The organism is Demequina sediminicola (assembly GCF_000975055.1).
In the GTDB taxonomy this organism is placed as follows: Bacteria; Actinomycetota; Actinomycetes; order Actinomycetales; family Demequinaceae; genus Demequina; species Demequina sediminicola.
Genome location: NZ_BBRB01000002.1, coordinates 1 through 114663, shown reverse-complemented (window position 1 = coordinate 114663; position 114663 = coordinate 1). Strand labels below are relative to the sequence as shown.

The 114663-nt window shown below is 63.3% G+C and carries 108 protein-coding genes, 2 tRNA genes, 1 pseudogene and 2 riboswitches (1 of these 113 only partly in view); of the genes and pseudogenes, 54 read left to right on the top strand and 57 right to left on the bottom strand.

Going from position 1 to position 114663, the window contains the following annotated elements:
* On the bottom strand, positions 1 to 4 hold the start of the coding sequence (locus AOP79_RS05425) for a DUF389 domain-containing protein (RefSeq protein ID WP_062071295.1). Its footprint begins 1661 nt before the window's first position; 4 of the gene's 1665 nt are visible here — the first part of the coding sequence; it begins with the start codon at positions 2 to 4; its stop codon lies beyond the left edge, outside the window.
* A gap of 148 nt (positions 5 to 152) precedes the next feature.
* On the opposite strand from AOP79_RS05425, the gene AOP79_RS05420 reads away from it, so the two are divergent.
* Complete coding sequence (locus AOP79_RS05420; RefSeq protein ID WP_062071293.1) at positions 153 to 941, top strand: L,D-transpeptidase; 789 nt, start codon at positions 153 to 155, stop codon at positions 939 to 941.
* A gap of 114 nt (positions 942 to 1055) precedes the next feature.
* Here the strand turns inward: AOP79_RS05420 and AOP79_RS05415 are convergent, their stop codons facing one another.
* Positions 1056 to 6296: a hypothetical protein gene (locus tag AOP79_RS05415; protein WP_152648023.1), complete on the bottom strand. Its 5241-nt coding sequence runs from the start codon at positions 6294 to 6296 to the stop codon at positions 1056 to 1058.
* Positions 6297 to 6563: 267 nt separating this feature from the next.
* On the opposite strand from AOP79_RS05415, the gene AOP79_RS05410 reads away from it, so the two are divergent.
* The 3 genes from AOP79_RS05410 to AOP79_RS05400 all read left to right on the top strand — a co-directional run bounded on the left by AOP79_RS05410 (position 6564) and on the right by AOP79_RS05400 (position 10519).
* Entirely contained in the window at positions 6564 to 9467 is a 2904-nt protein-coding gene (locus tag AOP79_RS05410; RefSeq protein ID WP_062071290.1) for an FAD-binding and (Fe-S)-binding domain-containing protein, read from the top strand.
* 75 nt (positions 9468 to 9542) lie between these two features.
* On the top strand, positions 9543 to 10061 hold the full coding sequence (locus tag AOP79_RS05405) for a CAP domain-containing protein (RefSeq protein WP_161794226.1): 519 nt from the start codon (positions 9543 to 9545) through the stop codon (positions 10059 to 10061).
* Complete coding sequence (locus AOP79_RS05400) at positions 10058 to 10519, top strand: CAP domain-containing protein (RefSeq protein WP_062071285.1); 462 nt, start codon at positions 10058 to 10060, stop codon at positions 10517 to 10519. The genes AOP79_RS05405 and AOP79_RS05400 overlap by 4 nt, the downstream gene beginning before the upstream one ends.
* A gap of 3 nt (positions 10520 to 10522) precedes the next feature.
* Here the strand turns inward: AOP79_RS05400 and AOP79_RS05395 are convergent, their stop codons facing one another.
* Positions 10523 to 11062 carry an arsenate reductase/protein-tyrosine-phosphatase family protein gene (locus AOP79_RS05395; RefSeq protein WP_062071282.1) on the bottom strand — a complete coding sequence of 180 codons (540 nt, stop codon included), beginning with the start codon at positions 11060 to 11062 and terminating at the stop codon, positions 10523 to 10525.
* A gap of 39 nt (positions 11063 to 11101) precedes the next feature.
* On the opposite strand from AOP79_RS05395, the gene AOP79_RS05390 reads away from it, so the two are divergent.
* The 4 genes from AOP79_RS05390 to AOP79_RS05375 all read left to right on the top strand — a co-directional run bounded on the left by AOP79_RS05390 (position 11102) and on the right by AOP79_RS05375 (position 16733).
* Complete coding sequence (locus tag AOP79_RS05390; protein ID WP_062071280.1) at positions 11102 to 12913, top strand: DUF4012 domain-containing protein; 1812 nt, start codon at positions 11102 to 11104, stop codon at positions 12911 to 12913.
* Between the two features lie 57 nt (positions 12914 to 12970).
* Complete coding sequence (locus tag AOP79_RS05385; protein WP_201774438.1) at positions 12971 to 13486, top strand: LPXTG cell wall anchor domain-containing protein; 516 nt, start codon at positions 12971 to 12973, stop codon at positions 13484 to 13486.
* 23 nt (positions 13487 to 13509) lie between these two features.
* Positions 13510 to 14991: a sugar transferase gene (locus AOP79_RS05380; RefSeq protein ID WP_062071276.1), complete on the top strand. Its 1482-nt coding sequence runs from the start codon at positions 13510 to 13512 to the stop codon at positions 14989 to 14991.
* 281 nt (positions 14992 to 15272) lie between these two features.
* On the top strand, positions 15273 to 16733 hold the full coding sequence (locus AOP79_RS05375) for an NAD-dependent succinate-semialdehyde dehydrogenase (RefSeq protein WP_062071274.1): 1461 nt from the start codon (positions 15273 to 15275) through the stop codon (positions 16731 to 16733).
* Positions 16734 to 16744: 11 nt separating this feature from the next.
* Here AOP79_RS05375 and AOP79_RS05370 read toward each other — a convergent pair whose 3' ends face one another.
* Both AOP79_RS05370 and AOP79_RS05365 read right to left on the bottom strand, forming a co-directional pair.
* On the bottom strand, positions 16745 to 18424 hold the full coding sequence (locus AOP79_RS05370) for an ABC1 kinase family protein (protein WP_062071272.1): 1680 nt from the start codon (positions 18422 to 18424) through the stop codon (positions 16745 to 16747).
* Between the two features lie 38 nt (positions 18425 to 18462).
* Entirely contained in the window at positions 18463 to 19008 is a 546-nt protein-coding gene (locus tag AOP79_RS05365) for a PadR family transcriptional regulator (protein WP_062071270.1), read from the bottom strand.
* A 295-nt stretch (positions 19009 to 19303) separates the two neighbouring features.
* Between AOP79_RS05365 and AOP79_RS05360 the strand changes: the two genes are divergently transcribed.
* Positions 19304 to 19630 (top strand): hypothetical protein, encoded by a 327-nt coding sequence (locus AOP79_RS05360; protein WP_062071267.1) that lies wholly within the window; start codon positions 19304 to 19306, stop codon positions 19628 to 19630.
* 20 nt (positions 19631 to 19650) lie between these two features.
* Positions 19651 to 19878 (top strand): RNA-binding S4 domain-containing protein, encoded by a 228-nt coding sequence (locus AOP79_RS05355; RefSeq protein WP_062071263.1) that lies wholly within the window; start codon positions 19651 to 19653, stop codon positions 19876 to 19878.
* Between the two features lie 290 nt (positions 19879 to 20168).
* On the opposite strand, the gene AOP79_RS05350 is transcribed toward AOP79_RS05355, so the two are convergent.
* The 4 genes from AOP79_RS05350 to tmk all read right to left on the bottom strand — a co-directional run bounded on the left by AOP79_RS05350 (position 20169) and on the right by tmk (position 23647).
* Positions 20169 to 20244 (bottom strand) — tRNA-Thr (locus AOP79_RS05350).
* A gap of 35 nt (positions 20245 to 20279) precedes the next feature.
* A complete protein-coding gene (locus AOP79_RS05345) occupies positions 20280 to 21815 on the bottom strand; it encodes an alpha/beta hydrolase (RefSeq protein WP_062071260.1) in 1536 nt (511 codons plus the stop codon).
* Positions 21816 to 21824: 9 nt separating this feature from the next.
* Positions 21825 to 22991 carry a DNA polymerase III subunit delta' gene (locus AOP79_RS05340; protein WP_236683260.1) on the bottom strand — a complete coding sequence of 389 codons (1167 nt, stop codon included), beginning with the start codon at positions 22989 to 22991 and terminating at the stop codon, positions 21825 to 21827.
* Positions 22988 to 23647 carry a dTMP kinase gene (gene tmk, locus AOP79_RS05335; protein WP_062071258.1) on the bottom strand — a complete coding sequence of 220 codons (660 nt, stop codon included), beginning with the start codon at positions 23645 to 23647 and terminating at the stop codon, positions 22988 to 22990. Before tmk ends, AOP79_RS05340 begins: the two co-directional genes overlap by 4 nt.
* A 144-nt stretch (positions 23648 to 23791) precedes the next feature.
* On the opposite strand from tmk, the gene AOP79_RS05330 reads away from it, so the two are divergent.
* The gene (locus AOP79_RS05330) at positions 23792 to 24424 is read left to right on the top strand and encodes an SGNH/GDSL hydrolase family protein (protein WP_062071256.1); all 633 of its coding nucleotides are present in this window, start codon (positions 23792 to 23794) and stop codon (positions 24422 to 24424) included.
* A gap of 7 nt (positions 24425 to 24431) precedes the next feature.
* On the opposite strand, the gene AOP79_RS05325 is transcribed toward AOP79_RS05330, so the two are convergent.
* From AOP79_RS05325 to topA, 4 genes are all read right to left on the bottom strand, one after another.
* Entirely contained in the window at positions 24432 to 25478 is a 1047-nt protein-coding gene (locus AOP79_RS05325; protein ID WP_082093392.1) for a Gfo/Idh/MocA family protein, read from the bottom strand.
* Positions 25479 to 25614: 136 nt separating this feature from the next.
* Positions 25615 to 27135 (bottom strand): hypothetical protein, encoded by a 1521-nt coding sequence (locus tag AOP79_RS05320; protein WP_062071254.1) that lies wholly within the window; start codon positions 27133 to 27135, stop codon positions 25615 to 25617.
* On the bottom strand, positions 27132 to 27887 hold the full coding sequence (locus tag AOP79_RS05315; protein ID WP_062071252.1) for an RNA polymerase sigma factor: 756 nt from the start codon (positions 27885 to 27887) through the stop codon (positions 27132 to 27134). Before AOP79_RS05315 ends, AOP79_RS05320 begins: the two co-directional genes overlap by 4 nt.
* Positions 27888 to 27953: 66 nt before the next feature.
* Positions 27954 to 30668 carry a type I DNA topoisomerase gene (topA, locus tag AOP79_RS05310; RefSeq protein ID WP_062071250.1) on the bottom strand — a complete coding sequence of 905 codons (2715 nt, stop codon included), beginning with the start codon at positions 30666 to 30668 and terminating at the stop codon, positions 27954 to 27956.
* 162 nt (positions 30669 to 30830) lie between these two features.
* Between topA and AOP79_RS05305 the strand changes: the two genes are divergently transcribed.
* Positions 30831 to 31667, top strand: coding sequence for an inositol monophosphatase family protein (locus tag AOP79_RS05305; protein WP_062071248.1), 837 nt, complete (start codon positions 30831 to 30833; stop codon positions 31665 to 31667).
* A 23-nt stretch (positions 31668 to 31690) separates the two neighbouring features.
* On the opposite strand, the gene AOP79_RS05300 is transcribed toward AOP79_RS05305, so the two are convergent.
* On the bottom strand, positions 31691 to 33238 hold the full coding sequence (locus tag AOP79_RS05300) for a DUF7059 domain-containing protein (RefSeq protein ID WP_236683258.1): 1548 nt from the start codon (positions 33236 to 33238) through the stop codon (positions 31691 to 31693).
* Between the two features lie 74 nt (positions 33239 to 33312).
* On the opposite strand from AOP79_RS05300, the gene AOP79_RS11875 reads away from it, so the two are divergent.
* Both AOP79_RS11875 and AOP79_RS05290 read left to right on the top strand, forming a co-directional pair.
* Entirely contained in the window at positions 33313 to 33660 is a 348-nt protein-coding gene (locus tag AOP79_RS11875) for a hypothetical protein (protein WP_062071246.1), read from the top strand.
* Positions 33657 to 34340 (top strand): hypothetical protein, encoded by a 684-nt coding sequence (locus tag AOP79_RS05290; RefSeq protein ID WP_062071243.1) that lies wholly within the window; start codon positions 33657 to 33659, stop codon positions 34338 to 34340. Before AOP79_RS11875 ends, AOP79_RS05290 begins: the two co-directional genes overlap by 4 nt.
* Positions 34341 to 34440: 100 nt before the next feature.
* Here the strand turns inward: AOP79_RS05290 and AOP79_RS05285 are convergent, their stop codons facing one another.
* From AOP79_RS05285 to AOP79_RS11785, 3 genes are read right to left on the bottom strand one after another with little or no spacing between them, the layout of a single operon-like run.
* Positions 34441 to 35850: a M20/M25/M40 family metallo-hydrolase gene (locus AOP79_RS05285; protein ID WP_062071241.1), complete on the bottom strand. Its 1410-nt coding sequence runs from the start codon at positions 35848 to 35850 to the stop codon at positions 34441 to 34443.
* Positions 35847 to 37385, bottom strand: a complete 1539-nt coding sequence (locus AOP79_RS05280) for an MFS transporter (protein ID WP_082093389.1) — start codon at positions 37383 to 37385, stop codon at positions 35847 to 35849. The genes AOP79_RS05285 and AOP79_RS05280 overlap by 4 nt, the downstream gene beginning before the upstream one ends.
* On the bottom strand, positions 37382 to 37633 hold the full coding sequence (locus AOP79_RS11785) for a hypothetical protein (RefSeq protein WP_161794225.1): 252 nt from the start codon (positions 37631 to 37633) through the stop codon (positions 37382 to 37384). The genes AOP79_RS05280 and AOP79_RS11785 overlap by 4 nt, the downstream gene beginning before the upstream one ends.
* Positions 37634 to 38372: 739 nt before the next feature.
* Between AOP79_RS11785 and AOP79_RS05270 the strand changes: the two genes are divergently transcribed.
* From AOP79_RS05270 to AOP79_RS11960, 3 genes and pseudogenes are all read left to right on the top strand, one after another.
* Positions 38373 to 38849: a hypothetical protein gene (locus AOP79_RS05270; RefSeq protein WP_062071237.1), complete on the top strand. Its 477-nt coding sequence runs from the start codon at positions 38373 to 38375 to the stop codon at positions 38847 to 38849.
* 31 nt (positions 38850 to 38880) lie between these two features.
* On the top strand, positions 38881 to 39318 hold the full coding sequence (locus AOP79_RS05265) for a hypothetical protein (protein ID WP_062071235.1): 438 nt from the start codon (positions 38881 to 38883) through the stop codon (positions 39316 to 39318).
* 101 nt (positions 39319 to 39419) lie between these two features.
* A pseudogene (locus AOP79_RS11960) lies at positions 39420 to 39616 on the top strand (leucine zipper domain-containing protein); the annotation flags it as partial.
* 44 nt (positions 39617 to 39660) lie between these two features.
* Here the strand turns inward: AOP79_RS11960 and aroD are convergent.
* Genes aroD through AOP79_RS05250 form a run of 3 tightly spaced genes read right to left on the bottom strand, consistent with a single transcriptional unit; the run spans position 39661 to position 43226 of the window.
* The gene (gene aroD / locus AOP79_RS05260) at positions 39661 to 40425 is read right to left on the bottom strand and encodes a type I 3-dehydroquinate dehydratase (protein WP_062071233.1); all 765 of its coding nucleotides are present in this window, start codon (positions 40423 to 40425) and stop codon (positions 39661 to 39663) included.
* Positions 40422 to 40886, bottom strand: a complete 465-nt coding sequence (locus AOP79_RS05255) for a hypothetical protein (RefSeq protein WP_062071231.1) — start codon at positions 40884 to 40886, stop codon at positions 40422 to 40424. The genes aroD and AOP79_RS05255 overlap by 4 nt, the downstream gene beginning before the upstream one ends.
* A 45-nt stretch (positions 40887 to 40931) precedes the next feature.
* Positions 40932 to 43226 carry a sodium-translocating pyrophosphatase gene (locus tag AOP79_RS05250; RefSeq protein ID WP_062071229.1) on the bottom strand — a complete coding sequence of 765 codons (2295 nt, stop codon included), beginning with the start codon at positions 43224 to 43226 and terminating at the stop codon, positions 40932 to 40934.
* A 178-nt stretch (positions 43227 to 43404) separates the two neighbouring features.
* Here AOP79_RS05250 and AOP79_RS05245 point away from each other — a divergent pair, with 178 nt between their 5' ends.
* Together AOP79_RS05245 and AOP79_RS05240 are read left to right on the top strand one after the other, a co-directional pair.
* Entirely contained in the window at positions 43405 to 43956 is a 552-nt protein-coding gene (locus AOP79_RS05245) for a sigma-70 family RNA polymerase sigma factor (protein ID WP_062071227.1), read from the top strand.
* Entirely contained in the window at positions 43953 to 45719 is a 1767-nt protein-coding gene (locus AOP79_RS05240; protein WP_062071225.1) for a hypothetical protein, read from the top strand. Before AOP79_RS05245 ends, AOP79_RS05240 begins: the two co-directional genes overlap by 4 nt.
* A 91-nt stretch (positions 45720 to 45810) precedes the next feature.
* Here the strand turns inward: AOP79_RS05240 and AOP79_RS05235 are convergent, their stop codons facing one another.
* The 4 genes from AOP79_RS05235 to AOP79_RS05220 all read right to left on the bottom strand — a co-directional run bounded on the left by AOP79_RS05235 (position 45811) and on the right by AOP79_RS05220 (position 48865).
* Positions 45811 to 47754, bottom strand: a complete 1944-nt coding sequence (locus AOP79_RS05235) for a choice-of-anchor A family protein (protein ID WP_062071223.1) — start codon at positions 47752 to 47754, stop codon at positions 45811 to 45813.
* A gap of 192 nt (positions 47755 to 47946) precedes the next feature.
* Entirely contained in the window at positions 47947 to 48339 is a 393-nt protein-coding gene (locus tag AOP79_RS05230) for a hypothetical protein (protein ID WP_201774437.1), read from the bottom strand.
* Positions 48340 to 48359: 20 nt separating this feature from the next.
* The gene (locus AOP79_RS05225) at positions 48360 to 48680 is read right to left on the bottom strand and encodes a hypothetical protein (protein ID WP_062071219.1); all 321 of its coding nucleotides are present in this window, start codon (positions 48678 to 48680) and stop codon (positions 48360 to 48362) included.
* Complete coding sequence (locus AOP79_RS05220) at positions 48677 to 48865, bottom strand: DUF4244 domain-containing protein (protein WP_062071217.1); 189 nt, start codon at positions 48863 to 48865, stop codon at positions 48677 to 48679. Before AOP79_RS05220 ends, AOP79_RS05225 begins: the two co-directional genes overlap by 4 nt.
* A 213-nt stretch (positions 48866 to 49078) precedes the next feature.
* Between AOP79_RS05220 and AOP79_RS05215 the strand changes: the two genes are divergently transcribed.
* From AOP79_RS05215 to AOP79_RS05200, 4 genes are read left to right on the top strand one after another with little or no spacing between them, the layout of a single operon-like run.
* On the top strand, positions 49079 to 50698 hold the full coding sequence (locus AOP79_RS05215) for an N-acyl-D-amino-acid deacylase family protein (RefSeq protein WP_062071215.1): 1620 nt from the start codon (positions 49079 to 49081) through the stop codon (positions 50696 to 50698).
* A complete protein-coding gene (locus tag AOP79_RS05210; RefSeq protein ID WP_062071213.1) occupies positions 50695 to 51426 on the top strand; it encodes an IclR family transcriptional regulator in 732 nt (243 codons plus the stop codon). Before AOP79_RS05215 ends, AOP79_RS05210 begins: the two co-directional genes overlap by 4 nt.
* 46 nt (positions 51427 to 51472) lie before the next feature.
* Positions 51473 to 51859, top strand: a complete 387-nt coding sequence (locus tag AOP79_RS05205; RefSeq protein ID WP_062071211.1) for a RidA family protein — start codon at positions 51473 to 51475, stop codon at positions 51857 to 51859.
* A 14-nt stretch (positions 51860 to 51873) separates the two neighbouring features.
* Complete coding sequence (locus AOP79_RS05200) at positions 51874 to 53151, top strand: alanine racemase (protein ID WP_236683256.1); 1278 nt, start codon at positions 51874 to 51876, stop codon at positions 53149 to 53151.
* Here AOP79_RS05200 and AOP79_RS05195 read toward each other — a convergent pair.
* Positions 53148 to 54119, bottom strand: a complete 972-nt coding sequence (locus AOP79_RS05195) for a type II secretion system F family protein (protein WP_161794224.1) — start codon at positions 54117 to 54119, stop codon at positions 53148 to 53150. The genes AOP79_RS05200 and AOP79_RS05195 overlap by 4 nt on opposite strands.
* Positions 54106 to 55179 carry a TadA family conjugal transfer-associated ATPase gene (locus tag AOP79_RS05190; RefSeq protein WP_062071207.1) on the bottom strand — a complete coding sequence of 358 codons (1074 nt, stop codon included), beginning with the start codon at positions 55177 to 55179 and terminating at the stop codon, positions 54106 to 54108. The genes AOP79_RS05195 and AOP79_RS05190 overlap by 14 nt, the downstream gene beginning before the upstream one ends.
* A gap of 204 nt (positions 55180 to 55383) precedes the next feature.
* On the opposite strand from AOP79_RS05190, the gene AOP79_RS05185 reads away from it, so the two are divergent.
* Positions 55384 to 56187, top strand: a complete 804-nt coding sequence (locus tag AOP79_RS05185; RefSeq protein ID WP_062071205.1) for an HAD family hydrolase — start codon at positions 55384 to 55386, stop codon at positions 56185 to 56187.
* Between the two features lie 220 nt (positions 56188 to 56407).
* Positions 56408 to 57343, top strand: a complete 936-nt coding sequence (locus tag AOP79_RS05180; RefSeq protein ID WP_152648020.1) for a hypothetical protein — start codon at positions 56408 to 56410, stop codon at positions 57341 to 57343.
* A gap of 70 nt (positions 57344 to 57413) precedes the next feature.
* Here AOP79_RS05180 and AOP79_RS11870 read toward each other — a convergent pair whose 3' ends face one another.
* Positions 57414 to 57692 carry a hypothetical protein gene (locus AOP79_RS11870; RefSeq protein WP_062071200.1) on the bottom strand — a complete coding sequence of 93 codons (279 nt, stop codon included), beginning with the start codon at positions 57690 to 57692 and terminating at the stop codon, positions 57414 to 57416.
* Between the two features lie 227 nt (positions 57693 to 57919).
* Between AOP79_RS11870 and acs the strand changes: the two genes are divergently transcribed.
* Positions 57920 to 59917 carry an acetate--CoA ligase gene (gene acs, locus AOP79_RS05170; RefSeq protein WP_062071198.1) on the top strand — a complete coding sequence of 666 codons (1998 nt, stop codon included), beginning with the start codon at positions 57920 to 57922 and terminating at the stop codon, positions 59915 to 59917.
* A gap of 92 nt (positions 59918 to 60009) precedes the next feature.
* Here the strand turns inward: acs and AOP79_RS05165 are convergent, their stop codons facing one another.
* The 5 genes from AOP79_RS05165 to AOP79_RS05140 form a co-directional block, all read right to left on the bottom strand.
* Entirely contained in the window at positions 60010 to 62121 is a 2112-nt protein-coding gene (locus AOP79_RS05165) for a S9 family peptidase (protein WP_062071196.1), read from the bottom strand.
* A 143-nt stretch (positions 62122 to 62264) separates the two neighbouring features.
* A complete protein-coding gene (locus AOP79_RS11715; protein ID WP_152648019.1) occupies positions 62265 to 63683 on the bottom strand; it encodes a hypothetical protein in 1419 nt (472 codons plus the stop codon).
* Between the two features lie 86 nt (positions 63684 to 63769).
* Entirely contained in the window at positions 63770 to 64636 is an 867-nt protein-coding gene (locus AOP79_RS05150) for an ABC transporter ATP-binding protein (protein WP_062071190.1), read from the bottom strand.
* Positions 64629 to 65459, bottom strand: coding sequence for an ABC transporter ATP-binding protein (locus tag AOP79_RS05145; RefSeq protein ID WP_062071189.1), 831 nt, complete (start codon positions 65457 to 65459; stop codon positions 64629 to 64631). The genes AOP79_RS05150 and AOP79_RS05145 overlap by 8 nt, the downstream gene beginning before the upstream one ends.
* Positions 65456 to 66526, bottom strand: coding sequence for an ABC transporter permease (locus AOP79_RS05140; protein ID WP_236683255.1), 1071 nt, complete (start codon positions 66524 to 66526; stop codon positions 65456 to 65458). Before AOP79_RS05140 ends, AOP79_RS05145 begins: the two co-directional genes overlap by 4 nt.
* Positions 66527 to 66596: 70 nt before the next feature.
* Here AOP79_RS05140 and AOP79_RS05135 point away from each other — a divergent pair, with 70 nt between their 5' ends.
* From AOP79_RS05135 to AOP79_RS05115, 5 genes are all read left to right on the top strand, one after another.
* A complete protein-coding gene (locus AOP79_RS05135; RefSeq protein WP_152648018.1) occupies positions 66597 to 67193 on the top strand; it encodes a TetR/AcrR family transcriptional regulator in 597 nt (198 codons plus the stop codon).
* Positions 67194 to 67329: 136 nt separating this feature from the next.
* Positions 67330 to 67941, top strand: coding sequence for a TetR/AcrR family transcriptional regulator (locus tag AOP79_RS05130; protein WP_062071185.1), 612 nt, complete (start codon positions 67330 to 67332; stop codon positions 67939 to 67941).
* Positions 67938 to 68666, top strand: a complete 729-nt coding sequence (locus tag AOP79_RS05125; protein ID WP_062071183.1) for an ABC transporter ATP-binding protein — start codon at positions 67938 to 67940, stop codon at positions 68664 to 68666. The genes AOP79_RS05130 and AOP79_RS05125 overlap by 4 nt, the downstream gene beginning before the upstream one ends.
* 5 nt (positions 68667 to 68671) lie before the next feature.
* Positions 68672 to 71038, top strand: a complete 2367-nt coding sequence (locus tag AOP79_RS05120; RefSeq protein WP_062071181.1) for an FtsX-like permease family protein — start codon at positions 68672 to 68674, stop codon at positions 71036 to 71038.
* 135 nt (positions 71039 to 71173) lie between these two features.
* Positions 71174 to 72454, top strand: a complete 1281-nt coding sequence (locus AOP79_RS05115) for a hypothetical protein (RefSeq protein WP_062071179.1) — start codon at positions 71174 to 71176, stop codon at positions 72452 to 72454.
* Positions 72455 to 72572: 118 nt separating this feature from the next.
* Here the strand turns inward: AOP79_RS05115 and AOP79_RS05110 are convergent, their stop codons facing one another.
* The 8 genes from AOP79_RS05110 to AOP79_RS05075 all read right to left on the bottom strand — a co-directional run bounded on the left by AOP79_RS05110 (position 72573) and on the right by AOP79_RS05075 (position 79051).
* Entirely contained in the window at positions 72573 to 72845 is a 273-nt protein-coding gene (locus AOP79_RS05110; protein WP_062071177.1) for a hypothetical protein, read from the bottom strand.
* Positions 72846 to 72873: 28 nt separating this feature from the next.
* Positions 72874 to 73578, bottom strand: a complete 705-nt coding sequence (locus AOP79_RS05105) for a phosphatase PAP2 family protein (RefSeq protein ID WP_062071175.1) — start codon at positions 73576 to 73578, stop codon at positions 72874 to 72876.
* Between the two features lie 48 nt (positions 73579 to 73626).
* Complete coding sequence (locus AOP79_RS05100) at positions 73627 to 74118, bottom strand: hypothetical protein (RefSeq protein WP_152648017.1); 492 nt, start codon at positions 74116 to 74118, stop codon at positions 73627 to 73629.
* An 85-nt stretch (positions 74119 to 74203) separates the two neighbouring features.
* Positions 74204 to 75529: a hypothetical protein gene (locus AOP79_RS05095; RefSeq protein WP_062071172.1), complete on the bottom strand. Its 1326-nt coding sequence runs from the start codon at positions 75527 to 75529 to the stop codon at positions 74204 to 74206.
* The gene (locus tag AOP79_RS05090) at positions 75522 to 75878 is read right to left on the bottom strand and encodes a hypothetical protein (protein WP_062071170.1); all 357 of its coding nucleotides are present in this window, start codon (positions 75876 to 75878) and stop codon (positions 75522 to 75524) included. Before AOP79_RS05090 ends, AOP79_RS05095 begins: the two co-directional genes overlap by 8 nt.
* Before the next feature lie 82 nt (positions 75879 to 75960).
* Positions 75961 to 77616 (bottom strand): ABC transporter permease subunit, encoded by a 1656-nt coding sequence (locus AOP79_RS05085; RefSeq protein ID WP_062071167.1) that lies wholly within the window; start codon positions 77614 to 77616, stop codon positions 75961 to 75963.
* Positions 77616 to 78563, bottom strand: a complete 948-nt coding sequence (locus tag AOP79_RS05080; protein WP_062071165.1) for an ABC transporter ATP-binding protein — start codon at positions 78561 to 78563, stop codon at positions 77616 to 77618. The genes AOP79_RS05085 and AOP79_RS05080 overlap by 1 nt, the downstream gene beginning before the upstream one ends.
* Positions 78560 to 79051 carry a GbsR/MarR family transcriptional regulator gene (locus AOP79_RS05075; RefSeq protein WP_062071163.1) on the bottom strand — a complete coding sequence of 164 codons (492 nt, stop codon included), beginning with the start codon at positions 79049 to 79051 and terminating at the stop codon, positions 78560 to 78562. The genes AOP79_RS05080 and AOP79_RS05075 overlap by 4 nt, the downstream gene beginning before the upstream one ends.
* 143 nt (positions 79052 to 79194) lie before the next feature.
* On the opposite strand from AOP79_RS05075, the gene AOP79_RS05070 reads away from it, so the two are divergent.
* The gene (locus AOP79_RS05070; RefSeq protein WP_062071161.1) at positions 79195 to 81429 is read left to right on the top strand and encodes an RNA degradosome polyphosphate kinase; all 2235 of its coding nucleotides are present in this window, start codon (positions 79195 to 79197) and stop codon (positions 81427 to 81429) included.
* The gene (locus AOP79_RS05065) at positions 81426 to 82403 is read left to right on the top strand and encodes an NUDIX hydrolase (RefSeq protein ID WP_062071159.1); all 978 of its coding nucleotides are present in this window, start codon (positions 81426 to 81428) and stop codon (positions 82401 to 82403) included. The genes AOP79_RS05070 and AOP79_RS05065 overlap by 4 nt, the downstream gene beginning before the upstream one ends.
* 281 nt (positions 82404 to 82684) lie before the next feature.
* Here the strand turns inward: AOP79_RS05065 and AOP79_RS05060 are convergent, their stop codons facing one another.
* The gene (locus AOP79_RS05060; protein ID WP_369401061.1) at positions 82685 to 83314 is read right to left on the bottom strand and encodes a hypothetical protein; all 630 of its coding nucleotides are present in this window, start codon (positions 83312 to 83314) and stop codon (positions 82685 to 82687) included.
* Position 83315: 1 nt separating this feature from the next.
* Positions 83316 to 83744, bottom strand: coding sequence for a peptide-methionine (R)-S-oxide reductase MsrB (gene msrB, locus AOP79_RS05055; RefSeq protein ID WP_062071155.1), 429 nt, complete (start codon positions 83742 to 83744; stop codon positions 83316 to 83318).
* A 524-nt stretch (positions 83745 to 84268) separates the two neighbouring features.
* On the opposite strand from msrB (AOP79_RS05055), the gene AOP79_RS05050 reads away from it, so the two are divergent.
* The 12 genes from AOP79_RS05050 to AOP79_RS04995 all read left to right on the top strand — a co-directional run bounded on the left by AOP79_RS05050 (position 84269) and on the right by AOP79_RS04995 (position 94002).
* Positions 84269 to 85267: a siderophore ABC transporter substrate-binding protein gene (locus AOP79_RS05050; RefSeq protein ID WP_062071153.1), complete on the top strand. Its 999-nt coding sequence runs from the start codon at positions 84269 to 84271 to the stop codon at positions 85265 to 85267.
* Positions 85268 to 85271: 4 nt separating this feature from the next.
* Entirely contained in the window at positions 85272 to 86258 is a 987-nt protein-coding gene (locus tag AOP79_RS05045) for an ABC transporter permease (RefSeq protein WP_082093384.1), read from the top strand.
* Positions 86245 to 87294: an iron chelate uptake ABC transporter family permease subunit gene (locus AOP79_RS05040; RefSeq protein ID WP_201774436.1), complete on the top strand. Its 1050-nt coding sequence runs from the start codon at positions 86245 to 86247 to the stop codon at positions 87292 to 87294. The genes AOP79_RS05045 and AOP79_RS05040 overlap by 14 nt, the downstream gene beginning before the upstream one ends.
* Entirely contained in the window at positions 87291 to 88049 is a 759-nt protein-coding gene (locus AOP79_RS05035; RefSeq protein ID WP_062071150.1) for an iron ABC transporter ATP-binding protein, read from the top strand. The genes AOP79_RS05040 and AOP79_RS05035 overlap by 4 nt, the downstream gene beginning before the upstream one ends.
* A 67-nt stretch (positions 88050 to 88116) precedes the next feature.
* Positions 88117 to 88533, top strand: a complete 417-nt coding sequence (locus tag AOP79_RS05030) for a DUF2218 domain-containing protein (RefSeq protein ID WP_062071148.1) — start codon at positions 88117 to 88119, stop codon at positions 88531 to 88533.
* 208 nt (positions 88534 to 88741) lie between these two features.
* Complete coding sequence (locus AOP79_RS05025) at positions 88742 to 89029, top strand: DUF1540 domain-containing protein (RefSeq protein ID WP_062071146.1); 288 nt, start codon at positions 88742 to 88744, stop codon at positions 89027 to 89029.
* A 91-nt stretch (positions 89030 to 89120) separates the two neighbouring features.
* Positions 89121 to 89903: an AzlC family ABC transporter permease gene (locus AOP79_RS05020; RefSeq protein WP_062071144.1), complete on the top strand. Its 783-nt coding sequence runs from the start codon at positions 89121 to 89123 to the stop codon at positions 89901 to 89903.
* Positions 89900 to 90217, top strand: a complete 318-nt coding sequence (locus AOP79_RS05015) for an AzlD domain-containing protein (RefSeq protein WP_062071142.1) — start codon at positions 89900 to 89902, stop codon at positions 90215 to 90217. Before AOP79_RS05020 ends, AOP79_RS05015 begins: the two co-directional genes overlap by 4 nt.
* 75 nt (positions 90218 to 90292) lie before the next feature.
* Entirely contained in the window at positions 90293 to 90733 is a 441-nt protein-coding gene (locus AOP79_RS05010; protein ID WP_062071139.1) for a MarR family winged helix-turn-helix transcriptional regulator, read from the top strand.
* A complete protein-coding gene (locus tag AOP79_RS05005; protein WP_062071137.1) occupies positions 90730 to 91374 on the top strand; it encodes an NAD(P)H-dependent oxidoreductase in 645 nt (214 codons plus the stop codon). Before AOP79_RS05010 ends, AOP79_RS05005 begins: the two co-directional genes overlap by 4 nt.
* Before the next feature lie 152 nt (positions 91375 to 91526).
* Complete coding sequence (locus AOP79_RS05000; RefSeq protein WP_062071135.1) at positions 91527 to 91964, top strand: MarR family winged helix-turn-helix transcriptional regulator; 438 nt, start codon at positions 91527 to 91529, stop codon at positions 91962 to 91964.
* Positions 91965 to 92112: 148 nt separating this feature from the next.
* Complete coding sequence (locus AOP79_RS04995) at positions 92113 to 94002, top strand: alkyl/aryl-sulfatase (protein ID WP_152648016.1); 1890 nt, start codon at positions 92113 to 92115, stop codon at positions 94000 to 94002.
* Positions 94003 to 94185: 183 nt separating this feature from the next.
* Here AOP79_RS04995 and AOP79_RS04990 read toward each other — a convergent pair whose 3' ends face one another.
* Positions 94186 to 94383, bottom strand: a complete 198-nt coding sequence (locus AOP79_RS04990; RefSeq protein ID WP_062071133.1) for a hypothetical protein — start codon at positions 94381 to 94383, stop codon at positions 94186 to 94188.
* Positions 94384 to 94574: 191 nt separating this feature from the next.
* On the opposite strand from AOP79_RS04990, the gene AOP79_RS04985 reads away from it, so the two are divergent.
* Positions 94575 to 95519: a phosphotransferase gene (locus AOP79_RS04985; protein ID WP_062071130.1), complete on the top strand. Its 945-nt coding sequence runs from the start codon at positions 94575 to 94577 to the stop codon at positions 95517 to 95519.
* A gap of 13 nt (positions 95520 to 95532) precedes the next feature.
* A tRNA-Lys gene (locus AOP79_RS04980) sits at positions 95533 to 95605 on the top strand.
* Positions 95606 to 95692: 87 nt separating this feature from the next.
* On the opposite strand, the gene msrB (AOP79_RS04975) is transcribed toward AOP79_RS04980, so the two are convergent.
* The 3 genes from msrB (AOP79_RS04975) to AOP79_RS04965 all read right to left on the bottom strand — a co-directional run bounded on the left by msrB (AOP79_RS04975) (position 95693) and on the right by AOP79_RS04965 (position 97126).
* Positions 95693 to 96136 (bottom strand): peptide-methionine (R)-S-oxide reductase MsrB, encoded by a 444-nt coding sequence (gene msrB, locus AOP79_RS04975; RefSeq protein WP_062071128.1) that lies wholly within the window; start codon positions 96134 to 96136, stop codon positions 95693 to 95695.
* A 43-nt stretch (positions 96137 to 96179) separates the two neighbouring features.
* On the bottom strand, positions 96180 to 96362 hold the full coding sequence (locus AOP79_RS04970; RefSeq protein WP_062071126.1) for a hypothetical protein: 183 nt from the start codon (positions 96360 to 96362) through the stop codon (positions 96180 to 96182).
* A gap of 71 nt (positions 96363 to 96433) precedes the next feature.
* Positions 96434 to 97126: a GOLPH3/VPS74 family protein gene (locus AOP79_RS04965; RefSeq protein ID WP_062071124.1), complete on the bottom strand. Its 693-nt coding sequence runs from the start codon at positions 97124 to 97126 to the stop codon at positions 96434 to 96436.
* Between the two features lie 197 nt (positions 97127 to 97323).
* Here AOP79_RS04965 and AOP79_RS04960 point away from each other — a divergent pair, with 197 nt between their 5' ends.
* Positions 97324 to 97851 carry a VanZ family protein gene (locus tag AOP79_RS04960; RefSeq protein WP_062071122.1) on the top strand — a complete coding sequence of 176 codons (528 nt, stop codon included), beginning with the start codon at positions 97324 to 97326 and terminating at the stop codon, positions 97849 to 97851.
* A gap of 23 nt (positions 97852 to 97874) precedes the next feature.
* Here the strand turns inward: AOP79_RS04960 and AOP79_RS04955 are convergent, their stop codons facing one another.
* A complete protein-coding gene (locus AOP79_RS04955; RefSeq protein WP_062071120.1) occupies positions 97875 to 98291 on the bottom strand; it encodes a hypothetical protein in 417 nt (138 codons plus the stop codon).
* A gap of 14 nt (positions 98292 to 98305) precedes the next feature.
* Positions 98306 to 98421: riboswitch (SAM riboswitch) on the bottom strand.
* Between the two features lie 124 nt (positions 98422 to 98545).
* Here AOP79_RS04955 and AOP79_RS04950 point away from each other — a divergent pair.
* The 4 genes from AOP79_RS04950 (at position 98546) to AOP79_RS04935 (ending at position 102980) form a co-directional block, all read left to right on the top strand.
* Positions 98546 to 98908: a VOC family protein gene (locus AOP79_RS04950; RefSeq protein ID WP_062071117.1), complete on the top strand. Its 363-nt coding sequence runs from the start codon at positions 98546 to 98548 to the stop codon at positions 98906 to 98908.
* 151 nt (positions 98909 to 99059) lie between these two features.
* Positions 99060 to 100385 carry an MFS transporter gene (locus AOP79_RS04945; RefSeq protein ID WP_062071115.1) on the top strand — a complete coding sequence of 442 codons (1326 nt, stop codon included), beginning with the start codon at positions 99060 to 99062 and terminating at the stop codon, positions 100383 to 100385.
* 86 nt (positions 100386 to 100471) lie between these two features.
* Positions 100472 to 101908, top strand: a complete 1437-nt coding sequence (locus AOP79_RS04940) for a CotH kinase family protein (RefSeq protein WP_062071113.1) — start codon at positions 100472 to 100474, stop codon at positions 101906 to 101908.
* Between the two features lie 217 nt (positions 101909 to 102125).
* Positions 102126 to 102980 (top strand): aldo/keto reductase, encoded by an 855-nt coding sequence (locus tag AOP79_RS04935; RefSeq protein ID WP_062071111.1) that lies wholly within the window; start codon positions 102126 to 102128, stop codon positions 102978 to 102980.
* A gap of 49 nt (positions 102981 to 103029) precedes the next feature.
* Here AOP79_RS04935 and AOP79_RS04930 read toward each other — a convergent pair whose 3' ends face one another.
* Both AOP79_RS04930 and AOP79_RS04925 read right to left on the bottom strand, forming a co-directional pair.
* Positions 103030 to 103788, bottom strand: coding sequence for a GTP pyrophosphokinase (locus AOP79_RS04930; RefSeq protein ID WP_062071109.1), 759 nt, complete (start codon positions 103786 to 103788; stop codon positions 103030 to 103032).
* A gap of 95 nt (positions 103789 to 103883) precedes the next feature.
* Complete coding sequence (locus AOP79_RS04925) at positions 103884 to 104654, bottom strand: siderophore-interacting protein (RefSeq protein ID WP_062071108.1); 771 nt, start codon at positions 104652 to 104654, stop codon at positions 103884 to 103886.
* 88 nt (positions 104655 to 104742) lie between these two features.
* Between AOP79_RS04925 and AOP79_RS04920 the strand changes: the two genes are divergently transcribed.
* Complete coding sequence (locus AOP79_RS04920) at positions 104743 to 105939, top strand: low temperature requirement protein A (protein ID WP_161794223.1); 1197 nt, start codon at positions 104743 to 104745, stop codon at positions 105937 to 105939.
* On the opposite strand, the gene AOP79_RS04915 is transcribed toward AOP79_RS04920, so the two are convergent.
* The 3 genes from AOP79_RS04915 to thiM all read right to left on the bottom strand — a co-directional run bounded on the left by AOP79_RS04915 (position 105919) and on the right by thiM (position 108880).
* Positions 105919 to 107436: a bifunctional hydroxymethylpyrimidine kinase/phosphomethylpyrimidine kinase gene (locus AOP79_RS04915; protein WP_062071104.1), complete on the bottom strand. Its 1518-nt coding sequence runs from the start codon at positions 107434 to 107436 to the stop codon at positions 105919 to 105921. The genes AOP79_RS04920 and AOP79_RS04915 overlap by 21 nt on opposite strands.
* Complete coding sequence (gene thiE, locus AOP79_RS04910) at positions 107433 to 108074, bottom strand: thiamine phosphate synthase (protein ID WP_062071102.1); 642 nt, start codon at positions 108072 to 108074, stop codon at positions 107433 to 107435. The genes AOP79_RS04915 and thiE overlap by 4 nt, the downstream gene beginning before the upstream one ends.
* Positions 108071 to 108880, bottom strand: a complete 810-nt coding sequence (thiM, locus tag AOP79_RS04905) for a hydroxyethylthiazole kinase (RefSeq protein ID WP_062071926.1) — start codon at positions 108878 to 108880, stop codon at positions 108071 to 108073. Before thiM ends, thiE begins: the two co-directional genes overlap by 4 nt.
* A riboswitch (TPP riboswitch) is annotated at positions 108872 to 108965 on the bottom strand. It overlaps the preceding gene by 9 nt.
* A gap of 105 nt (positions 108966 to 109070) precedes the next feature.
* Here thiM and AOP79_RS04900 point away from each other — a divergent pair.
* A complete protein-coding gene (locus tag AOP79_RS04900) occupies positions 109071 to 110990 on the top strand; it encodes a BCCT family transporter (RefSeq protein WP_062071100.1) in 1920 nt (639 codons plus the stop codon).
* A 23-nt stretch (positions 110991 to 111013) separates the two neighbouring features.
* Here the strand turns inward: AOP79_RS04900 and AOP79_RS04895 are convergent, their stop codons facing one another.
* From AOP79_RS04895 to AOP79_RS11780, 5 genes are all read right to left on the bottom strand, one after another.
* Positions 111014 to 111880 carry a 5-oxoprolinase subunit C family protein gene (locus AOP79_RS04895; protein WP_062071098.1) on the bottom strand — a complete coding sequence of 289 codons (867 nt, stop codon included), beginning with the start codon at positions 111878 to 111880 and terminating at the stop codon, positions 111014 to 111016.
* Positions 111877 to 112575 (bottom strand): 5-oxoprolinase subunit B family protein, encoded by a 699-nt coding sequence (locus AOP79_RS04890; RefSeq protein ID WP_062071097.1) that lies wholly within the window; start codon positions 112573 to 112575, stop codon positions 111877 to 111879. Before AOP79_RS04890 ends, AOP79_RS04895 begins: the two co-directional genes overlap by 4 nt.
* Positions 112572 to 113351, bottom strand: coding sequence for a LamB/YcsF family protein (locus AOP79_RS04885; RefSeq protein ID WP_062071095.1), 780 nt, complete (start codon positions 113349 to 113351; stop codon positions 112572 to 112574). Before AOP79_RS04885 ends, AOP79_RS04890 begins: the two co-directional genes overlap by 4 nt.
* A 30-nt stretch (positions 113352 to 113381) precedes the next feature.
* Entirely contained in the window at positions 113382 to 113891 is a 510-nt protein-coding gene (locus tag AOP79_RS04880) for a GyrI-like domain-containing protein (protein ID WP_062071093.1), read from the bottom strand.
* A gap of 96 nt (positions 113892 to 113987) precedes the next feature.
* Positions 113988 to 114663 (bottom strand): hypothetical protein (locus AOP79_RS11780; protein ID WP_201774435.1); only part of this gene is annotated, 676 nt, incomplete at its 5' end.

The following is a 114663-nucleotide window of genomic DNA, read 5'->3' as shown; positions in this document are numbered from 1 at the left end:
TCATGAATCCACCTCTTCCCAGGCCTGTTGTGCTCATATTACGGCGCATTGGCGCCTGTGGAGAGACCTCGCTATATGGGAATTCGAGGACTAGACTGGGAGGGCTAAACAACGAGGGCAGGGGTACGTCAATGAGGGCGTGGACACGGCCGATGCGCACAGGCGCCGGCATAGGAATTTTGGCTCTGGTGGTGGCGGGGTGCTCGGGGTCAGATGACTCCGAATCCACCAGCCCGAACCCGTCAGCATCAACGCAAGAATCGCTCTCTCCCGACGGAGACTCGGGAGTGGCTCAGGCGCAGTCGACATCGCACATCGCCACGGCGAAGGACACTTCGCTCACGGTGTACACCGCTCCGGACGGAGACGAGCAGCAGGTGGTCGAAGCCGACGCAGTGTTGTCGGTCCCTGATGAGACTCCCATGACGTTTCTGGTGAAGGAGAACCAAGGAACCTGGCTCGAGGTATACCTTCCGGTTCGCCCCAATGAGACCACCGGCTGGGTCAAAGCTGAGGACGTAGCCCTGTCCTCTACGGACTTCTCGGTCGAGGTGGGCCTCGACGACTTCTCTCTCACCGTCTTCGAGGGAACGGATGCCGTGCTCACGACCGACATCGGTGTTGGTACCACAGATCACCCCACGCCTGGGGGCGTCTACTACATTCGTGAACTTCTTCAACCTCCCACCGACGACGGCCCCTACGGCACCTACGCCTACGGACTCTCGGGATACTCACCCACACTCGACTCGTTCAATGGCGGCGAGGCCATCATTGGAATGCACGGCACCAATGAACCCGAGTCGATCGGCGACTACGTGTCTTCTGGCTGCATCCGCATGACCAATGATGTGATCTCCGAGATCGTCCTCGAGGTCGGCTTGCCATTGGGCACACCCGTCTACATCTCCGACGAGATCGCTCCGCTCGACAGCGTGTAGCACTTCCGCTGGTTGCGGTAGCAATGAACACCACGCGCACCACTGAAGGCACAAGAAAGAGGCCCTCCCCGCGAGATTCGCGAGGAGGGCCTCTTTGTGGCGGCTGAGGGGGGATCAGCCGGTGTAGGTGATCACTGTCGCTCCCACAGGTGTTGCTGCAGATGCGACTGCGCTCACAGTCGTGACCGGGTTGGTAGCGCAGGTGGGCGTGGGCGGCGGGTAGTTGACCACCACATCAAACGTGGGGTTGACCTCTACCCGGATCGTCACACCGTTGCGTGTCCATCCGAAGTTCTCGTCTCCAATGGCTTCCCACACACCGTTCTCGTCTTGTCCCCATCCGGGCCAGCCGGTTGGGACAAACGTGTCCGAGTTGTAGGGATCGATCTGGTCTGCGGTGTACCCCTCTGCTGGAGCCACTGATGCTCCAGGCCAGAGGAACCGACCCTTGATGAATCCGTCGTCATCAAGTACCAGGTCCTCGTCCATCACGTGAGTCTGACCGTCGCGGCCGATGAAGGTGATCGTGACGCTGCCGTCACCTTCATAGCGGTTTGCGGGGTCGTTGAGCTCGACGCTGAAGTCAATCCACGGCGAGTCGGCGACACAGATGGAACTGAGGAAGGAGCCACCCAAATCGGGCTCCGGGCCGTTGCAGTCCGGGCTCTCATTCGGGTAGTAGGTAGCAGTTTCAAGGTCGATCGACGGGTTCACCGTGAGGTTGACGTTGATGTCCTCACGAGTCCAACCGAAGTTGTTCTCGCCGACGTTGATGTACTCACCGGTGGCCTCATCCAGAGCCCAGCCGGGCCAGTTCTGAGGCGACTCCGAGGCTCCGGGCCACAGCATCCGACCGGTCCACGTGTGCGTCATAGTCTCGGGGTCGTAGCTGTACTCGATCCCGTCCTGTGAAGCGAAGTTCAGCGGAATGGTCGGCATGACGTGCTGCAGGGCGGGGTTGGTGTCATCTGTGAGGGTGAACACTGCACCATCCTCAAAGTTGACTTCCTCGAGCTCGTCGACGACGGAGATGGTGTAGGTCATGTATGGCGTTCCTTCCACACATTCGCTTGCCAAGATGTCGGGCAGGATCTCTGCACATTCACCTTCGGGCCGGTCCACCACGAACTCGCGTCCGTATTCTTCTCCGTACTCATCGCCTGCGACTTCGAATCCGTAGGTGCCGTGCGTCAGGCCGCCCACATTGAGTTCATGCAGGTTGCCGTCGCCGAGTTGGAGAACCGCGGGTGCGGCGTCTCGGTTGAGTACCGGGTTGCCGTCTGCGTCAAGGTAAACCTTGGTCAGCGAACGGGTTTCCGGGTCTTCAATGACGCGGTAGAACAGGATGTCGATGGGGCCGTCGACGGTGGCTGCACGGTACGCCGCGCTGATGGTACCTCCGTCTATTGCCTCACAGGTGATGGGGGTACTGCTGACCTCGACCTCGCGTTCCACGGGGTCACATCCGGTGTTCCAGATGCGCTCGTTTGCGATGGTCCAGTTCACGCCAGCGTGATCCACGTCAACGCCGTACCAGTCCTCATTGATGGGCGGGATGATGACTCCGCGTTCCTCCATCGACGCGAAGACCAGACGATCTGCAGCATCGAACGCTCCTACATGGAGCCATGGGAAGGTCGAGTTGAGGTACGCGCCCTCGAAGAACCAACGGTCCTCCTCGCTTACCCAGAAGGCGCTCCAGCCCACGGTGGTGAGGTCCCAGCCTCCGTCGGAATCAGGGACACACGCTTGCACTGAACCGAAGGGCACGAAGCAGTCGTTCGGGTCGCCGGTCCACTTGATGTAGAGCGTGCCGTGTTCCTTCTCCCATGGGTACAGTTCCGTCGCAACCCACTCGTTGGCGTCACCACTCAACTCGGTCGGGCAGTACTCGACCGGGTCAGCGCAGCCGTACTTGAGGAGCTTCTTGAACGTGCTGTCGCTCCACTCATCCCAGTTGGTGCCCGCGTGAGCGAAGGCGTAGTCGCCCTGACCAAACGAGAACGGCGGGATGATGTCTGCTGTGTGATCAGCGTGATCGAACGTCAGGCCCGAACCACCCTGGGTAAACCAGGACTGGTCACCTACGGTCATCCAGCGGGCGGTTGCGACTGACATGCCGCCCTCGCCCTCGTTGGCCTCACAGAACTTGACCTTGCCGGTCTTGACCTCACAGTTGCCGTCGATGGCCAGCGGTGCGCCGGAGTAGTAATCGGCGTACTGCTGTTCCGTGACGGTCATGAGGATCCAACCGGATCCTCCGCCGTAGTTGCGAGCCAGTGCAGGCCCTTGACCGTTCGAGTCGTCGTCTTCGACGCAGATTTGCAGGCTTTCCTGGCAGCCGTTGGCGAGGTACTCAAGGAGCATCTCGTCTGAAGCAAAGCCATGCTGGCTAGCAAACGCCTGCACCACGGCTCCGTCGTAGTCCTTCACTTCAAACGCGGGGTGAAGCGTGGTGCCCGGGATGGGATCCGGCACTACAACGTGGGACTGCTCTCCGTAGATGTTGGTGGTCGAGGTCCACGAGATCTCGCCCACGCCGTATCCGGATGCGCTGTCATCTTCGACACAGACCTCAAGGGTTCCCATTGCTACACAGTCGCCACCGTTGAAGAACTCGTGGTCGAAGTAGAACAGTCGGTCTTCAGGTCCACCGTTGACCCACTCGAGGGTCTGACCGAGCTCTTCATAGGCTTCGAGCTTGGCGTCCGTGTCCAGGAGGTACCAGTCTTTCTGAACCCAGACTCCACATTCGAGGGGCTCAAAGTCACAGTCCTCCATGCGGTCCTGGGGGAACGCGGCGGCGTTGATGCGTGGAACCCGTACGCCATTCACTGTCTTGAATGTGAGGGTGTCAGGCATCTCCCAGCAGACAATCTCTGTGGTGCCGCAGTCCTCGGCGTTGGTAGCCAACTGGTGGTCGTCGGCGTCGTAGTCGCGTTCGCGAATGGTGCCGATCTCCCAGACTGGGTCGTTGTCGGTTCCGACATTGACACACACCTGAACGCTGATTTCACAACCATTGTCCAGAATCTCTTGACCTGCGGGGGTCCAGTTCCGGCCACTGTGGGTCACCGTCTGCTGGTCGAAGAACGGCCCAAAGTCGACGGAGATCGCAGGAATGATGTCCTTGGGGTGGAGAAGCGCTGGGTGGTCTTCGTAGACCACAAACGCCCCGAAGTACTGTGTCTCGTAGACCTTGGGGTTTGCCACCACCTGCTCGTACTGCTTGTCCTTCTTATCCCAGTGGCAGATCAGCACCTCTGGCTCACAGCCCGTGCCCTTGCCGAAGGTCAGGGTCTGCGTCTCGGCGCTCTCTGACCCACGTGCTGCCTCCTGGTCACCGACGGGGTCGAGGACTTCAGCGACACATACGTCGTCAGGCAGCTCACAGTCATTTGCAAGGAGGTACGCTCCCTGGTCAGTCAAGTGGTTCTTGCCGTCAAACGTGAACTCTGATTCATCGCCATAGGTGATGGTGAACGGCGGAATCACATCGTTGCCGTGCCGGGTGATGTGGTCGCCACCAGAGTTGTACTCGTGGCTGTCGCGGAACACCGTCCAGCTGATGGTCTTGGACTCGAACTTCTTGTCGTCCTTGTCCCAGTGACAGATCTGCACTTCACCGGTGCCACAGGGCTCGCCGGTGCTGTCAGTGGTGAACCGGTGTTCGCCAGCGTAGATCTTGTTCGGAGCTTGGTCTCCTGGCTTTCCGTCGACCCAGCCCAGTCCGTTCTCCTTGATGTTCAGCAGCTGCTTCAAGTCTCCGTTGGAGTCGATGAAGTACTTGTCGAGCTGGTAGTGGGAGTCACCCACGCAGGTCTGGACCTCGGGGTTACATTCATCCGACAATGCGTCGAAGCTCGCCGCCCAGTCAATGAAGGTCTGCGGCGGGGTGAAGTTGGCCTCGACAACTGCGGGGATGCCACCTTCGGTCAGGACGACGCCGCCTTCGTTGTCGATCTCCCAGCACACGTAGATGGTGAAGGAGCACTCGTCCGCGTCAACCGTCACGCCAGCAGGAAGTGCTTCCTGCAGAGCTTCCAGCGTGTCGAACTGAGTGCCCTCAACGAGCTCCGGGCACTCTTCAACAACACAGTCGTCTGTCGCCTCGGAGCCAATCAAACGCCAGCCCTGCTCGAATGGCCAGTCCTGTCCAGCGTTCTGGTTCGAGTCCCACCCCAACTGGCCCGATGCGATCAACGCATCAAGATTGCCGGCAGCGGACAGACTGGTCGCGACATAACGATCGAGTTGATACCAGTTACTTGGTCCGCACTCCTGCTGTGGCGGCTCGCAGTCTGCGACGAGGTTGTCGAGAGTGTAGTTGGTGTCCTGACCTTGATACTTGGCCCAGATTTTCTGCTGTGGCGGCTCGAACAGGGCCTGCACACCGGGGTTGTTTCCGGCGTGAATGTCCTTGTTCATGACCTCCCAGCACACGAACACTTCATACGCACACTCGGTCTGAGCCTCGTTGGAGTAGAACCACCCCTCGGGCAGAGTCTCCTGGTCGCCGTCAAGGTTGGTGCAGACGTCGACTGTGGTTTCTTCATCGCCCTTACAGACGATGTAGTGGGACACGTCTGGCACATTGCCGCCATTGTTGAGGACCGAGGAATAGCTCTCGCCTGCGACGGGGTGGGGGTAGACCTGGTAGCCGTCGCCACCCTTGACGTATAGCACCTCCCAGTGGTCACCTGGCCAGCTGCTGCCATACTCCCTGAGGATCACGGACTTGCCGTCGCGGCTGATCTTGGCGTGGGAGTTCGAGTTTCCCTCACGGTCGTCTTCGTACTTGTAGCAGTATCGAATATCTGACGTGTGCTCGGTGTACAGGTCGAACACTTCCTGCTTACTCAGAATCTTGGTCGAGGGTTCGTCATCATCATCGTCGTCATCGTCACCTCGGCGTGCCGACTGGGTCGATGGTGCAGCTTCTTCAGACGCCTCTGCCTGCTTTGGCTCGGTACTGGAGTCCTTGGACTCTTCCGCCGGGGCTTCGTCGGATCCACCAGCGGGCGAGCTCTCTTCTTTGGGCTCTGCCTTCTCGGTTGGAGTCGTTTTGGGCGTTGACGTTGCCTTGGGTGTCGGAGTTGCCTTGGGCGTGGCTTTCTTTTCCTCCGCCGGCGGGTCAATGGGATCAGCGGTTGACGACGTCGCGGACGTGGTCACCGGCTTCGGATCCTCTTTGTCGTCGGACTCGTCCGCTGCTGCGGGTTCCTCGACGTTGCGCGGCAACATTTGGAAGACCTTGGCCATTCCGGTGTCGCCCGCCGATGCTGGAATAGCCCAGCCGGCGATTGCTAGTGCGGTGGCGGCGAGAATCGCCACCACCCTTGTCCTCAGCTTCATGATGTTATTGCCTCCCCGTCAGGCCCGTGAAGTTCCCCAAATAGACCTCATGCGTCGCCTGACACGTAATCAACGCTAGTGACATATCTCACATTTGCAACGTGAGCGTGTAACGCATGTGACTGATGTGACAGATGTATAGCGTGTGACGAAAGTCACACGATTATCGAAGAGTTATCCACAGCGCTCCCGAAATTGATAAAGGATATTCGCGAACTGCGACGCACTCCGAGGCGCGATTCAGCGCCCCCAGCGTCAGATGGAACAATGTCGAATGTGACCACGACCTCCGCCGCGGAAGACCTCGACTACGCAGCACTTGCTGCCCACCTTCGCGACCGAGTCGACGGTGATGTCGATGACTCAGCGCGGCGACGTGCCGAGTACTCCACGGACGCCTCGAACTACCGCGTCCCACCGCAGGTGGTGGTCTTCCCCCGAGACAGCGCCGACTTGATGTCCGCGCTTGATGCAGCGCGCGAGGCACACGCCCCCGTCACGATGCGTGGCGGCGGCACCAGCGTGGCTGGCAACAGCATCGGCCCCGGCGTCGTGATCGACACCTCCCGCCACATGAATGCAGTGCTGGAACTCGACCCCGAGGCGCGTACCGCACGGGTCCAGCCCGGCCTGGTCCTCAGCGAACTACAAAAAGCTGCGGCCCCACATGCGCTTCGGTTTGGCCCTGACCCATCGACCACCAACCGTGCAACCTTGGGCGGACTGATCGGGAACAACGCATGCGGTCCTCACGCGGTGGCCTACGGAAAGACCGTCGACAACGTCATCAGTGTTGACGCGGTCACCGGTTCCGGACAGCGCATCGAAGCTACTCGCAAGGGCGTGGATTCCATCGCCGGCCTCAAAGACCTGGTCGATGCAAACCTGGGCTTGATCCGCACCGAGTTCGGCCGATTCGACCGACAGGTCAGCGGCTATTCACTGCAACACCTCCTGCCGGAGCTCGGCGGTGACCTCGGAAAGTTCCTCGTCGGCACCGAGGGCACGCTGGCGACCACGCTCGAAGCGACCGTTGCTTTGGTGCCTATTGCTCCCGTGCGGCTCACTGTGGCCTTCGGTTATGACGACATGCCGGCTGCGGCCGATGCGGTGATGCCGATCATGGCTCACAAACCTCACGCGGTGGAGGGCCTCGACGCACGCTTGGTGGAACGTATTCGCGCAGCCAAGGGCGACCAAGCCATTCCGGCCCTCCCGCCGGGTGCAGGTTGGCTCTTCATCGAGGTGGGCGCCGATAGCGAAGAGGAAGCACGCGACATTCTGGCCCGCATCACGGCCGATGCCGCCAGCACCTCCGTAGCCGTGTTCACCGACCCGCGAGAAGCCGCCCGACTGTGGGCCATCCGCGCGGACGGTGCAGGACTGGCAGGACGAAGCGCAGACAACAAGGAATGTTGGCCCGGCTGGGAAGACGCCGCCGTGCCACCCGAGCGCCTGGGAACCTACTTGCGCGAGTTCGATGCGCTCATGGAACGCCACGACGTCACGGGACAGCCCTTTGGCCACTTTGGCGACGGCTGCATTCACGTCCGCCTCGATATTCCGATGCAGGAGGACGGGCGACCGCTCCGCGCATTCATGGAGGACGCTGCCGCACTCGTCACCAGCCACGGGGGCTCGCTCTCCGGCGAACACGGCGACGGCCGCGCACGCGGCGAACTTCTTCACCACATGTACTCCCCTGAAGCCATCAACCTGTTTGGTCAAGTCAAGGCACTCATGGATCCGGACGGGGTACTCAACCCCGGGGTCATCGTTGATCCTGCACCCCTCGACACGAACCTCCGCCGCCCTGCAGCGCCACGCACTCCCAAGAGCACCGGCTTCGCATACCTCCACGACCACGGCGACCTCACCGAAGCACTCCACCGCTGCACGGGCGTCGGCAAGTGCCGGGCCGATGCCATTGGTTCCGGGACCGGCTTCATGTGCCCCTCGTATCAGGCCACCAAGGACGAGAAAGACGTCACCCGCGGCCGCGCACGCGTCCTTCAAGAAGCCATCAACGGTCAACTCATCGGCGGACTCGCGGCTCCCGAGGTGCGCGAAAGCCTCGACCTGTGCCTGAGCTGCAAAGCCTGCTCCACGGACTGCCCATCAGGAATCGACATGGCGGCCTACAAATCTGAGGCCCTCCACCGCACATACCAAGGCAAACTCCGGCCCATCACCCACTACAGCATCGGCTGGCTGCCCCGGTGGTTGAAGCTCGTGGGCAAAGCACCCCGCTTCTTCAACGCGATACTCAAGCCCACATGGATCCAAAAGATGGCAGTGTCCACCGCAGGCATGGACACTCGACGCCACCTCCCTACCTTCTCCGCCACCCCCTTCCGCAAGAGTGACGCAGCTAAGTCTCGGCGAGCATCGGCCGGGCGTCATGGCGCCAGCCCGAGCGCAACCGAGCGTCGCGTCGTGCTGTGGACTGACTCCTTCACCGATGGTCTCGATGCCCAGGTACCCGAAGCCGTGGTCGCAGTCCTTGAAGACGCAGGATTCGAGGTCGTGGTCCCAGAACAATCGGCCTGCTGTGGCGTGACGTGGATCTCAACAGGACAACTCGACGGCGCCCGCAAGCAACTCCAGCATCTCCTCAGCGTGCTGGGTCCCGTCGCCGTGAACTCCATCCCCATCGTCGGCATCGAACCCTCCTGCACCGCCGTCCTGCGTGGAGACCTCGTGGAACTCCTGCCCGACGACCCCCGCGCCCACGCCGTCGCCAACGGCACCTACACACTCGCCGAAATGCTGTCCGGCAAAGCGCCCGTGAAACCACGCGAGAACTGGCACATGCCTCGACTTGATGATGTCACTGCCGTGGTCCAACCCCACTGCCACCAATACTCGGTCACTGGCTTTACGGCAGACCGCGAACTACTCGCGGCAGCCGGCGCCACCGTCACCGAGACATCCGGGTGTTGCGGCCTTGCGGGAAACTGGGGAACCGAGAAGGGGCACTACGACACCTCTGTGGCCGTCGCCGAGAACTCACTCCTCCCAGCCCTGCGCAATGCTCCCGAAGGCGCAATCTACCTCGCCGACGGAGTGAGCTGCCGCACGCAAGCAGAAGACCTCCACGGCACGCGCGGCATGCACCTTGCGGAACTGCTCGCCCAGCGCCTGAGCTCCGCAACGACGCCCCGCACATAAGGTCCAGACACCAACCCGATGGCAGGAACACCACACGCACACACACATCTGCCTCGCGCAACGTATTCTGAGAGCGTGCCACTTCACCCACGACCTCTCCGCACCACCGTTGCGTCCGCACTGATGCTTGGTGCCGCGGTGGCGCTGACGGGCTGCACCCAATCGTCAGACAGCGTGGAACTGCCGGCCGCAGGAGAATTCGCGTCCGAAGTGTTCGCCACCGTCAACGCCATGCGAGTCGAGGAAGGCGTCGACCTCCTGCAACGCTCCGCCTGCCTCGACGCATACGCAGAGGAGCGCGCGGCCCTGCTTCCCGGATCCGTCAACGTTCCCCGCGAAGACCTGCCCGCAGACTGCGGCGACTACGACTACGCCGGGGAAAACGTGTCTCGGTCCGACCAGACAGCCGTCGAGGTCGTTGACACCTGGGCAGGCAACACAAATCAGTACCCCAACCTCGTCGACCCACAGTTCGAGATCGCAGGAGTGGGCTGCGTCCCCGTCTCCGCAGCCGACAACTCAGAGGTAGCGCAGGGCGATGAGGCCATCGGTGGAATGGCCTGCTCGATGATCTTCCTCGGCTACACACCGTGATCGCACGGCGTATCCGCATTGCCGTCACATGCACCGCGCTCACAGCACTGAGCGCCTGCGCCAATGCGACGCTCCCCAACTCGTCACCCAGCCAAGACGCCACCAGTGCGGCCGCCTATGCTCACGACGTCTTTGTCGCCGTCAACGCTGAACGCACTGTCGCCTCGCTCACCCCGCTGGAATGGGACGACTGCCTCGCGGAAGAAGCCCTGAAACGTGCCCGCCAAGCAGCAGGAACCGACGAACTCCAGCACGAAGCATTGCTCGTCAGCTGCGGCGATGGAGAACGCACAGGAGAAAACCTGTCCCGACTCAATGGCACTCCAGCCGAAGTAGTCGAGCGCTGGATGGCGTCCGCCGGACACGAAGCCAACATCATGGACGCCGACTTCAGCGTCGGCGGAGTGGGCTGCGTAGAAGCAGGGTCACTCACCACCTGCTCGATGCTCGAGCAATAACGGTCAATCCCTCACCCACGCCGCAAAGTCCCGGCAACTCCCGTCGATCTGCTTAAACGCGGCATCGTACGCATCAATAGAGCCCCGATACGGGTCAGCCACATCACGAATCGGCGCGTGAGGCGTTGCACGCCATACCGCCACAGCGGAAGTGACAGACCTGAGCCGCTCCTCCAGAACCTCCCCCGCCAGAGGCAAGCGAGCATCGGCCGCCTGCCGAAGTTCATCAAGCACGACAGTGCGCTTCATCGCTGCCGGCACCAGGCGCAACACATCCGTCCGTTGCTGAACGGTCATCGTCACCACAAGGTCCGCTTCTTTGATGGCGCCCTCATTGATCTGAAAAGCGGTATGCGCTCGCCCATCCCAACCCGCCGCATCAAGGTGGGCCAACATCTCAGCCGGAATGGTTCCCCCCGGAACCGCCTGCAAGCCGGCGCTCGCCACCAGGGCAGCCTCCCCCAGGTACGATCTGAGCAACATGGCTGCCGCGGGTGACCGGCAAATATTGCCCGTACACACGGTGAGAATCTTGAACGCCATGGTTGGCCCTCACTATGACAGCTGGAGAGTTTTCCTTACGTGACCACGGTACCGCCGCCCCGCCGCCCCGCCTCCCACGCTGCCGCCGCCCGCAAGAGCACTCGGCACTGGTGGCGCTGGGCGCTGCTAGCCGCAATCGCCCTGGTGGTGGCATGGGCAGGGCTCCTGAGCTGGGACGTATGGCAGCTACGCACCATCGCATCCGACATGGAGACAAGCGCCTCCGCCGCCAGCACTGCAGTCAAAGAACGCGATGCTGAAACCCTGGGACGTGAAGTGACCGCCGTACAAGCGTCCGCGGCCGACTTCGCCGAGCACACTACAGGCCCGCAATGGACCATCGCGTCATGGATCCCCTGGCTCAAAGACCAAACCGTGCCCGTACAACAGGCAGGGGCATCGGTCCAGGTGCTCGCCGACGACGCTCTCAAGCCACTCAGCGACATCGACGACCTCACCATCCTCGAAGTTCCACCCATCGACAACGGCCGTATCGACCCGTACGTCCTTGAGCCGTACCGCGAGACTCTGGCGCAGGCGGCCGATGCGTTGGCGTCGGAGACTGCGGCTCTGGCGGGGGTCGACACATCCGGAAGCATCGACATGGTCGCCGACCAGATCGACTCACTCGGCAGCCAGATCGCGCAAGTCGGGAACCTCGTCCAAGGTGCCCATGTGGCCGCGGAACTCATGCCCAGCATGCTGGGGGCAGAGGGCGAACGCACCTACGTCGTGATGGTGCAAAACAACGCCGAGCCACGAGCCTCGGGAGGCATCCCGGGAGCGACCATAGGGTTGAGCGTCAACGACGGGGTGCTGTCCCTGACAAACTACGTCGCTGCAGCCGACATGAGCGACAACTCCACGCTCGTCGCACCACTGACCGACGACGAGACACGCATCTTCACCAACCGCATGGCCTGGTATCCCCAGGACGTCAACTTCACGCCCGAGTTCCCGCGCGCGGCCCAACTCATGGCGGCATTCTGGGAACGCGAGTTCGGCGTAACCCCTGACGGAGTACTGTCCGTCGACCCCGTCGCGCTGCAATACATGCTCGCCGACATGGAACCCACAGACATTGGCGGCGTCACGCTCACCGGGGACAATCTTGCATCCGTCATGCTCAACCAGGTGTACTTCGACTTTGACGACCCCGGCAACGCGGACGCCTTCTTCGCGCTCACCGCCAGCACCCTGTTTGGCGACCTCCTGTCAGCAGACAACTCAGCACTCGCCTCCGGCCTAGAGAAAGCAGCAGCGGAGGACCGGATCTCCCTGTGGTCCGCGAACGCAGAAGAGCAGGCCCTACTGTCCACCACAGGAATCGACGGAAACTTTGTGCGTCGAGCCGATGCGCTCGGCGTGTTCCTCAACGACGGCTCAGGATCCAAGATTGGCTACTACATTCACACCGAAGTCGACGTGAAGACAGCAATCTGCGGCGCCGAAACCGAGCAGAGTGCGCCCATCGCAGGACGCGACGTCACCGTGACACTCACCCACACCTACGACGGCTCCGTCAGCGACCTCCCCGAATACGTGTCCGGGGGCGGCGTCTTTGTCCCCTCAGGCAACTTCGAAGGCAACCTCATGCTCTACTCGCCCCAGGGCGCCGGCGTCTCACGCCTCACCGTCAACGGCGAGCCAGCATCGTTCCTCCCCGAGATGCACCATGACCGCGCACTCTCAGTAGCCAGAGTTGCTTTGGAACCCGGACAAAGCGCCACATTCACGTTCACCCTCACCGCCCCGGAAACAGCCGACGCCGACATGCCGATCGTCGTCACACCCGGGCCAGCTGGTGGCGACTTTGTCACATCAGCCCTATCGCCATCGACCGATTGTTAGAATGTCCGTGGGATGGGCCTGGCCCACACGCATTTGCAACAGATCGGAATGACCAGAATGATTCGACGCACGCTCGCCGTTGGCGCGCTCACAGTCGCAGCCTTCGCAGTGCCCGCGGCCGCGATGGCAGACACCTACCCAGCTCAAGATGCTCAACTGGTGTGCTCGTCACAAGAAACACCCATGGTCACAGAGTTCACCTGCACCGTCACTGGTGAAGCAGGACACGACGCCACAATCCAAACCGAGTTCGCAGGCCATGACGCTTCTATCGCCGGCGCCACAATGTCGTCCACACAGACAATGACCGATGGCACCGCCACATGGACCATCACCGCGCCAGACCAGACCGGCCCCATCACCATCACCGGATTCGACACCACGGCCGAAATCACCACGAACTCCGCCACCGTCATGGTTGTCGACAACACCAGCGCCGACGGTGACAACCTCCCAGTGACCGGCGCCGAAAACACTGGCCTGCTCATCGCGGGAGCCGTCGCACTCGTAGGGGCCGGCGGGGCCGTAGTGGTTCTGGCCATGCGCCGTCGCAACACCGACGACGAGGCGTAAACCCTTTCACTGAAAGGTCCTCGATGGCACACCCTGATCCACGCGCCGTGACCGGCCCGTCGGAACGCATGGGTGGCTCCCACGGCTGGGCGCAGCGGTATCGCAGGCGCCTGATGTTGACCGACGCGGCCATGATCGCGCTCGGCATGGGCTTGGCCCACCTTTTCCGCTTTGGCCCCGACCTGCTCGCATCAGTCTCGGGCCCATCGGCCCCCGGATACGGCGTCGTCAGCGTCGCCATTGGTGCACTGTGGTTCGCGCACCTCGTGGGAGCACGCGCCTTCGAAGTCCGCAACCTCGGCCACGGCCCGCAGGAGTTTCTACGGCTCTTCCGTGCGACCTGGCGAACCTTTGCGTGGGTTGCGATCATCGGCTTCTTGACCCAATGGCAGATCAGCCGCGGCTACCTGCTGTTCGCGATGCCCGTGGGGTTGCTGCTACTACTCCTCGGTCGCGCATTGTGGCGGCTGCGCATGCACCACCAGCGAGACCTCGGCAACCTCCAAGCGCAAGTGCTCGTGGTAGGTCCGTGGAAGCAGTCTGAAGAAATGATTCGCCGGCTCCGCAACACCAAGCGCGCCGGCTATCACGTGCTGGGAGTGTGCCTCCCTCCCACAAGTAGCGGAGAACTCTCCGACGACATTGCCGATGTGCCTGTGCTCGGGCGCATCCGTGACGCCGCAGATATCGCTCAACGTGTAGGTGCGGAGTACCTGATCCTCTCTGGAACCGACGACATGTCCTCCGCCGAGGCTCGTGACCTCGCATGGGCGCTTGAAGGCACCGGTGTGGGGCTGATCATTGCGCCCGCGATGGCCGACGTGACCGGCCCTCGCGTCATTGTGAGCCCCGTCGAGGGCCTCCCCCTCTTGCACGTTGACGAGCCCCAGTTCCGCGGCGGCAAGTTCCTCCTGAAGTACACCGTGGACCGCATCTGGGGCGTGATCTTTCTCGCTGTCGCGGCCATCCCTATGGCCATCATCGCGATCGCCGTCAAGGCCACGAGTGCTGGACCCGCGTTCTACCGGCAAACGCGGGTGGGACTGGACCACCGTGAGTTCACCATCTACAAATTCCGTTCGATGTACGTGGATGCCGATGAGCGCCTCGCGCAGCTCGAGCGCGAGTCCGGCGACGCAGGCAATGACGTGCTGTTCAAGATGCGCGATGATCCCCGTGTGACCCCGGTTGGCAAGTTCCTGCGGCGCTTCTCGCTCGATGAACTGCCTCAATTGCTGAACGTCATCAAGGGCGATATGGCCGTGGTTGGACCGCGTCCACCGCTTCCTAGTGAGGTCGCTCACTGGGATCGTGGTGTGTCACGCCGCCAGCTCGTCAAGCCTGGGCTCACCGGCCTGTGGCAGGTCAGCGGGCGCTCCGATCTGGACTGGGAACAGGGCGTGCGGCTCGACGTCTACTACGCAGAGAATTGGTCGATTGCAGGCGACACGGTGATTGTTCTGCGCACGATGTGGGCGGTCCTAGCCGGCCGCGGCGCGTACTGATTCCCTGCCCCTCGCTCGCCGCCTCCCCCGCCCACCACCCCGACACTTTGAACCAAAGGTGGCCTCGGCGCGCCGTGCCACGCGCGCTAAGGCACTGAAGCATCGGCGTGGCGCGGGCCTGACCGGTTCGCAGTGCCCGAGGGACCGCGTGGCGCGGGTCTGACCGGTTCGCAGTGTCCGAGGAACGCACGTCACCTCGTAGTGTGATGAGGTAGGGAAACACGGACGATGCAGTCCCAGCCCGCACCGTCACTCACCTGACACGCCACACGGGAGGACCCATGACTGACGCACACACTGCACTGTTGGAGACGATCCCCACGGGGCTGTTCATCAACGGCACCTGGCGCGAATCCGCCGACGGAAGCACCTTTGGCGTCACCAACCCAGCGGACGGCACCACCCTCGTCAACGTGGCATCGGCAACCGTCGCCGACGGCACGCAAGCGCTCGACGCATCCTGCGCCGCACAGTCCGAGTGGGCAGCAACATCGGCGCGCGATAGGTCCGTCATCCTGCGCCGTGCGTTTGACCTCGTGACTGAGCGAGCCGAGGACTTCGCACTGCTGATGACCCTCGAGATGGGCAAACCACTCGCTGAATCGCGCGGAGAAGTGACATACGGCGCCGAGTTCCTACGCTGGTTCTCCGAGGAAGGCCCACGCGTCCAAGGCCGCCACGGCAGCAACCCTGAAGGTACCGGCACCATCATGGTCACTCAGCACCCCGTTGGCCCCTCCCTCCTCGTCACACCCTGGAACTTCCCGCTCGCAATGGCGACACGCAAAATTGCACCCGCCCTCGCTGCCGGATGCACGGTAGTCATCAAGCCCGCCTCAGCCACCCCGCTCACCACAATGCTGTTCGCCGCGGTGCTTGAAGAAGCAGGCGTGCCTCCAGGCGTCGTCAACGTCATCCCCACATTGCACTCGGGCACCATCTGCGAGCCACTCATCCGAGACCCTCGGTTGCGCAAGCTCTCATTCACTGGATCCACCCCCGTTGGCGTCACTCTTCTCGAACAAGCCGCCCGCAACGTCCTGCGCACCTCAATGGAGCTTGGCGGCAACGCCCCCTTCATCGTTTTCGACGACGCGGACCTCGAAGCCGCCGTCGACGGGGCGATCGCCGCGAAGTTCCGCAACATCGGCCAGGCTTGCACCGCTGCCAACCGATTCTTTGTACACCGGGATATCGCCGATGCCTTCGTCACCGCGGTGACGCAACGCGTCCGTGAGATGAAGGTGGGCCCAGGTACGGAAGACGGCGTCGACATCGGCCCTCTCATCGACAGCGACGCCCTCGCCAAAGTCGAACGCCTTGTGGACAACGCACGCCAACTCGGCGCCACGGTCACCACCGGCGGGCACCCCTCAGCGCGCGGTGGAACGTTCTACGAGCCGACCGTGCTGAAAGACGTCCCACCTCATGCAGACATCGTTCACGAGGAAATCTTTGGGCCGGTGCTCGCGATCAGCACGTTTGCCACCGAGGACGAAGCCGTGACCCGCGCCAATGACACTGAGTTCGGCTTGGTGTCTTACGTCTTCACAGAGTCCCTTGCGCGTGGCCAACGCATGACTCAACACCTCGATGCGGGCATGGTGGGGCTCAATGTTGGAGTGCTGTCGAACGCTGCCGCGCCGTTTGGCGGCTGGAAAATGTCCGGGCTGGGCCGCGAAGGCGGCGCCGAAGGAATCCACGAATACCTCGAGACCAAATACACCCTCACCCCACGGTGAGATCGGCACCGCTAAGGATTGCGGCGACGACGGCCGAAAATGACGTGCAACAACGGAGCAATCGAGGCAATCATCAACACGTGACCAAGCGATGAGTTCGTCGAATAAACGAGCGCGCCCGACACAAGCAAAGCACCAAAGATCATCGCCGAGATCAGTCGACCTCCGGTGCGTTCCAAACGTCCCATGAGCGCTTCAACTTTGGGAGCCGTAATGCCAATACGGCCCTCCTCGATACGCTCCAATGCAGCGTCAAGCCGCCGAGGCAGACCCCAGGCAATCCCGAGCATGTCGACAGCGTCACGCGCGACATCGCCCACCAGGTGTCCGCTCTCCTCACGGAGGAGCTTCTTGGCATACGGCTCGACAGAATCCCAGACGTTGTAGGCGGGGTCGAGGCCGCTGCAGACGCCCGACGTCAGTGATACGGAACGGACCAACAACAAGTAGTCCACCGGCATTTGGAACGGCAGTTCCACAATGAGGTCAGAAAACTCGAGCGCGAAGGCCTCAAGTTCACGCGGGTCAGCATCGCGCAGCTCCGTCACGGCCATGCCGCCGAAACGCGCAAACACCTTGGTCACCGCGCGCTCAATCTCAACGGTGTCGGCCCCATCGAGGAGCACTCCAGCATCCTGCATCGCACGAACCATGGCATGTCCATCACGTGCGGCCGATGCCACAAGGAGTGCACGTAACGCACTCCGTAAGTGCTCAGGCACCTCTCCGACCATCCCGAAGTCGATGAACGTGATGGTCCAAGAATCCGGGGCGTCCTCGGGACCGGGCTGCACGTAGAGGTTTCCGGGATGCGGGTCCGCGTGGAAGTAGCCGTGGTCGAAGAACTGATCGAACATGATCGACGCGAACGTGGTCGCGACCACCGCGGGATCGAGCCCGGCTTTGCGCAGCCCGATGCGATCCGAGACCTTGATCGCGGTCACGTTCTCCATCGTCAAGACTCGAGTCGACGTCCGTTCCCACACCACCTTCGGTGCGCGCACCCTGGGATTGTCAGCGAAGTTCTCGGTGAACTTCTCGACAGCCGCCGCCTCATGCAGGTAGTCAATTTCGTTAAAGCTGGTGCGCGCGAACTCTTCGATCAGCGCAGGCATGTCCACACGCCTCTTCACGACGCGCAGCCGGTGAAGCCAACTAGCCACGCGCCTCAGCGCTGCCAAGTCCACCGTCACCACATCTTCGATGCCTGGGCGTTGCACCTTCACGATGACGTTGTGAAACCCCACCATCTCGGCATCGGCTTCGCGGAGCGTCGCACGATAGGCCTGCCCGAGTGAGGCAGCCGCGACGGGGTCAGGGTCAAAGGAATCGTAGACCTGGTCGAGCGATGTCCCCAGTTCAGCCTCAGCCTGAGTCCGCACAACATCGAATGGCACTGCCGGGACCTCATCTTGGAGTCCCTCGAGTTCTTTGGTGATTTGTGGAGGCAGCACATCGAGTCGCGTCGACATGAACTGGCCCAACTTGATCATCAAGCCACCAAGATCGACCGCCAAGACACGATAGTGGCGCGCGAACTTCTCCATGCGAGCCACACGATTCCCGTCGCCGATGCGGCCCAGACCGATGCGCGCCAAGAGGATGTCGTACCACCAGATCGCCACAAGGTGACGGGCAAAAAACCGGACGATGCGCCGGTACCGGGCACGCCCCGTGGTCGTGTCAGACATCTACTCTCCTCGGCCCCGCCCAGCGCCGACGGAAAGTGTCAGCCTTCAGCAAGGATCGAGTAAATCTTACGTCGCGCCTCGTCAAGAACCTCAGCGGTGCGACGCTGCTGCTCCTTGTTACCCGTTGTTGCGACCTGTCCTGCGGCCTGCGCAAGGTCAAAACCGGCCTTAGGTAGGAGCCCGAGCTGGCTCTCGTCGGTCTCGGTCGATTCAGCCCACGGAGCGGTGGCGGCAGCGGCCTGAGCGTGCTCGGTAGCCTCGTCGGTCAGCGTGTACACCTTGCGGTCCTGGACCGTCTCGGCAGTGACGAGACCCTCATCGGCAAGCAACTGCAGAGTCGGGTACACGGAACCTGCACTCGGAGTCCAGCGGCCACCAGTACGCCCCTCGATCTCGCGAATGATCTGGTACCCGTGCATCGGCTCTTCGGACAGGAGGGCGAGCACTGCTGAACGGACATCACCTCGGCCCATGCGCTGCGGGCCGACCTTCTTCTCGACGGTCGCGCGGACCTGCTGCATGGCCTCCCACATAGCGTCTGCCGGGTTGACGCCGCCGCGTCCAGATCGGAATCCAGTACTCATGATGTGCTCCTCATCCCACTCACTATCGATAGTGAACGATATATAGCGATATATCCCATGAGAACACCGCGCGAGCGTTTTGGCAACCCCTCGTGACGGCTTTCTCCTGACTTCTCCGTGACACTTTGAACCAAAGGTGGGGTCGGCGCGCCGATGCCGGCACCGACATCGGCCGTCCTAGCGGCGAGTCGGGCGCTGGACCGGTTCGTAGTGTCAAAGGGAAGGGCGGGCGCAGGGAAGATCAGGCAGTGCATCGACGTTGTCGCCAGTGACCACAGACGAACGGAGGTTCACGATGACACCCGAAGCATGGTCCGACAAGCGCGAGCGCCAGTACGAGCACATCAAGGACTCCGCCCAAGAGCGCGGAGAACCCGAAGAACGCGCCGAGGAGATCGCCGCGCGCACCGTCAACAAGGAACGCGCACGCGCCGGGGAGTCCGAGGAGGCGTCACGCACGTCATTGGAGGACAAGTCCAGCGGCCAGCGCGGGGGCGAGCGATCACACACCGGCGCCAAGGGACGCACCAAGCAGCAGTTGCTGGAGGAAGCCCGCCGCAAGAACATCCGCGGTCGCTCCACGATGAACAAGCAAGAACTCAAGGACGCCGTCGACGACTGAGCGTCGGATAGCATGCGGGAATGGCACCTTCCGCACCAGTTGACGACGTTTCCATCGGCACCGACGGCATCCGCTTGGGGCAGTTCCTGCAACTCGCAGGGCTGCTTGACTCGGGCGGCAACGCTAAAGAGGCCATCCGCGAGGGCGACGTGTCCGTCAACGGCGAGGTTGATCTTCGCCGTGGGCGCCAGCTCAAAGTTGGCGACGTCGTGACATTTGCGGGGCGCGCGGCGCGAGTCTGCGAATAGACGCTGCCAAGGAATCACGTTGCCTGCGAGCCAGGCCCGCCCCGGATTTCCTGACACGGCGCGATTTCCCGAAACGACGCAACTTCCCGACACTGCGAACCGGCAGGACGTGCGACACGCCGAGAGGAGCGCCGATGCGCTGGCCGCCCTCGGCGCGTCGGTAGCACCTTTGGTTCAAAGTGTCGGGGGGCCGGGCGGGGAGGGGTGATGGCGGGCGGGGTGCGGGCGGACGCCGAGGCGCATCCAGAAACCACAAAACCCTCCGGTCACAAGACCGGAGGGTTTTTCTGTGGAGCCGCCTAGGAGAATCGAACTCCTGACCTATTCATTACGAGTGAATCGCTCTACCGACTGAGCTAAGGCGGCGTGCACCCGAGGGTGCGAGTAGACATACTAGCGCGTCAACACTCAGTTCCCGAATCCGGCATCACACCGTCCACCAAGAAGCCATCGACGTTGTCGATAATGCACTGGTTGGAGCGACCGTAGGCGGTGTGACCTTCACCGTCATAGACCAGCAGTTCGGCGCCCAGCCGCTCGGCGAGGGACTCGGACCACTTCAATGGTGTGGCGGGATCGTTAGTGGTGCCGATGACCAGCATCTGCGGTGCCGATGCGGCGTTGTCCAGTGACGTGATGATGTCGTCAGCGGCCCACGGCCAGCCGTCACAGCCGGTTCCGGAGGAGAACCACCATCCGAATGTGGGCGATGCTTCGAGCATGACCTCCCGGAACTCTGCAACATCGTTGTAGTCCCACGCTTCCTCGTCGCCTGCGTCCAGGCAACCGATCGCGGTGAAGGCCCACGTCGAGTTGCCTGCATAGGTGCCGGTAGCGGCGTCACGGTCGAGGTAGAAGTTGGCGAGCTGGAACATCACGCCGCCGGTGCCTTGCTCAACCAACTCCGTCAACGCCGTGTTGAGCAATGTCCACGAGGCCTCGTCGTACAGCGTGACAACAATGCCGTAGACCATCAGGTTCCCGTTCAGGTCCCAGTCCTCGCCCGTGGCAAATGGCTCCGCGAGGGCCTGGTCCATCAGATCCGAGATGTGCTGGCGCTTAGCCTCCACATCCCCGTCGAGTGCGCAGTCATCTTGCGAATCGCACCACACCAAGAAGTTCGTGAGCGCCTGCTCAAAGCCCTCTGCCTGACCGATCGACTGCTCTTCACCGGGAAGGAGGAAGTCGACGGCTCCGTCGAGCGCGAGCCGGCCCACATTCTCGGGGAAGAGTTCTGCGTAGGTAGCACCCAACTGCGTGCCATACGAGAAGCCGAGGTAGTTGAGCGCCTCGTCCCCCACGAGGGCACGGATCAGGTCCATATCGCGGGCGGCCGATGCCGTGTCGACGTTCTTCACCACGTCACCTGAAGCGTCTTCACACGCCGCCGCGAAGATCTCGTTGCGCTCGACGCCGGCGTCGAGATCCTCCTGGGATTCGAGCGGGTAGTCAGGCATGTAGTAGTCATCGATGAGTTGATCACTGCCACACATCACGGGTGTGGACTGCCCCACCCCGCGCGGGTCGAAGCCCACGATGTCGTATGCGTCGAGCAGGTCGTCACCGGCGCTAAGCGTGAAGTACTCCGTGTAGTCGAGGCCCGAACCACCCGGGCCCCCGGGGTTGATCAGAAGCGAGCCAAGACGGTCCGACTCACTGCGAGCCACGGAACGGTTGATGTCGAGATCCATGGTGTCGCCCTCAGGCTTAGACCAGTCCACGGGCACCTGAATGGTCGCGCATTCGAGTGAGCCACACTCTTCCCAGGCAATCTCCTGGCCGTACAGGTCACCATCGGGGACGGCAGAGGAACTCTCGGACGAATCCGTGCTCCCACCTTGATCCGGCGTCACCTGTTCCTTGCTTGGAGTGCAGGCTGCAAGAACCAGGACCGATGCTGCGATAACGGCAAACGCGCTGTGTGAACGGGAAACCATAGGCCAACCCTACGCGGCAGTACGCGGTCGGAGCGCGAGAGCCATGGCCTCAAGCGCCAGAAGTGGGGAAACATTGCCGGCAAGACGCTCGCGCGTGAGTGCCAGGGCATCCAAACACCGCATGGAATCCGCGAGCGTGGTGCGCCCCGCAAGATCAGAAATATGTCCGCGATGCGACTCGTTCACCAGGGGTACGGTGGCGCCCACCTGCAAGCAGACGACGTCGCGATACAGCGACAGCAAGTCGACGATGGCGCGGTCCAAGACGTCCCGCTTGTGACGAGTGGCGCGCCGTTTCTGATCCTCTTCGAGTTGTTTCACTTGGGAGCGCAATGCTGGCGGCAGCCGCCCGCCGTCGTCGGCCCCTAGCGTCCTGAGCAGGGAGTTGCGTTCCTCGATGTCACGTTCCGCGGTGGCGGCAGCAGCATCGTCCTCAGCAACCTTCACCAGGTCGGCGGCTGCCAGCACGGCATCACCCACGCCACGAATCTCGGTCGCGAGTGCCAGCACTTGTGATCGGCGAGCTCGGGCATCGCTGTCGCGCGCCAAGCGTCGCGCCATACCGATGTGGCTCTGGGCCGCGTAGGCGCACTCGCGGGCCAGGTCGGGTTCAACGCCGTCGCGGTCCACCAAGAGTTGCGCGACGGCCTCAGGGTCGGGCACGCTCAGATTCACGTGCCGTGAGCGCGAGCGAATGGTGACCATGACGTCTTCCGCTGAGGGCGCGCACAAGATCCAGACGGTCCGCGGAGGCGGCTCCTCGATGGACTTCAGCAGCAGGTTCGACGTCCGCTCCGTCATGCGGTCCGCATCCTCAACCAAAATGACGCGCCACCGACCCTCGGTGGGAGACGTGTGCGCTGTCGCCACAAGCGACCTCACCTCGTCGATGCCAATGGTGACTTTCTCGGTGGCCAGCACCGTCACGTCGGCGTGGGTTCCGGCGAGCGCCGTAGTGCAGGCGTGACATTGCCCGCATCCGCCCTCGGGACACTGCAACGCTGCCGCAAACGCACGCCCGGCAACTGACCTACCGGAACCGGGAGGGCCGGTCACGAGCCACGCATGAGTCATCGCCGCTGGTCGTTCCACAGCCGCCTGCAAAGGCGCGATGGCGCGGTCTTGTCCCACCACATCGGCCCACACGGATGCGGCACTCACAGGCGTGGCACTCACGGTGTTCCCCACGGCTCAACGCCGGCGTGCGCCGCAGGTAGCCCCGCCAGCCCCACTTTGGTGAGCGCCGAGTCCACTGCTACTCGAACATCGGCCGCAACGTCATCGACGCTCTGGGACGCATCGACAACGGCGTACCGCTCGGGCTCGCGTGAAGCCAAGGCAAGGAACGACTCGCGGATCAGCGCGCGATCCCCGCCCGTCTCACGCTCCACTCGGTCAAGCTCGCGGGCTAGCCGTTCCGGAACGGACTCCATGTCCAACAGAACCGTCAGATCAGGTACCAAACCTTCGGTTGCCCATTCCGATACGCGTGCCACCTCATCCCCGAGACCACGCGCTCCCCCTTGATAGACCACCGAGGAGTCGATGTAGCGGTCCTGCACCACGGCAGCACCACGCTCGAGCGCGGGGCGCACTTTGGTGGCGATGTGGTGTGCGCGGTCTGCGGCGTAAAGGAGCGCCTCTGCCCGCGGTGCCACATGGCCGCCGTGCATGATGGCTTGCCGCAACTCGCGACCGAGCTCAGTGCCCCCTGGTTCCCGTGTTTCCACAACCTCACGGCCGCCCGCGCGCAACGCTCGCGCTAGGAGCTCGATCTGCGTGGTCTTGCCCACACCATCGCCGCCTTCAAACACCACGAAAAACCCGCTCATGCGAACAACCTACCCGCGCCCACCGACGGCCGTCACCGCGCCTGGTCATCACAAATGCGTACCGAGTTGTGAAACACACCACACGACCGTTCCCGTGAACGATCGGGAAGGGCCACAATAGAGAGCACGAGGGAGTGGAAAAGTATGGTGGCGAAGGCAAGGTTGCTCACGATCGCGGCGGCAGTGACCGTCATGCTCGGCGCATGCGCTACGCCGCCCGAACCTCCCACTGCCGTGTTCGTCGGAGACTCCTTCACCGAGGGCGAGTCGCTCCCCGCGGCCGACGCTGGCGCACGTTGGAGTACGACGCTCGCCACCGAACTGGGCTGGGAAGAAATCAACGCAGGCTGTGCCGGCGCGGGTTACACGCAGCAAGGCGCAATCTGCACCACCACGTTCCGCGAACAACTCCCCGCCTACATCGAAGACTCGCCTGAAATCATCGTGCTCTCAGGCGGCACCAACGATGTGGACGCCACCGGCGAGCAGATCGCGGCGGCCGTCCGCGCCACATACCTCTCAGTACGCGACACCTACCCCGACGCGACCATCTACGCAGTCTCAGGAATCGCCTCAGACGTAGCCCCGGCATCGGCCCTCCACCGCGTCAACAGCGCCGTGGCAGAAGCGGCAGAAGAGATCGGTGCCGTCTACATCGATCTCGAGGACGCACTTGCCGACCGGCCAGAGCTGCTGACCGCTGACGGTACGCAACCGAATGCTGAAGGCCACCAGGTCCTCGCGGAACTGACCTCCAACGTCATCGCAGGCGAATAGTCACTGCCTAGCGCTCGTTCGGGTACACCAGACCAATCTGGTCGCGCACCTCATCGAGAGTGCGCATGATCTCCAGGGTGTGGTCCAAAGAGTGCAACGGAGATTCCGTGAGCCCCGCGGCGACGCAACGTGCGACCTCAGCCACCTCGAACTGGAAGCCGTTAGCGACGGTGCCGTCGAAGTTGATCACAGTGCCGTCCTCCCGGTGCAGCGCAAACGTGGTGGGGCTGTAGAACATGTCATCGAGTGTGATGCACCCCTGGGTTCCGGCGATTTGAGCAGTGTTCGCTGAACGGGACTCCATGGTGGTGGTCGCGACGCCTTGCGCCTTCGCGTAATCCATCACCACGGCAACCTGCGCGTCAACGCCAGTCTCTCCGAGGCGCCCTGCAGCCGTGACCTTGTCGGGAACGCCCAGCACGTTGTGCACCAACGTCACTGGATACACACCGAGGTCCAAGAGTGCGCCACCGGCAAGCTCGGGACGCACCAGACGCTCGACGTGGCCGAGGCTCTGACCGTGATCTGCCTGCACGGAGACCACGTCGCCGATCTCACCTCGTGCAATGAGGTCACGGACCGCGTACATGTGCGGCAAATGCGGAGCCCACATGGCTTCCATCACGAATACTCCACGTGCGCGGGCCGCATCCACGACCTGTTGGGCCTGGGCGGCGTTCTGCATGAAGGGCTTCTCGACGAGCACGTGCTTGCCGGCGTTGATTGCCAGGAGCGCCGGGTCGAGGTGGTTCGAGTGCGGCGTCGCGACATAAACGATGTCGATATCGGGGTCGCCGACGAGTTCCGCGTACGAACCATAGGAGCGCTCGATGTTCTGCTCTTCAGCAAACGCCTGCGCGTTGGCGAGGCTCGAGGCTGACGCTACGGCCAAGACCTGCGACGTGGTGTAGTTCTGCACGGCGTCGGTGAGCTTGCGCGCGATGCCGCCGGCGCCGAGGATGCCCCAGCGGTAGGCAGGCGCGTCCATCGGGTTGGGCGCTGTTGCGGGCATCAGGAAGTCGGCGGGAATGTCGGTGTTAGCGTCGTTGCACATGTGCCCACACTAGTGCGATTGGTGCGGGCTACGACAAATCCGGTCCGTAGGGGTGACCAGGGGCGGTACAGACACCACAGACACCACAGACACCACAGACAGGACAGACTGCGCGACCAGCACACATTCGGGTCGTTTACTCCTCGAGCGTAGTGTCCCCTACGACCGCGCGGCTCACGAGGTCAAAGAAGTCAACCCCTGGAAGCTCCGGATCGGTCCACCACGGAGCAAACGATTGCGCCTCACCCACGACGGTGTACTCCTGACCGGCGTCAAGGTTCGCCGTCGTACTACAGCCCTCCCATGCTTGGAACTCCCAGCCGCCTCCGTAACCCACCCCACTGAAGATTGCGGGTGTGACGCCAGCGGTGTCCCCTGCCTCGTCAACGAAGTACAGCCACGCCCACAGGCTGAGGCCAGGCTCGGGCGATCCCTCACTGATCTGGACCGTTCCGCCTTCTTGAACTGCCGCGAGCGACAGCGAGTCAGGCAATGGCGGAAGAGTTCTGCGTGGTTCCGCGTCAGGGTCTTGGCCGGAAGGAATGACCGGCTCCTCAAGTACTCGCAGGTCGGTGGATGGGCACATCTCATACGATGCAAAACCCTCGCCGAGCTCCTGCAAGGGGGCTCCGTCTTTGGCAGCAGCGTCTCGAATGATCGCGGCGGACGACGGTACCGGCGTCAGCTGCGCACGCTCCGCACGAAGTTGCTCCACTTCGTCGGGTTCCACCGGAGGGAAAGTGAAGGTCATCCCCGTGGGGCTCGGGGCAACCCATTCGAGAGTAGTGCCGTCAATCCCGTTGGAATCAACGTATGTCACGAGCGGCTCACCGTCTTCGTTCTTGACCTGCACCACCGTGTGAATCTCCGTGGCCCCTAGGTAGCCCATGAGTTCCCCGGACCCGGCACCTGAGAGGCAATTGCTGGCGTCGATGAGCGCGATCCTCTGCACAAGTGTGCGGCCGTCTTCAGCCGGCGTTGCCGCTTGCTGGAACTCCTCAACTTCCGTCACCCCGACGTAGCGCGCATCAACGGAACCGAGTCTGGTCACGACGCGATTCTGGGCTACCGCGAACGCCGCGGCATCGACCTCGAAGTGGGCTTCACCTTCCCAGGAGATGTCGAAGATGACGCTGAGCGACCTTCCGGGCTCGAAGGGGTTGGGAAGCCCGTTGATGGTGTGGTCGGTACCCGCCTCCACTGAAGTCCAGTCGCGGTCCGGTACTTCGGATTCGGACGCGGCGGCTGCTCCCTGATTGAAGTCCCACAGGCTCGCGTTGACGGTGATCCCGAGGTCTCTCACATCATCTGAGGCAATGGTCACACCGGGCTCCGCCCATGGAACATAGGCCTGGTTCTCTACGACGTCACACGTCATTCCCTGAAAGTCAGTTGGGATAGGTGGCACATCAGCCACGATCGCATCGTCGACTTGCATGGCAGGCAGTGGCGGTTCGGGAGCAACCAACCAAGCCGCCAGGGCGACGGCGCCTGTCAGCGCCGCCCCCGTTCCTATTCCGACGCGGGTCCGACGCTTCCGCACCGCCGCCGCGTCAGCCGACATCGCCACAGCAGCATCAGTGCCCGTGAGGTGCCGCGCGACGTCAGCGCCATGGCTCCGGGCGGTGCTCTCTAGTTCATCACCGAGGCCTGTCACGCCTTGCCTCCGGGAATGATCTCGACATATTCGGCCTGCGGCGCTGGCAGCCCTAGAGCAGGGGCGAGGGCACCGTGGCCGTAGGACGTGTAGGCCTCCACCCGGCCTTGAGTGATGCGCAGTCGGCGGGCGATCTTCGCCACGCTCAACCCGTCGACGTGCCGCATGACCGTCGCGGCCCTGATGGGTGGCTCCAGTCCGGAGAGGGCCGATGCCACGTTGCCTTCAGGCGCCGACGAGGCCTCCTCGTGGGGCTGAGGTGGTGCTGGGTCGGGGCGTGCGTGACGAGGCGCCACGGGAGGGGTCTGCCGGGCTGTCTCCGGAACCTCACCGGAACGTGTGCGGCCAGGATCCGCGTCGAAAGCGATGTCAGTCTGACCTGGTTCAGGCGGCGCCCACAGCGCGGGGTCGAAGTCACTGTGGCTGTCAGTCGCTGACGGTGGCGAGGGAGGGCTCGAGGTGGCAGAGTTGCTGGCCGGTATCGAGTTCTCTGGGCCTGCAGTGGCCTCGTGCCCATTGTTGCTACGGTCACCCACGCCGCGGGCAGCAAGCCTCTGCATCTGCTTTTTGACAGATTTCTCGGCATCGTCGACAGTGCCCGGGCGCCTGGCCCGCCCCAAGGCCTGAACAATGCCGGAACGGACAAGTTCAGTGGCGCCGTCCTCAGAGCCGGTGAGCATCCAGCCATACGTGCCCAGGCTCTCACCTGCCTGCTCAAGCAGGTCTTCGATCAACTGCTGCCGTTCCGCCACGTTGCGCTCCCCTTCCGAGTCTGAACACTATGCCAGAGCAAGGCAAGCGCAACGGTGCGGCGCGGGCTACTTCTCTTTGGGGTCCGCCTTCTTGGGTGCGGCCTTCTTCGCGGCAGGTTTCTTGGCCGCAGGCTTCTTCGCAGCCGGCTTCTTTTTCGCTGGCGCCTTCTTGGCTGTGGCCTTCTTCTTGACCGGTCCCTTGGCACGCTTGTCAGCGAGCAGTTCAAAGGCGCGAGCCTCACCCAAGGCTTCGACGTTGTCGGACTTAGGGATGGTCGCGTTCACCTCACCGTCAGTCACGTATGGACCAAAACGCCCATCCTTGACGACTACGGGCTTACCCGAGACGGGGTCTGCGCCGAACTCCTTTAGCGGCGGCTTGGCCGTGCGGCCGCGTCCACGCTTGGGCTGGGCATAGATGGCCAATGCCTCGTCAAGCGTCATCGACAGGAGCTGCTCCTCGGACTCGATGGTCCGCGAGTCAGTGCCCTTCTTCAGGTAGGGACCGTAGCGCCCGTTTTGTGCGGTGATGGGCTCGCCAGACTCGGGGTCTTCCCCGACGACACGCGGCAACGACATCAGGCGCAGAGCGTCCTCCAGTGTCACGGTGGCGAGGTCCATCGACTTGAACAGCGAGGCAGTCTTGGGCTTGCCCTTGGCATCCTCGGGCAGTTGCTCGGTCACATAGGGCCCGAACCGCCCGGCCTTGGCCACGATGGGGTAACCGCTGTCCGGGTGGGTGCCGAGTTCACGCTCGTCACCGCCCTGGTTCTCGAACAATTCGAGGGCCTTGGCCACAGTGAGGTCAGCGGGAGGGAGGTCCTCGGGAATCGACGCGGTCTGCTTCTCGTCGTCCACCATGCGCTCCACGAACGGACCGTAGCGGCCGTTGTGTGCGGTGATGCCGTCGCCGATCTCGAATGTGTTGACCGAACGGGGGTTGATGTCGCCTAAGTCGTCGAGCAATTCACGCAAGCCCTCCTGGGCAGCGCCCTCGCCGCCAAAGTAGAACTCGCGCAGCCAGTCAGTCATGGCACGCTCACCCGCCGCGATGCGGTCAAGGCCCGCTTCCATCTCAGCCGTAAAGCCATAGTCCACCAGTGTCGGGAAGTGCTGCTCCAACAGTTCGATGATGTTGAATGCCACCCAGGTCGGGACCAAGACCTTTTTGTCGAGCCGCACATAGCCACGGTCGATGATGACGTCCACGGTCGAGGCATACGTCGACGGACGGCCAAGCTTGCGGTCCTCGAGTTCCTTAATCATGGAGCCCTGAGTGAAGCGTGGCGGCGGGTTTGTGGTGTGCGTCAGTGCATCCATCTCGGACGCATCCATCGCGTCCCCGGCCTTCACCTGCGGGAGGCGTGCATCGCCATCGGCGGGCTGCTTACCGTCCTCGTCCTCGTACCGGGCCTTTTCCTTCGACTCGATGTAAAGCGCGCGGAAGCCAGGCGACGTCAAAATCGTGCCGGACTTCGCGAACTCGACCGCGTGACCGGCCGAGGACTTCGCACCCACAGTGATGGTCGAGGTGGTGCCCACGGCATCGGCCATTTGTGACGCGAGCGTGCGCTTCCAGATCATCTCGTACATACGGAACTCGTCACCGCGCAGTTCACTACGCAGGGACTCTGGAGTGCGGAAGCGGTCTCCGGCAGGACGGATGGCCTCGTGCGCTTCCTGAGCATTGGCGTCGCCGGAGGCGTATACCCGGGGAGAGCTCGGCACAGCGTCCGAACCGAAAAGTTCCATGGCCTGCGACCGTGCAGCCTTGGTTGCCTCACTCGACAACGCGGGCGAGTCAGAACGCATATACGTAATGAAACCCTGCTGATACAGACCCTGCGCCACGGACATCGCCTGGCGAGCACCCAAGCCCAACTTGCGCGAAGACTCCTGAATCAGCGACGACGTAATGAACGGCGCGGCAGGACGCTTCTTGTAAGGCTTCGACGTCACATCGAGCACAGAGAAATCTGAGTGGGCCAGGCCCGAGACCAGCGCGGCAGCCTCAGCAGCAGTCACGTGGTGAGCACTCGAGTTCGTCAGCACACCGCGGTCGTCAAAGTCCTTACCCGACGCCACACGCTTGCCATCGACCTTCGAAAGCCGCGAGACAAAGCCCACACCGGCATCGGCCCCCTGCGTGGCCGCAAAGCGCGCGGTGAGGTCCCAATACTCGGCGGCCTGGAACGCCATCCGCTCGCGCTCGCGATCCACCACCAAACGCAAAGCCACCGACTGCACACGGCCCGCCGAGGATCCCGGCCCCACCTTGCGCCGCATCACATCGGACATATCCCAGCCGTACAGGCGATCAAGGATGCGGCGCGTCTCCTGCGCCTCCACCATCTCCATATCGACTTCACGCGGGGCAGCGAGAGCACGCTCGATGCCTTCCCGCGTGATCTCGTGGAAGGCGAGCCGCTTCACGGGAACCTTGGGCTTGAGGACCTCAAGCAGGTGCCACGCAATGGCCTCTCCCTCGCGGTCTTCATCTGTTGCGAGGTAGAGCTCGTCGGCTTCCTTGAGACGGCGCTTGATTTCCGCGACTGTCTTCTTGGCGCGAGGCGAGATTTGGTAGTACGGGTCAAAATCGCTGTCGACGTCGACTCCGTACTTGCCGTAAGGGCCCTTCTTCATTTCCGCAGGCATATCCGAGGGGGCCGGGATGTCGCGGATGTGACCCACGGAGGACAAGACCTCAAAGTCGTCCCCGAGGTAGCCGCCGATCGTGCCTGCCTTGGTGGGCGACTCGACAATGACGAGCTTCTGGGCCATATGGGTGTCCTACCTTCGGGTCAAAGTGATGATGCGGGCTACCGGATCGGCGAGGCCCAGCCGCTCACAGAATACATACATATAAAGGACTGTCGACCGGGACGGATGGTCCAACAACTGGTCAGAGCCACCCGCGTCACCGGGGCGTGACACGATGGAGGCATGACTTCCGATGCCGTCTCCCCGCTCATGCGCTCGATCGCAGACGAGTACATTCGCCCCCGATTCCGTGCTCTCACCGAGGGGCAGATCTCCACCAAGGAGGGCCCCGGTGACCTCGTCACAATTGCCGATGTGGAAGCGGAACGTGCCATCACGCCACTGCTACAGGAGATCGAGGACATCCCGGTGGTGGGAGAGGAAGCCACTGCCGACGACCCCGCGCTACCGGACCTCCTCGCTGACGCGCCCGCCGCCTGGACAGTTGACCCGGTGGATGGCACCTGGAACTTCGCTCACGGCCGTGATGACTATGCGGTGATGGTTGCGCATGTGCTCAACGGCGACCCGCATGCGGGCTGGATCCTGCACCCCGAGACAGGCCAGCTCGTCGATGGTGTGGTCGGCGGCGGCGCGCAAGTCACCGGCGCCGATGGCGTTGCGCGTGAACTCTCTGCGCCCACTGGTCCAGTACGTGCCTTGAACAAGCTTCATGGCATGGCGGTGACTCGTTTCACACCCCCTGGCCTCAAGGAGCAAGTGGAAGCGATGACAGCACAGTTGGGGACGCACACCGAGCCTCGCATGTGCGCCGGTTGGGACTACTGGGACCTCCTCACCGGCGAGGTGGACTTCCTGCTGTACTCACGAGCGAAGCCGTGGGACCACGCCCCCGGTGCCGCCATCTGTATTGCCGCCGGTTTTGAGGTCCGCTACATCGACAATGGCGAGCCGTACCGACCAGGACTGCCTGGACGCCCGTTCCTGGTGACCCGACCGGGAGAGTTCGACGTCATCACCGACGGACTCAACAGCGCCTCCTCGAACACCGGCGCCTAAAGGCACCGCACAGGGACGATGCCTCAGTTGCCTTCCGTCGAACGCACGAGGAATCCGTCCTGAACCAGGTCGCGGATAGCCGGAACCAGGCCGCTGAGCATGTCAGCGGCGGGGACGTCCATGAGGGCCGCGAGCGCGTGGGCGATCTGGCTGGCGGTGAGTTCGCCGTCACACGTGCCGACCAGTCCCGCGAGCGCGGTATCTGCCTTGATGGATCGTCCTAGCCCGCCGCCTTGGCGAATCAAGATGTGTTCGGGCTCATACTGCAGCGGCCGGCCATAAGTCTCTTTGGTGACGTCCGACCCGACGGTGTAGGCCGCGTCCAACACCTCAGCGTCACTCGCGCCCGCCAGCCAGTCGTGCGCCGCGAGCACCTCAATGAGATGCGGGCCGAGCGGGCTCTGCATGGCGCCCTCATGTTCTTCGAGACGTCGAAGTGTGGGCGCCCCCTGCATCGGCCGTCTGAGAAGCACTGCCCCAAAGCCGACGCCCTCAACTCCCGCCGCATCAAAGCCCGTGAGATAAGCCTCGTAGGCGGCAGTGAAGCGGGCTTCATCGCGTTCACGCGTCACGCCGGCGTCCCGTAGCCAGGTCTCGGCGTACTCGGCGGGGTCGAGCACGTCGCGTTGAATGACCCACGCGTCTAATGGCACATCGGAGGCGGCGAGCCACTCCTCCCACCGCTCGGTCCAGTTGTCACGAATGAGCCAGTTGCCCAGGAACTGCGCAACGCCGCCAGGGTTGAGGTGTCGGCCAACGCCCGTGGTCAGCGCGCCCACAACGCCATCCCATTCAAGGCCGCCATCGCGGTACTCGAATTGCGGTGTACCGGGCGGGCTGATGACAAACGGCGGGTTCGAGACGACCAGATCAAACTGTTCGCCGGCAACCGGCTCCAGCATGCTTCCTTCACGGATGTCCCAGCGGGCACCCTCGGGCCGGTTGAGCGCCTCGTTGAAGCGCGCAAACGCGAGCGCGCGGCGGGAGATGTCTGTCGCAACCACCTGGTCGGAGTGAAGGGAGGCGTGCAACGCCTGGATTCCGCAGCCCGTCCCGAGATCCAGCGTGCGGGCGACCGGCGTGCGCATGGTGACGGAGGCAAGGGTGCTGGACGCGCCGCCCACTCCCAGGACATGGTCATCGTTGACCGCACGGCCCGTGACAATCTCACCCTGATCGTGAGCCACCCACCAGTGCAGGTCCCCGTCCGCCGTGGTGGCACTCGTAGGACGCAGATCGCACGTTGCACGAACCTCATCATGAGCACCATGGCCCGCGGCAGCAAGCAGCCCACTGTTGACTGCGCCCTCAGTGGTCAGAGACGGGAGCGCGGCGTCGACCTGAGAGCGCGTCAAGGTGTCACCGAGCAGGAATAGTCGGCTGAGCAGCGCGACTCGGTCGTCTCCGGCAGCGCGGGCGGATTGGCGTGCGGGGACAATCTGCTCGCGCCCAAACGCCCGCATCGCGCGGTCGCCAAGCGTGTCCTGCACTGTGTCGACGGTCCACCCGGCCAGGTCGCTTCGCAAGTACGAGGCAGCGTCCGAGGTCAACGAGGGAGGAATGGAACTCACATCCACAAGGATATCCGCGGAGCCTGTCCCGTCCCTGACCCTGAGCGGGAGCGCGGATAGTTGGAACCCCTGCCATGGCGCGGGTGGTGCTGATGGCATTCGGTGCCGCAGGTCAGGGACGGTATGCATGCACGCATTGGCGTCGCGTGCTCTCGCACGAACTGCTTTTGCACGTGCTCTTTCTGCACTCGCCGCAACAGCACTCCCACCTACGGCACATGGATCCGCCCAGTTCACCTCCCGAGGACTGCGCCATCGTCAGTACGGCGAAGTCGGATTTGCGTGAAGGCACAGAGGCCGCGGACGTGATCTGCGGCATCGAATGGCGCTTCGTGCCCAGGGACGGCGTGGTGGGGCCCGACCAGAAACTGCTCGACTACCTCATCGACAACGGACTCGATTTTGTAGTGTTTCTCCCATGAAACTGAGACCTGACTTTCATGCCTCGTGGGAAGAAGCAGACTCCAAGTTCGAGGAGTTCGTTGCATCGATACCTGAGCGTCGTCAGCAACTACGCACTTTGATGGCGAATACGGGCGGCCCCGAGCTCGATGGCACGCCCGCCAGCCTGCAGGTTCTGAATGACTGGGCGATCGAGTTCGGCCTGTCAGACCAGGACGATGGCATGGACTGGTGGCCGCAGTGGCGACCCCGCATTACCCCGGAACAGCAAGCGCAAAAGCGCACCATACCTGTACCGGCCAAGGTCTATCGCCTATGGGAACTTACCGGCCTCTACTACGCAGACATGTGCCTCGCACATGACCCCACCATGCAATGGGTGTGCTGGCGCGGAGACGACCCCATCGACATCAACAACGCACGCTTTGAACTGGATCAGGGGATCGCGAGTGACCCGTGCGGTGCACTGCAAATCGGCAACGTCGGAATCATCCGCACCATCAGCCAACGAGAGCTTCGCCCCGACATGGCCTACCCCGAACCAACCCGGCTCTACGACTTCTACTCCCGCTGGGTCAGTAAACGCGTCCACCAATTCGACACCGAACCCCGCACCTGGCAAGCAGCTCCCACCGGCAGAAAAGCCAACAAACGCATCCCCCACCACCCAGGCGACTTCGGACAAAACCACCTGCCCTAGGGACCCCACGGGAAGACCGGCGGCTCGTGGCGCTCACGCTGCGCAAGCGGGCGTCGGCTCCTCGTGAGAGAGCAGCCGACGCGCGCTGCGAGACTGGTCACTAGTTCAGTGCAGGACCCGTGAGCAACGCACGATAGAAGTTCACGCCACGCTCAAGCGACGTGATCTCGACAGTCTCATTGGGGCCATGAATCGCTTCGCGCTGAGTCTTGTCCATGGCAAGCGGTGAAAATCGGTAGGTTGCCGGGGCGATGCGAGCAACATGCCGGGCGTCCGAGGCTGCCATCATCACGTACGGCACCGTGACTGCTTCGGGGTATGACGCCGCCACGGCATCGACTAGTGCGTGCCATCGGACGTCGTCGCGTGTGGGAGACACGGGCGATGGTTCGGAGCCTTCCAGCACGGTGATCGTCACGCGGTCATCGTCGATGACGCTCTCCAGGTGTGCCAGGGTCTCTGCCACGCTGGATCCGACGGCGATGCGACAGTTGAGAGTGGCTTTGGCCTGGGTTGCCAGCACGTTTTGCGCTGGTGAGCCCTGGAGCATCGTGATCGCAGCGGTGGTCCTCACCATGGCGGCCAGCTCCGCACCCATGCGCGGCATGACACGCGCCAAGGGGCCACGGATTTTGCCTGCGCGCCCCAGGACGGTACGCATTGGTATCGGCAGATGGGGCGCCACGTCTTCGAACATCTCCACGGAGATATCGTGCAGCGAGACGGGGAACGGGTTCTCTTCGATCGCGACGAGTGCGCGGGCGAGGACACCCGGCGCGGACTCACGAGGCGGTGTCGAGGCGTGGCCGCCCAGTGACTCGACGCTCAGTTCTGCGGTGATGATGCCTTTCTCGGACGCGCCGATGGCAGCCAGGGGCTTCTTGAGTCCCGGTAGCGCCTGACTCGCGACTGCGCCACCCTCATCGAGCACGAACCATGGCTCAACGCCGCGTTCCTCAAGGAGTTCGACGGCGGCAATTGCGGAGGCGCCGTGCTGTTCCTCGTCGCCACCCATGAGTAGCCACACGTCTCGCGGAGGGGTCCATCCCTCGCTTAGGAGCTCTTCCAGCGCGTCGAGCATGACCACCAGGGCACCTTTGTCATCCAGGGTTCCGCGGCCATGCACCCGACCGTCAGCGATGACACCGTCGAACGGGGGATATTCCCACCCCTCGGCGGCCCAGTCCTCGGGCACTGGCACGACGTCCTGGTGCGCCATCAGGACAATAGGCCGTTCATCGCTGGCACCGGGGAGGTGCAGGAGGAGGCCAGCGCGACCGGTCAGCGATTCCTCGCCCGCCTCGAAGACGTGTGGATACAGCTCGCGCATTGTGGCGCGGTGGCGGGTAAAGATCGCCTCTTCGTCGTCGGTGAGCGGTCGGGCCGATGCGGGGGCGACGGTGGGGATTTGGACCAGCGTGGACAGGTGTTCGGCGACTCTCGTGGCCCGCGGGCTCAAGGTGTCAGTGGCGTGGTCGCTGGACGGGGCCGATGCTCGCTTGAGTCTCACTTGTCGCTCTCTTCGGGGCCGGTCCCGGTCGGGGCGGGGCTGGGCTGGGTTGTCATGGGCTGGCTGGCACTGGTTTCAAGGTCGATGCCGGCTTCGGCAACGAGTGCATCGCCGCCCGAGGTGAAGGCCACCTTGGGCACCACAAACAAAAATACCGTCGCGACTATTGCCGTTCCACCGCAGATTGCCCACACCGTCATGTAACCGCTGAGTGACCCTGCCTCGGTAGCCGTCCCGTCAAGTGCAGCAGCGCCTCCGGAGGCGAGCGCCAGGGCGAAGGCAGACGAGGCAAATGCTCCACCGATGGTCTTGGTGGTGTTGGTGAGTCCTGTGGCGACTCCCGTGTGCTCGGGTGGTGCGGCCGCGGCTGCAGCAGCGGGGAGTGCGGCGACAAGGGCACCGGATCCCAGTCCTGCGACGACCATGCACGCGACGACCTCCGCCACTGAGCCATGGAAGGGGATCAGTAGCAGGTAACCGACGGCGACGAGGGACGATGCCCCGATCAGGACTGTGCGTGGGGTCAGGACGGCAGAGATGCGCGCAAAGAGACCTGCACCCACGAGCAGGGAGAACACGTAGGCGCCGATGACATAGGAAGCGGTAGCGGAGTTCAGGCCTAGTCCGTACCCCACCTCGGCAGGGTCGGTTCGAGCGAACGTCGACAGGGGCCCTTGACCGCCGAGAACGCTTACGCCGAACAGCGTCGATGTCACGATGACTGGCCACAGCGCCGGGTCGCGCATCATCTTCATGTCGACGAGGGGGTCCTCCTTGCGGGACTCCACGCGCACAAAGAGGAACATGAGGGCGACGCCAATCGCGACCATTCCCACGACCCAGACGGTGATGCCTTCCAGACGCACGAGCGACAGGCCACCCATGATGGCCAAGAGGCCGAGGGTCATGATGGACGTTCCTGCGGTATCGATACTGCCGCCTCCGCGGACGCCCGTGTCAGGAACCTTGAACACCACCACCAGGAGTGCAATCGTCACCATGACGGCGGGTACCAACAGCGCACCCCACAGGGGAAGGAATGCCCCGGCCTGCCCTCCCAGGAGTGCACCTCCGATTGCTCCTGCTTGGAGTGCCACCACGATGGTTCCCGCGCCTTTGCGGGTGAGTGCCGCTGTATTGGGTTGCTGCCGAGCTCGCGCAAAGATGATGGCGACGTTCAGAGGTAGCCACACCACGTAGAAGCCTTGGAGTGCCCATGCGGCGACAAAGAGGGGGAAGTTGGGTGCGAACGCGATGAGGTAGCTGGCGATCATCGTCACGATGAGCGAGGCGATGAGCACCTTGCGGTGACCGATCATGTCTCCGAGTCGCGCGAGCACTGGCACCACGATGGCGCTCAGCAACAGTTGCGCGGCTTCAAACCAGTTGATGTCTGCGTCATGGATCCCGAGGTTGCGCGCGATGTCCGTGAACAGGGGCGTGTAGTAGCCCTGGAGCACACCGGAGGTTGCCTCCACCACCACAAGAGCTCCGACTACGCCGCCAGCCAGGGTGGCACCCGATGTCTTCATCATGAAGTGATGATGGCACTCTCGTGTGACCGTAACGTTTCGCGCCTCGGCGGGTCGCCCACATCGGCCAGCGTGAGGCACGTGGCGCTCGTGGCTTTGTCGCCATAGCCGAGCACCCGTCCGTGCACGATGCCGTACCGGCTCATCATCCCTCTTGCAATTGTCAGGCCAACACCTTTCGCATAGAGCTCGTGCAGCGTCGTCAGCGCACACGCGAGTCCCGACAAGCGCGTGGGATCGTGCATGTCCATCTTGCGACGTTCTCGCACGGTGAAGAACAGGCGCCGTACCTGCCTTCAAAGTGAAGCCTCTTCGCCTCCTGCATGAGCATCCAACGACCGCGACGAACGTCGGAGACGCCATCCGGCTCCATGCGCGCGTAGACAGTCTTCAACTTGCCAATGCCGCGGTTGACGTGAGACTCGGTCCATACGTCCGCGAGAACCGTATCCTCCGCGTCGATGTCGTCCTCCGCTACTGTCAGCGCCTCGTGCAGCGCGGGCATTGGGATGTTGGCGACTCCCCAGCCCCTCGGAGAGAACGCCTGGTTTGCACGGGCCGCGCATTCGAGACGTTCGTCCATTTCCTTTGTCATGGACGCCAACTTCTGCACTTCCCGCATCCACGGTAGGAACTTGGCGAGCGCGAGGCGTTGCTCCCGCTAAGCCGCGATGTTCCCGTCTAGGTCGAGCGCATCGGCAACCTACTTGAAGACCTTCGCATCAACCGCATCCCTGGCCACGGCCGGCATCCTACTTACGCCGTCCGGGCCCGTGAAGGCATAGCAGGACGGGGCGGAAGGCGAGCCCGCTGAAGCCGAGCTCGACGGCGCCAAATCAGACCGTGGGACACCCTTGCTGGGGCTGTCCAATGCCGAGCATGACGATCGAGGGTTTCCCTATTGCCGCCTGTGCCAGCAACTGCTAGCGTCGGTCTTGCGTATCGCGGCAACGGTGCATGCGGTATCGCAATGTATTGAAGGGGGATTTCATGAGTACTCCTGCCAAGCGGCTCACTCGAACAGCGATGTTTGCGGTAGCTCTGGCTCTGGTTCTGGCGCTGTCATACGCAACCGGGGCCTTTGCAGGATCGAACTGGGGGCCAGTCGGTCTGACCGCTGTGCACGAGGGGCAGAAGTTCAAGAACCAGAACTACATGTCGACTGCGCCAGCTGAGAACACGTACTACACAACCGTGCGTGTCGCCCCACGCGACTTTGCCATCGGGGCGAATGACGATCTGGGCGCCAATGCACGCGCGTATGCGTACTACTCGGGAGCCTTGGTCAAGCAGTCCGGCTGGTGGTACAGCGTCGGATCTTACTCAGCCGGCCAGTGGTTCCAGTTCGGTGTATCGGGAGCCTCGGGAAGTGGGCAGAAGTTCTTCGGGAAGGGGCAGGTGAAGGTGCCGAATGGCTCAAGCCTCATCACCTACAACACACTCCGTACCGAACCAGAGACAACCTAGTGCGCGACGAGTCGCTGGGAGGCGATCCTCAATGAAGAACCGACGTTATGCCGCATTGGCGGCGGGGGTGGGAATTGCCGCAGGTGCCGCCTTTGTCGTGGGCGCGGCGACCTCACCATCTCTGGGCGAACCCACGGGTGTGCCGTCTCCGGAGGCGGGCGATGCCAGGGTCAAGGACGACTCCGCCTTTCCGATGAACGCATCTCACGAGACATACGGGTCAGCCGCCGACGCGGCGAGCCCCGAGCAGGAGCCCGATCTGATCCTCGTGGTCGCCACCAACGGGAAGTTGGGATACGTACGCGCCGCGGAGCTCAACAAGGCATCAGGCGCGGACATCGACAACGCCGAGGACGCGGCGACGTGGCAAGAGGAGCGCCTCGCCTCCGGTCGCGGCGCGAGCAACATGGTGCCTGTGTACGACAAGGAAGGCCGGACGGTCATCGGGCAGTTCGCCGCGACGTCCTAGGTGTACATGGCCAGGACATGGGTGGCAGTGCTCGAGTTGCGAACAGGAGACCCTCCGAGCTTAGTGGCGATGTCTGACGTCTTCACAACCCGGAGGTTTTCCTGTCCCACGCTAACGCCAGTCTGACCGTGCACGGCAGGCGAGTGATCGTTGATCGTCACCGTCGGGGATAGCCCCAGCTCACATCGCGAAGGTGATGGGTGTATCCCGCAAGTGCGTCCACACCTGGATCACGCGCTTCGAGACCGAGGGTCAGGCCGGACTGGCCGACCGCAGCACTCGCCCGCATCGAACGCCTCATGACCGACAACGCCTGGGCCACCAAGGCCCGCTCACGCCGGCTTAGGCGCCGCGGATCACTGCCATGGTGTCGCGTAGCCGCGCGATCTCCACCTGCCCAGGCGCGGAGGGCTGGCCCACCATCGCGAAGGTCGCTGCCGAACCGAACACGCCGCCAGCGACGCGCGACACCACCCCAAGGGACCCCATCGACATCGTGATGATCGGCTGCTCGATGGCCCCGGAGGCTTCTTCCGTTGCCGCCAGCAACGTGACCACATCGGTGGCAGTGTGCGGCATCACCGCGATCTTCGGTATGTCCGCGCCGCGCTCGGCCACGTCGCGCAATGTGGCAACAATCTGTTCGCGTGTGGGCGTTCCGTCGAAGTGGTGGCGCGACCCGACGACAGTGCGGCCAGCGCCATGAGCGTCCGCGACGAGGGAGTCCGCTGTTGAGCGGGCCATCTCGATGTCCACCAGTTCACCGGCTCCCGACGCCAGGACAGCCTGAACGATGCTGCAGTACTCAGGGTCGGTCACGTCTGCCAGGCCGCCCTCACCTGCGGTGCGGAGGGTGACGAGCAGGGGAACAGACTCAGCGTTGGCGGAAGTTTCGTCATGCGTCTGAGTGACGCCTGCCATCACGTCCTCGACGGCCACGCCTGCTGCAATCAGAGGGTCGATCCGCCACTCGATCACATCGGGGGATGCCTGCAGGGCAGCGGTGAACTGCGAGCGTGCCTCCGCCAGCGACTCCCCCATGACGGGCACGATGACCGCTGGCGACTCAGCCGCAAAGAGGCTACTCACACGTCGATCTCCGCTCATACGGCGATCTCCACGGATTCCTGCATGGCGCGAATCTCTGGGGCGCGGTCGTCTTCCATCGCGGCAGGGCAGGTGCCCATCAGTTGCACGAGGTCGCGGGTTCCACCCGACTGCTCCACCCAGAGGTAGCGCACAAACTGGCAGTAGCCCTTGCGAGTGACGGGGTGCTTGACCTTCGCCTCCAACGTGAATCCAGGGTGCCCGGCGATGTCCTCGTCGGAGCGCACGGTCTCCGAGAACCCGGGGAGTTTGGTGAACGTCGTCGTGATCTGAGCGGCTGCGTCCTCGAGAGTCTCTTCCGGTCGCACACGTGTCACGAGGACCTCGAGCTTGGCGCCGGACTCATGCGTAAACGTCATGGCGGGACCGAGCCCCGCTTTGGCCTCCCAGCCTTCCGCTGCAGCGATAGACACCTGCGGCGGACCAGGGAAAAAAGAACCAGGGTACGAGTACGTCGTCATGCGCCCATGATGCCCTAGGTGACGGTCAATCCCTAGTGCACTCCGCTAGTGGTCAACGTGCGCGTTCACCGCGTCAACGTCATCATCCACGGGCCGGTCATGCGAGCTTCGCGACGCGCGTACGACTGCAAGGATCGCGATCAGTGCCGCTACCCCGGCGATGGTCCAGCGCAACCACGGAACGGCATCGTCCCCATAACTGAGGACAACCACGGCGGGCGCGATCAGTAGCGCGACGAGGTTCATGACTTTGATCAACGGGTTGATGGCGGGCCCCGCGGTGTCCTTGAACGGGTCTCCCACCGTGTCACCGATGACTGTTGCCTCGTGAGCGGGAGAGTTCTTGCCGCCGTGGTGGCCGTCCTCGACGATCTTCTTGGCGTTGTCCCATGCGCCTCCCGAGTTGGAGAGGAACACTGCCATCAGCACGCCAGTGCCGATCGCGCCGCCCAAGAATCCGGCGAGTGCGCCAACCCCAAGGGAGAAGCCCACAAAGATGGGCGCCATTGCCGCAAGCAGTCCAGGGGTGACGAGTTCGCGCAGCGAGTCCCGGGTGCAAATGTCGACTACGCGCCCGTATTGGGGGCGGACCTCGCCAGTCATGATTCCTGGGTTGTCGCGGAACTGGCGCCGCACCTCGTAGACGATGGCGCTCGCAGCACGCGTCACGGCATCGATCGCGAGGCCCGAGAACAGGAACACCGTGGCACCGCCGATGATCACTCCCACCAGCGTCAGCGGGTGGATGATGTCGTACGAGATGCTGTCGATCGCGGCGCCGGTCTCGACGAGCGCTTGCCACACGGCATCGGAGTACGAGCCAAACAGTGCGGTCGCGGCGAGCACCGCCGTCGCGATGGCGATGCCCTTGGTGACTGCCTTGGTGGTGTTTCCCACCGCGTCGAGGTCGGTCAGGATCTGCGCGGCTTCCTCGTCGACCTCGCCGCTCATCTCCGCAATTCCCTGCGCGTTGTCGCTGACGGGCCCAAACGTATCCATCGCGACAATCACGCCCACCGTGGTGAGGAGCCCACAGCCGGCGAGCGCCACGAGGAACAGTGCCAGTGCAACGGTTCCGCCGGCAACAAAGTAGAGGATGACGATCGCTCCAGCGATGACAGTCGCCGTGTACACCGCAGATTGCAGACCCAGGCCGATGCCGGACAGCACCACCGTTGCGGCTCCGGTCTTAGAGGTGGCGGCCACTCGCTGTGTCGGGCGTTGGCCCGTGTCAGTGAAGTAGCCCGTGAGCCAGAGAATCAGCCCCGCAAGGCCGATGCCCACAAAGACTGCGACGGTGGCGATGAGTCGCGGGTCACCAGCCTCGTATTCAATCCTGGAGCCGGTGAACTCCACGAAGCTCGACGGAAGGTACAGGTATGCCGCGACGGCAGAAAGCACGGCGCCAATCGCCGCCGAAGTGTAAAAGCCACGGTTGATCGATGCCAACCCCGATTCACCCTTGCGCACCCGGGTAATGAACACCCCAATGGCCGCCACGAACGCGCCAACAGCGGTCACGATCAGCGGGAACACCAGGCCCTGCTCACCCATCGCTGCCTTGCCCAAAATCAGTGCCGCCACCAACGTCACGGCATACGATTCAAACAAGTCGGCGGCCATGCCCGCACAGTCACCCACGTTGTCGCCCACATTGTCAGCAATCGTCGCGGCATTGCGAGGATCATCCTCGGGAATATGCTGCTCGACCTTGCCCACCAAGTCAGCCCCCACATCGGCCGCCTTAGTGAAGATCCCACCGCCCACGCGCATAAACATCGCAAGCAAAGCAGCGCCAAAACCAAAGCCCTCCAACACGGCCGCAGCCTCGCCACGGAAAATCAGCACCACCGATGCCGCACCCAAAAGCCCCAGCCCCACCACAGACATGCCGACCGCCCCACCAGTGCGGAACGCGATCCGTGCCCCCGCCGCACGCCCACCGGGCTTAGTCGCCGCAGCAGCCACGCGGACGTTAGCCCGCACCGCAAGCCACATCCCCATGTAGCCGATCGCGGCAGAAAACCCTGCGCCAAGCAAGAAGAACACCGAGCGGCCGATGCGCACATCGGCGTCCCCCGGCAACAGGAACAACAACGCGAACACCACCGCAGCGAACAACACGAGCGTGCGGAGCTGGCGGTTCAGATACGCAGACGCACCCTCCTGAACGGCCCCCGCAATGTCTTGCATGCGTTCAGTGCCGTTGGGCGCTTTCAATACCTGCTGACGCAGCACAAATGAGAAGATCAACGCGACAACCGCAATGGCCGCAATGACCGCCACGATCACAAGGTTGTCCGAACCCACATCGACCTGGGTATTGGAAAGAGTGCGCATACGTCCTCCTTGACGATGCTCACGGGGCCACACGGCGCTGTGTGTCCCTCCTGGTTATTCGTCACTCTAGGGGAGTATGGGAGTCGCGGCGAGGGCAACCCAACGTTTTCCACACGTTGTACGTCGACACTATGAAAGGCACCACGCACACCACCGTTCACAGCAATCGGAGGACCAGATGGCCCACTGGCGGGACACCATGGAACAGCTCGTGCGCGACCGCGAGCGCGCACTGCTCTCCTACGCCTACCTCGTGTGCGGAGACGCCGTCCAAGCGCAAGACCTTGTTCAAGATGCCCTGGTCCGAACCTTCAGCCGCGAACGCAAAGGGCTCACCGCAGCAAAAGCGGAAGGCTACGTGCGCCGTGCCATCACATCGGCCTTTGTCGACGGCTACCGACGCCGCCAACGCTGGCAACGCGTCCAACACCTCTTCACCCCAGCCGACGTCGCACCGGACCGGTTCGGGCAAGTCGAGGCAGGCTCCGACATCCACGAGGCCCTCGCCACCTTGCCACCCCGGCCCCGCGCCTGTGTGGTGCTCCGCTACTTCGATGACCTCACCATCGGCCAGATTGCCCGCCACCTAGGCATCGCCGAGGGGACCGTCAAACGCTATGTCAGCGACGGTCTTGACCAACTGCAATTGGCGCTCGGCCCGTTAGACGACGCCGACGCCGCCGCCGCCACGGCCGATCACGCCGACGTCACAGAAAGGAAGCTGTCATGAGGCTGTCCGATTCCATGCGAGGTGCAGCAGACCGCGCACCCATTGACGACGCATCCGTCGACACCTCCCGCGTGGCAGCGCGTGTCAAGCGCAACCGGGGTATCCACACCGCCGCCAACAGCATCGTCGGTGCTGGAGCTGTAGTGGTCATCGGTTTGGGAGTGTGGGGGGCGTCCCCCGCTGGCGACTCGGACAGCATGCTGGCCTCCGAGGCCACCACCGAAGCCCTCATGGACCAGTCCGGTGGAGCTGAAGAATCCGGCGACAGGGCCGATGCCATGATCGCCGAGCAGTGGATGTGCGGAAGCGACTTCTCACCAGACGACAGCGGCTGGACGTACGGAGACACATCGGGCGTCGACTACAGCATCGGCGACTTCACCGACGACCACCAGGTCACCGAAACCGTCACCGCGCTGCGTCCCGTCGACGTGCTCACCGCTACCGACTACGTGATCGTGTGGGACGGAATCGTCGTCGGACGCCTCATTCAGGACTCGCCCATCATGTACGGGCCTGCCGATGAACCCCTCCTGCGCCCTGATGTCACTGGAGAACGACTCGACCCGGAGGGCGACATGTCTACCCTGGAGCAGCCCATCGGGATTGACGCCGTCAACTGCTGGGACGGCGAGCCACTCCCCGCAGGAAAGTATGAGGTCCACCTCGCCAAGACCCTTGCCTACCCTGCCGATGAGGAGGACGCTGGCGAAAGCGCTCCATCCCCAGAGCCCTCCGCCGACACAGAGCCCTCCGCCGACACGGCCGCCGCCCCTGACAACGCATCGTCCGACGCTGCCACCTCTGGAATCGCCACCGCCGTACCGTTACCCGAGCCGAGCCAGCTTCCGGAGATCTTCCGCATCTCCACCGAACCCGCCACACTCGCCATCGACGGAGACCCCATCGACGACCCGTTCGGCGAATACCTGACGCCGATCGAACCAGAACCTCTTCCTCAACCCACCGAGCTACCCGACAACGCACTCACGCCGGAGATTGCACGGCAACTGTTCGAAGCATCGCGCACCGACACCACCTGGGACATGGTCGCAGGGTCACACCGGTGGCTCATGCATGACTACAACACCAGCGAATACCTCACCTACGGATGCACCTGGGGTGTTGAACCCACTGCCGCATTCCCCGCATCGAGTTCAAGCATGGACCTCCTAGAACTTGAGGTCGACCACCCGCGTTCCATCGCATTGAGCTACGGGTATGTCGTGGACGGAAACCCCGAGGTGAACTCCACAGTCTCGAACGTGTCCGACTACGACATCTACAACTATTGGGATTCCTCCGTGCCGAGCCTCTACCTCGCACGCGACGGAGTCGTGGTCGCTGAGGCATACCCTGAACTCCTCACGCTCCCAGGCTCGGCAGAAGCATCGGCCGGTAGCGGCGACGAGGCCATCGAACCGTTGATTTGGCCAACACCCGAGCAGCAGGTCTTCGCCTCCGGCGCGAGCACTGAGACGACCTCGCTCTGGCGTGATGTCCGGCGCTGCGACACTACGAACGAGCCCGCTGCGGTGGAACCCGGCAGTTACACGCTCCTGGCATTGACCACCCTCAACGTGTCGAGCGGCGGCGGCATCATCGCCTACGACAGCGCCGAGCAGATGCCTGAACTCATTGAGCCACGCCCCGCAGACGATGCTGTTGATGTGAGCCCCGGGTACACGGGTGACGCCGAGCAGTTTGACTGGGTGGACCTGCAACTGTGGACGTCAATGGGAACGGTGACTGTTACCCCGTAACCCCCACTCCCCGCCTTTTCCCGCCAAGTGGCTCCATTTCGCTGTTTTGAGGTCCCAAAACAAGCAAATGGAGCCACTTGGCGGTGGGGGGTTAGCGTTGGCGGCGCGCCGCGATCAGCATTCCACCCAAGACCATCAGCAGGGCCGCGAAGCCCACGAGCACCGAGGTCTGAGTGGAGTCAATACCGGTCGTAGGCAGCTGCCCGGCACTGCCAGTCGCATCACCGCTATCCGTCGCACCGGCGGCGTTGTCCTGAGTGTCGACGCTCGCTGAGGACGATGGATCTGCAGAAGGACTATTGCTGGCCACCGGCGTGGGGTCGTCCGCAGGGTCGGCAGTCGGATTGGCGGTGGGGCTCGCGCTTGGAGAAGCGGACGGGTCAGCTGAAGGGCTCACACTGGGCGAGGCAGACGGACTAGCCGACGGGCTCACGCTTGGAGACGCAGACGGACTAGCCGACGGGCTCACGCTTGGAGACGCAGACGGGCTCGCTGAAGGACTGGTGCTCGGCGACGTCGACGGGCTCACGCTGGGCGAGGCAGACGGGCTAGCTGAAGGACTGGTGCTCGGCGACGTCGACGGGCTCACGCTGGGGGACGCGGACGGGCTAGCTGAAGGACTAGCCGACGGGCTCACGCTGGGGGACGCGGACGGGCTCGCTGAAGGACTCGTGCTCGGCGAAGTGGACGGACTCACCGAAGGACTCGCCGAGGGGCTCGTGCTCGGATCCACGTTCGCGTCCTGGACACAGCCCAGGCCTGCGGTGAAGGGGTATGCGTGAAACTCCGATCCTGTGCCGCTCGCCGCGCTCGCGTTGCCGTGCTCAACGCTGCCCGGGGTATAGAAGCGGCCGTTGAGGCCGGGTGCGGCGAGGATTGCGGTAGATGCCTCTTGGCCCATGAGCCAGGAGCCGGGGTACTGCCCGTTGCCGTCGATGAGCAGAGTGGACGCGTCAGGAATGTTCCACAGAATGCGCGTGGTGAGTTCATTGAATGCGCGCGTGTGGTCAAACGTGTCATCAATGAAGAACGAGCCGGCGTTGAGTGTCACGTTGGTGCCGGTGATGTTGATCAGGACCGCGGCATCTGCCGGCAGGTCACGGAACGTCCAGCTGGTGGCGCTCAGTGCGGCGTCTGCTGCATCGAGCGAGAACACCTGGATGTCCGAAGAGTTGTCTCCCGTCAAAGTCAGTGAGGAGCCCTGCAGATCGATGGTTCCGTGGGCCACGCTCAGGGACTGACCAGCACCATTCTTGGCAAGTGCAGCATTCGTGGTGGCAAGCTCGCTGTAGCACTGTGTGGAGTAGACGTTCATCAGTCCGTTGGCGCCAACGAGGTCGCGGTACTGGTCCAGCGAAGTCTGCGTCTGTGCCGTGCTCAGCAGAGTGTTGTAGGTATTTGGCTCTGCGGTGTTGTCGTTCCAGAACGCGTCGATATTGCCCAAGCGGCCATGCGGCTGTGAACCTCCGTAGGTGGGGTTCTTGAAGTTCTGGTCGCCGACGACACCGATGTTTCCGTACCGGTTCTCTCCCAAGGTGAAACCCACTTCCGCGGTCACGCCTTCTGGCACAGTGACGGAACCTTCAACAAGGAGCATGTCAGCCGAGTTTTGGGGCGTGACTTGAGAGCCGACGCCGACGCCTCCGACGTTGTACGCCTTGTTGAATGCGGCATTTCCATAGACCACGAGGAGGCCTTCGGTCTCGGCGCCTCCACCACTGCTTTGTGTCGACTGCGCCGTGAAGTCACCTCCGACAATGACATTCGCCGCATTGTCGACACCCAAGAACGCCGTTCCCGTGGTGGGGTACCCATAAGTATTGTCGGCGCAGTCCGTCGCGGGGTCAGTACCAGGCTCACAAGCACCCCAGTTGCCGCCTGCAGGGTTTCCGCCGGGGATGATGCCGTCCACGCCGGGGAGGTCGTAGCCCGCCGGCAATTGAGCTTGAGCCGTCGCGGCAATAGTTGCCGCGAGGACCACAGTGACGGTCGATACGGAGGCGAGGCGGCCCGCTCGGGTACTCGGGGAAGACATGGGGAACTCCAGATGCAGGTTTTGGGCACAGCACAAAGTCGCCACAGGAATTCTGCGGCAATGCAAGGCTGAGGGATTAACAGCCATTTTACGGGAGAGTGCACACGAAGTTATCCAACGCTCGTTGGCCAAATCCGTTCACAAATCAGACATTCGCCCCAAAATGCCGACCTCTGGTCGAGGCCGAAGTGATCACCCTCGCGCCCGGCTGGGCCCGGCTACGGAGAACGCCGATGCTTGAGCAGGACCACGGCCCACCGTCACCGTCACGCGCACAATCGCCCCAGACACCTCGCACGAGACGATCGCCGCCCCGTGAGCTCGTGCAGCATGGCCAGCCGAGTCGCATGGAGCCTCACCCTCCGCCTGCGCACCCCTCGCGCCGGAAAGCGACGTTTCGCGAGCCACCGTTGCCCCGGCAAGCGCAGCGTGATCCGCCCCGATGCGAGCATCGGCTCGCCACTGGAGTGCCTGCGCACCCGTGAGCACCAGCGCCACCACCATGACTGCGGCGACAACCATGCCCACCATCAAGACAGACGCTGCGCCATCGTCACGGGTGGCGGCCCTGGCCCTCAGCCGCATTCTCACCACACTTGCGCGCATCATCCTTGAACTCGGGCCGTGGAGGTGGCCGCAATGTCAGGAAGCCACGCATTCCCGGGCAGCGTCACGGTGGCGTGAATCCAAGGTGAGACGCGGGAAATAGATACGCCAGCGTCGGCTGAGACTCCTGCAACGACACTACGCCCCGCCTCATCCCCCTCCACGGCAGCGGTGCGGGCCGCGAGCGCAGCAAGGTCCTTCGCCTGGAGGTGCTCACCTGCCCACGAGAGCGTCGTGAGAACCAATCCCACCACGACGACCATCACGGGCAATGCCAACGCGAACTCTGCGGTCACGGAGCCGCGCTCGCGGTCGCTCATCCGAAGGCCGACTGCACGACGCCCAGGAGGAGGTTGCGCACTTCATCCGACTTAATGATGGCGATGAGGATTCCAGCGAAGGCGGCCGCAGCCACGGTGACCAAGGCGTATTCGGTGGTGGCCATGCCGTCGTCGCGCCGTGAGCGTTCTTTGCGGGCGGCGATCATGCTGCGTAGGCGTGTCATGGGTGTCCTTTCTGTCGGGAGGATTTCTTCCGACATGGACACTGTCGTCGGCCACAATGCCGGTTTCCTGGGCCGCGCGGAATCTGTGGATATGCCCGGTTTGTACCTGTGAGTTGGGGACAGCAGAATGGGGCTGGATTTTCCCCCCGAACCGGGCTATCGTGACGCTGTGCGAAGGACGCACACGCTGTGCATATATTGCAAAAGGTGATCATGATGCCCCAGAGCCGGCGCATCGTCCTCCGGGGCGGAACCGTCATCGACGGACTCCGACAACGCACCCGCGCAGCTGACGTCGCTATCGTTGGCGACCGCATCACCGGCGTCGGCACCATCGACGCAAAATCGCACGACACCGTCATCGACTGCACCGGACGGCTTGTCATGCCCGGCCTCATCGACACCCACGCCCACCTTGAAGGCGCCATCTTCACACCTGACGTCCAACGCGCCATGCTCCGGCAAGGTGTGACCAGCGTCATCACCGGCCAAGACGGCGTCTCCTACGCACCCGGAAGCACCCCCTGGGCAACGCAGTACTTTGCCGCGATCAACGGCCCCCACCCTCACCTCACCACCACGACCGGCGACCCAGACGCCGACACCACCACCGATATCCGCATTCGCGACCTCCTAGCCACGTACGACGGAACCACTGCCGTCAACGTCGGCACACTCGTCCCTGCAGGCAACGTCCGCCACGCAGTCATGGGCATGGACACCGGCCGCGCATCGGCCCGCGAACTCAACACCATGAAGCGCATGGTGAAGACCGGCCTCGCCGACGGCGCACTCGGCCTGTCCACCGGGCTCGACTACGTGCCCGGCCTCTACGCTGACGCGGAAGAGATCTCCCGGCTATGCGAACCCGTCGCAGCCGCCGGCGCTGTCTACGTCACCCACATGCGCGGCGGCTACGAAGCCAACTCCGAGTTCGGCATCCGCGAGGTAGCCCGCATCATGGAACGCACTGGAGTGCGAGGCCACATCTCCCACTTCCACGTCCACGCCGCCGAAGGGCGCAAGCTCCTCAGCGAACTCGCAGCGGCCGGCCACGACGTCACCTTCGACATGTACCCCTACACGCGAGGATGCACTCTCCTGGCGATGGCTCTCCTACCTCCGGAATACAGCGCCCTGGACGTCAACGATGCCGTCGAGAAACTCAAGAGCCAACGCGAACGCCAACGCCTCCAGAGCGAATGGTTCCCTCAGGTCGCCAAGAAAGCCAGCCTGGGCCCCGCATGGCCATCCATGATCACCATTGCCCACGCACCCCACCTCGAGTGGATGTGGACCGAGGGCCTCACCCTCGAAGACATCGCCCGCCGCATCGGCGCGACCGTCGTCGACACCGTCCTCGACCTCCTCATCGAACTGCGGCTCGAAGTCAGTGCCGTGATGGCGGTCCGCGATCAGCGCCCCGACGATGACCTCGCCAAACTCTTCTCCCATGACGCGTTCATGGGCGGCAGCGACGGCATCGTTCTGGGCGGCTCACCCCACCCCCGTGCATACGGGGCCTTCGCACGATTCCTTTCCACCTTCGTCGGCCGCTCCTTTACCTGGGCAGGCGCTGCGATTCATCTCTCCGGGCGCCCAGCACAAAGGTTTGGCCTCGGCGACCGAGGAGCAGTACGGCCAGGCTGGATAGCCGACATCGCCATCGTCGATCCCACCGGGGTGCGCGACGAAGCCACCTACGACAACCCACGCCAACCTGCCAGCGGCATCGACGATGTCCTGGTAGCGGGAGAAGTTGTCCTCAGTAACGGAGAGCTCACCGGCGAGCTTTCCGGGCGCGGACTGCGCCGGACAGGAGCAGCACGATGACTCAAAGCGTCACCCGCGGAGCCGAGATTCTCACGCGACTCGCCGATGGACCCCAGCCCATCACGACCCTCGCGGACGACTTTGGCGTTCACCGCACCACCATGTACCGCGAACTCCGCTCGCTTGAAGAGGCCGGGCTGCTGCGCCGTGACCCTCAAGGCGACTATCGGCTCGGGGTGCGGTTGATCTCACTCGCACAGGCCGCACTCGACCAGATTGACCTGCGCGACGTTGCTCGCCCCACGATCGACGCCCTGCATCACAAAGTGGGCGGCACCGTCCACCTCGCCGCGCTCATTGACAATGCGATTGTCTACGTCGACAAGCGAGAAGACCCACGGGGAATCCGCCTGTACTCGCAGATCGGCCGCGCCGTCATCCCGTACTGCACCGCGTCAGGCAAAGCTGTGCTCTCCCGCTTAGACCCCCTCAGCCGAGACAAGATGCTCAGTGACGTGACGTGGCGCACCTACACACCCACCACGATCACATCCCGCCGCCGCCTCGACGAGCAACTCACCAAGGTCACCCAGCAGGGGTACGCCATCGACGACGGCGAGTTTGAGTCCTTCGTGCGCTGCATGGCTGTTCCGATCATCGCTTCCCACGGAGTGGTCGGCGCACTCTCCATGACGGCACTGCGAGACGTCGACGGCGCCGACACCCTCGCACGCAACCGTCCCGCCTTGGCCGCCGCTGCCGCACGCATCGGCGCTGAACTGGGTTAACCCCCTACCCTCACTATCCCCAATCCCATCAATCAAGGAGAAATACATGGCTAAGAAGGCCGTTCTGCTCGACAACGCCCCCAAGCCTGCAGGCCCATACAGCCACGGAGTCGTTGCCGGCGGGTTCCTTTACACCGCAGGCTTCGGACCCCAGGACCCGGCCACCGGCGAAGTCGTCCCGGGCGCTGTCTACGAGCAGACGCACCAGGTCCTCAACAACGTCGAGGCCGTCCTCGCCGCACACGGCGCCACGCTCGATGATGTGGTGAAGGTCACCACACACTTGGAGCGCTTGGACCGAGACTTCGCTGAATACAACCGCGCCTACGGGGAACGTTTTAACGAGCCCTACCCGGTTCGCACCACCGTCGGATCCGACCTGGCCAACATCCTGGTCGAGATCGACGTCGTCGCCTACATCGGCGACAAGTAGCCAAGGCGCGGGCTATGCCACTGACACCTTCCGAGTTGATTCTCAATGACGAGAAGTCGCTGCCTCCATGGGCGGTGGGGCGAAGCGTCGCAGACGTACTCGCCGAACGACCCGGGCTTGACCAGTGGTGGACCCCGCTCTTGCTGGTGGACCGCCGCCGACTGAGCCACAACATCGGTTTCTTTGCCTCGTGGGCGCGAGCGCTGGGCGTGGAGCACATGCCGCACGGCAAGACTTCCATGGCGCCTGAACTGTGGCGCGAGCAGATTGATGCCGGGGCGAGCGGGATCACGGTGGCAACACCGTGGCAGGCCCGAATCGCCGTGGAGTCCGGTATCGCAACGATCATGCTTGCTAACCAAGTGGCCGATCCGCACACGGCTCAATGGCTGGCACACCACCAGAGCGAGTCGGCCCAGGTCATCCCCTGGGTCGACTCGCCGTTGGCCGTCGACCTCCTCGCCGATGCTGGACGTCAAGCTGGCACCACCATCGGCGTTCTGGTCGAGGTCGGGCGACCTGGCGGCCGTACGGGAACACGGAGCCTCGCCGATGCGCGGGCACTGATCGCTCGCATCCATCACTCCGATGGCGTCACGCTCGCAGGCATCGCCGGCTATGAGGGTGCCGTGACCCATGGCCGTGGGGCCGATGCGCTGGCAACGGTCAAGACATTTGTCACCGATCTGGTGGGGTTGGCTCGCGAGGCACGCACGGGTGACGCACCGCTGATCGTGACCGCGGGAGGATCCGCGTATCCAGATGTGGTGGCCGACGCACTCTCTATGGCGGTCGCCGAAGGAATGCGAGGCATACTGCGCAGCGGTGCCTACATCTTGCACGACGAGGGACACTACGAGGAGATCTCTCCGTTTGACCATGGACGCCTCGCGGGAGGCTTGCTTCCTGCTGCCCGCGCCCACGCACGTGTGGTGTCCGCCCCGGAGCCAGGCTTGGTCCTGCTTGACGCCGGTAAACGCGACCTCCCTTACGACGAGGGACTCCCCCGTCCATTGCGCGCATGGACCGCTGATGGCCGGAGCATCGATCTCGCAGCGACCGGAAGCGATTCTCAGCCAGATGACGCTCAGCCCGCGAAGGTCACCGCACTGAATGACCAGCATGCGTTCCTCGCGACGGGCAGTGCCGTATTGAGCGTGGGCGACGTCGTGGAGCTGGGGCTCTCTCACCCTTGCACGATGACAGACAAGTGGCGCCTGATTCCTGTGGTTGACAACCTCGAACGTGGCCGGGACGCCGTGATCGTGGACTTCCTCCAGACACACTTCTAGAGCCCCGACAACTCAACGGACCCTACGACCGCGGCAATCATGGGGACGATGCCGACCACGACGAACGCTGGCAGCAAACAGAGCGTCAGCGGAAGCGAGAGGGTGACGCCCAGACGCCCTACTGCACGTTGAGCTTGAGCACGGGTCGTCCGAATTGCCTCATCCGTTGCCGTCCGCAACGCCGGGGCTGCTGACGCCCCGCAACGGTGCGGGGCTCGTAGGGCACGCTCCACGACCGGTGCAAGTGAGCCGTCGACACGAGCGGCCGTAGCCCACACCCGAGCCCACGGTTCGCCGCGAGCAAGCGAAGCGCCCGCGGACGCGAGCGCCGCACCCTCGGTGTCGCCAGCATCTTCCACGACCCGACCGACCCGCATCAAGGCACCGGGGAGATCCATGCCGGCCGCCAATGTTGCCTCGATGAGAGCTAACGCCACTGGGGTTGCCACCCCTGACGGCGATGGGACCGCATCGCGCAGCAACGACCGAGTCCAGGCCCGTCCCAGCATCGTCAATATGCCCCCCACTGTCAGCAGCACCCAGCCAAAGGGCGTCGTGAACAGCAGTCCGAGCGCGCGCGGATCGAGCAGGGCCGCCAACCCCACTCCCGCGAGCGGCAGCCATGCCAGCACCTTTGCACTCATACCGGGCCCTGCCAGCGCCGCTTCACACGCGTCTCGCGCCTCCTGCCGTTCCCGCTCCACCTCGACGATCCTGCGCAGAACGCGCGCCAATGGAACCCCACCATCCCGGGCCAACTGTGCGGCAGCACGGATGCCGACGGTGCTCGCCCCGTGCACCTGCGGGAGACCGTCAGCGCCTACCTCAACATCAGCTTCAGCCCAGGCACGTTCCGGTGGCAGTCCTGACTCGAGCAACGCCACGGCGTCGGCAACCTCAACCCCCAGGCCCACCTCTCCACTCCCGCGAGCGGCACCGCTCAAAGGACGGTCCCTACGCCGCAGCATCGGGGGTCCATCCGCCGAGCACAGCACACAGCGCCTGCCAGCCCGGACCCTGCCGCCATCCCTTGGCTGTCCACCCCACGGCCTCAATCGCGACAAGGGCCTCGTCACGATGCTCCAACACCGCAATGCTCGCAAGGCGGCGCGCACCACCACTGCGCTCCACATGGAGGATCACGTCAAAAGCGATCCCAGCCTGCAACTCCACGGTGCGTTGGCTCATCCCCGCGAGTGCGCCCAGCGCCACAAGGCGCGCCGGGACATCGGCTGGCGAGTTCGCATGAACCGTCGCAAACCCACCCCGATGGCCCGTGTTGAAGACCGACAACACCTCACGAACCTCTGGCCCCCGGCATTCGCCCAGCACGACGCGATCTGGACGCATACGCATTGCTTCCCTCACCAGCAATGGCAAACCAATCGCCCCAGACCCCTCGATGTTGGCGCGCCGCTCCACCAGCCGCACCACATGAGGATGGTCAGGCTGGAGTTCGCCCGCCTCCTCGATGATCAGGATGCGCTCGGTCGGGTCCACCTCAGACAACAGTGACGCGAGCAGCGTGGTCTTTCCTGAGCCCGTTGCGCCCGTGACGAGCGCGGAACATCGTTGGCGCACCAGTTCCCGCACCAAGGCCACTGCGGAGCCACTCACCATTCCGCCCACGGCGAGGTCGTCCAGGGTCAGAGCCTGGCTCCTGACTCGCCGTAGGGAGATGGCCGCGCACTCGGGAGCGATGGGTGGCAGGGCGGCGTGCAGGCGTGTGCCATCCGGAAGCCTGGCGTCGACGAGGGGGCTCGCATCGTCGAGTCGACGTCCGCCCGCGCTCGCCAACGTGACGGCGAGCACTCGCACGGCTTCCGCATCGGGCAAGTCCACTGTCTGGCGTTCCAAGCCGCGGCCGCGATCAATCCACGCGGTTCCGGGCTCGTTCACCAGAACATCGGTCACCCCGGGCAACGCAAGTAATGGCGCGAGCGGGCCCGCATACGGCGCGCTCGGTTGCGGAGGTCGAAGTATGGCGATGGTGTCGCGTGCACTCGAAGTTGCGAGGGTGTCGGTCATGTCCACGACACTGCTCGTGCGATCCGCGTCACACCACCACGGCGCGAAACTCGTGGACTCGTGCGGGAGGGAACGGCGCCTGGGGACGCTTCCAGGCAGCCGTCATCGCCACCGGTCCACCATGATTCGCGGAGCTCGCGTCGGAGCGCCGTGGCGCAGTGTCGGTTGCGACAGTTAGGCTGTGGTCTAGCCACAGGAGGTGCCATGCCACGCAAGAAGGCCACACATCGGTCAGCCGCATTCTTCGATCTCGATAAGACCATCATCGCGACGAGTTCATCGATGGCCTTTTCACGCCCGTTTTACGATGGCGGCCTCATTACCAGGACCGATGCAGTTCGCACCGCATACTCCCAGTTCCTGTTCCTCGTTGGCGCAGCGGATGAACGCCAGACCACACGGCTCCGCGACTCACTCTCCGACCTCATCAAGGGCTGGGACGTCGCCGCAGTGAAGCGCATCGTCACGGAGACCGCCCACGAACACATCGATCCAGTGGTGTTCGCAGAGGCGCTGACCCTGATCAAGCGCCACCAAGCCAATGGCCGTGACGTAGTGATCGTCTCAGCGTCCGCGCGCGACATTGTGGAACCCATCGCCGAGATTCTGGGAGCCGATGCCGTGATCGCCTCGGAGCTCGAGGTGAAGAAGGGTTTCTACACGGGTGAAGTGACGTTCTACAACTACGGAGAAAGCAAAGCGGAGGCAATCCGCGATCTCGCCGAGAAGCGCGGCTACGACCTCCATCGCTCCTACGCGTACTCCGACTCCATCACAGATGCCCCCATGCTCAACGTGGTGGGGCACGGCTTTACGGTGAACGCGGATCGCGCCCTCCGACGCGCCGCAATCGAGTACGGCTGGGGCAACCTCAAGTTCAAGAAGCCCGTAGGCCTCCACTCCGGACCGCCGGCTAAGCCCATCTTGGTAGCGGTGCTTGCCGTTGCGGCGATCGTGGCTGGTGGCATCTTGCTCTCCAAGGCCACCGAACGCCCTCCTGAGGAGTGACACACCTCACGCAACGCTGACGCCACCCCACACGTCTATAGGGCAGACAGGACTCGAGGGTCCGGTTTGCTCAGGGGTAGGACGCCGCGAGTGTCAGGGTTGCGGCCTGTCCACATCATCCCGATGGCCGATACCTGCATGTCACAAGTGCCGCGTATCCTGAACCCTCACGCTGAACACGACGGGTGGCACACACATGTGCCAGGAGGATAGGGAAGCAATGCACAAGGGGCTAATGGTGGTGGGCGGAATCGCTCTCGCCAGTGCATCGGCAGCGATTGGATGGTTCGGAGTTCAGTGGCTTTTCCAGCCTGACGACACCTCGGCATCGGCCGAATCCACCGAACCTGCGGGCCCCACCACGCCGCTTTCCTACGACCTCTCCCAGGTACTCGCCAACGGCGAGGACCTGTTTAGCCCACCCCAGTGCGGCGAAACGTGGACCTCGGAAGTCACTCCTGGTAACACCGTAGTTCCCATCGTGAACGTCACCACCACAGACTCGGGGGCAACTGCGAACGTCGCGTTCACGTCAGACGCTGAGGGCGTGACTGCTTTCCTCGCGCAGACGGGGCAGCTCATTGTCACCCGGGACGATGTTGTGGTCACCCCAAACTGGGGAAGCGAGTTTGTGCCGGAACTCTACATGACGACCGGCGACACACAGACGGCACCCGGGCCAGACCTGGAGATGACCGGGGCATCGTTGTGTGACGTGGCAGATGAACTGAACTCGATCCTCGCGGACATCGACTGGGAGAACTCCACACAGGAGGAAATTGACGCCCAGTATGCGAAGGCCGCCGAATTCGAAGCGGAGCACGAGACACTTCCCGCTGGCGACTACAAGGTCTACGCGTGGAGCCCGATCATCCGTGGCGAACAGGCCGCTGTCGCACGGACTCTTTTCGAAGAGGGCGTGACTGATGTGTCGCTCTTGCAATACACCGCGGGGTACTCAGCACTCTCAGAGGACGAGCGTATCCAGCCGTACTGCGATGAAGCCGAAACGCCCGATGGCGGCACCGAACTACTGTGCGATGTTCCTCAGGACGTGCTGATCGAGGTGCTGGAACGCGATGTTCCCGAGTCCTACATCGTGGACGCAGAACCCGCCGTCGCAATCTCAGAAGCGTTCGCGTTCACTATTGAGTGACCCCGCGCTGGGCCCACGACGGAGAGCCGTCGCGGGAGAGAATCCTCGCGGGCCATGGGAGACCCACGACTTAGCCTGTCTTGCGCCTGAAGTCAGTGTGCCCATGCGCAGCGCCATTACCGTGAAGCGCGTCGGTGGCTGGATGCTTGCCTGACGATCCCGGGCGTGATGTCTGCCCATCGAATCCCACGAAGCGATCCATCACTTCCTGCGCGTCACCGTCCTTGACGGCAGCGAGAAACTCCTCGGCCTCCTTCTCGCGCATGAGTTTGGCGAGCTTCCCATGGTGGAAGATCACTACTTCCCCATTGGACCGAGTGGCGTAGTCATAACCTTCTGGTGCGCTCATGTTCCTCATCGTCACACGGCAGGGCGCGCACCGCATCTTCACCAGGCCCCGCAAACCCCCGCCAACCCCCGCGAAGTGGCTCCATTTCATCGTCTAGCGCCCTCAAAACAGCGAAATGGAGCCATTTCGCGTGGGGGTGGGGATGCTAATGCCAGGTTTACCAGGGCACCTAACAAACCCCTGGTCGACATTTTACGAAACTTTCCTAACAAACTAGAGTGACGCTCATGGTCAACGATGCCCAAACTCTAGAGAATCTGCACACCGAGACGCGGTCCTTTCCGCCGTCTCCCGAGTTCGCCGAGCAGGCTAACGCCCGCGCGGAGATGTACACGCAAGCCGCGGCCGACCGCCTCGGTTTCTGGCGTGAACAAGCCGAACACCTCCACTGGGACACCCCCTTCACTGAGGTTCTTGACTGGTCCGATGCCCCTGTCGCCCGCTGGTTTGGCGACGGCACACTCAATGCTTGCGATAACGCAGTCGACCGCCACGTGCGCGAAGGCCGCGGAGATCGTGTGGCTTTTTACTTTGAAGGTGAGCCCGGGGATTCCCGCACGCTTACTTACTCCGACATGCAGCGCGAAGTTTCGAAGGCGGCCAACGCCCTCGAGAGCCTTGGCGTCACCAAGGGCGACCGCGTCGCCATCTACCTTCCCCAGATCCCCGAAGCCGTGGTCTCGATGCTCGCCTGTGCGCGCATCGGCGCTATCCACTCAGTGGTCTTTGGAGGGTTCTCCTCTGACAGCCTGCGCCAACGCATCGACGATGCTCAGGCCAAGCTGGTCATCACAGCCGATGGCGGTAACCGCCGAGGCGCCCACCTTGCCCTCAAGCCTCTGGTCGATGCCGCGTTGGCACCGTCCGAGGCCAACCCCACGGAAGCCGAATCTGTGGAGCACGTCCTCACGGTGCAGCGCACCGGACAGGACACAGAATGGACCGAGGGACGAGACGTGTGGTGGCACGACGTGGTCGAGCCTGCATCCGACGAGCACACCCCGGTGATGGTCGAGGCTGAACACCCGCTGTTCATCCTCTACACCTCCGGCACGACCGGAACGCCCAAGGGCCTGTTCCACACCACCGGCGGCTACCTCACCGGCGCAAGTTACACACACCGTGTCGTGTTCGACCTCAAGCCCGAGACCGACGTGTACTGGTGCTCGGCTGACGTCGGCTGGATCACCGGCCACTCGTACATCGTGTACGGACCCATGATCAACGGCGCCACCCAGGTCCTCTACGAAGGCGTGCCCAACGCTCCTCACGAGGGCCGCTGGTGGGAGATCATCGAGAAGTACAAGGTCTCGATCTTCTACACCGCGCCCACCGCCATCCGTACGTTCATGAAGTGGGGTGAGGCGATTCCCAACAAGTTCGACCTCTCCTCCCTCCGACTCCTCGGATCTGTGGGTGAACCCATCAACCCCGAGGCATGGATGTGGTACCGCCGCGTGATCGGCGGCGACCGTTGCCCCATCGTGGACACCTGGTGGCAAACCGAGACGGGCTCCATCATGATCTCCCCCCTTCCGGGCGTCACGGCCGCCAAACCAGGCTCTGCGCAGGTAGCGCTGCCCGGAATCTCGGCGGCAGTGGTCGACGACGACGCCAACGAAGTGGGGCCAGGTCGTGGCGGGTACCTGGTGCTCGATCAGCCATGGCCGTCGATGCTGCGAGGCGTCTGGGGCGACCGCGAGCGCTACGAAGACACCTATTGGAGCCGCTTCAAGGGCCTGTACTTTGCCGGCGACGGCGCCAAGCGCGACGCTGACGGTGACATCTGGCTGATGGGTCGCGTGGACGACGTCATGAACGTGTCCGGGCACCGCCTGTCGACAACCGAGATCGAGTCCGCACTGGTCTCTCACCCCTGGGTTGCTGAAGCCGCAGTGGTGGGCGCCAAGGACGAGACCACAGGCCAGGCCGTCGTGGCGTTCGTAGTGATCCGCGACGATTCGGAAGCTGCCAACCTCGAGCACCACGAAGTTGCCGTGGCGTTGCGCGAGAAGGTCAAGAGCGAGATTGGCGCACTGGCCAAGCCTCGTACGGTCCTGCTGGTGTCCGAGGTCCCCAAGACGCGTTCGGGCAAGATCATGCGCCGGCTGCTTCGCGATGTCGCCGAACACCGTGAGGTGGGCGACGTCTCGACCTTGGCCAACGCAACGGTCATGAACGCGATCCGCGACAACATGGAGTCCGGTAAGGCTGACGACGACTGATCGTCACCCTCCATACAACAGTGCCGGCCCCTTGAGAGAGGGTGCCGGCACTGTTGCGTTGACGAGGGTTGTAACGGCGTGAGGACTGCGACTCAGGCGCCGGAAATCCTCAAGGACACAGGAAGTTCCTCGTCCTGACCGAGCACATGCTGTGAAAGGAAAGCGAAGACTCCCTCGTACCAGACCACGGAGTGCTGCGGCTTGAGGATCCAGTGGTTCTCGTCAGGGAAGTACAGGTACCGGTGCACCATGGTTCCGTCAGGTTCCGCGAAGTGCTCGGCGAGCTCTGCCCACAGGCGTAGGCCCTCGCCGATCGGAACGCGGTAGTCCTTGTCTCCGTGTATGACGAGCATGGGTGTCGAGATGTCAGCGACGGAGTGGTGGGGCGAGTGCTCGACCATCGCTTCAGGCGTGAAGATTGACTGCCAGTAGTCCGCGTGATCGGTAGTGGGACCGAACTGGTCGAGGGCCCACAAACTCGCGTGCGTGACAATCGCATCGAACCTGTCGGTGTGTCCGGCAACCCAGTTAGCCATGTAGCCACCAAAGGAACCGCCCATGGCCGCAGTGCGGGTCTGATCAATCTCCGGGCGCGCTTCGACCGTGTCCGTAATGGCGAGCAAATCGGTGAAGGGTTTATGGCCCCAGGAGTTCCAGCCGCGGGTAATGAAGTCGAGGCCATATCCAGTGGACAGGGCAGGGTCGGGCAACAGCACCGCATAGCCTTGTGCGACAGCCAAGGCTGGCGTCCAGCGCCACGACCACGCATTCCACGAGTTCAGCGGGCCACCATGGATCCACAGCAGAAGCGGTGCGGGGTTGTCCGCCGATGCATCGGGCGGGGTCAGTAGCCAGCCGCGAACCCGGGCCCCGTCCTCGGCGTGCGTGTCGACGTCAGTGAGCGTGGCGTGCGCCTCCGGCGCGGGAGCAGGTGTCACGAGTTCCGTCACAGTTCCGTCGAGTGCGACGCGCACAGGGTGCGCGGGGCGCAGCATCGTCGTGCGCAGCGCGACCAGTTCGCCGGTGGCCCGATCAACGCAGACGGCACTGTAGTGGGCGTCATCGTGCGTCAGTGGCGTGACCTCGTCGGAACTGAGGTCGATGCGTAGCACCGGGCCGCGTCCGTCGTCGTCGGCCGTCACAATCAGGGCCGCACCATCGTGAGAGAACTGGAGCGAACTCGGCCAGCGGTCCCAGTGCTCGGCCACGCGGCGCGGCTGTGAGCCATCGGCTTGCGCGACCCAGATCTCCATCTGCGTGGGGCCGGTGGGATCAGACTTGGGGTGGCGCACATAGGCCAACTGAGAGCCGTCGAGACTGAATGCTGGTGCGGCCACGTCCGTCTTGGAGTCGCTACGCACCACCGTGTGTTCGCCCGATGCACGGTCGATGCGGACAAGATCACTGCGCGAACCGCGCCCCTCCGGCACCTCTAGGGCAGCAACAACGGTTGCGCCGTCGGGGCTCACGGCCACGTCCGGCGCATCGATCCAACGGTGGACACCCGGGGTGAGGTCCTGAGGGCGGGCAAGGTGGCGCGGATACGTGGAGGGAGCCGATGCTTCGGAGGCACTTTCTTCTGCCTGTCCACCGGTTGCGGACACGAGGTCGTCGCCCGACACCCCCGCGGACTCTGCGGGATAGTCAGCAAAGTCCACGGCAAAAACATGGGTATGGTCCGGGCCGAGGTCATGATCCCAGTGGCGGATCGGGTAGGTGCTGTGCCAAATGGCGCTCACCTTGCGCTTGTCGCGCGATGCACGCAATTGAGCGTCTTCGTCGAGGTCCTTCGCCGCAGGCAGCTGGCCTGCGGTGAATGCGGCTACCGGGGCATCGGCCGCCGTTGCACCGATGCCTCCCACGCCGCCAGCAAAGCCCGTCACAGGGCGCGCTTCCCCACCGGCCGCGGGAAGTAGCCACACCTGGGAAGTCTCATCGTCGTCGCCACCAGGCCGTGTGGAAGTGAACAGCAGGTCCCCGGTAGACAAGAATGTTGCACCGCCTTCACCCTTGGCGGAGCGTGTCAGCCGCACTGGTGTACCTGAACCGTCCGCCGGGACCTTCCACAGTGCACGCTCATACGAGGTGCGGTCCTTGGACAGTGTCGCGACGGTGAGCACGGTGTACGTGCCGTCAGGAGCCAGAGCCAATCCTTCGACTCGGGGCATTGCGATGACATCAGTGACGGATGAGTATGCGGTCATACTCCACCGTAACCCGCCACGGGACGGGTCCCCACCGTCCGGTCGCCCCTGACGACTTGGGATTGCTCGGCGGAACAGCAAAGCGCCGGCCTAATCCACGTGATGCGGACTAGGCCGGCGCTTGAAGCGTTCAGTGACGCTAGTTACGGCTGAACATAGATGTTGACGCTCGAGCCTTCGGGAAGTACCTCCCAGAAGCTCACCTCGTAGCGCGCAGTTCCACCATCACCCGGAACGTTGTCGAGGTAGTCGATCTCCGTCAAGAAGATCTCACCGTTAGCGTCATAGGCGATGCCGGTGACGACCACAGATTCGAGGTCGTCGGCAAAGTAGGAGGTCACCGTTCCGCTGGCCGTCGTTCCGAGAACGTCTTCGCCATACTCCGGCGTCGATACCTCGAAGTAACCGGTCGGGGAATCAGAGACGTCAGTGGGCGCGCCATCTAGCGTGACCTCGATGCGCTCCACGGTGTCGCCCTCAGGGACGTCGTAGAAGATTCCCGTGGACGCTGCTGCGCTGTTGGGCATCACCTGAAGCCAGTAGTCCTCGGCACGGCCAAGGAAAATGTCGTCAGGGCCGTAGGCGTCAATGGTGACGTTCAAGTCGAGCCATGCGAGGTCAGCATTCGGGTTTTCCAGGACGACGGCGTAGCTCCACGAGCCGTAGTCTTCGTCGTAGTAGAACGCCGACTCTGTGATGTCGACCTCACCGTCAACGGCGACGTCCTCGTCGGTCGTATCCTCGGCGCTCGTGCCACCCTCGTCCGAATCGGTCTCTGGCGCGGTCGTGACGCCAGCAACACTTTCCTTGTTCTCTTCTTCAATAGCGTCATTGACGGCACCGCCGACACCGACGACGAGCGAGATGATGAACACCACAATCGAGATGATCAGAGACAGGCCAGCAAGGATCAGACCTGTAAGCGCCAGGGGCTTGCGCGGCGACTTCTTCACCATCGCAAGGATCGCGAAGACGATCGCGGGAAGTGCGAACATCCATGCAAAGAGAGCGAAGACTCCAAAGAAGGAGACGATGAACGCGAGGCCACCAAGAATGATTGCCGTGAGCGATAGCCAACTGGGGCCGCTGCCGGGCGTGCGCGGCGGCTGCTGACCGTAAGGGGCCTGCTGGCCGTAGACGGGCTGGCCCTGAGGAGCTGGTGCGCCGGGGGCCGGCGCATACTGCGGCTGACCTTGGGGAGCGCCGGGGGCGGCGTACTGAGGTTGGCCCTCAGGTGCAGGCTGGCCCTGAGGTGCCGGCGGCGCTGCATACTGCGGGGCCGCGGGAGCAGGAGGCGCGGGTGGTGCCGGCGCATCGGCTGGCGGTGCAGCAGGCGCGTCAGCCGCAGGAGCGGGAGGCGCAGGCGGTGCATCGGCGGGAGGCGCGTCAGCCGCAGGAGCGGGAGGCGCAGGCGGTGCTGGCGCATCGGCGGGAGGCGCAGGCGGTGCCGGGGGCGCGGGAGGCGCGTCAGCGGCTGGTGCCGGAGGCGTGCCTGGTGCGGGCGGCGGTGTGCTTGGTGCCGATTCCGGGCTCGGCTGTTGGTCAGGCTTGTCGTCACTCATGAAATGGATCCCCTCAAAGAATGTGAGACGCATAGGCGTCGCGCCACAACCTACCAGGTGTGGGGAACCCGGCGTTTCGAGAGGGATCAGGCCTGTTGGCGTGCGCGTTCCTTCACCGCCATGAACTCGTCGAGGGTGGCACGAGCGCTACTGACGTTCACGCTGTCCCCGCCTCCCAGGGCTTCTCTCACCGCATCTCGCTCGGCACCAATTACCCGCACCTGCGTGCCAGCGAGGGAGACAAGGAAGCCTGCGTCGGTCAGAGTCGCAAATGCGCTCGGCCAGTCCCCAGTGTCGACGTTCAGTGCGGTGGTGTCGCCCACGATGTCCGCCTCGGAGCCTGCGCCTACTTCACGGCCGCCTGACATGAGCACGAGCCAGTCGCATTGTTGCGCTTCTTGCATGTAGTGGGTGGTGACGAGGACCCCGACGCCGGCATCGGCTTTGTCGTGGATGGTGTCCCACAGGCGTGCTCTCGAGAGAGGGTCGACGCCGGAGGTGGGCTCGTCGAGCACGAGCAGTTCGGGGTTGTGGCCGAGTGCGGCGGCGAAAGCGAGTTGTCGTTGGTTGCCAAGTCCGATCTGGCCGACGGGAACACGTCGCAGGTGCTCAAGCGCTTCTGGGAGCGGCGTGTCTGCGACGCCGAAGGCCTGGTCGATGAAGTCGAGGTTTTCGCGGGGGGTGAGCGAGTCCCACAGCCCAAGACCTTGGGGAACGTAACCCAGACGCGAGCGGGTGGTACGCGAGGGGCTGTCCCCGAACAGATGCACGGAGCCTTCCGATACGGGCAGCAGGCCCAGGATCATGCGGATCAGCGTGGTCTTGCCAGCACCGTTGGCACCGAGCAGGCCCACAATCTCGCCGGGCTTCACGGTCAGGTTTGCGTCGTCGACCGCAGTGAAGTCGCCAAAGGTCCGGGTGACCCCCGATGCGTGGATCAGCGGTTCAGGCATGCGTGACCTCCTTGGACAGACCGGCGGCGACCATGGCGTCTTCGAGGTCCTCGACGCGCGGTTGTCCCGACGGCGGGTCTTCGGGCGACCATTGCCGCCACGTCCTGCCTCGTCGCCATGCGAGCGCACGGTCCTGCGGAGCATCGACGATGCTGACGTGGCCTGGGACACGCGTCAGCACATCGGCGGGGGTGCCTTCGATGAGGACCTCGCCCGCATCGAGTGCAAGTACCTGTGAGGCACGTTGCGCCTCGTCGAGATACGTGGTGGCCATGACTACTGCTGCACCGTCAGCGGTGGCACGGGAGATCATGCGCCACAGGTCAATGCGGCTGACGGGGTCGACGCCCGTGGAGGGCTCGTCGAGGATCAGCAGGTCGGGACGGTGAAGCATGGCCAAGGAGAATGCGAGCTTTTGGCGCATGCCGCCGGAGAGTTGGCGGGCGAGGCGAGACGTCGCGCCGGTGAGCCCGGTTGCCTCAAGCAACTCTTCGCGGCGGTCGCTGAGGGACTGCCCTGTCACGCCCTGAGCCGCGGCAACGAAGTCGATGTTCTCGTTGACGCTGAGGTCCCCCCACACTCCGGCAGCTGTGGGCATGAAGCCGATGCTGCGGCGGCCGGGCGTGGACACGGAACCTTCTGTGGGGTTCACGGCACCGGCGAGGCACCTGAGTGCGGTGGTCTTACCTGCGCCGTCACCGCCCACCACCGCGTAGACCTCGCCTGGGCGAGCGTCGAGGCTGACGTTGTCCAGCGCTGTGGTGTCGCCGTACTTCACGGTGACGCGGTGAAGTCCCCACTGGCGTGCAGCATCGGAGGTCATTTGGAGCCACCCATGTGGCGTGCGCTGGGTGCGAGGTCGCGTCGGAATCGCAGGACCGCAGCGGTGAAGATGACCAATGCCATCAGGATGAGGACTCCGAAGTCCAGGCCCAAGGACGTGAGGTCTGCGCCGCGGAGCATGATGCCCTGCGAGATCTCCACAAAGTAGGTGAGGGGGAGGATGTAGCCGATCCAGGCCACTCCTGCGGGCATTGCATCCAGCGGGAAGATGAAACCGGAGAGGAGAATCTGCGGCATCACCAGCATCATTGCCATTTGGATGGCTTGTCCTTGAGTTTGTGATGCAGTGGAAATCAGCACTCCCAGTCCTAGGACAACGAAGAGGAAGATTGCGCCGCCGATGGCGAAGAGCCCGACGTTGCCGACGAAGGGCACGTCGAAGAGCCATACGCCCAGCACGGTCACGATGATCATGTCGATGGCCGCCAGGATGAAGTACGGGACGATCTTGCCCATGATGACCTGGGACGACTTGAGGGGCATGACCGCCAGTTGCTCGATAGTTCCGTTCTGGCGTTCCTTCACGAGCCCAATGGAGGTGATGACAGTGCCGATGAACGCGAGGATCAAGCCGATGAGTGCCGGGACCATCACCCACGCGGTGGTGAGGTCAGGGTTGTAGAGCACCTCAACGTCCACCATGCCGTCTGGGGCCTGTGAGAAGCCTGCCTCTGCGCTTTGTGCCGCGAAGATGCTGGAACCGTCAATGTAGACCTGCGCAGGTTGGCTGGACGTGTCGATCGCAACATCGACCACGTTGTCCTTCAGAAGGTCCTGGGCGGAAGCATCTGCGTCGATGCCGGGTTCGACGACGAACAGGTCGGGGAGCTGGTCCTCATACTGTTCAGCGTTGTCCCCGACCACTGCGGTCGGGATTTCCTCGACGTTGAAGTTCGCTGCGTAGCCAAAGATCACCAGCAGGAGGATGGGGAGTGCAATCAGCATTCCCATCGTGCGTTTGTCGCGGCGGAGCTCGCGGAACTCCTTCAGGATCATGGCTTTCACTGCAACTCCTCCGGTCAGTTCCCGCACTTCGCGAATGATCATTCGCTAAGCGATAGCGTGTCAGCGCAGGGGTGCCGTGTCAACTGCAGCCGCGCGTGACTATCCTGGTTTGATGCCGATCCGCTCGCCCGAGCACCACGACCAGCGCCGCGCCCTTATCCTCGATGCGGCGCTGCAATGCTTCGCGCGCGATGGCTTCCAGGGCGCATCGATGGCAGACATCATCACGACCGCCGGCGTTTCGGCAGGATCGGTCTACCGCTACTTCCCGTCCAAATCCGAGCTCATTGTCGCGGCTGCGCAATCCGTGTTTATGCCGGTACGCCACCAGTTCGCTCACTTCACAGACGCAGACGATCCCGTCCGGCCCACCACGGCTTTGGCGCACGTCTTGAGCGAACTGATGGCGAGCGCCAGCGCCGAGGGGCGCCAGTTAGCGCCCCTCATCCTCGAGGTGTGGGCCGAAGCACCCCGGGATACCGCACTGCGCGAACCCCTCAAGGAGGTTTACGGGGGCATCCACAACGACATTCTGACCCTCGTGACACGATGGCGAGACGCGGGGCACATCGATGCGAACACCGATGTTGACGCGCTAGCAACTGCACTGTTTGCCCTCATGCCAGGGCTACTCGTGGCTCGGATCATTCAAGGACGAGGTGACGGAGCCGCTGCCCTGCTCGCCTTTGGCGAGGCCACTGGGCTGTAGCGGCGACGCGCGCCCTAGCGGTGCGTGAGTGCCCAAACGAGCCGCCTCTGAGCACTCACACACCGCCACAAGACAGGGGCAGCACGATCTCGGGTCCAGTTGCGCGCTGAACAGTTGTTCAGTACCGTCCTGAAATGTGACGGAGACCGACGCCCGCGAGCGCATCCTCGATGCCGCGCTCAGCCTCTTTGCAGAACGCAGCGCCGATGCGGTTTCGCTGCGCGACATTGCAGCCGCCGCAGACGTCTCCGTGGCCCTCATTCCGCACTACTTCACCAACAAGACCGGCCTGGTCGATGCTGTGAACGCCCGCATCATCGGCATCTTTGACGGCGCTCGCGACGCCATGGCATCCGCCGACGGAGTCTCCGCAGCGATAGCCGAGCACTTTCCGTCGGACTCCCCCACCATCGGCTACCTGCGCCGATGCCTCACGGACGGCTCAGACACCGGACGCGTGATCTTCCAGCGGTGGTACGGCATGACCGTGGAACTCTTGGGCGACCTCGAGCGCTCGGGCGCAGTCACACCCACCGCGGATCCGCAGGCCCGAGCCGCCTTCCTGATGGCCAACGACCTTGCCATCATCCTGCTGCGCGACCACCTCGCCGAGTCCCTCGGCACCGACCCCCTCTCCACCGAGGGCCTCACGCGCTGGACCGCCGAGGCCCTCACTGCCTACACCCATGGCGTCTTCACCCAACGTGACGCCACATCAGACGCCACATCAACCAAGGAGCAGCAATGACGCCCACCGACACCACCACTGACCGCGGCGTCCACATCGCGGGACTCACCAAAGTCTTTGGCGAAGGCGACGCCGCCGTGCACGCCTTGAAGGGCATCGACCTCGAGATCTCGTCAGGCGAGTTCATTGTGGTGATTGGCCCCTCGGGTTCAGGCAAGACCACGCTGTGCAACATCATCGGCGGCATTGAAACTGCCACCGAGGGCACCGTGACCGTGGCTGGCCAAGACATCTCCACGACCAAGCCATCGAAGCTGAGCGACTTCCGGCGTGATCACGTGGGCTTCATCTTTCAGTTCTTCAACCTCATCCCCACACTGACGGCACGCGAAAACGTCGAGATGATCGTAGAAATGACCGACCGCGGAGACAAGGACAAGGTCGCCTCCCACCTGGAAGCCGTAGGCCTCGGAGACAAACTCGACAGTTTCCCCGCACAGCTCAGCGGCGGCCAACAACAACGCGTCGCCGTCGCACGCGCGCTCGCCACCGACCCCGACATCCTGCTCGCCGACGAACCCACCGGCGCCCTCGACCTCCCCACAGGACGGCAGATCCTCGAACTGCTGCAGGACCTCAACCGCCAAGGCAAGACCATCATTATCGTGACGCACAACCTCTCGGTCGGACAGATCGCCGACCGCGTCATCACCGTGGTCGACGGTGACATTGAATCCATCGAGGTCAATGAGAACCCTGCCGCCGCTGCAGATGTGACCTGGTGACCGGCATGAAAGCATCCACCAAGAAAGCCTTCCGCGACCTCTGGCGCTCCAAGGGTCAAGTCATCGCAGTCGCCATCACGATCCTGCTGGGTGTGATGATCTACATCGCCACAGCCGGGGCGTTCCAGAACCTCTCCGCGTCATACCAACAGACCTACGACCGCCTCAACTTCGCCGACTGGACGGCCACGGGAGGCGACACCGATGCGGTGGCTCAGGCCGCTCTCGACGCTGGCGCCACCGACGCCATCACCCGTACCCAGATCGATCCGCCCATGCTCATCGAGGACACCAAGCTTGTGGGCCGGGTGATCGGCATGCCCACAGATGCGCACCCTGCCATCAACGATGTCGACGTGATCGATGGCGACTACTTCGACGACGGCGCAACAGACCAAGTGCTCCTCGAGAAGCACGCCGCCAGCACCTTCGATGTAGGCCCTGGCGACACCATTCAGATCTTCTCCGCGACCGGGTGGGTGGACGTCACCGTCCAAGGCGTCGTGGACTCCGCGGAGTACCTGTGGCCCGCCCGCTCGCGCCAAGACATCGTGTCCGACCCCAACTCGTTCGCAGTCGCATTCGCACCCGAGGACACCGTGCAGGAGTGGTTCGCCGTCGACGCGAACCAGACCTTGGCAGTACTGCCGGAACCGGACGATGCCCGGGTCGCCACCGAGGAAACCAAGCCCTGGGAGACAGACACCGGGACAGCCGTCGAGTCCGCGATGACGGATGCCGGAGCATCGGCCGTCCAAAGCCAAGCCGACCAACCCTCCAACGCGACACTCAGCGAAGACCTCCAGGGCTTTGACCAAATGTCGACCTCATTTCCGGCACTGTTCCTGATTGCCGCTGGCGTCGCCTCATGGGTACTGCTCACACGGCGCATCCTGCAAGAGACACCCGTGATCGGCACGATGATGGCGTCAGGTGCCAAACGCGGCCGCATCCTGCGCCACTACGTTCTGCAAGGCCTGCTCATGGGAAGCCTGGGCGCGATCCTGGGTGTGCTGCTGGGCATCCCCGCGAACGCCGCCATCACGTCGGCGTACACCGGGTTCATCGGGGTACCCGACACCGTCGTCAACAACTATCCGTGGATGCTCGTTATCGGTCTTGTTTTTGGCGTCGTCGTAGGCGTGCTGGGTGCACTGGGACCCGCGATCACCGCCTCGCGGATCGCGCCCGCTCAAGCCATGCGCGCCGCATCCGACGCCAAAGCGCCAGGCGCGTGGAGCCGCTGGGTGGCACGCCAACGGTGGATTTCCGTCAGCGGCCGCATGGCACTGCGGGACATTGTGCGTTCCAAGAAGCGCACCTTCGCCACCATGCTGGGCACAGTGTTGGCACTGGTGCTGGTGCTGACCTCCGTGGGCATGATGACCTCGATGCTGACCGCCATCAACACGCAGTTCAACGACGTCGTGCTTGAAGACGCAACCGTGGTCGCACAGGAAGGCGCAGGCGTCGGCGACGCTCTCAGCGACCTCGACGGCGTTGACTCCGTCGAGCCCACCGCCGTGGGCCAAGTCACACTCGAAGGCCCCGACGGCAGCTATCAGACCAACCTCACCGGCTTCGAACCCGACACCGTCATGCACGGCTTCACCGGGGTTCAAGGCGACACCCTCGACCTGCCCGCCGACGGACTCCTCGCCGGGCAGTTCCTCGCGGAAGAAATCGGCATCGAAGCGGGAGACACCGTCACCGTTTCCACCGATGCCGGCGACACGGAACTGACAGTGACGGCGTTCGTCGACGAACCCATCGGCACCTCGGTGTACGCAACCAACGCCACGGCATCGGCTGTCCTCCCCGATGAAGGCACGGAGGCCTACGCCCTCGCCTACACCGACGATGCAGACCGCGACGACCTACGCGAGCAGATCACGCAACTCGACGGAGTGGTCGCCTACCAAGACGTGCGCGCCATCGTGGGCCAGATCGACCAATACCTGGGACTGTTTTGGGCGTTCATCGGCATCATGATCCTCATGGGCACGGTGCTCGCGCTCGCCGTCATGTACGTGACCATGTCGGTCAACGTCGTAGAGCGCACAGGCGAACTGGCGACCATGCGGGCCGCCGGCGTGCCACTGCGCAAGGTCGCTGGGGCCGTCGCCACAGAGAACATGCTCGCCACGATCCTGGGCATCCCCTTTGGGCTCATCCTCGGCGTATGGTCAGCGGGCGCGTTTTTGTCCACGTTCAACGACGACCTCTTCACCCTGGAACTCCAATGGGGGTGGTGGACGCTGCCCACAGCCGTGATTGGCGTGCTGTTGGCTGCACTGATCTCGCAGTGGCCCGCGTCCCGCGCCATTGCACGAGTCGATATTGCGCGCGTGGTGCGCGAGCGAGCGGCGTAGGGCCGACCTCGCGCGCTGGCGGTGTGTGAGTGCCCAACACCAGCGGTTCTGGGCACTCACGCACCGCTGGGGCGCCGAGCCGCACAGAGTCGTAGAGTGTGACCTGCACACAGACGTGAAAAATGAGGGGGAACCATGGCGCCACTGCACGCCACCACGGTCTTTGTCGACGGAGATTGGGGTGAAGCGCGGGGCATCATCGCCGCGGCCATCCCCTACCTCGTCCTGGTTGACGCCGAGGGTCTCGAACAGGACCCCGCGTCGATCTTGACCTCTCCAGTCACCGACAGTTCCACCACCGCCGTCCGAGCCATCGACACGTCGATTGCGACCGGAGGGCGTGGTTCAGTAGTGATCGTGCATTACGGCTGCGCAACGCCGCAGCGCGCGCAAGGCTACATCGACGTTCTCAGCGACGTGTGCTCGCCGGGCACCGGCGTCACCTTCCAAGTCGAGTTCGACGGCCAAACCATCGACGCGGCTCCCAGGACCGCCGACCAGTTGCGAAAAAACACCCGTCTCAGATGGGCACGCGAAGGACTCGAATCTAGGCCCGACGGGCACCGCTATCGAGGACTCGCCCTCCTGCCGCTCCCCCGGACTGACCTTCGGAGGAAGAACCTCGTCGAGCAGTCCGCTGGCGCGTTGCTTGAGAAGCGCTTCGCAATCCCACGGCGCACCGGCGAAAGCCTGTACTCAGACCACGGATTGTCGGTCGCAGAGTACCTCGCCGCACAGTCCATGACAGGCACCCCCACGAACTACCGCGCATCGGCATTCGTGCACGCGAACGACGGCTCTGTCTTCGCCGCGCTAACTCACGGCGCGCGGGGCCTCACCCGAACCCCACGCACGTACCAGAGCAGCGTGATGGTTCGTCCCCCGTCGGCGCTGAGCAGGCCGGAAGGCTTTGGCGGCGGCTCGGTCACCATAGCCCACCCCGACAACACCCTCGCGGCACGGCCACGCAAGGCAACCGAGGGGCGACTGATTTATCTGGATTCATCGGCCCTGACCGCGGGCATCAATCGCGAGTGGTTCCACCCCGACGACACCTTCTTCACGTGCACCTCCAGCGCCTTCAACACCGCGGGCATCGAAAGCACAGAACTAGAGCGCGACGGCGAGAGCGTCGTACGGCGCGGAACTGCCGTCATTTCGCACGAACACCTCAACCCTGTTCCCGTCGACGAGTCCCTGATCTACACCTACGGCACGTTGGTGCTGGCACTGCGCGAGAAGAAGAAGACACTCCACACCGACACCACCCGGTTCGAACTCATGTCGGCCGTTGTCGCGAAACACTACAACGCCGTGCTCGCCACGTGCTTCCCCGAACGCTACAAGGGCGTCCTACGCGGCCTTGAGATCGCCCACTACCGCCCCGGCATCATCGACTGGCGCCAAGACCCGTAACTCAATCGGGCGTGAGGGAGAGCCTGCGCCCCAGCGGTGTGTGAGTGCCCAACACCAGCGGTTCTGGGCACTCACGCACCGCTGGGGCGCCGAGCTCGCGACTGGGCCGCGGGAGGGGCTAGGAAATGAGCGTGGCCGCCGCCCAGGTCAAGACGACGACTCCGAGCATGATGCCCAGGACCGATGCCGTCGCCACAGCCCATTGCGCTCGCTGGGCTAAGCCGCGCGCCATCCACACAGAGACGATCGCTATGCCCACGCCGATTCCGAGCAGAAGGACATAGGAGCCGGTCTCGCCTTCAGTACTGTCCCAGTAGCGGATGACCCGTGTGATGACGGCAACTCCGAAAAGAACCCCAACAACTCCGACAACCCACGACAGTGCTTTCATCCAACAAACCCTATCCGCACCAGTGCGGCTAAGCGGTCGGCGGCGGAGTCGAGTTCGACGTGGAGGCGGACTGTGCTGCGACGCCGGACTCGGCGGGAGACACCCGCCGCAGATCCAAGCACCGATCCACACACATCACGAGGCCCAGGGTGAACAGGCCCACGCATGCGCCTGCGAGCACGTCAGAGAGGAAGTGGTACCCGAGATACATACGGGTGAACGCCACGAGACCCGTGATCAGGACCGATGCGACAGCCCACAGGACAAGGGCAAGGCGGCTCCGGCTGTGGCGCCACAGCAGATAGCCAGTCACGAACACCAGGGTGGCGGCGCCCGTGGTGTGGCCGGACGGGAAGGAGAACGAATGCTCGACGCCGGGGACCGCTTGAATCTCTTCACTCGGACGCGCTCGCCCCACCACGTTCTTGGTCACGCTCGTCATGACAGTGGAGAAGATCATCGCGCCAACCAGCAGGACCGGGTCACGCCACGAGCGCGTGCGCCACACCCAGATCCCCGCTCCCACAGCAATCAGTATGGGAAGGACGATGGGACCAAACACATTCGTGATGGCCGTCATGGTGGCCGTGAGCCATGCGGTGCGGTGGTCGGCAAGCCACTCGATCATCGGCTCGTCCCACGTGACGAAGTCATCTTGTTCCAGGACCGCGTCAAGGATATGCAGGAAGCCGAACGCCCCTACGGCCGCCACCAGGAGGCCTGGTAGCCACACGCGAACCCACGGCGGGGCGGAAGAACAGAGCCGATGCATCGGCCCAGGCTACGCGGAGTCCGCTGGGTAGTGTGCGTGGTGTGCAGACTCGACGGCTCGCTTGAGGTTCGCTTCAGCGGACTTGGACGTCAACACAGGCATCATCCACCGCGCCGCAATCCGCCCATTCACCCGCAACGTCCACGTTGGCAAGTCAAAACCGAACGGCAAGTTGAACCCTCGCAAACGCTTATCCGAACCCTTGTAGGCAGACGTCAACGACACCTTCGCACCCACCGGCACCACCACCCCAAAACCCCGCGCAACGGTCACGGGCGGACCCACCACCACCTCACCATCACCCAGCGACTTCACATACAGCACACCCACCACACGCACGGACTGCAAGAAACGCCATCCCACGAGAGTCAACATGAATGGAAACACCACCCAACCAATGACTTCGAACAGGGGCCACCAGACATCACGGCGAGACGGCTGGCCCGTGGCGGTGGGATCGTAGCCAGTGAGCATGAAGTAGAAGTAGGCGATCGAACACACTGCCGCGAGCGGAAACAGAAAGAGCGCCAACTGCCAGGTTGCCGGTGCAAACCGAACCGTGCCCCCGACCCTCCGGCCTGGGCCTCTAGCCGTCAATGGAGAAGTAGCCAATGATCTGTCCTTCATAACTGATGGCGTTGGTGGCTGGATCGATCTCAGTTCCGGGGTGCTGGTTCACGTAATGCTCGCGCGCAAGTTCCTCACGGTCCGACCGTGTCGCTGCATCGAAGCCGGCATCCGCCGTAGTCTCAGCTAAGAGTCCAAGGCCGACAGCAAACACCGGCGCGCACACCACCACGGCTGGACCACAAAACCCACCCGCAGCCGCACCCCCGGCACCGCCAGCGAGTGCTGCGCCTTCAGTCCAAAGTTTCTCTTGGAATGCCCAGTCAGACCTAATGTCGGGTTCCAGGTACCAGTAGGTCGTAGTGTCCTGGGATGCATCGTGGATCTCTTTAGCCGCGAACGCCACATCGAGGACCCATCCGGCCCTGGTAGCCACTCGGCCTGCGTCCACCCATGGGGTTGCCTTGCCTCCGGTGCTGCCGTAGACGGTACGGCGCAAATCGTCGGCTGCGTGTTCAGGCAAGAACCCTCGGTCACGACCCTGGAGAGTATTGCGCCCTTTCCACTGGATCACGTTGTTTGACTTGAGGATGGTGGTTCTGTCCACATAGTTGCCGCCACCCGCAAGGGCAGTAAACGCGGCACTCGTGGCTTCAATCGGTACTTCGTTCCAAAGCCCCGCTCCGCTCACGGGGGTCACGTCGCCTTGGGTTGACAGGACCGATGGGCCAGAGTATCCGGGCACTACGGTGTGACCAGAGGCGACGTTCGCGACAAACACCCCTGGTGCCACAGCGACAGAGGCGCTGTCCCGGTTCAATGCCGCCTCGGCGTCTGCAGCGGCTTGTTCATAATCCTGGCGCGCAAGGTCAATGTCGACAGTTGCGTCCTCCACCGCGGTAGTGGCATGCGAGTGGACCAACATGGCCGAGTATGCACGCTGCTCATACTCGGCAACGGCATAATCAGGTGCGCCGCCATAGCGGAGGTTCATCGCTGCTTGTTCGTAGGCCGTCTTGGACTCCCACGCCTGCGAGGCACGCGCATTCTCCGCCTCGTACCGGGCTTTGGCATCGGCGAAGGCTTGCTGCGCTGCCTTGAGCGAGTCCCCATACGCACCCAAGGCTTGGGACGCACTCCACAGCCTCTGGTACACAGCCGCCGCGGCATCGGCAGCTTCCCGCAGTCGTGCCCGAAACCCTTCAACGGCGGCTCCGGTGCCGTCAACTTGCAGCATCGACAGCTCATCTGCGAGCGCGGCAAAGCTGACAGCATCCCACCCCAGTTGCGCGGCGTCTTCTGCCAGCAAGTTCGGGTGCCCTGTCAGCGGCGTCAGGTCAGGCACCGAACGTCATTTCTTCGATGCCACCCCAAGGTCCACGGCCATCGGCCACGCACATCATTCCGTCAGCGGAATCGGCGATCATTATGTCCGTCTCGGTGAAGGCACGGACAATCTCCTGCATCGACGTCGAAAGGCCACTGAGCAGATCCGTCAGCGTCTCCTGATCCTCTTCCCACTCGCTGGCCCGCGTGGCAACCACAGATGTGAGCCCTTCGTGACCCACATGCGTGGACGCAAAGTGAAGGTAGTTCATGCTGACGTCCACCTGGTCAGCCATGACGTCAAGCATGCTGGCAACGGACGCCAACTCAGATGTGGTGATAGTGAGATCTTGCTCAGATGTGTACATCTCGCCCCCTTTCGCTTCCTTAGTAAAGCACCTGCACATGATTCAGCGAAAGGGGCTAGGCCGCAACCCAAAGCTCCGCGGGCTACACGCGCAGGTCACGCTTGGTGTAGCCCCACACGCCAGCGCTCACGAGAATGAAGGCTGCTCCGACCAGAATCGCCAGATACGACCAGGTCAGTCCAATCTCAAGCGGGTTGCCGTCTGCAAAGTAGTAGAAGGGGGACACCTGTGCCCAGTGTGCGATGTCGGGGTTGATGGGGAGGAACGCGTTGAGGCCCCACCCCAGGATGGCCACACCGGTGCCGGCTCCCATGGCGATGGAGGCGTTGCCGGTCACTCCGCTGGCGAAGAAGCTCACGGCACCTAGGGAGCATCCCAGTGCTGCGAGGAGCAGGCCTGTCGCGGCGATGTGGCCGTAGTCCATGCCGAGGTTGCCCACGAGGTTTCCTGCCGCGATCCCTGCGGCGACCGCCACGCCAATGATGGCTGAGCCTGACGCGATGGCCAGGGCCTTGCGGGTCGCAAACGCGGAGCGTGAGATGGGCGCCGCGAGGGTGACTTCGACGGTGCGGCGCTGTTCCTCTCGGGCGAGCGCGGTGCCGGCTGCAATGGCCACGACTGCGACTGCGACGGGCGCGACGATCGACAGCATCTCACCGTAGTACCAGCCCTCGGCAGTCGACATATCGGCGAAGCCCACCATGGCGAGCATGCCCTCGGGCATCGCGCCGACGACGTCGCCCACGGTGTCAGCAAGGGCGTTGAACATCGGTCCCACGATGAGCGTCATGAAGAATGCGCCGCCTCCGGCAACGATCAGGAGGGCGCGCAGGTCAGCGAGCGCCATTGCCGCGACGCCCCGTGCACTGCCATTGCCGGTGAGTTTGGCGAGGACCGGCGCCACGCGGGAATTGTCGAGTAGCCGCGCCATGAGCGGGGCTCGCACGGCTCGGTCGTGCAGGTCTCGACGGGAGTAGCCCCAGAGCGCAACCGCAAACAGCACGACGGTCAGGCCCCCGATCACCAGGAGAGGCCCAGCATCGACGCCGTTGGCGAGGGGGTTTGGCCCTGAGATCCAGTACCAAGGAAAGACCTTGGCCCAGTCGGCGGCTGCTTCGAACATCGGCAGCATGCCTGACGCCAGGAATGACACGACGAGGAACGCCACTGCGGTTCCCGACGCAAGCGCCCGGTTGCCTGTGGCGGCTCCGAGCGCGAGCGCAACAGCGCCGTAGAAGAGGCTCACCACAAGCATGTGGAGGCCGGCTGCCACCAGGTTGAGGCCGTCGGTGTGGGATCCGGTGATCTGCAGCGCTAGAAGAAAGGAGGCGGTCGCCAGGGAGGCCGCGAGAATCGCGATGGTCGCCACAGCGAGCGATGTCGATGTCACGAGTCGGGTGCGCGAGCGCGGCAGGGCTCCCAGCACGTTGATGGTGCCGTTCGACTCCTCACCCGCAATAGCCGATGCCCCCATCGAGATGGCGATGCCGGCGATCACGAACGGGCCGATGAAGTTAAAGAGGTTGGACAGCATGAGCCCTTCGGGTCCGCTGTCGGGCGAGATGCCTAGGAGTGAAAGGTAAGCCTCGGGGAGCGATGAGAAAAGGTCGGTTGCTTCGGTGCCGAGACCGGCGTACGCCCACAGTCCCGCCCAGGCGATGAGGAACAGTGATGCTACGCCAATGGTGGCGGCAAGCCACTTGTCGCGCAGGGTCTTCAGGTAGACCGAGCGCAGCATTACGCGACCTCGCGCGTTGCAGGCTCGTCGTCCACGTCGTCTCCGGCCGCCTTGATCTCGTCCCGGTAGAACTCAAGGAAGATCTCATCGAGGTCCACGGAGGCGGAGGATACGGACAGCACGTCGTTGTCGGTGGCGGCCTTCAGCAGCGGTGCCATGGAACCCTCGAACTGCGCGGAGATGGTCGCACCCTCTGCGGTGACGTCGCGGACGCCAACAAGTCCTTCGAAGTGGCGTGCCTCAACGGGCTCAGCGAACTCGAGTGTGATGCGACGCAGTGCCTTGTCCTGCAGTTCCGCCATCTTCTCCACGGCGATGAGGTGTCCACGGCGGATAAATGCCACCCGGTCTGCGACCCTCTCAACTTCGGAAATCGTGTGGCTGGAAAGAAACACCGTTCCCCCAGCATCGGCCATTTCCTTCAGCATGCCGTGGAACTCGACTTGCACGAGCGGGTCGAGTCCGGTGATGGGCTCGTCCAGGATGACGACCTCAGGGTTGTGCATGAAGGCTTGGATGATGCCGATTTTTTGGCGGTTGCCAGACGAATATTCGCCCACCTTCTTGGATAGGTCCGCGCTAAGGCGCTCCGTCAGCGCGTCGACTCGTGCCCAGTCCACGCCGCCGCGGATGTTGCCCAAGTATTCGAGGGTCTGTTTGCCCGTCAGGTTCGGGTAGAGCGCGAGGTCTGCTGGCAGGAAGCCGATGCGTCGATGCACCTCGACGGCGTCCTTGCGACTGTCGAGGCCGAGCACGCGGCACTGACCCGAGGTGGGACGGATCAGGTCCAGGAGGGAGCGGATGGTCGTGGACTTGCCTGCACCATTGGGCCCCAGAAAGCCAAAGATCTCGCCCGGCTCGATCGCGAAGCTCACATCGTCGACGGCAGTGAAGTCGCCAAACTTCTTGGTGAGGTGATCGACTTCAATGGCGGGAGTCGCGGTCATGACCGCTCCTTTCGTAGAAACTCTTCAAGACGGCGTTGCGTGCCGGGCCATTCCTGCTCCCAGAAGCGCACCATCGCGTCGAGGGAGCCGATGCGGTCGGGACGTTCGGCGGGACGGACCGCTTCGCTTGCGGTCACCAGCACCCGCAGTCCGGCGATGCGTTCCTGCTCGGACATCAGGATGGCCGTCCACATGTCGCGCGGCATTTGGTAGTGCGCGGCGCGGTCGCCGGGTACACGGGTGCGCTCGACCATGCCGATGGCCTGCAGTTGCTTCAGTTGCGTTGACACAGATCCAGCGGAGAGCTCTAGCGCCTCGACCAACTCCGCCTGTGTTGGGTCGGCAGGTTCGCACACCATCAAGTGCCCCAGGATCTGGCCCGCGGCATGCGTCAGCCCGCCACGCTCCCAATACGCCGCCACCGTCGCGACATACTCCCGGCGAGCCTGGTCACCTGACTCAGCTACGGCATCGGCGCTCTCACTCATATTTCAGTTATATCTGAAACTAATGAAAACTACAACGACGCCACATCTACTCGGCCACGACAAATGTTGCCGCCCGGTGAACTCCCCGCACGAACACCATGTCCTACTAGTGCGCCACGCGTGCGCCGTGCCACGATGGGGCCATGACGAAGACTCCTTCCACGCCCTCACCAGCCACCGGTGATCCCGTCGACTCCGAGGAGACCTTCGCCGTACCCACCGTCAACGCAGATCTAGACGAGCACGAGCCCGAGCCCGAGGACCTCCCCGACGACCGCTTCCTCGATCGCGAACTGTCCTGGCTCGCCTTCAACGAACGCGTCCTGGAACTCGCAGAGGACGAAGGCACGCCCCTCCTGGAACGCGCACGATACCTCGCGATCTTCGCGTCCAACCTCGACGAGTTCTTCATGGTGCGCGTCGCCGGACTCAAACGCCGCATCGCCGCCGGATTCGCCGTGCCGTCATCGACCGGAATCTCCGCTACGCGCCTCGTAGAAATGCTGACCGACCGTGCACACGTCCTCATGGACCGGCACGCAGCCGTGTTCCAAGACCACGTGGCCCCGGCCCTGTCAGAGCAAGGCATCTGGCTGGTACGCCACGACGACCTCGGCAGCAGCGAACAAGAACGCCTCCGCAAACTCTTCCGCTCCGACATCTTCCCGGTGCTCACACCCCTCGCAGTAGACCCGGCACACCCGTTCCCATACATCTCCGGCCTGTCACTCAACCTCGCCGTGGAACTTCGCGACCCCGACTCAGGCAAGGACCTCTTCGCACGCGTCAAAGTCCCCGAAACCCTCCCCCGCTTCCTTTCCGTCGACTCCGAGGGACACGCCGCCCAGGTCACCGATGCATCGGCCCTTGACGACGAGCCACGATCCTTTGTTCCACTCGAAGACGTCATTGCCGCCCACCTCGACTACCTGTTCCCCGGCATGGAAGTCGTCAGCCACTACACATTCCGCGTCACCCGCAATGAGGACGTGGAAGTCGAAGAGGACGACGCCGAGAACATCCTGAAGGCCATGGAGAAGGAGTTGCTCCGCCGCCGCTTTGGCCCCGCCGTGCGCCTCGAAGTAGTGACGAACCTCCCCACGTCCATCAAGGAACGGCTGGTCCGCGAACTCGGCGTCACCGACCACGACGTCTTTGAACTGGACGCACCGCTCGACCTCACCGGACTGACGGTCATCGCAGACCTCGACCGCCCCCGCCTCCAGTTCCCGGCCTTCCGCCCCACCACACACCACCAGTTGGCCCCGGTCGAGACCGCCGACGAACAAAACATCTTCCAAGCCATCCGCCGCGGAGACGTACTGCTGCACCACCCCTATGACTCGTTCTCAACCTCAGTCCAAGCGTTCCTCGCCCAAGCTGCCGTCGACCCACGAGTGCTCGCCATCAAGCAGACCCTGTACCGCACCTCCGGTGACTCACCCATCGTCGACTCCCTGATCGAAGCCGCACGCAACGGCAAACAGGTGGTCGCGCTCGTCGAAATCAAGGCGCGGTTTGACGAGCAGCGCAACATCTCCTGGGCACGCAAACTCGAGCAAGCCGGCGTCCACGTCGTCTACGGCCTCGTCGGTCTCAAGACCCACTGCAAGTTGTCGCTTGTGGTGCGCCAAGAAGAGTCCGGGCTCGTGCGCTACTGCCACGTCGGCACCGGAAACTACCACCCCAAGACCGCGCGGCTCTACGAGGACTACGGCCTCCTCACCAACAACCCCCAGGTCGGATCCGATCTCACCAAACTGTTCAACCAGCTCTCCGGATACGCACCCAAAGCTAAGTTCCGCCGACTCATCGTCGCCCCGACCGGTGTGCGCAAGTCACTGATCGAACGCATCAACGCTGAAGCCGAGAACGCCCGCAATGGCAAAGAAGCATGGGTCAAAATCAAGGTCAACTCGATCGTCGACGAGAAAACCATTGACGCTCTCTACCGAGCCTCTGAGGCCGGCGTCACAGTAGAACTCGTCGTGCGCGGCATCTGCGCCGTCCGCCCCGGCGTACCCGGACTCAGCGAGAATATTCGTGTGCGCTCCGTCCTGGGCCGGTTCCTTGAACACTCACGCGTCTACGCATTCTGCAACGACGGCGAACCCGACGTGTTCATCGGCTCCGCTGACCTCATGCACCGCAACCTGGACCGCCGGATCGAAGCGCTCATCTCCATTGAAGACGACCAGCAGCGCGCCAACCTGATCGAGAACATCGACATGGCAATGTCCCCAGAGTTCTCAGGATGGGAGCTAGGCGAGGACGGGCTGTGGACCCGCACCACCGCGCAAGAGGACACCGAACGACTCAAGGACGTCCAGGAGACCTACATCCGTCGCCAACCTAAGCGACGGGCCAAGGGCAAGTGAGCGACCTTCGGTACCCCCCTGGCACGGTCATCGCGGCAGGAGCCCTCGTATGGCGCGTGCGCAACGGAGAACTCCAAGTGCTCGCCGTGCACCGTCCCAGGTACAACGACTGGTCCTGGCCCAAAGGCAAGCTTGATGCGGGCGAGACGCTGCCCGCATGCGCGATCCGCGAGGTCGCGGAGGAGACCGGCAAACAGGTCATCCTTGGCCAGCCGCTACCCACACTGCGCTACCCCACTGGAGAGAAGACCAAAGTGGTCAAGTACTGGGCGGCGCAAGTCATCTCCGAGCGATCACCAGCACTCAAAGCGCGCCCCCAGATCAAGCCCGCATCCAAGAACGAAATCGATGCCGTGCGCTGGCTCAGCATCCCGCAGGCCCGCGAACGCATCACGTTCCCCGAGGACCTACGGCCGCTTGAGGTTTTGGTGGAAGCGTTTGAGCGCGACCGCCTCGACACACGCGCGTTCGTCCTGGTGCGCCACGCTCGCGCCAAACGACGCAAGGCTTGGGACGGGCCCGATATCAAGCGCCCCATCACCAAAGCCGGAACTCAGCGAGCGCACGAACTTGTGCCTCTCTTCGCAGCGTTCGGTGCGCGCAAAGTCAGCTCTTCCCCAGCAGAACGCTGCATGGCGACAGTCCAGCCTTACAGCGAAGCCACGGGCGTCTCCGTCACCGAGCACAAGTCACTCACGGAACCGTCTCACGCAGACAAGCCACTGAGGACAGCGGAGACCTTTGTGCAATTGCTCCGCAAACCGTCATCACGAGTGGTGTGCGCGCACCGGCCAACGTTGCCGACCATCGTCGAGATGCTGCGAGCGGCGACCCGGCCGTACACCCGCGGCGCGCTTCCCCGGAAGAACCCTTACCTGCCTGCTGGAGGAGTGCTCGTCGCACATGTCGCAGACACCGATGGAGGACCCATCGTGACGGCCATAGAGACGCATCTGCTCCACGTCCACCCCTAGCAACCTCCACGCCTAGCAACCTCCACCCCTAGCAAGTTCTGCGAAGTGGCTCCATTAGCCTGTCTAGGTGCCTCAAAACGCGCAAATGGAGCCATTTCGCGGGAAAAAGAGGGGGGTGAGGAGGGGGGAACATCGGACCGGGAGCGCCAGTCGGCGCGAAGGCCGCTCTAGGCGGCTGATGTTGGAGCCCGGGGCTACCGCGGTCCGACGTTCTGTTAATAGTCTACGTCCGCATCGACGATTTTGTTCCCCGCCAGCGACACCCCAGGTAGGTCGTTGCCTTAGTCGAGCCGGTTGTCCCGCCACATGGCAGCGCACTTCTCAAGTTCTTCACCAGTACGGAGCAGCTGCGATGCACGCAAGGAAGTCTTATGTGCGCGACTGTCGTTGTGACCGTCGTCAGACTCCGCCTCATATGCAGCACCGGTAGCGACCACCCGGCAGAAAGCTCCTGCACGTTCGAGTGCGACAGCAAGGTCTCCCGAGAACACTCCAGAGAGCACCGAGTCTGCGAGCGCGCGGACCTCGGATGGCCCTGGCGGGTCCTCGACGCCTGCGATGGCATGCCGCACATTCGCGGCCTCGACACCGTGATGGTAGGAACGGGCGACTGAGGCGGCATCAAACTTGACCCATTCACGCAGCATGTAAATGCGCCATAGCGCGCCAGGGAGCGTGGTTGCGCCTGCCTTCGACCACATCATCGCGACCGTGTCGATGCCTTCTTCGTCGACGAGGCGCACCAAGCGCTCCGTCAGAGACGGGTCCTGGGAGGCGCGGGCTTGGGAGACGAGTGCGAGTGCGGTTTCGTGAGCGATGAGTCCCCGGTCTGCGGGGTCGATGTCGCCCTCGATTTGCTCGGCCTCTTCCATGTCGAGCATGGCTGGACGCCGGAATCGGGGTACGGCCACGTTAGGCGTCCTTGGCGGATGCGGCCGATGCGTCATCACCTTCGTCGAAGGTCAGGCATACGGAGTTGATGCAGAAGCGGTCTCCCGTGGGGGTCTGGGGTGCGTCGGCAAACACGTGGCCGAGGTGTGACTCGCATGCGGCACACTGCACTTCCGTGCGCACCATGCCGAGGGACACGTCTTCGCTGAGGATCACCGCGTCGTTCTCTGCGCTGAAGAAGGATGGCCAGCCACAGTGGGCATCGAACTTGGTGTCGGAGCGGAAGAGTTCGGCGTTGCATGCGCGGCATCGGTAGACGCCTTCGCGGTTGTTGTCGAGCAGGTCGCCGGTGAATGGTCGCTCTGTACCTGCCTCGCGCAGTACGCGGTATTCCTCGTCGCTGAGCTGCTCGCGCCATTCCTCGTCGGTCTTGTGAATCGGTGGGGTCATGGTCACTCCTTGCGGGATTAAATGACTGACGTACACCTCTCATCATGGGGGACGAGGAGAGGCGAACCCGCCACGGTGGGCGCATACGAGTATGTCCACGTGGACCCCTTCAGGCTACGCGCATTCACCGGTTCAGAAGTTCCGGCCCAGTGCGGGTACCGACCAGCTGAGGGGGGGGTTCGGCCGGTCCCCTGCACTGAAGCGCTGTAGTCCGTGCGGCTCGCACCGCGGCGGGTTCACTTAAGTAGACGCAACCGGGCTCTGTTTTGTTCCCGGGCGGTCAAACTTTCCTGCGAGGAGCGACGTCGACGGTGCGTCGAGAAGCGACCCCGAGGGGCACGCGATGGGCACGAGAGGGGTCCGGCGACGTTGCTAGAGGTGCGGTAGAAGATTACATTTCCACAACAACACTGTGACGAATTTCTATTTACGCAACTAGGCGCTACTGTAAATCTCGCAGGCGAACTTAGGGTCGCCTAACTGACGCTGACGTCACCCCTCACCTCATCAATCTCAGGAGAATCATGTCCGCTGTTAAGACGCTGCGCGTGCCGGCCGTCCTTGCCGTCGCTGCGCTCGCCCTTGCCGCTTGCGCCACGGAATCCACCGACGACGCTGAGACGTCGGCCACCGCCACTGCAGCCGCTGAGGCCGCCGACGCCCCCACCGAGGTCACTGTCGCGACCGCGCAGGGTGACGTCACCGTCCCATTCGACCCTCAGACCGTCGTGGTCTTCGAGCACGGCATCCTCGACACCATCGAGGCGCTGGGTGCTTCCGAGAACGTTGCCGGCATCCCTCACCACGCACTGCCGGAGTACCTCGCCACCGAGTTCGAGACCTCCACTGAGAACACCGGAACGCTCTTTGAGCCCGACTACGAGGCCATCAACGCCCTCGAGCCTGACCTGATCATCGTGGGTGGCCGTGCCGCTGCCACGCTTCCCGACATGGAAGAGATCGCACCGACGATCGACCTCTCGTACGGCTGGGGATCTGCCGCCTTCCAGGAATCCTTCATCCAGAACACCACCACGCTCGGCCAGATCTTCGGCGCCGAGGACGAGGCTCAGGCCGCCGTCGACGAGGTGACCGCCAAGGTCCAGGCCACCGCGGCATCGGCTGCCGATGCCGGTTCCGGCCTGGTCGTCATGACCTCGGGTGGCGAACTGTCCGCATACGGTCCCTCGGAAGAAGGCCGCTACGACTTCGTCTACAACCTCCTGGGTGTCACGCCCGCCGCAGAACAGATCGCCATCGACTCGCACGGTGACGCCATCTCGTTCGAGTACCTTGCAGAGCTCGACCCCGAACTGCTGATCGTCCTCGACCGCGACGCTGCCATCGGAACCGAAGGCGCGGAGGCCGCCCAGGCCATCCTCGACAACGACCTCGTCAACGGCACCGCTGCGGTGACCAACGACAACGTCGTGTACGCCGACACCGCCAAGTGGTACCTCTCCTTTGGTGGTCTGACCTCGGTCAACTCGATCATCGACGAGGTCTCCTCGATCGTCGAGTAATCACTTGGCTCCACAACGCTCAACTGTCGCGGCCGCTGCCCCCTGGGTAGCGGCCGCGGCTGTGCTTATTCTCGCCATTGTTTCCATCTTCATTGGGGTCGCTGACGTCGACTTCAGGGCGCTTTGGTCTGACCCCGAATCACGCCAGATCTTCCTGCAGTCCCGACTGCCGCGCACCTTCGCGATTATCCTCGCGGGCTCCGCGTTGGCCGTCGCCGGACTGATCATGCAGCACCTGGCGCGCAACCGCTTTGTCGCACCCTCCACAGCTGGAACGGTCGACGCCGCAGCACTTGGCCTGCTTGCCGTCACCATCCTCGCCCCCGGCACCGCGATCATGGGCAAGATTGCCATCGCGTGCGTGTTCGCCCTCGCCGGTACTGCGCTCTTCATTGCGCTCATCCAACGCGTGCAATTCAAAGATGTGGTCTATGTTCCCCTCATCGGCATCGTGCTTGGTGGGGTTTATGCCGCGATTGGCGAATTCTTCGCGTACCGCACCAACCTCACACAGACCATGTCCGTCTGGATGAACGGCGACTTCTCCGGCATCATCCAAGGTCGCTACGAGACGCTCTGGCTCGCAGGTGGCGTCGCAGTCCTCGCATATGTCTTCGCCAACTGGTTCACCGCCGCTGGAATGGGCCGCGACTTCGCCACCAACATTGGCGTCAACTTCCGTCTTGCGATGGCCGGCGGCCTCACCATTGCCGCGCTCGTGACCGCCGTTGTCGTGACGACCGTGGGCGCCATCCCCTTCCTCGGACTGATCGTTCCCAACATCGTCACCATGATGCTGGGCGATAACCTCCGCCGCGTCCTCCCCACGACAGCGTTGCTAGGCGCAGCACTGGTGCTCGTGTGCGACATTGTGGGACGCGTCGTCATCTTCCCCTACGAGATCGCCGTCGGCGTCATCGTCGGCACCCTTGGGTCCGCGGTCTTCCTTGCCATGATTCTGCGACGGAGCAACCGCTATGCCAACGCCTGAGTCAAAGCCGCTCGAGCTTCACTTCGATGAAGCCGCCGAGACCACACAGCGCACCCCCGTCACCGCATCGGCTGGGCGCATGCTCACCCGGCGCCAACTTCTGGTTTTTGCTGGCCTTGGGGTGCTGCTCATCGGTGCGATTGCATTGTTTCTGACCTGGGATGTCAATGGCCATTGGGACTTTGCGCTCCCACGGCGCACCGAGCAAATTGTTGCGTTGACTATTGTCGGGATCGCCATTGCCGCTTCCACGGTGGTGTTTCACACGTTGACAGCCAACCGCATCCTGACGCCCTCCATCATGGGCTTCGATGCGCTGTACGTTCTGGTGGCGACCGCCCTGGTCTTCCTTCTTGGTTCGGCCACAGTCGCGCAGATCAACCCCCTCGTGATGTTCGCGCTCAACACCGTTCTGATGATGGGTGCGGCGACGGCGTTGTATCGCTGGATCCTTGGCGACGGGCAGCGGGGCCTCTACACCTTGATTTTGGTGGGGGTCGTCGCCGGAACGTTCTTCTCCTCGCTCACGAACTTCATGTTCCGCACGATGGACCCCAACGAGTTTGATTCGCTGATGTCGACGCTGTTCGCGTCCTTCAACGCGATCGACACCACGCTGCTGTGGATCGGTGGGGCGCTGCTCCTGGTGGGTGTCGTAGCGATCTTCCGGCTGGCTCCACAGCTGGATGTCCTGAGCCTGGGCCGTGAACGCGCCATCACGTTGGGGCTGGATTACCACCGCACTGTGACGTGGCTGCTGCTGGTGGTCGCGCTCCTTGTGTCGGTGTCTACGGCACTGGTGGGCCCCATTACTTTCCTCGGGCTGCTGGTGGCGAACCTCGCATACCAATTGACCCGCACGCATCGCCACGTCATCAACCTCGCCACGGCCGCGCTGGTTGCGGTGGTGGCCCTCATTGCTGGGCAAGCAATTCTTGAACACGTGCTTGACCACAACGGCACGCTGGGCTCGATTATCAATGTCGTGGGAGGCCTGTACTTCATTGGCCTGCTGCTGAAGGAGGCACGCTCATGATCACGATCGACTCACTCACCAAGGCTTATGACACCACGACTGTGGTGGACCACGTGTCGCTGCAGCTACCCGACGCCGGGGTGACGTCGCTCATTGGCCCTAATGGCGCGGGCAAGTCGACCTTGCTGTCGATGGTCTCGCGTATTTTGGGAGCCGATGCTGGCTCGGTGTCCGTGGAGGGTCTCGACGTCTTTCACGCACCCAGCAAGGACGTCGCGAAGAAGTTGTCGATCTTGCGTCAGGATGCCCACACCACCGCACGGATCACGGTCCAGGAGTTGGTGGAGTTTGGACGCTATCCACATTCGCGCGGCCGCTTAACCCCTGAGTGCCGTGCCGCCGTGGCGGAGGCGTTGCAGTATTGCGACCTCGTTGAGTTGGCCGACCGGCCGATTCATCAGCTCTCGGGAGGTCAGCGCCAGCGCGCATATGTGGCAATGGTCTTGGCGCAGGACACTCGCTATGTTCTGCTCGACGAGCCGCTGAACAATCTGGACATGGTTCACGCGACCGGGTTGATGCAGTTGCTGCGGCGCTTGGCGGACGAGAAGGGCAAGTCGATTGTGTTGGTGCTGCACGACGTGAACTATGCGTCGGTCTACAGCGACCGCATTATCGCGATGCGTCACGGTGCAGTGGTGCACGATGGTCCGCCGGAAACTGTCATTACTGAGCATGCTCTGGGTGAGGTGTACGACATGGAGTTCTCTGTGCACACCCTCAATGGGGACCGCATCGCCGCGTACTTCCGCTAAGTCTGCCGATGGTTTCAGGGCGCTCATCTGAGGGCACCTGTTGATGCTTCACGAGAGGATGAACCGCATGACGGCTTCCATCACTGGCCGCGCCCGCACGGACCGCCCTGGCCGCTATCTCAAGCAACTGTGCTCGCACGTGGGGGAAAAGTTGGAGGTGACGTTCGATGCCAGCGGCGGCACGATTCACTTTGAGACTGCGGTCAGTGTGTTGACGGTCGTTGATGGCTCTCTTGAGGTGTCGATCACGGGCGCTGAAGAGATGCACGTGTTTCGCTCGATGGGAATCGTGGCGGGGCACCTGGAGAAGTTTGGCGCTAGGGAGGGCCTTGGAGTGCAGTGGGACGATGCCGGTCTTGAGGCTGCGTACAACGCCAAGCGGGCTGAGGTAGCGGCGCAGCGTGAACGCGAGGTGGCAGCGGAGCGGGCAGGTCAAAACGCGGCTGTTGACGGTTCGGAAAATGCGGCTTCGAGCAAAGTTTAAAATGCAAGGGTCGCGCGCACTTATTGGCCACACATCGCACCGATCAGACTAAAGTGCCTGGTAGACGCGAACTAAGGCACACCTATTCGAAACAATTGTGTTTCGTAATTCATTTAGAAATGGTTGAGTTGACTAATTCTGAATAGTGGAAAGTCGGCATTTTCTGGCTTACAGTGATCTCATCACGTTCATTCTTTGAGGAGGAATCATGGCCACCACTATTCACTTGCCGATCGTCTCCACATGCTCCGTCGAGTCCTGTGGCTTCAATCACGACGGTTGCCGCGCTGGCGCCATCAACGTTTCGGGCGATCACGCCGCATGTTCAACGTTCGTCGACTCTGACACCAAGGCCGGCAATGCCGATGTCGCGGGCGTCGGCGCCTGCACCCGCACGGACTGCACCTTCAACAAGGACATGGCCTGCACCGCTGAGGCCATCGAGGTCGGCGCATCCTTCGACACTGCCGACTGCCTCACCTTCGAGGCACGCTAGCCAGCACAGTCGTCACCCGCAGAGCCCGGACGCCCGATGGTGGCGGCCGGGCTCTCGGTCTGTGTAGCGCAGCCCGTGGCAGACTGGCGCGGTGACCACCCGCCCACCGACTCCACCTCGCCCAGGCTTCGCGGGCATCGGCCGCACACAGTGGCACGACTTCTGGACAGGAGCCCGAGCGATCGCGCCCCTCATGCCCGGCTCGGTCGTCTTTGGCCTCGCTTTTGGGGCGCTTGTCGTGGAGGCGGGGCTACCGGCCTGGCTGGCGCCCTACGCGTCATCTACTGTCACGGCCGGCGCCAGCCAAATCGCCATCGTTGAGGCTTTACGCCAGAACGCTCCCATGCTGATCGCCGTGGCCACTGCGCTCGTGATTAATGCCCGGCTTGCTTTGTACTCTGCGTCCCTCGCTCCCGTTTTTGCGGCGTTTCCGCGTCGATGGAAGCTGATACTCGCGTATCTCATGACAGACCAGTCGGCCGCGGTGTCGGTGTTGGAGGCGCCTCGTTGGCCGGACCCCGTCCGCCGGCGATGGTTCATTCTTGGCGTCTCAGGTCCATTCGTCGCGGTCTGGATTGCCGGGACGGCCGCAGGCGCCGCGCTTGGTCCCGTGATTCCGGAGGAATGGCAGATCGGCTTTATTGTGCCGCTCATGTTTATCGCGGTGATGGTGCCCGCACTCCGTGACTGGCCTGCCATCGCTGCGGCGGGGATTGCGACGGCGGTGGTGCTGCTGTTGAAGGACTTGCCCTTTGGTCTCAACGTCCTGTGCGGCGCGCTTCTGGGCATTGCGATTGCGGCCTTTGTTCCCGAACGCAAGGGCACATCGGCCGCCGACATCGATCCCGACACCTCGCCGGAGGTGCCGTCATGATGACCGCCTTCTGGGTCTTTACGCTCGCTGCCATTGGCACTTATCTGATCCGCCTGTCTGGCATCGCAATCTTGGGGGACGGGCGGGAGTTGTCTCCCCGTGTGCGCAAGGCGCTCACTCTTGTGGCGCCCGCCGCTATGGCAGCGATCATCGCCAATGCGCTCCTCCTCGACGCTGGCCAGTGGCGCGAGTTCGGGGCCTGGCACGTTGCTGCAGCGGTGGCGGTTGGCGTTGCGCTGTGGAAGCGGTCGATGGGTTGGACTCTTGTTGCTGGAGCGGGAGCCTTTGCGGTCCTGCTTCTTCTTGGCTTCTAGCGCTTTCCGTCCTCCTCGCACTGGAGTCGAAGTCAACGGGTTGACTTAGGCGAAGTCAACTGGTTTACTTCAAGCATGTCAGACAAGATCACCTTCACGTTGCACGAGCTCGTCTGGGAGCTCGACAACGCTGCAGACGTCCTCATGCGCGAGGAGTACGGCATCACCGGAAGCCAGTTCGTGTTCCTCGCCACCTGTGCGGACGTCGAGCCCACGGACATGACCGGGCTCGCCCACTGCCTCGGCATCACCAAAGCCGCCGTGAGCAAGCGCGTCCCCGCACTGGTGGACGCAGGATGGCTGACCGCCACGAGCCCACCTGGACCCGGCCGTCGGGTTGTCCTCGAACTCACCGAGAAGGCTCACGCCATGGTGACCGAGGCTGGTCGCACCCTCGACCAGAACCTTGCGCGACTCGTGACTCAGTCTCGCGAGGCCGGCATTGACCTGGCCCTCTTGAATGACCAACTCAACACCCTCGTCGGCCTTCTCAGAAAGAACGGAAACCCCTCATGACGCACCCCCGGATTCTTGTGGTGATCGGCCACCCGCTGCCGGACTCCCTCAACCATGCCTTGGCCCACCGCTATGCAGAGAGTGCGCGGGAAGCAGGCGCGACAGTCGACATCATCGACCTCGCCACGGACCCCATCCCTGCACACCCCACGCAGTTCCACGAGCTCGCGATGCCTTCGGGCGAATCAGCGCCACCCTTGAGTCCCGAGGTTGAGGACTACATCGGTCGCGTGCGGGCCGCGGACCACGTCGTCTTCTTGTTCCCTCAGTGGTGGGGCACCTATCCTGCAGCGCTCAAGGCATGGCTGGATCGCGTGATCATCTCGGGCTTCGCCTTTAACTATCGCAATAAGGGCAAGGGCTGGCACAAGCGCCTCAAGGGCCGCACCGGTCGCATCGTGATGACAATGGACTCCACGCTGAGTTGGAACCGCATGGCCTACGGTGACGCCGCAATCAAGACCCTCAAGACCGCGACGATGTGGTTCGTGGGCATCAAGACCGTGGGCGTGACGCGCGTTCCTGCGGTGAGGACAAGCACGCCAGGCAAGATTGAGGCGGCACTCGAGCGCGCCGCAAAGCAGGGCCGGGCCGATTCTCGCCTCACGCCGGTGGCTCGCGAGGAGCGTGTTCCCGCGTAAGTACGATCCGGCTCTCGCCGGCTCACCCGGTGACTGACATGCCAGGAGCGCTGGACCTCGCGGAGGTCCAGCGCTCCGTGCGTCACCAGGCAAAACACGGCATGTTTGTTAACTAGTTGACAAGGCTAGTGTTAACGAGTTAACATAAAGACATGTCAGACAAGCTCAGCTACTCGCTCCACGAGGCCACTACGGCCCTGGACTCGGCGATGGAGTCATTCCTAGCCAAGGAATACAGCGTGACGCTCAGCCAGTTTGTCTTCCTCGCCAACTGCTCAGAAATTGAGCCATGCGACATCACCCGTCTCGCACACAAGATGGTGGTCTCCAAGGCCGCCGTCAGCAAGCGCGTGGCATCCCTGGTGGATTTGGGTTGGCTGGAAACCGGGACCGACCCCGCACACGCCCGCCGGGTCATGTTGTCACTGACAGATGAGGCACGACGCCTCGTCAGCGTCGCGACAGCAGACCTCGAACAGCGCCTCGCAACGGTCTTTGAGGACCCTCGGGCAGCACACATTGACACTCGTCAGCTGAACAAGGACCTCACCATCGTCACCGCACTACTCGAAGAGAGAGGAAGCCTGTAATGCAACCTTCACTCTCTCGAGTCGCGGCGCCTTCCACACCCCCCTAAGGTCAAAGCAGTACCTCCTCGCGACGCGCACGGAGCGCGCCACAACTCGGGCATCAGCCCACACCCATACACACATCTTTATCGCGACAAGGAGCAACACCATGAACTACTCAAAGCCAGCCACCGAAGCCACGATCGCCGCCAACAAGGCCGTGCTTGATCAGCTCCCCTTCGATGACACCACCGACTTCGACAACGCCAACAAGGGCCTCGTCGCCGAAGCCACCGGGCAAATCAAGAACGACAAGGGCGAGGTCGTATGGGACATCGACCGCTGGAAGTTCCTCCAGGGCGACGCACCTGACACCGTCAACCCCTCGTTGTGGCGCCAAGCACAACTCATCACCATGGCCGGCATCTACAAGGTCGCTGACGGCATCTACCAGGCCCGTGGGTTCGACCTCTCCGTCCAGAGCTTCATTCGCTCGGACAACGGCTGGATCGTCGTCGACCCGCCCATCTCCTGTGAACCGATGGAGCTCGAGTACAAGATGATCCGCGAGCACGTCGAGGACCTCCCCGTCGTGGCCGTCATCCACACCCACAGCCACATCGACCACTTTGGTGGCGTCCGCGCCGTCATTGACGACGCCAAGGTTGCCGCAGGCGAACAGCGCGTGATCGCTCCCGTCGGATTCCTCGAGGAGTCCGTCAGTGAGAACGTGATGCTCGGTAACGCCATGTCGCGTCGCAAGATGTACATGTATGGCGAGCTCGTCGGTTACGGCCCACAGGGCTCCGTAGGCGCGGGTCTTGGCCCCATGACCTCCGCAGGTCGCGTGACCTTGCTGCCCCCGACCGACATCATCACCGAGACCGGTCAGGAACTCAACGTCGACGGCGTGCGCATCATCTTCCAGAACGCACCTGGCGCCGAGGCACCTGCTGAACTGTGCTTCTACCTGCCAGACTTCAAGGCACTCTGCGGAGCCGAGATCCTCACTCACGTGCACCACAACGTGTACACCCTGCGTGGCGCAAAGATTCGCGACTCGCTGATCTGGTCCAAGCACCTCAACGAAATGCTGGACCTGTTCGGCGACGCCGAGGTCGAGTTCGCCTCACACCACTGGCCCACCTGGGGCAACGAGGAAATCGTTGACCTGATCAAGGGACAGCGCGACCTGTACCGCTACACGCACGACGAGACCGTTCGCCTCGCCAACGCCGGCTACACACCAGAAGAGATCGCCGAGCAGATCACGCTCCCCGAGAACACGGCAAAGCGCTTCGCGAACCGCGACTACTACGGCTCCGTCTCGCACAACACCAAGTCCACCTACGTGTACTACCTGGGATGGTTCGACGCCAACCCTGCGAACCTGCACCCGCTTCCTCCCGTCGAGACCGCCCGCAAGACGGTGGAGTACATGGGTGGAGCCGATGCCGTCATCGCAAAGGCGAAGGTCGACTTCGACAAGGGCGAGTACCGCTGGGTTGCTCAAGCACTCAAGGACGTCGTCTACGCAGACGACACCAACAAGGAAGCCAAGGAACTGCTCGCAGACACCTTCGAGCAGCTGGGCTACCAGAGCGAGAACGGCACCTGGCGCAACTTCTACCTCACCGGTGCACTCGAACTGCGCCGCGGGGTCGAAGAGCAGATCGTGACCGTCACCGCATCAGCCGACTCGGTCCAGGCAATGTCGGTCGAGATGTTCCTCGACTACCTCGCCATGCGGTTGCGTGGCCCCGAGGTCGGCGACCTGCAGGCCGTCTTCAACCTGAACCTTCCAGACATTGGCGAAGACTACGTGCTCGAACTGGGCAACGGGGTCTTGCACCACACCGCTGGCCGCAAGGACGAGGGCTTCGACGCCACCATCACCTTCCCACGGTCCGTACTCGACAGCATCGTGCTGGGTCAGACCACCATCGACGCAGCACTCGCCGCAGGCGACGTGACCATTGATGGCGACAAGGAATCCTTCGTTGCCTTCACCAAGCTGCTAGACGACTTCAACCTTTGGTTCAACATCGTCACCCCGTAGGTGGTGCAGCGCTGGCGGTGCCTCAGTGCCCGACATCGCTGATCTTGAGCACTCAGCCACCGCCAGCGGCCAACAACTGAACAACAACGACGGAGCCCCGCCGAGCATCTCGCTCGGCGGGGCTCCGTCGTTGCATCCGGGGACTGGTGATGGGGGTACCAGTTGTTTCAGCCGGCGCGTGCTTTAGTCAGCGTGGTTCATGCCCTGACTGCGCTGCTGCTTGTGAATCTGTGAAGGGTTCGGTTCCTTCACATCGGGGTTCTGGTTGGTGTCGTCCACCGGCTGCTGCTGGCCTGCGTCCCCCGGCTCTGGGGGACGATGGTCCGCGGCGTTGTCGACATCGATGGGCTTGTCCTGGTCGCGGTGCTCGTGATCAGTCATGATCGTGCTCCTTCCTAGGAATCAGTCACCTAGGTCAACGCCCGACCCCACACCCAACATTCCGCAGCCTCCCGAATTCCGTCGCACCTCAGTTACCCGAGCATCGGTGCTGTGCTGGGAATAGGTGCTGTGCTGGGAATAGGTGCTGTGCTGGGCATCGACGCTGCACTGGCGCTGATAGCGTCGCAAGTATGAGCGACGCAGCGGCCCCCGGAGTCCTGGACTCCGGCCCACCCGAGGCGCACGCATCCATCTCACGCGACCTGGCGGCAACCCTGGTCCGCGAACAACACCCAGACTTCGCTCACCTCGAATTGGGCGAACGATTCGACGGCTGGGACATGGCCGTGTTCCGCCTGGGCTCCGACCTCACGGTGCGACTCCCCCGCGTGGCCGCCGCCGTCGGCCCACTCGAACTCGAGGCACGACTCATCGCCACGCACGGCGCCGGCTGGGCGTTCCCTCACCCCCGCATCGTCCGTATGGGAGTACCGGCCCACAGCTACCCGTGGCCATGGGCCATCGTCGCGTGGGTGCCGGGACGCACCACGGACCGTGAACCGCTACCCGCATCGGCTGGCCACGAACTCGGCACCGCAATCGCCCAGATACACCGGCCCGAAACACCCGACGCCCCATTCAACCCGGAACAGTCGCTCACCATGGCGGAACGTAGCGCCGATGTTGAGGATGCGTTGGCAACGCTGGCGAGAAGGAACGATGCTGCCGGGACGCGTGGGCTGACACTCGACCTGGACGTGGTGGAACAGATCTGGGGCAAGGCACACAGCGCGCCACCGCCTGCCGAGAAGGTCTGGTCTCATGCCGACCTCCACGGCTCCAATGTGCTTGAGCGCGGCGGGCGCCTCGGCGGAATCATCGACTGGGGCAAGGCCGCCGCCTGCGACCGCGCCGTCGACCTAGGGTTCCTCTACACCGTGCTCGAAGCCGAGGGGATCCCCGACGCCGTCGACGCGTACGTCGCAGCGACCAGGTGTGACGATCCAGGGCTGGTGGACCGCGCGCGAGGCGTGGCCCTCGCCAAGTGCCTCCGATGGGCGACACTCGGACGCGAACTCAACACTGTGATGGCGTGGCGTGGATTGACGGCACTCGGCGCCGCGCGAGTCTCGTAGGATAGATGGCCGAGGGCCTCTAGCTCAGTTGGTAGAGCAGCGGACTTTTAATCCGTAGGTCGTGGGTTCGAGCCCCACGGGGCCCACCCTTTTCCCCGCCAAATGGCTCCATTTCGCTGTTTTGCGGTGCCAAAACAGGAAAATTTAGCCACTAGCGACGCGGCAAAGCCCTCTCACTCCTCAAAGAGGCTCGCATACTCCTGCAGCCCATAGGCATCGAGGTTGTCTGCGGCGATGAACTTCAACGATGCGGAGTTCATGCAGTAGCGCTCGCCGCCGGCCTCCGTGGGCCCATCCCCGAACAAGTGACCAAGGTGGCTGCCGGAACTCTCTGAGAGCACTTCCTGGCGCACCATGCCGTGGGAGTTGTCGAACGCGACTCGCACTGCATCGCGGCTGATGGGCTTGGTGAAACTGGGCCATCCGGTGCCCGAGTCGTACTTGTCCGTTGACGCGAACAGAGGCTCGCCTGTGACGAGGTCCACGTAGAGGCCGGGCTGCTCGTTGTCCCAGTAATCGTTGTCGAAGGCGGGCTCGGTGCCACCTTCCTGACTGACGCGGTACTGCTCGTCGGTCAGGTGTGAGAGTTCTTGGCGATGTGCGTTGTCCTGGAACATGAGCCTCTCCATTCTGCGGGCCGTGCGCCGGATAGCGCAGGGCCTACCCCTGGACGGTGCTGACCTCTGCGCTACGGGACGAACGGAACCGGAACCACCAGTATGCGACGGTCACGGCAAACAGGACGATGCCGATGAACGCCAGCCACAGCAGTGCCTTGATGAGGAAGCCCAGCAGGCCAAGCAGGACTGCTGCGACGAGCAGCACAATCAGGAAAATCTTCATAAGGGGTGACGCTACCCGCACATATCACTTCCGCATGAAGGCACGCTTGTGCGCGCCGTCGACGAATCGCGCTAGTGGGTGGTGCTCACTACTACGGCGGACGTCAGCACCACGCTGCTCGCCACTGCCATCGCGGCTGAGCTCACGGCCTTGCTGACGCCTTCTGCCGCCCATTCGCCCTTTTCCAGTTCCTTGCCGCGTTTGGCGACACTGCCGGACCATGGGATGTCTCGGTGGAGTGAATGCAACTGGCCGGAGGCGGACAGCAGTGCTCCCAGAATCGCCGTGCGTGGCGCTGGCTCTATGCCGTGAACGAGGACGCTTTCCATCTGTGCGACGAGTTCGGGGCGCCGTGCTGTGCCGCCGTCGGTGAGTCGGGTGCTGGGGAAGATCCGCCAGATTTTGCGTTCGGTGCGGATGATGTCCCCTCGCGCGACGATGCGGTCCAAGACTGGGTCACGGAGCTTTGGACCTGCAGCGGTGAGGAACGACTGTGCGCTGAGCGGCTTCTTCTCGATGTGTTCCCACGCCTCGCGCAACAGTGGATCGGCAGGACCGGACCCTACGGCGGCGACTTTCCCTGCGGTAAAGGTGCCGCCGGGTTCGATCTCGACGTGGTCATCCAACGCGAGTTCCGCAAGCACCGCACCCCCGAGCGGGTAGTGCAACGATCCTTCGCCAGCGATGGTGCCGTGGCGAGGATTGAACAGCAGCAGCATCAAGTCGGCGGCGATCGTCGGTTGCGCGGGTACTTCTGTATGCATCTTCCGATCCTCACATACGTGGCCTAGCCGTGGCATCGGCTATACGGACGATGCCGCACGTACGTCCGCGTCCGCTCGCAGGGAACCGTGGTGTCGGCCGATGCGTTTCTTCAGCACCGCATGTCGTGTGAACGGAGAGATGCAAACGGATAGAGTGGCGCCGCCCGCCACCACCACAACCCCCGGAGACCTGACGTATGCCAAGCGCCGATGTGATGAACCTGGTAGTCGCAGGCATCATCGTGCTCGCTGTGGCGTGCGCGTTAGCGGTTGTTGGTGGGAAGGTCGGCCGGTTTGCTGCCTGGGCGGCGCTGGCATGCGTGGTTGGTGTCATCTTGATCGTGACGCTGGTCATCCCCAGCACGTCCGATGTTCCGGGCGGCCACTATGCCAACACCACCCCTGGCCAAGAGATCGAACGCGGTCTCGCTAACCCAGGGTCAAGTGCTTGGTACAACCTTGTGGGCAACATCGCGATGTTCATCCCGCTGGGCTTCCTCGTGGCCTGTCTCATTGGTGGCGGATTCTGGCGGCGCCTCATTATTGCGACCGGCACGGGTGTGGTGCTGACGGGTGGGATTGAGTTCTTGCAGTTCGGGATGGGCCGCGTGGCGGATGTCGACGACATCATCTTGAACAGCACTGGCGCTTTGCTCGGTGCGATGGTGGGTGCGACCCTCGCGACAATTGCCGCGAGGGTGCGCGCCCGACGCATCCGGGCCTGACGAGCCAGGGCGCCTACTGCTCGCTAGGCTTCACCTTCCGGTTCCGTTTTCTTGCCAGAGGTCCACCCGGCTGTTCCGGGCAACACGAAGCCCCGGTGGATGGCGATGTGACCATTCATGACGTACTTGTCGTCCCACTGCCGCCCGTTGGCGTATTCGCGCACCACCTTCGCAGTGCACTCAAGGTCGGTGCACATGAGCGACGTTCCGGGAAACATGCCCGCGAACAGTCGGTCGCGCCATAGACCGAACACCGTGTCGCCGATCGCCACGTCTAGGCCGTCCTTGACATGGGGCCAGAGGAGTCCAGTGGAGTAAGGCGACTGCACCATCGCCATGCCAGGCTGGAAAAAGCCCACCACCGTGCGGATGCTGGGCCGCCAGTTCATCGTGGAGCACTCGTGTTCAACCACCACGTGCACATCAGGGTTGTCATTCATCAGGAATTCCTGTTCTTCCGTCGTTCCCCACGCGGGTGCGCGCCGGGCGGATCTTCCTCCGGGGGCACCGTGAACGGGGCGCGGTTGCCAGGCGACCGGCCGGAGGGCCGTGTGGTCGCGCTTCTTGATCCACCAACGACCCTAAAGCACCCCACTGACATGGGAGCGGACGGGCTCATGACGTTCCTCATGCACACTCAGACAATTTCGGACACACTGAAGATTCACACCACATTTTCTGGGCAGGAGAGACCATGGCTCACGGCGATATCACCCACATCGACATTCCCGTCTCCGATGTGGCTGCGGCACAGTCGTTTTTCGGCGCGCTGTTTGGGTGGAATATCGAAGCTCCCCCCGGCTTCGAGGACTACCCGATGTGGCATGCGCCTAACAAGATCAGTGGCGGCGGACTCGCTCCCCGCGACGAGGGCTTCACCCAGCCGCGCTCCTATGTTGAGGTGGACTCCATCGACGCCACTCTTGAACTCGTCGAAGCCAACGGTGGAAGCATCCTCAAACCCAAAGAGGAGATCACCGCGACCAGTTGGTGGGCGGTTTTTGCAGACCCAGATGGCAACGTCATCGGCTTGTATGAAGGCATGACCGAGGTCTAACCGCACTCGCGCGGCCCTTAGGATGAAAGCGGCCAGTCCCCGCCACTGAGCAGCACCCGTCGCTGAGCAGCACCCACAACTGAGCAGTCCCGGACACTGAGCATTGGATGGCGTCGGACACGTCGCCATCCCTCGAGCATCGCGGAGCACCATGTCATCCACTGCAGTGCGCGCGCGTATCCCTGCGCTCGCGTGGGTGATCTTTGCGTGCGGATCCTTCATCTACTTCGTGGCGGTCGTTCAACGCACTGCGCTGGGCATTGCGGGTGTGGAAGCGCTCGACAGATTCGGCGTCGAGGCCCTGGGTCTGGCATCGCTATCCGTGGTGCAAATCAGTGTGTACGCCGCGTTACAGATCCCAGCAGGAACACTGCTGGACCGCATCGGCCCCAAGACGATGCTCACTGTCGGCTCTCTCATCATGGGCTGCGGTCAGCTGCTCATGGCTCACGCGGACGCTCTGGGCTGGGCACTCGCAGCGCGCATCCTCATTGGCGCCGGCGACGCCCCGATCTTTATTGCGGCCACCCGGTTGGCATCGGAATGGTTCCCGCCGCGCCAAGCTCCCGTCATGGTGCAAACCACGGGCGTGCTGGGCCAAGTGGGGCAGCTCGCATCCGCAGTGCCCGTCGCGTTCCTGCTGCATCAATCTGGCTGGAGCACTACGTTCACGGTGCTGGCATCGCTGGGCATTGTTGCCGCGGCACTCGCCGTCATCTGGGTGCGGATGCCCCGCGCTGGCGAACTTCCTTACGCGCCCGCGCACATAGACACCACCGGCATCCCGGTACCCAGCATGCGAGAGGCCCTTCGACCACCGGGCGTCCGCCTCGCTTTCTGGACACACTGGACGGGGTTGTTTTCGGCCAACACGGTCGCCCTGCTGTGGGGCGTGCCGTTCCTCGTCCAGGGTCAAGGCCTCAGCGCTGTCCAAGCATCGGGCCTTCTCACCGTCCTGGTGGTCACGAACCTGGTGGCCGGCCCCATCATCGGCGCTTTGACCTCCCGCCACCCGCTACGGCGCAGTTGGCTCATCCTGACCTTCGCTGTGGTCGCGCTGGCGGCGTGGGCGGCAATTTTGATTCCGTCCACCCCCCGGCCGATGTGGCAGCTGCTGCTCTGGACTGTGGTGCTCGGGTTCGGAGGGCCGACGGCACTGGTCGGGATGGACTTTGCGCGCACGTTTGGTGTCGCAAGGCGACTCGGCACAGCAACCGGTTTTGCGAACATTGGCGGTTTTGCTGGAACGGTGTTGGCGGTCGCGCTCGTGGGTGGCGTGTTGCAGATTGTCGCCCCGGGCACGTCCGATTACACCTTGGACAATTACCGCATCGCGTTCACTGCGATCCTCATCCCGTGGGGCATGGGTGTCGCGGGAATTCTGTGGCAACGCCGGCGCACCCGCCGTGTCATGGCTGAGTCCGGAGTGATCGTGCCCCCGCTTCGCGACGCCATCGCTCGCGGCCGCAGGCCATAGGCCGCGTCTCGCGTCAAGTCCGGAGTCTCTCCTGACTCTGCGCTAGTTCTCAGTAGATCCCCAGCATCGGCCGCTGTGATGGATACATGAGAACACTCCCTTGGAAAATCACCGCCGTAGTCGCCAGCCTCGGCCTTGTTGCCGCTTGCTCGCCCACGACGACCGACACCGCCGATGGTGAGGTTGCCACTGCCGCAACCGTCACCGAGATTGCCCTCGACAGCGACACCCCTGAGGTGTGGGACTCGCGCGCCGTCCACCAGATCGACGTCACCTACGACGAAGACGACTACGACGCCATGATCGAGACCTACATCACCACCGGTGAGAAGGAATGGATTGAAGCCGATGTCGTCATCGATGGCGAAAGCTACGAGGACGTCGGGTTCAAACTCAAAGGCAACTCAAGCCTGCGTGGACTCGATGAGGAGGCCGCCGAAAGCCCAGAGGACCTTCCCTGGATCATCAACCTCGACAAGTTTGTTGACGGCCAAGACCACAATGGCGCAGAAGAGTTCGTGATCCGCTCCTCCAGTTCCGAGTCTGCACTCAACGAGGCTGTGGCACTCGACCTGCTCGACGCCACAGGATTAGCCGCGGAGGAAGCGATCGCCACGGCGTTTAGCGCCAATGGCTCCGACTCGACGCTGCGCCTTGTGGTGGAGAACCCCAATACCGATTGGATGGAACGCGAACTCGGTGACGGCTACATGTGGAAGGCCGAGTCCGGAGGAACCTGGGATTACGTAGGCGATGATCCCGATGACTACGTGGAGTCATTCGACCAAGAGGGCGGTGACGACAACTATGAGCCACTGATCGAGTTCCTCGACTTCATCAACAACTCCGACGACGCCACCTTTGCTGAGGACCTTCCCGAATGGCTGGACGTGGAGTCCTTCGCCACGTACCTCGCCTACCAAGACCTGGTCGGCAACGCCGATGACATCAATGGTCCAGGCAACAACGCCTACCTCTACTGGGACATCGAGGACGAGCAGATGACCGTGGTCAACTGGGACCTCAACAGCGCCTACGGTGCCACTCCCGAGGGCGCCGGCGACGCGCAAGCCGGCCAGGGTCGCGCACCGCTCGACGGTGAGGCCTTGCCAGACGATGCTGGTGCAGGACAGGGTCCCGGGCAGCGTGGGGGCGGCATGCCACCCGCGGCAGGCGAATTGCCAGATGGCACCGCTGTCCCGGACGGCGGGGAGCTTCCAGACGGCACCGACCTCCCGGCGGGCGAGGCGCCTGGCACTCAAGCGGGCAACGCTGCCGGCGGACAACCAGGCGGCATGGAAACATCCAATGTCCTGGTGGACCGCTTCCTCGCAGTTGACGAGTTCGCGGCGATGTACGACGAGGCCACCGATGAACTCCAGATTCAGCTCTACGATTCCGGCCTTGCAGATGAGGTCCTCGACACCTGGACAACCCTGCTCACGGACAACGCTTCCGAACTGATCGACGCGACTACCGTGCAGTCCGACGCGGACGCACTTCAGGCTCGGTTCCCCGAGTAACCGGGAAGAACCCCGGGGAACCCCGACGGCCCCCCGACATCGGGGTCCTCCACCTTCGTGAGCTGTGTGCTGCTCACGAAACCCCGTGGTGGCCCCTCCTCAGATGGCATGAGGAGGGGCCACCACTTTCTTGTACTCCTAGGCGAGTGACATTTCCCTCGCTCGCGCTCAGCCACGATTGGCTGACATTCAGCCGCGTCAGGCGTAGCGTGGATTCATGGCTCCTCACATTCCGACGCACACCCTGAACGACGGCCACGACATCCCCGCGCTGGGGTTCGGGACCTACCCACTGAAGGACGACGAGGCGGTCGACGCTGTCTACTCGGCGCTTCAGACCGGCTACCGACTTATCGACTCGGCCGTGAATTACGGCAACGAGATCTCAGTCGGTAAGGGCATTCGCAAGTATCTGGAAGAGTCCGGCACCGCCCGCGAGGACATCACCATTCAGACCAAGTTGCCCGGACGTCACCACGACTACAAGGCGGCCATCAACTCCGCCCAGGAATCATTCGACAAACTGCAGCTAGGCACCATCGACGTGCTGCTCATCCACTGGCCCAACCCCATCACCAACAAGTTCCGTGATGCGTGGCGTGCACTGGTGGAGTTGCAGAAGCGTGATGTGGTGCGGACCATCGGCGTCTCAAACTTCACGGCGGAGCACCTCGACCTCATCATCGACGACACCGGCGTCACCCCCGCCATCAACCAGATTGAGCTGCACCCCAACTTCAACCAAGAGGAGATGCGCGCCGCCCACCGCGAGCGCGGAATCCAGACTCAGTCGTGGAGCCCCCTGGGCAAGCGCCAGGCGCCCTACAGTGCGGCACCGGTCACGGCAGCCGCCGAGGCGCACGGCGTCACTCCGGCTCAGGTGATCTTGCGTTGGCAGGTGCAGTTGGGCAACATTCCGATGCCGAAGTCCGCGACCCCGTCCCGTCAGGCGGAGAACCTCGATGTGTTCGGGTTCGAACTCACCGGCACGGAGATGGGCGCAATCAACACTCTGACGCGCCCTGACGGCCGGCTGTTCGACGGTGACCCCAACACTCACGAGGAAATGTAGCGCCCGTACCGTCCCTGCTCTCATGCGACGCCCCTGCTCGGACGCGTCGTCAGGCTTGCTGCGGCCCTGCGTTCCCAGCCAACTGACGCCACAGTTGGGTGATCATGGCGTCTTCGACATCTTCAAGCGCTGAGTCGTCGCGCGTGCCCGCAGACCCGTGGACCTCCCGGTGCAGGTTCTCCATGCGGTGGTCCAGCTGCTCGGCGATGACGGCAGCGTCGGACAGGCTCTCGGCTAGATGGTCAGGGACTTCGCCGTCGAACTTGTAGTGGATTTTGTGTTCCAGTGACGCCCAGAAGTCCATAGCAATGGTGCGGATTTGAAGTTCCACCGGCACGTGCACTGCACCCGTCGAGAGGAACACGGGGATGTCGATGATCGCGTGAATGGACTTGTAGCCGTTGGGCTTGGGGTTCGCGATGTAGTCCTTGACCTGGATCACGCGAATGTCGTCCTGGCTCACGAGCGTCTCGAGCACACGGTAGGTGTCCGCGATAAAGCTGCAGGTGATACGGATTCCGGCGATGTCGGTGATCTGGGCACGGATGGCATCCGCCTCAGGAGGCGTGTGCTTGCGCGCCATCTTCGCCACCAGGCTCGTGGTGGTCTTCACGCGAGAACTCACGTGCTCGATGGGGTTGTACCGGTGCAGGTGAATGAACTCGTCGCGAAGTATGTTGACCTTGGTGAGCACTTCGTCAACTGCGAATTGATACTCCATCATCAACCGCGCAAGGTCTCGGCGCAGTTGCCGCGCTTGAGCGAGTTCCGCGGGTGGTGCAGTCAGGGGCAGTGCGTGTTCATTCACACTGTGCCAACGGACTGGCTACTACCCAGGTTCCCGCCGATCTTCGTGGGATCACACCCGCCTCAACCCCAGTGTCAGCGGCGCACAGGGCGTACCTAGCGGGCGTCCTGCTCGGCTTCCATTTGCTCCACAAACTCGCGCTTGGACGACTGCCAGCCGTCCTCATTGAGTCCGGTGCGCCAATAGCCGGAGATGGAGACGTTTTCCCGTGGCACGCCCCATTCGTTGAAGAGGTGGTGGCGAAGCGGCTTGATCATGTCGGCATTGCCGTGAACGAAGGCTTCGATGTCGCCCTTGGGGAGCGTGGCGCTCTGCACTGCGTAGGTCAGTGCCTCGCCGTATCCCATGCCGTGCTCGTCACGGTGGATCCAGTGAACGTTCGTGGAATCTGTGGTGGCGAGTTCTTGCCGTTCTGCGGCGGATCCCACCTCGAGGAACACCTCGGCTTTGGCTCCTGCCGGCAGTGCGTCCAGAGCGGCGGCGACTGCGGGGAAGGCGGATTCGTCGCCGACCAGCAAGTGCACGTCCGCTGAGGCGCGTGGCGCCCATCCACCGCCGGGGCCTAGAAAGCTGATCTCGTCTCCCGGTGCGGCGGCTGCGGCCCATGGGCCTGCCAGTCCTTCGTCGCCGTGAACGACGAAGTCGATGGCCATCTCGCGTGCCTCGCGGTTAAACCAGCGCACTGTGTAAGTACGGGTACCGTCGCCGAACTTGAGTTTCACGTAGTGGTCGGTCTGTGTGAGTTCGGGGAGGTCGGCAAGGGCCTCTCCTCCGAGCACGATGCGCACCATGGCTGGCGAGAGTCGCTCGGTGCGTAGGACGGACGCTGTTCGAGTGGGACGCGGGGGACGGTTCGGGGTAGTCATCCCCACCAGTATAAGCAACCCCCACGTTGCGTAAATGCCATGCGGCGCGCCCGCGCTTGGATGGCCTCTTCCGGGAGACAATCACCACATGCGCGTCCCCCGCTGGAGCATGGCTCCTCACCGCACCGACGAAGACCACCGTGTCACGACCATGGAACTGCTCTTTGACTTGGTCTATGTGTTTGCGTTCATCCAAGTCACTACGTGGATTGCGGAAGAGCACTCGGTACGGGCCACCGCCGAGGGCCTCATCATGCTCGCCATCTTGTGGTGGGTGTGGGTGGCGTGGGCCTGGCTCGGCAACGTGATCCGCGCCGATCGCGGCCTACCGCTCGCAGGCTTCATCGTCGCGATGGTGGCGACCTTTGGGATCGCACTCACCATTCAGGGGATCTGGTCGGCAGAAGGTGGCGCCGTCGCGCCAGTCGCTTTCGCCGCTCTCTATGCCGTAGTGCGCATCGTCCACACTGGCGTCTACCTGTACGGCAGTAGGGACGATGCACGGCTGCGCCGCCAAGTATGGCTCTCAACGGCCGCGTGGATACCAGCCGCCGCCTTGCTGATTGTGGGCGCACTCGCTCCACCGGAACAACGTCTGTGGTGGTGGGCCGGAACCGTCGCGCTCGAGATTGGCGCAACATGGCTGCTCTCCGTGCACGGCCCCGGGTGGAAGGTGCGTTCCGGTCAGCACTTTGCTGAGCGCTTCGATCTTGTAGTCATCCTGGCGTTGGGTGAGTCCGTCCTCGCAGTGGGAATCACTGCCGCGGAGATGGACATCAGCGCCGAACTCCTCGGTATCGGGTTACTCGGGGTGCTGGTCGCTATCGCACTGTGGTGGCCGTACTTCACAACCGTTGGCCCCACCCTCGAAGACGCCCTAGATCAGGCAGAGCCAGACCGTAAGCCTGACCTTGCGCGGGATGCCTACTCGTATCTTCACTTGCCATTGATCATGGGGATCATCCTGGTGGCGGCAGGCATTGAAGAGGCCGTCGTGGCGCTCGAAGAGGAGCAGTCGTCCGGAGGGTCCGTGATCTTCATCGCGCTAGGCGCAGCGTTGTTTGCGGCCACGTGTGCCGCACTGATGCGAGTGGCCGGCGGCGCATGGGGCTGGCTCGCGGCGTCTGCTGCGTTCTTCGCGGTGGGTGCGCTGTGGCTTCCTCAGCTCGATGCGACGGTGGCCATTGTGGTGACCGTCGTGGTGCTCGCGGTGGTGGGGTGGGTGACTCCGTCTGCCCGCCACCGCGAGCCCCTTGCAGTCGACTCAGACTCCGAGGGTTCGTAGCGCAAGCGGTGCTGCGAAGAAGTCCCTCTCGTGTGTGGCAGACAGGACAAATGCCCGTTCTGCCGCTTGGCGGGTGGCGCTGCTTGAGTGGAGCACGGCGTTCGAGGCGATCTCGATGGCCTCTCGCGTGGAGGCCGCGAACGTCTCATCGGCGTAGGTGTCAAGCCACGCCCCGTACGGGTGGTCGGGGGTGCGTTGCGCTGAAAGCCGTGTCCCGACATCGTGATAGATCCAGTAACACGGGAGCACTGCAGCACACAGGACTGCATAGTCACCCCGTGCTGCCGCAGCGAGCAGGTGATCGGTGTAGGCAGTTGTCACGGAAGAGGGCTCAGCGTCCCAGATGTTCTCGGGAGGCAAGTACCCCTGGTGCAGTTCCATCTCGATGGCGATGACCGCGTGTGCCCCGCGCGCCCAGAACGCTTGTTCCTGTGCACGCGGAGCGAGGGCCGCGGCCGCTGCAAGCACCCGTCCATAGTCGCGCAAGTACAGAGCGTCCTGCGCGACGTACCAGGTGAACGCCTCAGCATCGAGCGTTCCGGCCCCGAGTTCACGCACAAAGTCCAGCTCGTCGGTTTCGAATCGAATCTGCGCAGTCGCATCCCACCAGCCTTGCGCGATGGTCGCTGCATCGTTGTCGCGGGGGTCCACCACGGCATCGGCCTTCTCCCACATTTCCGCGAAGTGGGAGATGGGTCCATGTCCCTGCCCGACGTGGAGGGCCGATGCCTCGTTCAGGGCCGTGGTCATCCACGCCTTCGCCTCGGCGACCGCCGTATCCCAGCGGCCCGTACGGGCTCGGAGCGTCGCGATGGCCGAGGAAAGTGAGCATCCGGTGCCGTGGGTGGCGTCGGTGTCGATGCGGGGTGACGTGAACTCGATTGGCTCGAGTTCACACGGCGGCACCAGCGCATCTCTGACCAGGTCGCCGGAGAGGTGTCCACCCTTGGCAAGGACACTCACACCCAGATCACACGCGAGACGGGAGGCCTGATCCATGACCGTCTCCCAGGTCTGAGCGACGGGTTCTTCGATCAGCGCGGCAAGTTCGGGAACGTTGGGAGTGATGAGGTCAGCTAAGGGCAGCAAGCCACGCAAGGCCTGTTCTGCATCCGCGTTGAGAAGCCGGTCACCGCTAGTCGCCACCATGACGGGGTCAAGGACCACAACGGGCGGCTGAATGCGTTCAAGCCATGCCTTCACCACGGCAATGATGTCCGCGTCGAACAGCATGCCGATCTTGACCGCATCGATCTCGACATCGTCGCTGACAGCGTCGAGTTGCGAGGCCAGGAACTGCGCTGGCGGCGCGTGAACGTCACGCACGCCCCGCGTGTTCTGGGACACGAGCGCAGTCACCGCGGCCATACCGTAGCCGCCGTGGGCCGCAATTGACTTGAGGTCGGCCTGGACGCCAGCACCTCCGGTGGGGTCGGTTCCGGCAATAGACAGGACCCGAGGGATGGTGCGTGGGGCTCCTCCCGTGACCCCGGTCATGCAGCGGCCTCCCACACTTGAGAGAGCATCGCGGCAGCGGCGCGTGGGTCCGGGGAGGCGCAGATCCACGAGACAACCGCTGCGCCTGCGAATCCACCGCGACGCAGCTCGGCCACATCGTCCGCGCGTACCCCTCCGATGGCCACAGCGGGAACCGCACAGTGGCGCGCCAATTCACAGGCGCGCTCGATGCCCAGCGGTGGAGGCGGGTTCACTTTGGATGTGGTGGGACGCACAGCGCCGATGCCGAGGTAGTCCACATCTGCGGCTGCCAGGATTTGATCCGGCGTCGAAGTAGAGAGGCCAATGATGGCATCGTCACCGAGGATACGGCGGGCGTCGGCGACGGGGAGATCCCGCTGGCCGAGGTGCACCCCATCGACTTTGACCCCCGCGGCACGCGCGGCGTGGGCGACGTCCACCCTGTCGTTCACGATGACGGCCACATGCTCGGGAACGGCCTCCGCGACGGACCGTGTGAGACCCATGAGTGAGCGGGCATCCGCGTCCTTGTGGCGAATCTGAACGGCGGTAGCGCCGCCCGCGACGGCTTCACGGACAGTGGTGACGATGTCCCGACCACAGCCAGCGGACTGACTCACATCGGTGACGAGGTAAATCGACAAGTCAATACTCATACCAACGCCTCCTGCACCCGCAACTGTGCGGGCCACAGCGCAGCGAGGGAATCGAGCAAGCGCATCCGGAACTCCCCCGGGCCCGCCGAGACGCTGGCGGCACCTTCCGCGGCCTGACCGTAAATGTCGCTTGCGGCAGCAGCAGCTTCCCACGGGTCGCGGTGCACGGCCACGCACGCAGCCATCACCCCACCCAGCGCACACCCGCCACCAGTGATGCGGGTCAGCAACGAGTGCCCACCCGCAATCCGTACGGTGCGCTCCGCATCAACAATCAAGTCAACCGGACCCGAAACCGCCACCGCACCGCCGGTGCGCACCGCCAGCGAGTACGCCGCCTCCTGAGCCTCATCGACGGCATCGGCCGCATCCACACCGCGACCACCACCGCCCAAGCCCGCGAGCGCAATAATCTCCGAGGCGTTGCCGCGAATGATTGACGGCCGCAACTCCACCAGGCTTTGTGCCAGCGCAGTACGGACAGGCAAGACGCCCACCGCGACAGGGTCAAGCACCCACGGCGTCCCGGCGTCCACGGCAGCGTGAGCAGCCTCAGTCATTGCCACCCGCTGCTCGGGAGAAGGCGTGCCAATGTTGATGTGCAAGGCAGAGGCAATCCGAGCGAACGGCCCAGCCTCACCCTCAATGTCCACCATGGCGGGCGTTGCCCCCACAGCAAGAATGGTGTTCGCCACCAGTTCCACGGTCACAGTGTTCGTAATGCTGTGCACCAAAGGTGTCTGGTTACGGATCTCCTCGAGCACTTCGGCTGAGGGTACGGACGGTTCAATAGGCGTACGCGTCATGCGCGACATCCCTTCGCTAGTTCTAGCTAGATCAGGTTCAACGGGTGTCATCTCAGCCCCGGATGGGGCACCCCGTGTCGTGTGGTTCGCCCACCATAGCCACAACGGGGGTCGCTTGTGAACCCACGATGCTCGTCCATCTGGGACTGCCGCCGCACGCAATGCCCTGCAAACCGATAGATTTGGCCCCATGTCAGCATCTGAGTCCTCTCCCGTGGCAGAACACGCAGACGCCACGCGCACACCGATGTCGCGCACCGCTCTCGCTACCTGGGTGTTCTGGCCCTCGGCGGCCATCATCTTGAGCTTCGTGGCCTTCGCCATGATCGCTCCGGACCTGGCCGAGAAGGCCTTCGGTGCCATCCAGGACACGATCGTCAACGCCTTCGGCTGGTACTACGTGCTGATCGCCGCAGTATTCGTGGGCTTCGCGCTGGTCATGGGCTTCAGCCGCTTCGGCAACATCGTGCTGGGTAAGGACTCAGACAAGCCACAGTTCTCGATGTTCTCCTGGTTCGCCATGCTGTTCGCAGCCGGAATGGGCATCGGCCTGGTCTTCTACGGCGTCGCCGAGCCGCTCTCCCACTACGCGAACCCGCGGCCGGGAGTGTCCGGTACCCCCGAGCAACTCGCACAAGCAGCCATGTCACAGACATTCCTGCACTGGGGAATCCATGCGTGGGCTATCTACATCGTCGTGGGACTCGGCATCGCGTACGCCGTCCACCGTCGAGGCCGCCCTGTCTCCATCCGCTACGCACTCGAACCTCTCTTGGGCAAGCGCATCCACGGTGGGTGGGGCAACGTGATTGACATCACTGCCGTTGTGGGAACCCTCTTTGGTGTTGCTACCTCGCTCGGCCTCGGCGTGATGCAGATCTCGTCGGGCCTCGAGTCAGTGAACATCGCTCAGCCCTCGACTCAAACCCAGGTGTGGCTCATCATCGCCATCACCATTGTCACGATCTTCTCGCTCGTGACAGGTCTTCAGCGAGGAATGAAGTGGCTCTCCAACATCAACCTCGCGCTCGCGCTGTTCCTGCTGCTGTTCGTTCTTTTTGCGGGTCCCACCGAGTTCCTGATGCGCGAGTTCGTGCAGTCCATCGGTAGTTACATCCAGAACTTCATTGGCCTGAGCTTCAATGTGTCCGCCTTCCAAGGCGCCGCCGGTGAAGAGTGGCAGGCCAGTTGGACCACGTTCTACTGGGGCTGGTGGATTTCCTGGGCACCGTTCGTTGGCGTCTTCATTGCCCGCGTGTCCAAGGGCCGCACCGTGCGCGAGTTCGTGTGGGGCGTCCTACTGGTTCCGTCAGTGATCACGTTCTTCTGGTTCGCGGTCATGGGCGGAACGGCGCTCTACGAGGAGCTGTACAGCGGCGGCGGGCTCGTGGGGCCCAACGGCGAGGTCGATGCCAACGGGTCTTTGTTCCAGATGCTCGACACCCTGCCGGGAGGCACGGCGCTCACCTTGGGTGCAATCCTCCTGATCGCAGTGTTCTTCGTCACCAGTTCCGACTCGGGTTCGCTGGTGTTGTCGATGATCACCACGGGCGGCGACGAGTCCCCCAAACGTTGGATTCGCATCTTCTGGGCCTGCGTCACTGCCCTGGTAGCCATTGCACTGCTGCTCTCGGGCGGATTGAGTGCCCTCCAAACCGCAGCCATCATCACAGCACTGCCGTTCTCCATCGTCATGATCGGTATCTGTTTGTCGACTGTGAAGGCATTCCGGCGCGAACACCGGATCTACCTGGCCAACAACCGTGCCGAGTTCATGGACCACGTTCGCGACAGCATCTCTGGTGAGTACGAGATCGATGAGACTGTGGCCGACATCGACGTTGAGGGATCACGCACCATCCTGACGCGCGGTCAAGGTGAGCGTGCGAAGGCCAGGATTGCTCGGCTCCGCAAGCGCAAGGCCCACCAGCATCGGGCGTGGCCGGACTACTCCGACGCGCCTACGGGAACGCATCCCGTCGTGGCGGTCGATCCTGCCGATGCCGCCGCAGGTGAAGACAGCGAGGCGCCACTGTACGAGGCTCACCCCACGGACGAGATCGTGCGTCCCATCGAAGGCCTCGACGGCGAACAGGACACCACCAAGTAACGATCTGCGAGACGCGCAGCCAGCTACGCGTCTCGCAGGTCAATGCGCACTCGCTGACCGGGGGCGCACTGCGCCGCGAGCGCCACGGCCTCATCGGTGAGGACACCGATCACGGGGTACCCACCTGTCGTGGGGTGGTCCGCAAGGAAGAACACGGGGAGCCCCGAGGGTGGGACTTGGATGGCCCCCGCCACCACTCCTTCACTGGCGAGTTCCTCGGTACGCGCCCATTCCAGCGCGGGACCGTCGACGCGCATACCCACACGGTTCGATTCCGCTGTGACCGTGTAAGTGTGATCGGCGACGGCATGCGCCTCATGGATCCAGTCCGCGCGTGGGCCCGCGAGTGCTTTGAGCGCCAGCACTGTGCCGGGGTCGGTGACCTCGGGAACGGGAGTACCGCCCGCGTCGAACAATGTCGCGCTGGCAGGTGTCGACTCGCCGATCGAGAGGCGGTCACCTGGCTGCAGTGGCGCCGGGCCGATGCCCGAGAGGGTGTCCGTCGAACGCGACGTGAGCACGGCAGGCACGTCAATTCCGCCGCGCACAGCAACATAGGTTCGCAGTCCACGCTCGGGTGGCGCGATTTCGAGGACTTGGCCCGCACCCAGGCGGACTGGCCGGTTCATCGGGGCGGGGACGTCACCGACGAAGGCAGGCCCAGCTGTGCCTGTGAGTGCAACTGTCGCGGCGTCGGTGAATCTCAGTACCGCGCCCGTGAGTGTCGTTTCAAGGACCGCATCGGTGGCCTGATTACCCACCAACGTGTTGGCGCGCACCGCCGCGAGCGCGTCGGCCGCCCCCGAACGCGAGACCCCCAGGTGCGCGTACCCGGGACGGCCTAGGTCTTGGACGGTCAACAGTGCGCCGGCGTCAAGAACTTCGATCATGACACCAGCCTCACTCGGGTTCCGGGGACCAAGAGTGCGGGGTTGGGGCGCGCAATGTCCCATAGGGTCGCGTCCCGGGCGGTGCCGAGCAACTGCCATCCACCGGGGCTGCTGCGTGGGTAGATGCCGGTGTATTCACCGGCGAGCCCCACCGCACCTACGGGGACACGGGACCGTGGGCTAGTACGTCGCGGGACTGCGCGCTCTGCACCAATACCGCTCATGTAGGCGAAGCCGGGAGCAAAGCCACAGAACGCCACGCGCAGGTCGGCGTCCCGCATGATTTCGGCAACACCGTGGGTGCTGGTGCCCCATAGTTCAGCAACGGTCGCAAGATCGGGGCCGTCAAACGTGACAGGAATCTCAATTACCGGAACATCGGCTTCGCTGAGTCCCATCGCCGCACGCGCAAATCCCGTGGATTCCCAGTCGTCGACCACGGCGCCGATGCTCCGGGCATCGTCTGCACTCACACCGTCCACAAGGATGGTGCGGGCTGCAGGGACAACGTCGGTCGCCGTGAATGTCCCAGACTCACGTGCGGCCATCAGGCGCTCCCACAAGCTCGCCACGAGGTTTGGCATCGGCACTGCACGCCCCTCCGTTGCCACGGCAAACTCGTCCCCGGAATGGTCAAGTGGCGAAAGGTCGAGCAACACGGCATGCTCACCTACCTGGTGCATCGTGACCGTCATGCAGACCAACGCTTCACGTCGACTCCGGAGGCCTCGAGCCGTTCCCGCACGAGCCGAGCCGTGTGGACTGCATCCGGGCTGTCACCATGCACACACAACGATGAGGCGCGAACCGTGATGGCACTACCGTCGTGCGTCGTCAGCGGCACGCCCGTGGCGATGTCGACTGCCCGCTGAGCAACGGCATCGGCGCCTTGCAACACAGCGCCCGGGAGGGACCGCGGCGCAAGCGAACCGTCTGAGAGGTAGGCGCGGTCAGCGAATGCCTCAGTCACAGCAGCGCAGCCCTGTGAAGGCGCAATGTCGAGTACCGCGGAACCCGGGAGACCAAGAATGGGCCGTGCGCCCGCAAGCGCGACCCCGGCCACGACCGCGGCAGCCTGCTCGGCGTCCCCGACGATCCGGTTGTAGAGCGCGCCGTGGGGCTTCACGTACGAAACTTCGCCACCAGCCGCCCGCGCAAAGGCTTCCAGGGCTCCAATCTGGTAGGCCACATCGGCAGCGAGGTCATCAGCAGCCATATCCATTGCCCGACGTCCAAAACCCGCGAGGTCCCTGTATGCCACATGCGCACCGATCGCCACGCCCCGCTCCACCGCGAGTTCACAGACGTGACGCATCGTGACCGCATCACCCGCGTGAAACCCACACGCCACATTGGCGCTCGTCACGACGTCAAGCAAGGCAGCATCGTCGGTGAGTGTCCAACGGCCAAAGCCCTCACCCAAGTCGGCGTTCAGGTCAATGCTGTTGAGGTCAATACTGTGGGCACTCATACCCTCCAACTTAGCCGGGTGTGCGCACGATTAGCGAAGCTTGAGTGCAATCTGGACAGGCCCCTCGGGACCATGCTCCCCGTAGCTGGGAGGTTCAAGATAGGCCTCGTACCAGCACTCCCACGTCTCACCTGCGCCAGGAGGTTCGCCATCAGCGCTTGGAAGCATCGCATAGTCGAGGCCCTGCTGACGGCCCCACTCCATGAGTTCACGAGTCAGGCCCGTGATCCACTCGTAAGGCCCGGACTGGGTGGCGACGGCAAAAAGCCCGCCGGGTAGCACCTCACTCGCGTATGGCGCAGGCGCCACGAACCCATCTGGGACCACGTGCGCCACATCAACGCGAAACTCGCTGTCGCGTTCAACCGCGTGATACCGCAATAGACCGGGGAGCACATCGTCGAGGCCAGCCTCATGGAGGCTGCGTTCAAGATCATCGAAGACCGGCCCGACGCGCTCACCAATGTTCGCCAACGTCACCATGACAGTCGCTGTCACCACTGGCAACGGTTGGCGCTGCTCCACGTGGAACTCGGCCATAACTGCAGGCTAGCGCGCAATTCGCGGCTCTGCCTGGTCAATCAGCCGCAAACTGAACCGGTGACGTCGGCATAGACGGCCGATGCTGATGCCGGCTCAACGTCTAGCGGTACTCCGGGTTGCGGTGGGCAAACGCCGCACGCCTACAACCACCACACCAGCAGTGATCAACAATGCCGCGGGGATCAACAACCCAGCACTACCACCAGTCGCAGGCAACCCACCCTCACCAGCCGAGTCATCAGCGACAGTGTCGGTGTTTCCAGTATCCATGGCAGTGACGTTGATATGGGCACGTGCCATCACCGAAGCATCACCTACCAGTGTGACAGTCACGGTCGCGGCGCCAGCGGTAGGGAACGTCACCGTGCCGTTAATGATGGTTGTACCGTCTGGCACCGTCCAGTCGACGTCGTCGGCAGTCACAGTGATGGGGTTATCGTAGGCATCAAAGCCATTGACCGCGTAGTCAACACTGTCACCAGCAGTCACTGACGACGAGTCTGGAGTCAAGGTGAGGGAGGCGATGTCTCCTGCGGCGACAGTGACATGTGCATAAGCAGTGACCGAAGAGTCACTGCTGAGTGTCACCGCGACCGTCGCGTCCTCAGCCTTGGTGAACGTCACCGTGCCATCAGTGACGGCGGCGCCTTCAGGCACCGTCCAGTCGACGTCGTCGGCAGTTACGGTGACGGGGTTATCAAACTCGTCCACCCCAGACAGTTCATAGGCGACACTGTCACCGGCGGTCAGCGAAGATGTCCCCGGCGTC

Bases quoted from the DNA above. Each gene is read 5' to 3' on its own strand.
- aroD (WP_062071233.1), bottom strand. From the start codon at position 40,425: ATGAGCGGAGATCGACGTGTGAGTAGCCTCTTTGCGGCTGAGTCGCCA.
- AOP79_RS05090 (WP_062071170.1), bottom strand. From the start codon at position 75,878: ATGTACACATCTGAGCAAGATCTCACTATCACCACATCTGAGTTGGCG.
- thiM (WP_062071926.1), bottom strand. From the start codon at position 108,880: ATGACGCGTACGCCTATTGAACCGTCCGTACCCTCAGCCGAAGTGCTC.
- AOP79_RS04995 (WP_152648016.1), top strand. From the start codon at position 92,113: ATGAACTACTCAAAGCCAGCCACCGAAGCCACGATCGCCGCCAACAAG.
- AOP79_RS05165 (WP_062071196.1), bottom strand. From the start codon at position 62,121: ATGACCGCATACTCATCCGTCACTGATGTCATCGCAATGCCCCGAGTC.
- AOP79_RS05010 (WP_062071139.1), top strand. From the start codon at position 90,293: ATGTCAGACAAGATCACCTTCACGTTGCACGAGCTCGTCTGGGAGCTC.
- AOP79_RS05085 (WP_062071167.1), bottom strand. From the start codon at position 77,616: ATGCTGCGCTCGGTCTACCTGAAGACCCTGCGCGACAAGTGGCTTGCC.
- AOP79_RS05115 (WP_062071179.1), top strand. From the start codon at position 71,174: ATGGCGCCACTGCACGCCACCACGGTCTTTGTCGACGGAGATTGGGGT.
- AOP79_RS05180 (WP_152648020.1), top strand. From the start codon at position 56,408: ATGCACAAGGGGCTAATGGTGGTGGGCGGAATCGCTCTCGCCAGTGCA.
- AOP79_RS04885 (WP_062071095.1), bottom strand. From the start codon at position 113,351: ATGAGTGCCCACAGTATTGACCTCAACAGCATTGACCTGAACGCCGAC.
- AOP79_RS04985 (WP_062071130.1), top strand. From the start codon at position 94,575: ATGAGCGACGCAGCGGCCCCCGGAGTCCTGGACTCCGGCCCACCCGAG.
- AOP79_RS05245 (WP_062071227.1), top strand. From the start codon at position 43,405: ATGGCCCACTGGCGGGACACCATGGAACAGCTCGTGCGCGACCGCGAG.
- AOP79_RS05345 (WP_062071260.1), bottom strand. From the start codon at position 21,815: ATGGTTTCCCGTTCACACAGCGCGTTTGCCGTTATCGCAGCATCGGTC.
- msrB (WP_062071155.1), bottom strand. From the start codon at position 83,744: ATGACCCCACCGATTCACAAGACCGACGAGGAATGGCGCGAGCAGCTC.
- AOP79_RS05000 (WP_062071135.1), top strand. From the start codon at position 91,527: ATGTCAGACAAGCTCAGCTACTCGCTCCACGAGGCCACTACGGCCCTG.
- msrB (WP_062071128.1), bottom strand. From the start codon at position 96,136: ATGTTCCAGGACAACGCACATCGCCAAGAACTCTCACACCTGACCGAC.
- AOP79_RS05075 (WP_062071163.1), bottom strand. From the start codon at position 79,051: ATGAGTGAGAGCGCCGATGCCGTAGCTGAGTCAGGTGACCAGGCTCGC.
- AOP79_RS05125 (WP_062071183.1), top strand. From the start codon at position 67,938: ATGACGCCCACCGACACCACCACTGACCGCGGCGTCCACATCGCGGGA.
- AOP79_RS05365 (WP_062071270.1), bottom strand. From the start codon at position 19,008: ATGAGTACTGGATTCCGATCTGGACGCGGCGGCGTCAACCCGGCAGAC.
- tmk (WP_062071258.1), bottom strand. From the start codon at position 23,647: ATGAGCGGGTTTTTCGTGGTGTTTGAAGGCGGCGATGGTGTGGGCAAG.
- AOP79_RS04915 (WP_062071104.1), bottom strand. From the start codon at position 107,436: ATGACCGGGGTCACGGGAGGAGCCCCACGCACCATCCCTCGGGTCCTG.
- acs (WP_062071198.1), top strand. From the start codon at position 57,920: ATGGTCAACGATGCCCAAACTCTAGAGAATCTGCACACCGAGACGCGG.
- AOP79_RS05325 (WP_082093392.1), bottom strand. From the start codon at position 25,478: ATGTGCAACGACGCTAACACCGACATTCCCGCCGACTTCCTGATGCCC.
- AOP79_RS05355 (WP_062071263.1), top strand. From the start codon at position 19,651: ATGGCACCTTCCGCACCAGTTGACGACGTTTCCATCGGCACCGACGGC.
- AOP79_RS04955 (WP_062071120.1), bottom strand. From the start codon at position 98,291: ATGAATGACAACCCTGATGTGCACGTGGTGGTTGAACACGAGTGCTCC.
- AOP79_RS05135 (WP_152648018.1), top strand. From the start codon at position 66,597: ATGCCGATCCGCTCGCCCGAGCACCACGACCAGCGCCGCGCCCTTATC.
- AOP79_RS05420 (WP_062071293.1), top strand. From the start codon at position 153: ATGCGCACAGGCGCCGGCATAGGAATTTTGGCTCTGGTGGTGGCGGGG.
- thiE (WP_062071102.1), bottom strand. From the start codon at position 108,074: ATGAGTATTGACTTGTCGATTTACCTCGTCACCGATGTGAGTCAGTCC.
- AOP79_RS04880 (WP_062071093.1), bottom strand. From the start codon at position 113,891: ATGGCCGAGTTCCACGTGGAGCAGCGCCAACCGTTGCCAGTGGTGACA.
- AOP79_RS05015 (WP_062071142.1), top strand. From the start codon at position 89,900: ATGATGACCGCCTTCTGGGTCTTTACGCTCGCTGCCATTGGCACTTAT.
- AOP79_RS11870 (WP_062071200.1), bottom strand. From the start codon at position 57,692: ATGAGCGCACCAGAAGGTTATGACTACGCCACTCGGTCCAATGGGGAA.
- AOP79_RS05035 (WP_062071150.1), top strand. From the start codon at position 87,291: ATGATCACGATCGACTCACTCACCAAGGCTTATGACACCACGACTGTG.
- AOP79_RS05250 (WP_062071229.1), bottom strand. From the start codon at position 43,226: ATGCGCACTCTTTCCAATACCCAGGTCGATGTGGGTTCGGACAACCTT.
- AOP79_RS05290 (WP_062071243.1), top strand. From the start codon at position 33,657: ATGAAACTGAGACCTGACTTTCATGCCTCGTGGGAAGAAGCAGACTCC.
- AOP79_RS05190 (WP_062071207.1), bottom strand. From the start codon at position 55,179: ATGACCGACACCCTCGCAACTTCGAGTGCACGCGACACCATCGCCATA.
- AOP79_RS04890 (WP_062071097.1), bottom strand. From the start codon at position 112,575: ATGACGGTCACGATGCACCAGGTAGGTGAGCATGCCGTGTTGCTCGAC.
- AOP79_RS04925 (WP_062071108.1), bottom strand. From the start codon at position 104,654: ATGACTACCCCGAACCGTCCCCCGCGTCCCACTCGAACAGCGTCCGTC.
- AOP79_RS04900 (WP_062071100.1), top strand. From the start codon at position 109,071: ATGTCAGCATCTGAGTCCTCTCCCGTGGCAGAACACGCAGACGCCACG.
- AOP79_RS04950 (WP_062071117.1), top strand. From the start codon at position 98,546: ATGGCTCACGGCGATATCACCCACATCGACATTCCCGTCTCCGATGTG.
- AOP79_RS05330 (WP_062071256.1), top strand. From the start codon at position 23,792: ATGGTGGCGAAGGCAAGGTTGCTCACGATCGCGGCGGCAGTGACCGTC.
- AOP79_RS05270 (WP_062071237.1), top strand. From the start codon at position 38,373: ATGAGTACTCCTGCCAAGCGGCTCACTCGAACAGCGATGTTTGCGGTA.
- AOP79_RS04960 (WP_062071122.1), top strand. From the start codon at position 97,324: ATGCCAAGCGCCGATGTGATGAACCTGGTAGTCGCAGGCATCATCGTG.
- AOP79_RS05070 (WP_062071161.1), top strand. From the start codon at position 79,195: ATGACGAAGACTCCTTCCACGCCCTCACCAGCCACCGGTGATCCCGTC.
- AOP79_RS05415 (WP_152648023.1), bottom strand. From the start codon at position 6,296: ATGAAGCTGAGGACAAGGGTGGTGGCGATTCTCGCCGCCACCGCACTA.
- AOP79_RS05380 (WP_062071276.1), top strand. From the start codon at position 13,510: ATGGCACACCCTGATCCACGCGCCGTGACCGGCCCGTCGGAACGCATG.
- AOP79_RS11715 (WP_152648019.1), bottom strand. From the start codon at position 63,683: ATGAGTGACGACAAGCCTGACCAACAGCCGAGCCCGGAATCGGCACCA.
- AOP79_RS05280 (WP_082093389.1), bottom strand. From the start codon at position 37,385: ATGATGAAGACATCGGGTGCCACCCTGGCTGGCGGCGTAGTCGGAGCT.
- AOP79_RS05025 (WP_062071146.1), top strand. From the start codon at position 88,742: ATGGCCACCACTATTCACTTGCCGATCGTCTCCACATGCTCCGTCGAG.
- AOP79_RS05050 (WP_062071153.1), top strand. From the start codon at position 84,269: ATGTCCGCTGTTAAGACGCTGCGCGTGCCGGCCGTCCTTGCCGTCGCT.
- AOP79_RS05195 (WP_161794224.1), bottom strand. From the start codon at position 54,119: ATGCTGCGGCGTAGGGACCGTCCTTTGAGCGGTGCCGCTCGCGGGAGT.
- AOP79_RS05120 (WP_062071181.1), top strand. From the start codon at position 68,672: ATGAAAGCATCCACCAAGAAAGCCTTCCGCGACCTCTGGCGCTCCAAG.
- AOP79_RS11875 (WP_062071246.1), top strand. From the start codon at position 33,313: ATGGCGCGGGTGGTGCTGATGGCATTCGGTGCCGCAGGTCAGGGACGG.
- AOP79_RS05265 (WP_062071235.1), top strand. From the start codon at position 38,881: ATGAAGAACCGACGTTATGCCGCATTGGCGGCGGGGGTGGGAATTGCC.
- AOP79_RS04920 (WP_161794223.1), top strand. From the start codon at position 104,743: ATGCGCGTCCCCCGCTGGAGCATGGCTCCTCACCGCACCGACGAAGAC.
- AOP79_RS05110 (WP_062071177.1), bottom strand. From the start codon at position 72,845: ATGAAAGCACTGTCGTGGGTTGTCGGAGTTGTTGGGGTTCTTTTCGGA.
- AOP79_RS05150 (WP_062071190.1), bottom strand. From the start codon at position 64,636: ATGCCTGAACCGCTGATCCACGCATCGGGGGTCACCCGGACCTTTGGC.
- AOP79_RS05080 (WP_062071165.1), bottom strand. From the start codon at position 78,563: ATGACCGCGACTCCCGCCATTGAAGTCGATCACCTCACCAAGAAGTTT.
- AOP79_RS05030 (WP_062071148.1), top strand. From the start codon at position 88,117: ATGACGGCTTCCATCACTGGCCGCGCCCGCACGGACCGCCCTGGCCGC.
- AOP79_RS05215 (WP_062071215.1), top strand. From the start codon at position 49,079: ATGATGCCCCAGAGCCGGCGCATCGTCCTCCGGGGCGGAACCGTCATC.
- AOP79_RS05005 (WP_062071137.1), top strand. From the start codon at position 90,730: ATGACGCACCCCCGGATTCTTGTGGTGATCGGCCACCCGCTGCCGGAC.
- AOP79_RS04990 (WP_062071133.1), bottom strand. From the start codon at position 94,383: ATGACTGATCACGAGCACCGCGACCAGGACAAGCCCATCGATGTCGAC.
- AOP79_RS05210 (WP_062071213.1), top strand. From the start codon at position 50,695: ATGACTCAAAGCGTCACCCGCGGAGCCGAGATTCTCACGCGACTCGCC.
- AOP79_RS05145 (WP_062071189.1), bottom strand. From the start codon at position 65,459: ATGACCTCCGATGCTGCACGCCAGTGGGGACTTCACCGCGTCACCGTG.
- AOP79_RS04940 (WP_062071113.1), top strand. From the start codon at position 100,472: ATGAGAACACTCCCTTGGAAAATCACCGCCGTAGTCGCCAGCCTCGGC.
- AOP79_RS05040 (WP_201774436.1), top strand. From the start codon at position 86,245: ATGCCAACGCCTGAGTCAAAGCCGCTCGAGCTTCACTTCGATGAAGCC.
- AOP79_RS05205 (WP_062071211.1), top strand. From the start codon at position 51,473: ATGGCTAAGAAGGCCGTTCTGCTCGACAACGCCCCCAAGCCTGCAGGC.
- AOP79_RS05230 (WP_201774437.1), bottom strand. From the start codon at position 48,339: ATGCGGCTGAGGGCCAGGGCCGCCACCCGTGACGATGGCGCAGCGTCT.
- AOP79_RS05395 (WP_062071282.1), bottom strand. From the start codon at position 11,062: ATGGCGTTCAAGATTCTCACCGTGTGTACGGGCAATATTTGCCGGTCA.
- AOP79_RS05410 (WP_062071290.1), top strand. From the start codon at position 6,564: ATGTCGAATGTGACCACGACCTCCGCCGCGGAAGACCTCGACTACGCA.
- AOP79_RS05225 (WP_062071219.1), bottom strand. From the start codon at position 48,680: ATGAGCGACCGCGAGCGCGGCTCCGTGACCGCAGAGTTCGCGTTGGCA.
- AOP79_RS05200 (WP_236683256.1), top strand. From the start codon at position 51,874: ATGCCACTGACACCTTCCGAGTTGATTCTCAATGACGAGAAGTCGCTG.
- AOP79_RS04945 (WP_062071115.1), top strand. From the start codon at position 99,060: ATGTCATCCACTGCAGTGCGCGCGCGTATCCCTGCGCTCGCGTGGGTG.
- topA (WP_062071250.1), bottom strand. From the start codon at position 30,668: ATGGCCCAGAAGCTCGTCATTGTCGAGTCGCCCACCAAGGCAGGCACG.
- AOP79_RS05360 (WP_062071267.1), top strand. From the start codon at position 19,304: ATGACACCCGAAGCATGGTCCGACAAGCGCGAGCGCCAGTACGAGCAC.
- AOP79_RS05375 (WP_062071274.1), top strand. From the start codon at position 15,273: ATGACTGACGCACACACTGCACTGTTGGAGACGATCCCCACGGGGCTG.
- AOP79_RS11785 (WP_161794225.1), bottom strand. From the start codon at position 37,633: ATGGACATGCACGATCCCACGCGCTTGTCGGGACTCGCGTGTGCGCTG.
- AOP79_RS04935 (WP_062071111.1), top strand. From the start codon at position 102,126: ATGGCTCCTCACATTCCGACGCACACCCTGAACGACGGCCACGACATC.
- AOP79_RS05185 (WP_062071205.1), top strand. From the start codon at position 55,384: ATGCCACGCAAGAAGGCCACACATCGGTCAGCCGCATTCTTCGATCTC.
- AOP79_RS05385 (WP_201774438.1), top strand. From the start codon at position 12,971: ATGATTCGACGCACGCTCGCCGTTGGCGCGCTCACAGTCGCAGCCTTC.
- AOP79_RS04895 (WP_062071098.1), bottom strand. From the start codon at position 111,880: ATGATCGAAGTTCTTGACGCCGGCGCACTGTTGACCGTCCAAGACCTA.
- AOP79_RS05220 (WP_062071217.1), bottom strand. From the start codon at position 48,865: ATGACACGCCTACGCAGCATGATCGCCGCCCGCAAAGAACGCTCACGG.
- AOP79_RS05370 (WP_062071272.1), bottom strand. From the start codon at position 18,424: ATGTCTGACACGACCACGGGGCGTGCCCGGTACCGGCGCATCGTCCGG.
- AOP79_RS04970 (WP_062071126.1), bottom strand. From the start codon at position 96,362: ATGAAGATTTTCCTGATTGTGCTGCTCGTCGCAGCAGTCCTGCTTGGC.
- AOP79_RS05255 (WP_062071231.1), bottom strand. From the start codon at position 40,886: ATGACGACGTACTCGTACCCTGGTTCTTTTTTCCCTGGTCCGCCGCAG.
- AOP79_RS05240 (WP_062071225.1), top strand. From the start codon at position 43,953: ATGAGGCTGTCCGATTCCATGCGAGGTGCAGCAGACCGCGCACCCATT.
- AOP79_RS05140 (WP_236683255.1), bottom strand. From the start codon at position 66,526: ATGATCATTCGCGAAGTGCGGGAACTGACCGGAGGAGTTGCAGTGAAA.
- AOP79_RS05235 (WP_062071223.1), bottom strand. From the start codon at position 47,754: ATGTCTTCCCCGAGTACCCGAGCGGGCCGCCTCGCCTCCGTATCGACC.
- AOP79_RS04965 (WP_062071124.1), bottom strand. From the start codon at position 97,126: ATGCATACAGAAGTACCCGCGCAACCGACGATCGCCGCCGACTTGATG.
- AOP79_RS05305 (WP_062071248.1), top strand. From the start codon at position 30,831: ATGACTTCCGATGCCGTCTCCCCGCTCATGCGCTCGATCGCAGACGAG.